Genomic DNA, 115,343 nt, shown 5'->3' on the forward strand with positions numbered 1-115,343 from the left:
CCCACTTCACTCTGATCTCACGGTGTGCGCGAACGGCACCACACACTATGCGCTCGGCGTGGGGGACCGCCGACGGAACGGCAACGGTTTCGCTACGGGCAACGGTTTCGCCACGGGCTGTCCGGTCTGGCAGTTCGTCCGAGTCCTGCCCCTCAGCGCGCCCGTGGGGCGTGCGCCACGGCACCGTCGTCACCGCAGAGGCGGCTCAGGGTCCCGTCCCGCAGGCCGACGCAGCGCGTGAAGCCCCCGCAGGCCCGCCGCTCCCAGCCCGGACCGGCGGGCAGGATGGCAGGCCGCCTGCGCGCCCCCGGCGCCCCCCATTCCAGAGCCGCGACGTACCGGGCCAGCGGCACCGACGCGGTGGAGCGGGCCTGCGACCACAGGACCACGGCGGTCGGACCGGTGCGCCGGACACAGGCCAGCAGGGCCTCCACCGGCACCGCGGCGCCCAGCATCCGGGTCGGCACCCCGCGCTCGCCCAGCGCCGCGTTCAGCGCCTCGAGGGGGAGGGAGTGCTGCTCACCGGGCGCGCAGGCCAGCACCACCGGCGGAGCGTCAACCCGCGCCGCGGCGCGCGGCAGCAGCAGCGGAATGCTGCGCAGTGCGCTCGACACCTGCCAGGACAGCAGGTGCTCCACCTCCACGTACCGGTCGCCGGACGACTCCCACTTGCGGCCCACCGCGTGCAGGGTCGGCACCATCACCTCCTCCCACGCCACCGTCAGCCCGTACCGCCTGACCGCCTCCAGCAGCCGGCTCTCCAGCTCCGGCGAGTCCAGGCGCACCGCGGCGCGGGCCAGGCCCCGGCACTCCTGCCGCACGTCGCCCAGCGGCAGCCCGCTGCCTGCGCCCCCGCGGCGGGTCGGCTCCCCTGCCTCGGGCGGGGGCGCAGGCTGGGCGGAGGTCTCGGCGGCGGACGGTTCGGCTCGTCCCGCCGGGCCGTGCCTGAGGCGGGTCACCCGGGCGGCCTCGGCGGGTGGCGCGCCCGCCGCCGTCAGCCGGCACATCTCCTCCACCATGGCGACGTCCTGGGGACTCCAGCGGCGATGCCGTCCCTGCGCCCGCACGGCGGGCCCCAGACCATAGCGGCGGTCCCAGGAGCGCAGGGTGGTCGGGGAGACGCCCAGGCGGCGGGCCAGGGCACCCGTGGTCAGGTTTGCCACGGCAGGTGTTTCGTCGCCCATTACCCGCACCCCGCTCCGCCGGCTTTCCCTGCGATCCCCATTGTCCGATGTGAGACCGACGTGAGTCACTCTCGCCACGTCCGGCCCAGGGCGCCGACCCGCAACGTTCCATGGTGGCGAGGATCTTGAGCGCACCCGTAACCGTGCGGACCGTCCGGGGTTGTAGCGGTGAGGGTCCTGATGTCTGCGTCCGGGACCCCGTGCCGCGGGCAGCGACCCGCCGCGGCAGCGAGAGGCCGGCGCCTTGCGTCAGTGGCAGGCGACGCCCTGGGACAGCGGGAGGACAAGAAGCCGTGACCGTGACGGAGTCTGCGCCCGGAGGCTGCGCGTGCACGGGGGCGCGCGCCTCGCTCAAGGCGATCCTGCGGCGGCAGGCGGTGCGCGAGTCGGCGGCGCGCACCTACGCGCGCGCCCTGCCGATCGTGCCCGTCCGGGCCCGCGGGCTCACCATCGAGGGCGCGGACGGCCGCCGCTATCTTGACTGCCTCTCGGGCGCGGGCACCCTCGCCCTCGGCCACAACCACCCCGTGGTCCTGGAGGCCATCCGCAAGGTCCTCGACTCGGGCGCGCCCCTGCACGCCCTCGATCTCGCCACACCCGTCAAGGACGCCTTCGTCACCGAGCTGTTCCGCACCCTGCCGCCCGGACTCGCCGACCGGGCGCGCGTGCAGTTCTGCGGCCCGGCCGGCACGGACGCGGTGGAGGCCGCCTTCAAGCTCGTTCGGGCCGCCACCGGCCGCACCGGAATCGTGGCCTTCTCCGGCGCCTACGACGGAATGACCGAGGGAGCGCTCGCCGCCTCGGGTCACGCCACCGACGTACGGGTCGCGCACCTGTCCTACCCGCAGGACTACCGCTGCCCCTTCGGCGTCGGCGTCGGCGGCGCACGCGGGGCCGAACTCGCCGCCCGCTGGACCGAGTCCGTCCTGGACGACCCGAAGTCGGGCGTACCGCTGCCCGCCGGGATGATCCTCGAACCCGTCCAGGGCGAGAGCGGGATGATCCCCGCCCCGGACGAATGGATGCGGCGCATGCGCCGGATCACCGAGGACCGGTCCGTGCCACTGATCGCCGATGAGATCCAGACGGGAGTGGGCCGCACGGGCACCTTCTGGGCGGTGGAGCACAGCGGTGTGACACCGGACGTGATGGTGCTGTCCAAGGCCATCGGCGGCAGCCTTCCGCTGGCCGTCGTGGTCTACCGCGACGACCTCGACGTCTGGGAACCCGGCGCCCACGCGGGAACGTTCCGCGGCAACCAGCTCGCCATGGCCGCGGGCACGGCCACCCTGGCCCATGTCCGGGAGAACCGCCTCGCCGAACGCGCGGCCTCCCTCGGTTTCCACATGCTGACCCAACTCCGCGACCTGGCCGGCCACTTCCCCTGCGTGGGTGATGTGCGGGGACGGGGGCTGATGATCGGCCTCGAGCTGGTGAACCCGGAGGGTGAACCGGAGAGGGACGGTGGGGGTCGGGCGGGGGCTGGCCTGAGAGGAACCGGCGCGGGGACGGCGGGGACTCCGGGGAGCTTCGGGGCAGTGGCGGCAGGTGGGACGACGGTGACGGTGCTGGGCGATGCCATGGCAGGGGCGCAACCCAGGGTCGGGAGCGCCGGGGCTTCGGGGGACGAGGGACTGGGCCGCGGCGGAGGCCGAGAGCTGCCCTTTTCGAGGGGCGGCGGTTGGGACGGCCCCGCCGGCGTCACGGGCGCCGGCGTCGGCGTGGCTGGCGGTGTCGATGACAGCCCGGCTGCCGGGCCGACGTTGCCCCGCGTCCGAGAGCCCCGTCCCGCCGCACCGGAACTCGCCGCCGCCGTCCAACGGGAATGCCTGCGGCGGGGCTTGATCGTCGAACTCGGCGGCCGCCACGCGAGCGTCGTACGGCTCCTTCCCCCGCTGACGATCACCGACGAGCAGGCCGCCGCGGTGCTCGGCCGCCTGGCCGAAGCGGTCGAGGCGGCGGCCCGGAGCCAGACCGGCCGAGACGGCCAGGAGCACCGGACCCCGCGGAGACAGCCGCGACCCACCGGCCGCTCGGAAGGCGCGGGGTAGCTCCCACGCCCGCGGCCATCGGCGGGCACCCCTGGGGGCGAGCCGTCCGAGCCGACGCCGGCCCCGCTCGGCCGACCGGACCGAGCCATCAGTGCCGGAGTCGGACGAATGAGCCGAGCGGCTCGTCCGGCACCCGTCGCCCGCCCCGCCGAACCCTGAACCCCGGGACTGGACGGACCGCCGAAGGCGACCGCCCCGCCCCGCCGCCCAGCAGCCCCACCGGCACCCTCCGAAACCTCCAGGTCCTCACTCCCTCCAAGCCCTCACCGCTTGGTCCGTATCGCCCCACCGTCGCCCGGCCGGCCCGTCAACTGCCGGACGCGTCGACCCGAACGTCACCCTGAGGAGCCGTCTTGAACCTCACCCCCACCCCCCACGGCCGCTCCCACACTCACAACCCGGCCGCGACGGTCCCCCGTCAGCCGAGAAGGACTTCGGCCGCCCTGCGGCCCGAAGGCACGGCCACCGACCCCCTGGAACACCCCGACCCGCACACCGCCGCCCAGGTCTCGGCCGTGGAGAACCTTCTGCGCTGCTGGGTGCGCGAGACCGGCACCGCCGCTCCCGGCTACGGCACCCTCCGCATCCCCCTCCGAGCCAGCGGGACGGCCCTGCTCGTCCCGATTCACCACTGGTCCCCGACGGGCTGGCACCGCTTCGGCCTTCCGTACCTGGCCGACGCCCCGGAGGACGCCGCGCCGGCCGACGCCGTCACGGTCGCGACCCTGCTCGTGCGAGAAGCCCGCACCAGGAACCGTGCCCCCAGGGCCTCGCAGGCGTCGACGGCCACCGACCCGTCTCCGAACCGGACTTCGGCCGAGCCTTCCGACACCGCCGCCCTCGACCTCGTCGCCCGTGTCGCCGACTCCGTTCGTGGCACCACCCTCTTTCTGCGCGACCGCCGGCACCGTCCCACCGACGGAACCGACCGCTTCCTCTCCGCCGAGCAGGCCCTCCTGCTCGGACACCCGCTGCACCCGACCCCCAAGAGCCGCGAGGGCCTGTCGGAAGCCGAAGTCCGCCACTACTCGCCCGAAATGCGAGGCTCCTTCCCGTTGCACTGGATGGCGGTCGCCCGCTCCGTACTCGCCACCGACTCGGCCTGGACCGAACGCGGCCGGACCGTACCCGCCGACCTGCTGAGCGCCCGGCTCGCCGGAGCGGGGCTGCCCCTGCCCGACGGATACATCGCCCTGCCGCTGCACCCGTGGCAGTTGCGCGAGGTGCGCCACCGCGCGGGCACGGTGGCCCTGCTCGACGCGGGACTGCTGCGCGACCTGGGTCCCTACGGGCCGCCCTGGCACCCCACCTCCTCCGTACGCACCGTCCACCGCACCGGCGCGGCCGCCATGCTCAAGCTGTCACTGGGCCTGCACATCACCAACTCCCGTCGCGAGAACCTCCGCAAGGAACTGCACCGGGGTGTAGAGGTCCACCGGCTGCTGCGCAGCGGCCTCTCCCAGCAGTGGCGCGCGGCGCACCCCGGCTTCGACATCGTTCGCGACCCGGCCTGGCTGGCCGTGGACGACCAGGACGGGGCACCCGTGCCGGGTCTGGACGTGATGATCCGGCACAACCCGTTCAACCCGTGGGACGACGTCTCCTGCATCGCGGCACTCGTGGCACCCCGGCCTTACCCCCGGGCCGGCGCCCCCCTCTCTCTGCGTTCCCGTCTGGCCGAGGTCGTCACCAGCCTCGCCGTCCGCACCGGGCGCCCGCCGAGAGCCGTCGCCACCGAGTGGTTCCTGCGCTACCTCGAGCAGGTGGTCCGCCCCGTGCTGTGGCTGGACGGCGAGGCCGGAGTCGCCCTGGAGGCGCATCAGCAGAACACGCTGCTCCTGCTGGACGACGAAGGCTGGCCCGCGGGCGGTCGCTACCGCGACAACCAGGGCTACTACTTCCGCGTCTCCCGGCATGCGGAGCTCGACGCCCGGCTGCCCGGCATCGGCGAGCACAGCGACACCTTCGTCTCCGACGACGTCACCGACGAACGCTTCGCCTACTACCTCGCCGTCAACAACGTGTTCGGTCTCATCGGCGCCTTCGGCTCCCAACGGCTCGCCGACGAGCGGTTGCTGCTGGCCGCCTTCCGCCGCTTCCTGGCCGACGCGGCCTCGGGCCCCGCCCGCATGCGCTCCACCCTGCCGGCCCGTCTGCTCGACTCCCCGGTCCTGCGCTGCAAGGCCAACCTGCTGACCCGGCTGCACGGCCTCGACGAACTCGTCGGCCCGGTCGACACCCAGTCCGTCTACGTCACCATCGCCAACCCCCTCTACCTCTGACCCACTCCGACTCCCGCAAACCCGTCTTCCGAGAGGAGCGCGCCATGCCTCCCACCGATGCCGGCGCCGCCACCGGGCAAGCGCCGAAAACCCCTCCGCACCCCCGTCCGACCGAGGCGGGTGCAGACGGAGAGGACACGCTCCACATGCGCCTGCCGGACGACTTCGTCGCGCGCTTCGGGACGACGACCGGGACGGACACCCCGGCCATGGCCGACCTGCTCGACGGCTTGGGTGACTGGGGCCCCACCCTCACACCTGTCGGCGCCTTCCAGCTGGTTCCCGTCCGGCTCGAGCGGGACCTGCCGCTGATCAGCCGCTGGATGAACGACCCCGCCGTCGCGGAGTTCTGGCAGCTGGCCGGGCCGCAGGAGGTGACCGAGACCCATCTGATCGCGCAACTCGACGGCGACGGTCGCAGCGTCCCCTGCCTCGGCCTGCTCGAGGGCACGCCGATGAGCTACTGGGAGATCTACCGGGCCGACCTCGATCCGCTGGCCCGGTACTACCCGGCCCGGCCGCACGACACCGGTATCCATCTCCTCATCGGCGGCGTCGCCGACCGTGGCCGGGGGCTCGGCAGCACCCTGCTCAGAGCCGTGGCCGACCTGGTACTCGACCGACGTCGCACATGTGCCCGCGTCCTTGCGGAACCCGACCTTCGCAACGCACCCTCCCTGGCCGCTTTTCTGAGCGCCGGTTTCCGGTTCGCCGCAGAGGTCGACCTGCCCGCAAAGCGGGCCGCCCTCGTGATCCGCGACCGGTCCCTGCGTGATCTGCTGTGACAGCGAGCCACAGTGTCATCACTTTTGGTACACCGTTCGGCCAGATCCGGTTCCCACCCAGCCGGATCCGAGTGAGAGACATCGAGCCACCGGTCCCCGCCTTGATCGCCCGATTGTCAGTCCCGAGCCGTAGGGTGGTCGCGCTATGACGAAGCCCTCCCTCCCCGAACTCCTGCATGCCGCCGTCGCCGCCGTCGGAGGTACGGAGCGCCCCGGCCAGGTGACCATGGCCCAAGCCGTCGCGGACGCGATCGACGACGGCTCGCATCTGCTGGTCCAGGCCGGCACCGGCACCGGAAAGTCCCTCGGCTACCTCGTGCCCGCCCTCGCCCACGGGGAGAGAGTGGTCGTGGCCACCGCCACCCTCGCCCTCCAGCGCCAGCTCGTCGAGCGGGACCTGCCGCGTACGGTCGACGCCCTGCACCCGCTGCTGCGCCGCCGCCCGGAGTTCGCCATGCTCAAGGGCCGGTCGAACTATCTGTGCCTGCACCGCCTGCACGAGGGCATGCCGCAGGACGAGGAGGAGGGCCTGTTCGACCAGTTCGAGGCGGCCGCGCCCACCAGCAAGCTGGGCCAGGATCTGCTGCGGCTGCGCGACTGGGCCGACGAGACCGAGTCCGGCGACCGCGACGACCTCGCACCCGGAGTGTCCGACCGGGCCTGGGCGCAGGTGTCGGTCTCGTCGCGCGAGTGCCTGGGCGCCTCCAAGTGTGCCTACGGCGCCGAATGCTTCGCCGAGATGGCCCGTGAGCACGCCAAGCTCGCCGAGGTCGTGGTCACCAACCACGCGCTGCTCGCGATCGACGCCATCGAGGGCGCGCCGGTCCTCCCGCAGCACGAGGTGCTCATCGTCGACGAGGCACACGAACTCGTCTCACGAGTCACGGGCGTCGCCACCGGTGAGCTCACCCCCGGACAGGTCAACCGCGCCGTACGCCGTGCTGCCAAGCTGGTGAACGAGAAGGCCGCCGATCAGCTGCAGACCGCCGCCGAGGGCTTCGAGCGCCTGATGGAGCTCGCCCTGCCCGGCCGCCTGGAGGAGATCCCCGAGGACCTCGGCTATGTGCTGCTGGCACTGCGGGACGCCTCGCGCAACGTCATCTCCGCGCTCGGCGCGACCCGTGACCGGTCGGTCCAGGACGAGGACGCCGTCCGCAAACAGGCACTGGCCTCGGTGGAGAACGTGCACGACGTGGCGGAGCGCATCACCAACGGTTCCGAGTGGGACGTCGTCTGGTACGAGCGCCACGACCGCTTCGGCGCCTCGCTGCGCGTCGCCCCCATGTCCGTGTCGGGCCTGCTGCGGGAGAAGCTCTTCGCGGACCGCTCCGTCGTCCTGACCTCCGCGACCCTCAAACTCGGCGGCGACTTCAACGGCGTCGGCGCCTCCCTCGGTCTCGCGCCGGAGGGCACCGAGGGCGACGACGTGCCGCCGTGGAAGGGCGTCGACGTCGGCTCGCCCTTCGACTATCGCAAGCAGGGCATCCTGTACATCGCCACGCACCTGACGCGTCCCGCGCGGGACGGTGACCGGGGCGACATGCTCGACGAGCTGTCGGAGCTGATCCAGGCGGCGGGCGGACGGACGCTCGGCCTGTTCTCCTCCATGCGGGCGGCCCAGATGGCCGCGGAGGAGCTGCGCAGCCGCACCCCCGAGTTCCCGATCCTGCTCCAGGGCGAAGAGACGCTGGGCGAACTGATCAAGAACTTCGCTGCGGACCCGAAGACCTGCCTCTTCGGCACGTTGTCGCTCTGGCAGGGCGTGGACGTCCCCGGGCCCAGCTGCCAGCTGGTCGTCATGGACAAGATCCCGTTCCCGCGCCCCGACGACCCGGTGATGAGTGCCCGCCAGAAGGCCGTGGAGGACGCCGGTGGCAACGGCTTCATGGCGGTGGCCGCCACCCACGCGGCGCTCCTCATGGCCCAGGGCGCCGGACGTCTTGTACGGGCCTCGGGTGACCGGGGCGTGGTCGCTGTCCTGGATCCGCGTCTGGCGACGGCCCGGTACGGCGGCTATCTGAAGGCGTCGCTGCCCGACTTCTGGTACACCACGAACCGCAACCAGGTGCGCAAGTCGCTGGCGGCCATCAACGCGGTGGCCGAGCAGGAGGGGAAGTGATCGCCGGGTAGCCTGACCGGCGCCGGTCAGGCTACCCCGCGATCCGAAGCGCGGTGGCCGGGGCCGCTTGGTACGGGGGCGATGCACAGCACAGAGCCCCGGAACCGGCGCAGAGGTCCCGGGGCCCGATCAAGGGGGCAGGTGGGCGAGCCCGCCCGACGCGGTTCTCACACGCGCCGCAGCACCGCCACCACCTTGCCGAGGATGGTCGCGTCGTCGCCCGGGATCGGCTCGTACGCCGCGTTGTGCGGGAGGAGCCAGACGTGGCCGTCCTCGCGCTTGAAGCGCTTGACGGTGGCCTCGCCGTCGATCATCGCGGCCACGATGTCGCCGTTCTCGGCGACCTGCTGACGGCGGACGGTGACCCAGTCGCCGTCGCAGATCGCGGCCTCGATCATCGAGTCACCGACGACCTTGAGGACGAACAGCTCTCCGTCACCGACCAGCTGCCGGGGGAGGGGGAAGACGTCCTCGACCGACTCCTCGGCGAGGATGGGACCACCGGCCGCGATCCGGCCGACCAGAGGGACGTACGACGCGGCCGGCTTGCCGACCGTGTCCGTCGGCTGCAACGTGGTGGCCTGGTCCGAGCCGCGGACCTCGTAAGCACGCGGACGGTGCGGATCACGCCGCAGGAAACCCTTGCGCTCGAGCGCCATCAGCTGGTGTGCGACCGAGGAGGTGCTGGAGAGGCCGACCGCCTGCCCGATCTCCCGCATGGACGGCGGGTAGCCGCGCCGTTGCACGGAGTCCCTGATGACCTCGATCACTCGGCGCTGACGGTCGGTGAGGCCCGAACTGTCCGCTCGGATGCCCGGAGGTCGGCCCGGCAAGGAGCGCTTGTGCCCCTCGGGATTCGTGGCTTCGTTCATCGCATGCACCGGCTCGAGTCGGCCCTGGGAGCGGTCCTGGGCAGTGATGGTGGCACTGTCTGCGGTGGTGGTCACGTCGGCCCCTCTCGATGGTCTCCCTCCGGCACAACGGTAGTTGCTTTCGAAAGGTTGCGCCAAACACACGTTCGAGTGAAAAAACGCCGACTGCCGGACTTGATCACGTTTCTGAATGTATGGGCAACGCGGCGCCCGGCAGGCAAAAGGGCTCATTGCTGTACTCTTCACCGCCGGGATGGCGACCTCGTGGGGTGCCGTCCCAGTCTGCCATCCGGTGTCCCGTCAACCGGGCGCCGCCTACTGTCTGCCCGGGAGTCCCACGCGTCCTCCGTGCGGCGCTCACGGTATCTCCGTAAGCTCCCCGGCGGGCGCGGGCGCCACCGGCGTGTTGCCCGTGGCGGCTCCGGCGCAGGGTGCGCGGCGGTATCCGTGCGACACGCGCGCTTCTTCTGCCCGTATGGAGTCAATCCCCACATGTAGTGGTTGGATGGCTATGGCAGCCCACAGATTGTGTTCCCCCCGGTCTTCGGGCCGATGTTCATCGCTTATGCTTGTGCCTGCTTCGCGGGGCCCATGGGCTTGGTGAGGCTATTGAGTCTGCTGTGAGGAGGGTTGGAGTCCATGCACTGCCCCTTCTGCAGGCACCCCGACAGCCGCGTGGTCGACAGTCGTACGACGGACGACGGCACGTCCATCCGCAGGCGCCGCCAGTGCCCTGACTGCTCCCGTCGGTTCACGACAGTGGAGACGTGCTCGCTCATGGTGGTCAAGCGGTCCGGAGTCACCGAGCCCTTCAGTCGGATCAAGGTCATCAACGGTGTGCGCAAGGCATGCCAGGGACGGCCCGTCACCGAGGACGCGCTCGCCCAGCTGGGCCAGCGGGTCGAGGAGGCGGTGCGCGCCAGCGGGAGCGCCGAGGTGGCCGCTCATGACGTGGGGCTCGCCATACTCGGCCCCCTGAAGGAGCTCGATCTCGTCGCCTATCTGCGGTTCGCGTCCGTCTACCGGGCGTTCGACTCGCTCGAGGACTTCGAGTCCGCCGTCGCGGAGCTCAGGGAGGGAACGGGGCACCCCGCCGCGCAGGACGGCGACGGCGCTGGTGCGGGGGGCCAGGAAGACGGCCGCGGGCGCGGTGGGACGGCTGAGGTCCCCCTGCCCGCAGGCGCCGCCGACTGAGCAGCGGGCCGGTCCGGACGCCGCGTCCGGATCCGGCTCAGCGGCGGTGAGGAAAACCGGTCGCGGGTGGCAGCGAGGGTGCCCGCGGCACCAGACAGAACACCGTGCTCCGGAACACAGGGGCACTTCAGGGCGTTTACGCCCGTACAGGGAGGCGGCATGACAGAGACGGCGAGCGGTCCGGCACGAGGTTCCCGAGCCAAGGGCGCCAAGGCCAGCAAGGGGCTGCGTATCGAGCGCATCCACACCACCCCCGGCGTGCACCCGTACGACGAGGTGGCCTGGGAGCGCCGTGACGTCGTCATGACCAACTGGCGCGACGGCTCGGTCAACTTCGAGCAGCGTGGCGTCGAGTTCCCCGACTTCTGGTCGGTGAACGCGGTCAACATCGTCACCAGCAAGTACTTCCGCGGTGCCGTCGGCACCCCGCAGCGCGAGACCAGCCTCAAGCAGCTGATCGACCGCATCGTGAAGACGTACCGGAAGGCCGGCGAGGACAACAAGTACTTCGCCTCGCCCGCCGACGCCGAGATCTTCGAGCACGAGCTGGCCTACGCCCTCCTGCACCAGATCTTCAGCTTCAACAGCCCCGTCTGGTTCAACGTCGGCACCAAGCAGCCACAGCAGGTCTCCGCCTGCTTCATCCTGTCCGTCGACGACTCCATGGAGTCGATCCTCGACTGGTACAAGGAAGAGGGCATGATCTTCAAGGGCGGCTCCGGCGCCGGCCTGAACCTCTCCCGCATCCGCTCCTCCAAGGAGCTGCTCTCCTCCGGCGGCAACGCCTCCGGGCCGGTCTCCTTCATGCGGGGTGCCGACGCCTCCGCCGGCACCATCAAGTCCGGCGGTGCCACCCGCCGCGCGGCCAAGATGGTCATCCTCGACGTCGACCACCCCGACATCGAGGACTTCATCGAGACCAAGGTCAAGGAGGAGGAGAAGATCCGCGCCCTGCGCGACGCGGGGTTCGACATGGACCTCGGCGGCGAGGACATCACCTCCGTCCAGTACCAGAACGCCAACAACTCGGTCCGCGTGAACGACGCGTTCATGAAGGCGGTCGAGCAGGGCGGAACGTTCGGCCTGCGCGCGCGGATGACCGGCGAGGTCATCGAGCAGGTCGACGCCAAGGACCTGTTCCGGAAGATGGCCGAGGCCGCCTGGGCCTGCGCCGACCCGGGCATCCAGTACGACGACACGATCAACCACTGGCACACCTGCCCGGAGTCCGGCCGCATCAACGGCTCGAACCCCTGCAGCGAGTACATGCACCTGGACAACACGTCCTGCAACCTCGCCTCGCTGAACCTGATGAAGTTCCTCAAGGACAACGGCAAGGGCAACCAGTCCTTCGACGTCGAGCGCTTCGCCCAGGTCGTCGAGCTGGTCATCACGGCGATGGACATCTCCATCTGCTTCGCGGACTTCCCGACCCAGAAGATCGGCGAGAACACGCGCGCGTACCGCCAGCTCGGCATCGGCTACGCCAACCTCGGCGCGCTGCTGATGGCGACGGGCCACGCCTACGACTCCGACGGCGGTCGTGCCCTCGCCGGTGCCATCACCTCCCTGATGACCGGTACCGCCTACAAGCGCTCCGCCGAGCTCGCCGCGGTCGTCGGCCCGTACGACGGCTACGCCCGCAACTCCCAGCCGCACCTTCGGGTGATGAAGCAGCACTCCGACGCCAACGCCACGGCCGTCCGCATGGACGACCTGGACACGCCGGTCTGGGCCGCCGCCACGGAGGCCTGGCAGGACGTGCTGCGGCTCGGCGAGAAGAACGGCTTCCGCAACTCCCAGGCGTCCGTCCTCGCGCCCACCGGCACCATCGGCCTGGCCATGTCCTGCGACACCACGGGTGTCGAGCCCGACCTCGCGCTGGTCAAGTTCAAGAAGCTGGTCGGCGGCGGCTCGATGCAGATCGTCAACGGCACCGTCCCGCAGGCCCTGCGCCGCCTGGGCTACCAGGAGGAGCAGATCGAGGCGATCGTCGCCCACATCGCCGAGCACGGCAACGTGATCGACGCCCCCAGCCTCAAGCACGAGCACTACGAGGTGTTCGACTGCGCCATGGGCGAGCGCGCCATCTCCCCGATGGGCCACGTCCGCATGATGGCCGCGATCCAGCCGTGGATCTCCGGCGCCATCTCCAAGACGGTCAACATGCCGGAGTCGGCGACCGTCGAGGAGGTCGAGGAGATCTACTTCGAGGCGTGGAAGCTGGGCGTCAAGGCGCTCGCCATCTACCGCGACAACTGCAAGGTCGGCCAGCCGCTCTCCGCCAAGAAGAAGGAGGAGGAGAAGGCCGAGATCGCCGAGAAGGCCGAGGGCACGATCCGCAGCGCGGTCGAGAAGGTCGTCGAGTACCGCCCGGTCCGCAAGCGCCTGCCCAAGGGCCGGCCCGGTATCACCACCTCCTTCACGGTCGGCGGCGCCGAGGGCTACATGACCGCCAATTCCTACCCGGACGACGGTCTCGGCGAGGTCTTCCTGAAGATGTCCAAGCAGGGATCGACCCTCGCGGGAATGATGGACGCCTTCTCGATCGCCGTGTCGGTGGGCCTTCAGTACGGCGTGCCGCTGGAGACGTACGTCTCGAAGTTCACCAACATGCGCTTCGAGCCGGCCGGTATGACCGACGACCCGGACGTGCGGATGGCGCAGTCGATCGTCGACTACATCTTCCGCCGCCTGGCGCTGGACTTCCTGCCCTTCGAGACGCGCTCCGCGCTTGGCATCCACTCCGCCGAGGAGCGTCAGCGCCACCTCGAGACCGGCTCCTACGAGCCGACCGACGACGAGGTCGACGTGGAGGGCCTGGCCCAGTCTGCGCCCCGGCAGACCGACCTGAAGGCGGTCGCCACGCCGAAGGCCGAGGTCGAGGCGGCCAAGCCCGCCCCCAGGCAGGCGCACACCAGTGCCGAACTGGTGGAGATGCAGCTGGGCATCCAGGCCGACGCCCCGCTGTGCTTCTCCTGTGGTACTAAGATGCAGCGGGCCGGCTCCTGCTACATCTGCGAGGGCTGCGGCTCGACCAGCGGTTGCAGCTGACCTGACGGGTACGCCGTGAAGTAAGGGGCGTCGGCCTTGGGCCGCGCCCCTTACGCGTATCGGCTACGACGGGCGGGCCCGGCCCATGCTGCGTGTGAACGTCTCCGGGTCGTCCTCGAAGCCGTGGACGCCGGGGTGGAACTCCCAGTTGCCCGCCTCGTTCCGCGCGAACTCCGCGACCGTGGCCGCCGTCGCGCCGAGCACGCCGCCGAAGTCGTCCTCGGCGAGGACGGTGTACCCCTCACGGACGCGCATTCCCGGAGCGAGCACCGCGGCGAAGGTGCGATGCGCCGGACGCTGCTGGATGACGACGCCGACCACCACGCGCGCGTAGCCTTCGCCGAGCCGGTCGAGTTCCAGCGTCATGACCTCGTCCCACCCGAAGCCCTGGCCGTCCCTGCTGTCCCGGTTGAGATAGATGGTGCCGTCGGGGGAGCGGCTGTCGAAGTGCACCACATGGGCCGGATCGCCATGCGGGTCGCCGGCCCTGTAGGTCGCGGCGACCAGATCCAGATCAGTGGGTGGCTGTCCCGCGGGACTGGGATCCCACTTGACCGCGACCTCGACCTTGCCGATCCCCTTGCTGAATCCGCTCATCTGACTCCCCTTGACCGACCCCGTGCGCCACTCTGCCTCAACTTCCCTTCCCCGGGCGCTTGTTGTCCATCGTGCCACGCGCGCGCGGGGGCGCTCGCGCGGGCGCTGTCCCCACGGGAGTGACCGAGGCCACGTCCCAGGGCCTTACCATGGCGCGGTGCTGGTCAAGTGGATTCGCTGCACCGTGGTGGACCGCCGGGGCTTCGAGCGGGGGCAGCGGAAGTGGGCGGGGCTTCTGGGGGAGCCGGGGTTTCGGGGACAGGGGGGCGGTTGGAGCCGGGTACGGCCGGGTGTCGCGCACATCTTCGCCTTCTGGGAGAGCCGTGCCTTCTACGACTCCTTCATGGCCCGCTCCCACGACCGGCTGGCGGCGGCACAGGCCGGCACCTTCAAGGACTCCCAGGTCCGGTTGTTCGACCACCGGTTCGACGTGAAGACGGGCTTCGAACCCCGCTTCGCGGACGCCGATCTGCTGCGGGTCGCCCTCTGCCAGGTCCACGAGGAGCGCACCGAGCACTTCACGCTGATGCAGGAGAAGGTCTGGAACCCGGCGATGGCCGGATCGCCCGGCATGGTGCGCGGGCTGTTCGGTGAGGCTCCCGGCAACGAGTTCCTCGTGCTGTCCATGTGGCAGTCCTCGGCCGAGCACGGCAAGTACCGCACGGAGCGCGTGGAGCGCCTGGCGCTGCGCGCCCAGACGGAGGCCGACATAGCGTCGCTCACGGGTGACATCGTGGAACTCGAGAGCACCTGGACGGTTTGACGGCGGACGGTCGTCCGCGGGTTTGTACGGCGCGTGACGTGCGATTTGTGTGATGTGCGCCGTGCGAGGCCCGCTCGGCTCCTCGATCGGCGCCGACCCGATCTACTGTTCTGGCATGGCACGACCACGGCGCATCATCCTTGTCCGGCACGGCGAGTCAACGGGCAACGTCGATGACTCCGTGTACGAGCGCGAGCCGGACCACGCGCTGGCGCTCACCGAGCGGGGCCGGCGACAGGCCGAGGAGACCGGCAAGGAACTGCGGGAACTGTTCGGACGCGAACGCGTGAGTGTCTACGTCTCCCCCTACCGGCGCACCCACGAGACCCTCCACGCCTTCCACCTGGACCCCGACCTCATACGTGTGCGCGAAGAGCCGCGGCTGCGCGAGCAGGACTGGGGGAACTGGCAGGACTGCGACGACGTACGCCTCCAGAAGACCTACCGGGACGCCTACGGGCACTTCTTCTACCGCTTCGCCCAGGGCGAGTCCGGAGCCGATGTCTACGACCGGGTCGGCGGCTTCCTGGAGAGCCTCTTCCGCAGCTTCGAGGACCCCGACCACCCACCCAACGTGCTCCTGGTGACCCACGGCCTGGCGATGCGGCTCTTCTGCATGCGCTGGTTCCACTGGACCGTCGCGGAGTTCGAGTGCCTGTCGAACCCGGGGAACGCCGAGATGCGGATGCTCGTTCTCGGGGACGACGGCAAGTACACGCTCGACCGCCCGTTCGAGCGGTGGCGCGAGCCGGAATCGTACGGGATCACTGGACGGAGCGGCTGAGCGATGACCCCTGACTCCTCTCCGGGCGTGCGCCTGGAGCGCGCCCTGGCCAGCGTGCGCGGGCTCGCGGTGGGGGACGCGCTCGGCTCGCAGTTCTTCGCTCCGGTGAACTATCCGCTGCTCAGGCGCCGCGAGCTGCCGTCCGGCCCGTGGCGATGGACGGACGACACCGAGATGGCCTGCTCCGTCATCACCGTCCTGGCCGCCCACCACCGAGTCGACCAGGACGCCCTGGCGCAGTCCTTCGCCCGGCGTCACGCACCGGAGCGCCGATACGGCGCGGGGACGGCCGGGCTGCTGCGGCGGATCAGTGAGGGCGGTGACTGGCGCACACTGGCGCCTGCGCTGTTCAAGGGTCACGGGTCGTGGGGGAGCGGCGCCGCGATGCGCACGGCGCCCCTGGGCGCCTGGTACGCGGACGACCCGGAGCAGGCCACCCACCAGGCCGAGATCTCCGCCTACCCCACCCATCAGCACCGTGAGGCCGTCGTGGGCGCCATGGCCGTGGCCGCGGCCGCCGCGCTGGCCGCCGCCCCCGGCGGACCGCCGAGCGCGGAGGCACTGCTCGGCGGCGTCATCGACCTCGTACCGGCCAGGAGCGCTGTCGGCGCCGGTCTGCGGCGCGCCCGCGACATGCTTGACTACGGCGACGTGGCCACCGTCGCCGCGGTCCTCGGCTGCGGACGGCGCACGACGGCGCACGACACGGTGCCCTTCGCGCTCTGGTCGGCCGCCCGGTCTCTGGCCGACTTCGAGGACGCCTTCTGGGCGACCGCCCGGGCCGGCGGCGACGTGGACACCACCTGCGCCATCGTGGGCGGAGTGCTCGCTTCGGGGAAGCCCGGGGCCCCGCCCGCCGAGTGGGTGCGGCGCACGGAGGCGCTGCCCGACTGGGTTCCGTTGTCCGTGTGACCTCTGCTTCGCGGGCCGTTGTCGGCGCAAGGGTCGAGCGCCCGGTGCGTCACGGCTTCACGCTTCGCACGTCGATTCACGAATGCGACCCGATGCGGGCGAAGTGCTTCCAAGCGTGATCTCCGAAAGGGCGGTCGAGCCGACCATCAAGCTTTTTCCGGACGTCTTCGCCCCTGGAATACGACCAGGAGAAGCGAGGTCCGACGCGGCGAACAGTCTTGCGCGCGAGGGCGTCCGGAACGCGATGACGTGTCGAGACGGAATGTGCGCGAGCGAAGGAGCGGGCCCTGATCGCGAAGAGGTGACCAGCCGGCCGATGGTTCCGCCACCGCCCCTGACCGACCCCTGACCGTCCGGGCGCGGGGCGGCGTGGTTCTCGAGGGAAACCGGGGTGTCGCAGCGGGATCCGGGCAGCGTACGCTAAGGGCGCCATGCCGTACGAACCACCCACTCACACCGTCGAGCGCTCTCTCAGGGCAACGACCGGAGCGAAGGTCATTGCCGGTGTCGACGAGGTGGGGCGCGGCGCTTGGGCCGGCCCCGTCACCGTCTGCGCCGCGGTCACCGGACTGCGCCGGCCGCCCGTGGGGCTCACCGACTCCAAACTGCTGACCGTCAAGCGACGCACCGAACTCGCCGCGGAACTGCAGACGTGGGTGACCGCGTACGCCCTCGGGAACGCCTCTCCGGAGGAGATCGACAACCTGGGGATGACGGCGGCGCTGCGGCTCGCAGCCGTGCGCGCCCTGGAAGGACTGCCCATCCCCCCGGACGCGGTCATCCTCGACGGGAAACACGATTACCTCGGCGCCCCCTGGAGGGTCCGTACGGTCATCAAGGGCGACCAGTCGTGCGTGGCCGTCGCGGCGGCTTCGGTGATCGCCAAGGTTCACCGCGACAAAATGATGGCCGTACTGGGTATCGAGCATGCAGACTTCGGCTTCGCGGCCAATGCCGGATATCCGTCGCCCGTGCACAAGGCCGCGCTGGAGGAGCGGGGACCCACCCCGTACCACCGGCTGTCGTGGGCGTATCTTGATGCGCTGCCCCGGTGGCGGCACCTCAAGAAGGTCCGCGTCTGGGCAGACGGAGGCGTTCCGGAGGTCGAGGGTCAGCTCGGCTTCGACTTCTGATCGTTCCGTTCGGCCCGATGTGCCACCCGCCCACGCGAGCCGCACCAACGTTTGATAAATATCAGCCCATGCCTCTCATTCCCGAGGAGCCTCAGATTCACGAGAGTGCCCAGGGTCCCCGCGCCACGCCGTCCGCCGGCCGCACCGCGCCGACCCCCCGCCCCGTTCCCGGCCCCCGTCCCGCGGCTCCGCCGCGCCCCGGTCGTCCAGGTCCCGCAAGGCCCGCGCCGCCGGCGCAGCGCGCGTCGCGGGAGTCGGTCCCGGCCAAGCCCGGGCCGTCGCGGCCGACCGCCCCTGCCGCCTCGGCGACCCCCCAGATCCAACTGGTCCCGGCTTCCGCCGACGGCGCGCTCGACGCCGCCGAGGAAGCGGTCGACCTGCTCCTGGAGTCCGGCCGTGCCCCCGGCGACGTACTGTTGATCACCACCGGTGAGCCGCATCCGTGGGCCGCGCACGAACTGTCCTTCGGTGAGGCGTCCTACTGGGCGCAGCACGACGCGCGCGACGACGTGTTCTACGCGGACGCCGCCGTGGCCTCGCGTGCCGCGTCCCGCCCCGTGGTCGTGGTCGCGGTCAACGGCGGCCCCCAGGCCGCTGGTGCCAAGGCCCTGGCCCTGGCACTCACCAAGGCCGGTGCGCTGCTGGTCGTCTGCGGCGACCCGCAGCAGATCAACTCGGTGCTGGGCGCGGCTGTCTGAGCCGCGTCCGGCCCGTCCGGCGGCTTGAGCCCGTCCGGCGGTCCTGAGCCTGTCCGGGGGCCGAGGGAAGGCAACGTCGTGCCCGCCGCGCCGTACTACTGGCGGCGGGGCCTTCGGTGTGCGCACTCCGGTTCGGTCGCCGGCATACGCGTACGACGGGGGCTTGCCGTCCGTCAGCGTGCCGCCGCGCGGCGCAGCACCTCGGAGGCCGCGCCGCCGGTGCGCGGCAGCGGGGACGGAGTCTCGGCGGTGCCGAAGGGCTCGGGTGCCGAGTGCGCGTGCGGCCGCCGGCCCCCGCGGCCCTCGCCGAGGACCTGCCAGCCGTCCCGGGTCAGCGTGATGTACGCCCCGCAGCGCAGCCCGTGCAGCGTGCAGGCGTCACGCAGCCCCCACATCCACGCACCGTCCTCCTCGGTCCAACGGGCGTCTCCGTCACGGCAGTAGAGCAGTACGGCGGTGCGCACCGGGGTGCGGCGCCGCAGGTCGTGCGGGATGACCTGGCGCAGTTGCGCCAGCAGCGCGTTGCGGAACATCCAGCCGTCGGCAGGTACCGGCCGGTGGGCGAAGGAGGCGCTCGCCCGCAGCCGCTCGTCGGGGTCGAGGACCGCGACCACGGCGGTGGCGGGCCTGGGGTGGTGCCGGGCGTGCAGTCCGCTGACGACCTCCCGCGGATTGCGCAGCAGAGGGATGCCCGCGGCCGCCCACTCCGCGGGTTCGAGCACACGGTGGACGGAGGTGGCGGACGTCGACAACGATGCCGCCGAGGACGGAGCGAATCCGAAGGTCACGTTCCTCCCTTCGGCTACGCGCCCATACAACGGGCGGGATCGGATTCGGGGGAGCGCACGCCGCAGGAGAGCCCTACCGGCCAACGGCTGAGCCGTGCGGGGAGCGGACTTCGATTCTTCCTGTCGAACTTGGATGCGGCAACGAGCAATTGAGGGCACCGGCCGTTATCGGGCGGCCCATGGCTTATATCCCTACCCGGTGCTCGCCCCGCGACTCCTGGGGCCGCCCGCGTCGTGCACGTGGGCCGCAGACGTGTCCCATCAGCCCTGCACCGCCAGGACCAGCGGCATCACCGCCTGTGTGCCGGTCTTTCTCAGCAGACGGGCGGCGACCGCGAGGGTCCAGCCGGTCTCGGTGAAGTCGTCCACGAGCAGCACCGGGCCGGGGTTGGCGGCAAGGGCGGAGACCAGGGCGGGTGGTACGGTCAGCGCCCCGTCCAGCGCCTTCAGACGCTGGGCGCTGTTGCTACGCGGCACCCGCGGCGCGTCCGGCGTGTACTCCACGCCGCCCAGTAGCGGCAGGCGGCCGACCTCCGCGATGTGCGCGCCCAGGGAGTGGATCAGCCGGGGCCGGGTGCGAGAGGGCATGGTGACGACGCCGACCGGGCGCGGCCGCGCGTCCACCGTGCCCGGGGCCCAGCCGCCGGGGCCTTTCGCCCAGTCGGCCAGCACACCCACCACGGCACGCGCCACGTCCTCCGGCAGGGGCACGTCGGGTGCGTGGTGCGCGAGCATCGGCCGCAGCCGGTTGCCCCAGCCGATGTCCGAGAGACGTCCCAAAGCCCGTCCCTCAGCGGCCTGTTCACTGGCCGGGATCCGCCCCCTGAGATCGACGCCGACCGCCGGCAGGCCCGTCGGCCACATACGGCGCGGCTGCACCTCCACACCGGCCCGGCCGAGGTCCACGCGCGCGGCGTCCACCGCCGCGGTGGAGGTGTCCGCGGTGAAGCGGGCGCCCGCGCAGTTGTCGCAGCGGCCGCAGGACCTGGCGCTGTCGTCGTCGAGCCGGCGTTGCAGGAACTCCATCCGGCAGCCCGTCGACGCCGCGTACTCGCGCATCGCCTGCTGCTCGGCCTCCCGCTGCCGCGCGACCCACTCGTACCGCTGCGCGTCGTACGTCCACGGCCGGCCGGTCGCGATCCAGCCGCCCTTGACCCGCTTGACCGCTCCGTCCACGTCGAGCACCTTGAGCATCGCCTCCAGCCGGGAACGGCGCAGCTCGACCAGGGGCTCCAGGGCGGGCAGCGACAGCGGCCCCTCCGCGCGGGCGAGCACGTCGAGGGTGCGGCGCACCAGATCCTCGGAGGGGAAGGCGAGCGACGCGAAGTACTCCCAGATCGCCTCGTCCTCCTTCCCGGGAAGCAGGAGCACCTCGGCGTGCTCCACGCCGCGGCCCGCGCGGCCCACCTGCTGGTAGTAGGCGATGGGGGAGGACGGCGACCCGAGGTGCACGACGAAGCCGAGGTCGGGCTTGTCGAAGCCCATGCCCAGCGCCGAGGTGGCGACCAGGGCCTTGACCTTGTTCGCGAGGAGATCCTCCTCGGCCTGCTGCCGGTCGGCGTTCTCCGTCTTGCCCGTGTAGGACGCGACCGTGTGGCCGCGCTGCCGCAGGAAGGCGGTGACCTCCTCGGCCGCGGCCACCGTGAGCGTGTAGACGATTCCGGAACCCGGCAGTTCGCCGAGGTGGTCGGCGAGCCAGGCCATCCGGTGCGCGGCGTCCGGCAGCCGCAGCACGCTCAGGCTGAGGCTCTCCCGGTCCAGCGGACCACGCAGCACCAGGGTGTCGAAGGCGTCGCCGGTCCCCAGCTGTTCCGCGACGTCCGCGGTCACGCGCGCGTTGGCGGTGGCGGTGGTGGCGAGGACGGGGACGCCGGGCGGGAGCTCGGTGAGCATGGTGCGCAGCCGCCGGTAGTCCGGGCGGAAGTCGTGGCCCCAGTCGGAGATGCAGTGCGCCTCGTCCACCACGAGGAGTCCCGTCGCCGCGGCGAGCTTGGGCAGGACCTGGTCGCGGAAGTCCGGGTTGTTGAGCCGCTCGGGGCTGACCAGGAGGACGTCGACCGCCCCTTCGGCGATCTCGCCCTGAACGGTGTCCCACTCCTCGGTGTTCGCCGAGTTGATCGTCCGGGCGTGGATGCCGGCGCGCGCCGCGGCCTCGACCTGGTTGCGCATGAGGGCGAGCAGCGGGGAGACGATCACGGTGGGGCCGCTTCCGCGGGCCCGGAGCAGGGAGGTGGCCACGAAATAGACCGCGGACTTGCCCCAGCCGGTGCGCTGCACGACCAGGGCTCGGCGCCGGTCGGCGACCAGGGCCTCGATCGCCTTCCACTGGTCCTCGCGCAGTCGGGCCGTGCCCGTGCCGTCGGCGACCAGGCGGGCGAGGACCGCGTCGGCCGCCTTCCGGAGGCCGGCGTTGCTCGTGTGCTCCATGCGTCCCATACAACAGGACGGCACTGACAACCGGGAAAGCCCGGGGCGGTCGGGAGCCGGCGTTCGGCGGGGCGGAGCCGGAGCGCGGGCCAGGGCTGACGTGTCCTCGTCCAGAGTTGTCCACAGGGTCAAGCGGACTTTTGCATTCCGCGAGATCGTCGGCACATGACGAATCACAGCGAAACCACTGGATCCTTCGAAAACGGTGACATCGCGTACGACGGATCCGCCCCCGAACACCAGGTCACCCTCCGCACCCCGGCCGAGCTTGCCGACGCCCTGCCGTATCTGCTCGGGTACCGCCCCGAGGACAGCATCGTCCTGGTCGCGCTGAACGACCGGGGCGGGCGCGGCCGGTTCGGTGGCCGTGCCCGGCTCGGCATTCCCGCCAGCAGGGACGACTGGCCCTTCGCCGCCCGTCAGCTGGCCCACGGCCTGATCACGGGCAGCGAGCGCAGGGGTGCCAAGCCTGGGCAGATGGTGGCCTTCCTCTGCCAGGAGCCGGCGGCGGGCGAGTCGGGCCGGGACGTCGTGCGGCGGCTGGAGCCGCTGGCCCAGAAACTGCGTACGGAATGCGGCCGCCTCGACGTCCCCGTGATCGAGGCGCTGTGCATCTCCGGCGGGCGCTTCTGGTCGTACTGCTGCCCGACCGACGGATGCTGCCCCGACGAAGGGCTGCCCATGGGACTGCCCGGCACCTCCGTGCTGGCCGCCGCGGCGGCGTACGCCGGCATCCAGGTCAGAGGCAGCCTGAAGGAGCTGCGGGCCAGGCTGCTGCCCTGGGAGACCGCCGCGGCCCTGGAACAGGAGATCGCCCTGGACGCCGCCGGCCTGTCCCTGGTGCCCAGGATCCTCGACGAGGCCGAGCGCGGGTCGGTGGCCGAGGAGACCCTGAAACTCGCCGAGCGCGTCATGACCCGGTTCGCCGAGGCGCCCTTCGTGCCCGGTGCCGCCCGTGCGGACCTCCGTGACGACCAACTGCTCGACCACGAGGAAGCGGCATCGCTGATCCTGGGCCTCCAGGACCGTACGACACGGGACCGTGCGGCGGAGTGGATGGAGGGTGACGAGGCCGAGCCGGCACTGCGGCTGTGGCGGGCGCTCGCCCGCCGTTGCGTCGGCCCGTACGGGGAGCACGCCGCGGCGCCCCTGACCCTCGCCGGCTGGGTGGCCTGGTCGGCCGGGGACCAGCTGGAGGCGCGGGAGGCCCTGGCCATGGCGCTGGGCGCGGACCCCGACTACCTCTTCGCCCGCCTCCTGCACCAGGCCTGCAACGAGGGGCTGGACCCCGAGTCGGTCCGGCGCTGCCTGCGCGCGGAGCGCCGTGGACGCGCACGGTCGACGGTCGCGGACGCCGGTGCCGTCGCGGAAGCGGTCGTGGCCGAGACCCCGCAGGACGAACCGGCCCCCAGGGGCGACACGGCCACTGTGGGCGACAGGGGCGCCGCGGTGCCGCACGAAGTGAGCGAAGCCGGTGGCGGCGCTGTGCCGGCCGGGCCGGACCCCGTGTCCCGCCGTTGCCGCCGGACGCGCGTGGGCGAATCCGTCCCGGCCGGGTCGCGCCCCGCGACCTCGCGGACCGACGGCGCATGCCCGGGTCCCTCCAGGGCGCCGGGTCGTCCGCGTACGCGCACTTCGGGACGAGGTGGTCCGCGTCGCCGCGGCGCCGACAGGCCGGGTGCCGACCGGGGGAGCGGCGCCACCGAGAGGCACCCGTGAACGAACGCCCGCGGGGCTCGCACGGGAGCGGAGGACCGATGCGGATCAGCCATCGATGCGACCGGCGAAGGGAGTGCTTATCGTCAGGCAGACGACTATGATCGCGGCATGCCCTACGACCCGTCAGCCTTTCCGCCTTTCGCCGTCACCGTGGACCTGGTCGTGCTGACCGTGCGCCGCCATTCCCTGTGCGCGCTGGCGGTTCGCAGGGGTGAGCCGCCGTTCCAGGGCCGGTGGGCACTTCCCGGAGGCTTCGTACGGGCCGACGAGGACCTGGCGCAGGCGGCGGCACGGGAGCTGGCCGAGGAGACCGGACTGTGCGTGCACGACCCGTTCGCCCCGGTCCAGGACAACGGCGCGCACCTGGAGCAGCTCGCGACCTACGGCGACCCCAAGCGTGACCCGCGGATGAGGGTAGTCAGCGTCGCTCACCTCGCCCTGGCTCCCGACCTGCCCGCGCCTCGGGCGGGCGGCGATGCCGAGCACGCCCGTTGGGCGCCCGTGGACGAGTTGCTGCAACAGGGCGGCTACGGCCGCGACGGAGAGCCGGTGGCGCCGCTGGCCTTCGATCACGCCCAGATCCTCGCGGACGGAGTGGAACGGGCCCGCTCGAAGATCGAGTACTCCTCGCTGGCGACCGCGTTCTGTCCGCCCGAGTTCACCGTCGGTGAACTGCGCCGTGTTTACGAGGGGGTGTGGGGCGTGGCCCTCGACCCGCGCAACTTCCACCGCAAGGTGACGGGCACCCCGGGCTTCCTCGTGCCGACCGGAGGGACGACCACCCGCCAGGGTGGCCGGCCGGCCCAGCTCTTCCGGGCCGGCGGAGCCACCCTGCTCAACCCGCCGATGCTGCGCCCGGAGGTCTGACCCCCTTCCGCCTGTCGCCGCTGTGAGCCGGCGTGTTCGCCAAGTCGGATGCCGGGCCCCCCAGAACCGATCCTGTTGCCCATTGAGAGGAAGGAGCCGAGTAACGCCGACGGTTGCCGATTGCGAGGCGTGATACCCGAAAAAACCGGACATGACGCGCTATCTTGCTGCGGGTGATCCAGGCCTTCGGACTGACCAGCGATTCCCGTAAGGACCTTCCGCCGTCCGTCGACGACGTCTCCTTCGAAGCGCGCGCGGGCCGTGTCACCGCGCTCCTCGGAACGGCGGGCTCGGGCAAGACGACGACGCTCAGACTCATGCTCGAACTCCAACGGGGCTGCGGCATCACCTACTTCAGGGGCCGCCCTCTGCACCGCATCGCCCAGCCCTCGCGCGAGGTCGGCGTTCTCCTGGGCGACGTCCCGGGACACCCCGTACGCACGGTCCGTGGCCATCTGCGCATGCTGTGCGCCGCGGCGGGTCTTCCGGCACGGCGCGCCGACGAAGTCCTCGAGGTCGTCGGGCTCGTCAGCTTCCGAGACGAGCGCCTGGGCACTCTGTCCCGGAGTATGGACCGCCGGCTGGGCCTGGCCTGCGTGCTGCTGGCCGATCCGCACTCGCTGGTGCTCGACGCCCCCGCCGACAGACTGTCAGCACGGGAAAGCCGTTGGCTGCACGGTGTGCTGCGGGCCCACGCGAACCAAGGCGGTACGGTCCTGTTCACCACGGCCGACCCCAAGGAGGCGGCCCGCACCGCCGACCGCGTCGTCACGCTTGAACGCGGCAGGCTCGTCGCCGATCAGGAGGCCGCGGACTTCGCCCGCCACCGGTTGCGTCCCCGAGTCACCGTGCGCAGCCCGCACGCCGCCCGCCTCGGCGCCCTCTTGGCCAAGGAGGCCCGTACCGCCCGCCGCTCCGTCGAAGTCGTACGCGAGACCGGCAACCGACTGTCCGTCTACGGCAGTACGTGTGCCGATGTCGGTGAGGCCGCGTTCCGCCACGGCATCCTCATCCACCAACTCGCCGACGAAGTCGGTGACATGGGCGCCGGTGCCGGTTCAACGCCACCGGCGGCCCCGGCCGAGGAGCTCCGGGCCGAGGCCATGGTGACGGCGACCCCCGACGGGCGGCGGCCGCCCGCCGTCGTACCGGCCGCCGGGAAGAGGCAGCCGTCCGCGGCCGCTCTCACGGCGAGCGCCGCAGCCGTCCCGCGCTCCGAGGGTGCGCGCCTCGCGGGGGGCGAAGAGAGCGCGTACGCCCCTTCGCCCGCAGGCGGCGGTTCCGTCAGCCCGCGCCCGAAGGAGCCACCCGTCACCACGCGTCCGGAGGAGCCGTCCGTCACCAGGCGCCTGGAGGGGGCGCCCGTTGCCACCTGCCCAGGGGAGCCGTCCGTCGCCGGGTTGCCCGAGGACACGACCGGCCGCGCGGGTTCCGCCGCGGCGTCCCTCGCCCATCCCGGCGCGATGCCCTCCGTCGCCACGCGCGGGACGCCGTCCGTCACTCCCCGTCCCGACAGCGCGTCCGGCACCGCGCACGGGCTTGGCGCACCCCTGGATCTGCGGGCGAAGGTGGCTTCCCCCGGGGTTCACGCGGGAAGCCGGCTCCCGGCGGCCGGCCCCGGCGAAGAGGCACCCCCCACTCGTCCCGACGGCCCGGATCTCACGACCGGTTCCGATGGCCCGGACATCACCGGCCACCCCGACGACCCGGTTGCCCTCACCGGCGCCGCTGCTTCGGGGCCCATCATCAGCCCCGGCGGTCCGGCCCGCACCAATGGTTCCCAGCCGCCGGGACCTGCCGCCGGCCCTGACCGGACCCCTGCCACCGCTTCCCTGGCTCCCGGCTCGGCCGCCGGTTCCGAAGCCCGCGACTCGGCCGCCGGTTCCGAAGCCCGCGACTCGGCCGCCGGTTCCGAAGCCCGCGACTCGACCACCGCCCCCGAAGCCCGCGACTCGACCACCGCCCCCGAAGCCCGCGACTCGGCCGCCGGTTCCGAGGCCAGAGCCGCCGCCCCCGCCGCCCTCGCCGCCGCCAGAGCCTCCTCGCCCTCCAAAGATCCGTCTGCGCGTGCTGAAGCTCCTGACGGAGCCGCCGCGACGACCATGCGACCCGGCCAACCCGGGGCCGCGCAGCCGATGGCCGCGCATGCCGCGGCCGGAAACCCTTCGACCGGGCACCCTGCGGCCGAGCACCCCACGAATGGGCACCCCGCGATCGGATGCCCCGCACCCGCGCAGCCCTCGATCCCCACCCCCCGCCCTGCGGAAACCGCCACCGCCGATGCCTCGTCTCCCCTCCCACCTCTCATCTCCGTCCGCTCCGGCCCCAGCCCCCTGCGCCCGCTGCGTTATGAACTGCGCCGGGCCGCCGGTATCCGCACCGGCTTCCTCGTCAGTGCCGCCGTCCTCGTCTGCTCCGCCCTCACGGTCCTGATCATGGGGAGGATGGGCCACGCCCCTCAGCCCCGGCTGCTCGCGGCATGGCCGCGGCAACTGCCCCTGCCGCCGGCGGCGCTCGGGGCCGGGCTGCTCGGCGCGCTCGCCTTCGGCGACGAGTTCCGCCACCCCGCGTTGGCGGCGGACCGGGGCACCGTCCCCCGTCGGCTCGGACTGCTCACGGCGAAGCTGGTCGTGGCCACCGCGACCGCGCTGATGCTCGCCCTCCTCTCGGTCGGCTGCAATGCCGAAGTGCTCTATGCCGTTTACGGGCAGGAACTCACCCAGGTTCCGGGCGACTGGCTCTCGCTGAGCGTGAGTTGGACCGGCCTCGTGGTGGGATGCGCCTGGGTCGGCGTGCTGGCCGCGGGGGTGTTCCGGTCCACCACGGCAGGGCTCGCGGCCGTGCTCGCCGTACCGGTGCTGGTCGTACCCCTGGTGCAGAAGGCGATGGGAGGGAAGGCGTGGAACGCCATTGGTCTTCCCGCCCGGCTGCGCCAGGTCTTCCTGCTCCAGTGGCCCTTCGGCGGTGACCGCTACCTGGCCGCCGCGGCGCGGATGATTGCCCAACCCGTGGGCGGCGCCCTGGCGTTGACACTCACCACGCTGCTGTGCGCGTACCTGCTGACCGTTCTGCGGAGCCGGACCCGATGACAGTGGTTCGCTCCCTTTCGGTCGGGCTCCGCACGCAACTTCCCAGGGAGAGCCCATTTCTTTCCGATAAGGCGTCAATTGCGACGAAGTGAGCGATCACCCTTTCGTGTGCTTTTCACCAAAGACCTCAAGGGAGTTGGAGACGACGCCGACAAAGGATCCGTGAGTACCCTTGCGCACACCATGATGACCGCCGCCCGCTCCGCAGACTCCGGCCTCGTCGGCCCGGGCGAACTCGACCGTTACCCCTACGCCGAGGCGCCCGCCCCCGACCGCGTCGCGAGCCCCCCCTGGGAGGGAGTCGACCCGGAACTGGGGCGCGTGGGCCGGCGTGCCGCGGGCAGCCGCGGCCGCGGACTGCACGGCCAACTCGTCCAGCAACTGGGTCAGATGATCGTCTCCGGGGACCTGGGCGCCGACCGCCCGCTGGTGCCCGAGGAGATCGGCCAGCGCTTCGAGGTCTCCCGCACCGTCGTCCGCGAGTCGCTCCGCGTCCTGGAGGCCAAGGGCCTGGTCAGCGCCCGCCCGAACGTCGGTACGCGGGTGCGCCCGGTCAGCGACTGGAATCTCCTCGACCCGGACATCATCGAGTGGCGGGCCTTCGGGCCGCAGCGCGACGACCAGCGCCGCGAGCTCAGCGAACTGCGCTGGACGATCGAGCCGCTCGCCGCTCGTCTCGCCGCCGGGCGCGGGCGCGAGGACGTCCAGCAGCGCCTGTCCGACATGGTCGAGATCATGGGGCACGCCCTGGGGCAGGGCGACGCGCTCACTTTCTCCCGCGCGGATGCCGAGTTCCACTCGCTGCTCATTCAGATCGCGGGCAATCGGATGCTGGAGCACCTCTCCGGGATCGTCTCGGCCGCCCTCCAGGTGTCCGGTGGCCCCGTCACGGGCTGCGACCGGCCGAGCGAGGCCTCCCTGGCGCTGCATGCCCGGATCGTCGACGCGGTCTCGGGCGGCGACGGCACCGCGGCGGAAAGCGCCATGCGCCAACTGCTCACGGTGCACCCCGAGGTCGAGCGGGTGGTCCCCGCACCGCGCGAGCACTGAACCGCTCGAGCATCGGTCCCTGCGTGGGCGGCACGGCCCAGGCCCTGCCGTCCTCCGGCGGGATCCTGCGAGAGGCGGTTCGCCGGCCGGCTGCGGGCGCGGATCCCTCCGCGAACCGGCGGGGACCGCACGCGACCGGGGCGGGCCGCGGGTGTGATCGGCAAGCCGCGGGTGGGTCGTGTCCGTGGCGGCCACCCCACTCCATCTGCTCACCTCTGACCGTTTTTACGCACTTACGGGGTGTGACTGGGGCCACGCAGATTGGGCGTAACACTCCTGGGTGCAACGCGATGACCTAAGAGGTGACAGCCGCGGAGGGAATACGGATGCCGTACACGGCGCTGTGCAACTTCCCGGCCCCCGCCCGCGCCGTCGGCCCAATCCCCAGGCCGGTGGTCGGCTCCTGTCCACGATGGACGGGGCCGGAAGCCGTTTTCCAACGTTCCGAGAGGTTGTTCGTGTCGGCCAGCACATCCCGTACGCTCCCGCCGGAGATCGCCGAGTCCGTCTCTGTCATGGCGCTCATTGAGCGGGGAAAGGCTGAGGGGCAGATCGCCGGCGACGATGTGCGTCGGGCCTTCGAAGCTGACCAGATTCCGGCCACTCAGTGGAAGAACGTACTGCGCAGCCTCAACCAGATCCTCGAGGAAGAGGGTGTGACGCTGATGGTCAGTGCCGCGGAGCCCAACAAGCGCACCCGAAAGAGCGTCGCAGCGAAGAGTCCGGCCAAGCGCACCGCCACCAAGACGGTCGCGGCGAAGACGGTGACCACCAGGAAGGCCACCGCCACCGCTGCTCCGGCGGCGCCCGCCGCCGACGCGCTCGTCGAGGAAGAGGCCCCCGCGAAGAAGGCCGCTGCCAAGAAGACGACCGCCGCCAAGAAGACGGCGGCCAAGAAGACGACGGCCGCCAAGAAGACGGCAGCCAAGAAGACCACCGCCGCCAAGAAGGACGACGTCGAGCTGCTCGAGGACGAGGTCCTCGAGGAGGCCAAGGGCGCGGAGGAGCCCGAGGGCGCCGAGAGCGCCGGCTTCGTGCTCTCCGACGAGGACGAGGACGACGCGCCCGCGCAGCAGGTCGCCGCGGCCGGCGCCACCGCCGACCCGGTGAAGGACTACCTCAAGCAGATCGGCAAGGTCCCCCTGCTCAACGCCGAGCAGGAGGTGGAGCTGGCCAAGCGCATCGAGGCGGGCCTCTTCGCCGAGGACAAGCTGGCGAACGCCGACAAGCTCGCTCCCAAGCTCAAGCGCGAGCTGGAGATCATCGCCGAGGACGGCCGCCGTGCCAAGAACCACCTCCTGGAGGCCAACCTCCGTCTGGTGGTCTCCCTGGCCAAGCGCTACACCGGCCGCGGCATGCTCTTCCTGGACCTCATCCAGGAGGGCAACCTCGGTCTGATCCGCGCGGTGGAGAAGTTCGACTACACCAAGGGCTACAAGTTCTCCACGTACGCCACCTGGTGGATCCGTCAGGCGATCACCCGCGCGATGGCCGACCAGGCCCGCACCATCCGTATCCCGGTGCACATGGTCGAGGTCATCAACAAGCTCGCGCGCGTGCAGCGCCAGATGCTCCAGGACCTGGGCCGCGAGCCCACCCCGGAGGAGCTGGCCAAGGAACTCGACATGACCCCGGAGAAGGTCATCGAGGTCCAGAAGTACGGCCGCGAGCCCATCTCCCTGCACACCCCGCTGGGTGAGGACGGCGACAGCGAGTTCGGTGACCTCATCGAGGACTCCGAGGCGGTCGTCCCGGCCGACGCGGTCAGCTTCACGCTGCTGCAGGAGCAGCTGCACTCGGTCCTCGACACCCTGTCCGAGCGCGAGGCCGGCGTCGTCTCCATGCGCTTCGGTCTCACCGACGGGCAGCCGAAGACCCTCGACGAGATCGGCAAGGTCTACGGCGTCACCCGTGAGCGGATCCGCCAGATCGAGTCCAAGACCATGTCCAAGCTGCGCCACCCGTCGCGGTCGCAGGTGCTGCGCGACTACCTCGACTAGTCGGGTACTTCGACTGGTCCGGTCGTATGACACCGAGGGCCCGGTTCCCCTGTGGGGACCGGGCCTTCGTGCTGCGCGTCGCGCCACTCTGCATGACTCTGGGTGTTCCGTGATCGTCCGAGAGTGAGGAGCATCCATGCGACGCCGTATTGCCCGTGCCCTGATCGGGCCGCTGGTCCTGGTGGCCGCGGGAGCCGCGATACCGCTGGCCGCAGCGGCACCCGTCGCCGCCGACAGCGTTGTCATCGGCGGTTTCCCTGTCGATGTCTCGCAGAGTCCGTGGACCGTGGCGCTCTCCAGTCGTGACCGGTTCGGAGGCACCCGGGCGGGGCAGTTCTGCGGGGGCGTGGCCATCGGCCGTACCGCGGTGCTCACCGCGGCCCACTGTCTGTCCAGAGAGGTAGTGGGCGCGCCACCGACGCCGGATCTGAAGGTGATCACGGGGCGTACGAATCTGCTCTCGAATCAGGGCAAGGAGGTCTCCGTGCGTGCCACCTGGGTCAATCCGCACTACGACCCCACCACCAATGCCGGTGACTTCGCCGTGCTCACTCTTGCCGAGCCCTTGCCGCAAAGTGCCGTCATCCCCATGGCGGGCGCGGGCGACCCGGTGTACACGCCGGGCACGAGCGCCACGGTCTACGGATGGGGGGACACCACGGGCACCGCCGCCTATACCCACAGCCTGCATGCCGCGTCCGTCCACGTCCTGCGCGACGCGGAGTGCCAACAGGCCTATCCGGGCGGCAGTGAGGGCACGTACCAGCCCCGGAGCATGTTGTGCGCGGGGGAGAACGCTGGGGGCCGGGACGCGTGCCAGGGGGACAGCGGGGGCCCGCTGGTCGCGCAGGGGCGGCTGATCGGGGTTGTGTCGTGGGGGAGCGGCTGCGGGCGCGCCGGGAGACCCGGCGTCTACACGCGCGTGTCCGAGGTGGTCCGGGCGCTGGGCCGGGCCGACACGAAGGCGCCGCACCTGTCGTCCGGCGAGTCCTGACCGGCGTCGCGGGTCACGAGGACGGGCGGTCGCTCCTGGGTGCCAGGAGCGACCGCCCGTTCGCCGGCCTGTGCCGGAACTCGCTCGTCGGGCGGGATGTCAGCGCTCTTCGTCGGAGGCGTTCGCCGGAATGGAGGTCAGGCGCTCGGTCTCGTCCTGTATCTCAGCGGCGATCTTCTTGAGTTCTGGCTCGAACTTGCGACCGTGGTGGGCGCAGAAGAGCAGTTCTCCGCCGCTCAGCAGGACGACCCGCAGGTACGCCTGGGCGCCGCAGCGGTCGCAGCGATCAGCGGCCGTCAGCGGGCTCGCGGGGGTCAGAACAGTAGTCACGTCGCCTCTTCTCTAGCTCGACGAGCTGTCGTACCAGGGTCAACATCCAACCAGCCCCAAACGTTCCCGATCGTGGCTTTTCCTCGAAAAATCTTTTCCGGGCCGGTGGCTGCTGCCGGTTTGGCGGCGAATGTGCCGTATTGCGTGTCTATGTGTCGTACGGGTTCGCGCTGTCGGTCATGGTCGGTCCTCCCCGGCCGGGTTGCCGGTTGTTCAGGAGGACGTGCCCGGAGCCTAAATGGTTCATGCCTCGAAGGGAACGTGATATGTGCTTCACTCGGATGAAGGATCGAACGTGTATGCGACTCTCTACTAGTCTGGGTTCCTGCCGAGGGTTGCGTTACAAGGGCTCTACCAGGCCTCGGTACCCTCTGAGCGGCTACCCAAGCCGTGCCCGTCCCATCAGGGCCCCACATTGAAATTCAGCGAGGAGCGAACCGCGTGACCGCCGAGACGTCCGTGCCGTCCACAGCGCTGCTGGCAGGAGCAGACCGCGACGGTTCCAACTACACCGCTCGGCACCTGCTGGTCCTCGAGGGGCTCGAAGCCGTGCGCAAGCGCCCGGGCATGTACATCGGCTCGACCGACAGCCGCGGTCTGATGCACTGCCTGTGGGAGATCATCGACAACTCCGTCGACGAGGCCCTCGGCGGCTACTGCGACCACATCGAGGTCGTCCTCCACGACGACGGCTCGGTGGAGGTGCGGGACAACGGCCGCGGCATCCCGGTCGACGTCGAGCCCAAGACGGGCCTGTCCGGCGTCGAGGTCGTGATGACCAAGCTGCACGCGGGCGGCAAGTTCGGCGGCGGCTCGTACGCCGCCTCCGGCGGTCTGCACGGCGTCGGCGCCTCCGTGGTCAACGCCTTGTCCGCCCGGCTGGACGTGGAGGTGGACCGCGGCGGCCACACCCACGCCATCAGCTTCCGGCGCGGCGTGCCCGGCGCGTTCACGGCGGGCGGACCCGACGCCAAGTTCGAGCCCGGGAGCGGCCTGCGCAAGGCCAAGAAGATCCCCAAGACCCGCAGCGGCACCCGCGTGCGCTACTGGGCCGACCGCCAGATCTTCCTCAAGGACGCCAAGCTCTCCCTCGAGACCCTGCACCAGCGCGCCCGCCAGACGGCGTTCCTGGTGCCCGGACTGACCATCATCGTCCGTGACGAGTACGGCCTCGGCGAGGGCGGCAGCAAGGGCGAGGAGTCCTTCCGCTACGACGGCGGCATCAGCGAGTTCTGCGAGTACCTGGCAAGCGACAGGGCGGTCTGCGACGTCCTCCGCTTCACCGGGCACGGGACCTTCAAGGAGACCGTCCCGGTCCTCGACGACCACGGGCAGATGACGCCGACCGAGGTCACCCGCGAGCTCGGCGTGGACGTCGCGTTGCGCTGGGGGACCGGCTACGACACCACCCTGCGGTCCTTCGTCAACATCATCGCCACCCCCAAGGGCGGCACGCACGTGGCCGGCTTCGAGCAGGCCGTCGCCAAGACCATGAACGAGGTGCTTCGCGCCAAGAAGATGCTGCGCGTCGCCGAGGACGACATCGTCAAGGACGACGCCCTGGAGGGCCTCACCGCGGTCGTCACGGTCCGCCTGGCCGAGCCCCAGTTCGAGGGTCAGACCAAGGAGGTCCTCGGCACCTCCGCGGCCCGCCGCATCGTGAACAACGTCGTCACCAAGGAGCTCAAGGCGTTCCTGACCTCCACCAAGCGTGATGCCGCACAGCAGGCGCGCGTGGTGCTGGAGAAGGCCGTCGCCGCGGCCCGCACGCGCATCGCCGCCCGCCAGCACAAGGACGCGCAGCGCCGGAAGACGGCCCTGGAGTCCTCCTCGCTGCCGGCCAAGCTCGCCGACTGCCGCAGTGACGACGTCGATCGCAGCGAACTGTTCATCGTCGAGGGCGACTCCGCGCTCGGTACGGCGAAGCTGGCGAGGAACTCCGAGTTCCAGGCGCTGCTGCCCATCCGCGGCAAGATCCTCAACGTACAGAAGTCGTCCGTCACGGACATGCTGAAGAACGCCGAGTGCGGCGCGATCATCCAGGTGATAGGAGCCGGCTCGGGCCGCACCTTCGACCTGGACACGGCCCGCTACGGCAAGATCATCATGATGACCGACGCCGACGTGGACGGCTCCCACATCCGGACCCTGCTCCTGACGCTGTTCCACCGCTACATGCGTCCCATGGTCGAGGCGGGCCGGGTGTTCGCCGCGGTGCCGCCGCTGCACCGCATCGAGCTGATCCAGCCGAAGAAGGGCCAGGACAAGTACGTCTACACCTACTCGGACCGCGAACTGCGCGACAAGCTGCTGGAGTTCCAGAGCAAGGGCGTGCGGTACAAGGACTCGATCCAGCGCTACAAGGGCCTCGGCGAGATGGACGCCGACCAGCTCGCCGAGACCACCATGGACCCGCGCCACCGCACCCTGCGCCGGATCAACCTCTCCGACCTGGAGGCCGCCGAGCAGGTCTTCGACCTCCTGATGGGCAACGACGTGGCACCCCGCAAGGAGTTCATCGCGAGCTCGGCCGCGACCCTGGACCGCTCGCGCATCGACGCCTAGGCGCCGATCCCTTCCGGCACCCTTTCGGCGCGGGCCTTCCCTTCGGGTGGGGCCCGCGCCGACGTGTCGGTGCCGGCGCGGCCACCGACGGGGTGAGTCACCTGATGGGGTGAAGAGCGGAGGGAAGAGAAGTCAGGGAACTTCCGGTTCTGTCCATCCTTGGGCATGCAGTCAAGCAACGACCGCTTCCGCGCTGGCGGGGGCGGTCCCGGGAACGTGCCCGGGACCGACGAAGGCCAGGACCCGGAGCCCGAGGACATCAGGTACCGCGACCCCTGGTACGACGCGCTGGCCTCCGGCTGGGGTGACGGCGACGGCACGGGAGTTCCCACCGCACCGGTACCGGCGGCTCGCCGGGAGGGGCAGACCGGGCCGGGGGCCGGTGCGGCGGCCCAGGCGTACCTCGAGGTGCAGCGCAGCGCGGCGTTCCAGGAGGTGCGCAGTCGGTACCGGAGGTTCGTGATGCCGGCGGTCGCCCTCTTCCTCGTCTGGTACGTGGGCTACGTCGTGACCGCGACGACCGCGCCGGGGTTCATGGCGCGGCCGGTGGCGGGCGCGGTGAACGTGGGGATGCTGGCGGGCCTCGGGCAGTTCCTCAGCACCTTCCTCCTCGCCTGGGCCTACGCCCGGCACGCACGGCTGCGCAGGGACCGGGCGGCGCTCGAACTGCGCTGGGACACACAGGAGCTGACGCGCGGGGTGCGCGGTGATGCCTCGTGACGGGCAACCACCAGACGCTGGCGCTGGTGCTGTTCAGCGTGTTCGTGGCGGTCACCCTGGGGATCACCACCTGGGTGAGCCGCAACCGGCGCGGATCGGCGGAGGAGTTCTACGCGGGCGGGCGGCTGTTCTCGCCCATGGAGAACGGTTTTGCCGTCGCGGGAGACTACGCGTCGGCCGCCTCCTTCCTGGGAGTCCCCGGACTGATCGCCCTGTTCGGCTACGACGGGGTGCTGTACGTGGTGGGCTTCTTGGTGGCCTGGCTGGTCGTGCTCTTCCTCGTCGCCGAACTGGTCCGCAACTGCGGGCGGTTCACGCTCGCCGACGTGGTCGCGGCGCGGACGAGCGAGCGGTCGGCGCGGATCGCGGCGGGAACCTCCTCGGTCACCGTGTCCGTTCTGTACCTGGTGGCGCAGATGGTGGGGGCGGGCAGTCTGGTGGCGCTGCTCCTGGGCCGGTGCGGCTCAGGGGCGCAGGCCTGGACCGTCGTCGGCGTCGGCGCGCTGATGGTGATCTACGTGTCGTTGGGAGGGATGCGGGCCACCACCTGGATCCAGATCGTCAAGGCGGTCCTGATGCTGGGCGGCACCGTCGTGCTGACCGTGCTCGTCCTGGTCAGGTTCCACGGCGACATCGACCGGCTGCTGCTCACCGCGGCCGAGCGCAGCGGCCACGGGGACGCCTTCCTGGTGCCCGGGCTGAGGTACGGCGGAGACCTGACCGCGCGCCTGGACTTCATCAGTCTCGGACTGGCGCTGGTGCTCGGCACGGCGGGGCTGCCGCACATCCTGTCCCGCTTCTACACCGTGCCGACCGCGCGGGCCGCCCGGCGCTCGGTGATCTGGTCCATCGGGCTGATCGGCGGCTTCTACCTGATGGCGATCGTCCTCGGCTTCGGCGCGGCCGCGATCGTCGGACCGGACGCCCTGCGAGGCTCCAACGCGGCCGGGAACACGGCGGTCCCGCTGCTGGCCCTCGACCTCGGCGGCGGCGCCGACTCCACGGCGGGGACGGTCCTGTTCGCGGTGGTGGCCGCGGTCGCCTTCGCCACGATCCTCGCGGTGGTCGCCGGAATCACGCTCGCCTCCTCGGCGTCGGTGGCCCATGACCTTTACGCGTCGCTGCGGCGCCGCGGTGCCCGGCAGCGCAGCGAGGTGGCCGTGGCGCGCGTCGCCGCGGTCGGCATCGGCGTGGTCGCGATCGCTCTCGGTCTGCTCGCCCGCAACCTCAACGTGGCCTTCCTGGTGGGGCTCGCGTTCGCCGTCGCCGCCTCGGCGAACCTGCCGGTGCTGCTGTACTCCCTGTTCTGGCGCGGTTTCACGCCCCGCGGCGCCGTGTGGGCCGTGTACGGCGGGCTGGTTCCCGCGCTCGGGCTCGTCGTGCTGTCCCCGGTGGTCTCCGGCAGCCCCGACGCGCTGTTCCCAGGCGTCGACTTCCAGTTCTTCCCGCTGGAGAACCCCGGCATCGTCTCCGTCCCGCTGGGATTCCTCGCCGGCTGGCTGGGCACCGTCACCTCCACCGAGGTGCCGGACGAGGCCAAGCACGCCGAGACGGAGGTGCGGTCGCTGACGGGTGCGGGGGCCGTGTAGCGACGTCCGGCGCCGCACCGTCGTTTCCCGTACCGCCGTACCGCCGTACCGCCGTACCGCCGTACCGCCGTACCGCCGTACCGCCGTACCGCCGTACCGCCGTACCGCCGTACCGCCGTACCCCCGCACCGTCGTGCGGCCCTGGGCCGGGCTAGGGCGCCACCCAGGCGTAGCGGTGCTCCGGCCGCCCCGTGTCGCCGTACTTCAGGGACAGGCGGAGGCGTCCGGCCTGCTCCAGGTGGCGCAGGTAGCGCTGGGCGGTGGAGCGGCTCAGGCCGGTGCGGGCGGCCACCTCGTGGGCGGACAGGGGCTGGTCGGCGCGGTGCAGGACACCGCAGATGAGGTCCGTCGTCGGTTCCGAGTGGCCGCTGGGCAGCCCCGGGGACGCGGGTGCGGGCGCGGTGCGCAGGGCGCCGAAGATCCGGTCCACCTGCTCCTGCCCGGTGACGCCGCGCCCGCCGACGCGGTCGACGGTGCGGCGCAGGGCGGCGTAGGACTCCAGGCGGGTACGCAGCGCGGCGAAGGTGAACGGTTTGACCAGATAGTGCAGGGCGCCCAGGCGCATCGCCTGCTGGACGGTCGCCACGTCGCCGGCCGCCGTGATCATGATGACGTCGGTGCCGATGCCCTGTTCCCGCATGCGGTGGACGAGCTCGAGACCCGTGCGATCGGGCAGGTAGTGGTCGAGCAGGACCAGGTCCATGCCACCGCGCTGCACCGTGGACAGGGCCTGTGCAGCACTGTGCGCGCGGGCGGCCACCCGGAAACCGGGAACCTTTCCCACGTACTTGGCGTTGATCTCGGCGACACGGAAGTCGTCGTCGACCACCAGGACGTCAATCATCGGGCCTCTTTCCCTCAAGGCCATGCGGGCGTTGAGCCGTTGTTCGGCTCCGTTGTTGTAGCGCGCGCAAAACGAGCACAACAGGTGCTTGCGAGCAAAAGAACGGCTTGCGCCCAGAAGACTGCTGCTGTGGCCGGGGCCACATCTACCGTCCCGGCCATGAGCGCAGACACCAGCCCCGCCATCGAACTGCGGGGCGCGAGCAAGACGTTCAGGACCCCGTCCGGGGGCCTGCACACGGCCGTCAGGGACCTCGACCTCACCGTGCGGCGCGGCGAGTTCGTGGCCGTGGTCGGCCCCACCGGCTGCGGCAAGTCGACCACCCTGACACTGGTCAGCGGGCTGGAGGAGCCCACCGAGGGTGACGTGCTGGTGGCCGGCGAGCCGGTGCAGGGCGTCGGCGGCAAGGTCGGCTTCGTCTTCCAGCAGGACGCCACCTTCCCCTGGCGCTCGGTGCTGTCCAACGTGATGGCCGGGCCGCGATTCCGCGGCGTGCCGAAGGCCGAGGCGAAGGAGAAGGCCCGCGCCTGGCTGGCCAGGGTCGGACTCGCCGACTTCGAGGACCGCTACCCGCACCAGCTCTCCGGCGGCCAGCGCAAGCGCGTCGCCCTCGCCGCCACCTTCGTCAACGACCCCGAGATCCTGCTGATGGACGAACCCTTCTCGGCGCTCGACGTGCAGACGCGGGCGCTGATGTCGGACGAGCTCCTGGAACTGTGGGAGGGCACGGGCGCCTCGGTCGTCTTCGTCACCCACGACCTGGAGGAGGCCATCGCCCTGGCCGACAAGGTCGTCGTCATGACCGCCGGCCCCGCGACCGTGAAGCAGGTCTTCGACATCGGCCTGCCGCGGCCGCGCAAGGTCGAGCAGGTGCGCCTGCAGACGGAGTTCATCGACATCTACCGCGAGATCTGGGAGTCGCTCGGCGAAGAGGTCCGCATCACCCGTGAAAGAGGTGCCGCTCATGTCGCCTGAGGTCCTCAGCACTCCGGTCGTCGACACGGCCAAGACGACCGACCGCACCCACTCCCGGGCCCGCGCCGCCCGCAGGCGCAGGGCGATCGTCCTCTCCGGCCGCGTCCTGCTGCTGGTGGCCGTGCTCGGCCTGTGGGAGGCGCTCTCCCGGGCCAAGGTCATCGACCCGTTCAACTTCTCCATGCCCTCGAAGATCTGGGACCAGATCTGGACCTGGATCACGCACGGCACCGCACTCGGCTCGCTGGGCGAGCAGATCTGGTACACGCTCTACGAGGCGCTGCTCGGCTGGGTGTTCGGTGTGGTGGCCGGTGTGATCCTCGGCATCGCGCTGGGCCGCATCACCTTCCTCGCCGATGTCCTCGGCCCCTACATCAAGGTGCTCAACTCGATCCCGCGGATCGTCCTCGCCCCGATCTTCGTGATCTGGTTCGGGCTCGGACCGGCCTCCAAGGTCGCCTCCGCCGTGGTCCTGGTCTTCTTCCCGGTGTTCTTCAACGCCTTCCAGGGGGCCCGCGAGGTCGACCGCAACCTGGTCGCCAACGCGCGGATCCTCGGCGCCAGCGACCGCAGGGTGACCCTCCAGGTGGTCATCCCCTCCGCCACCTCCTGGATCTTCACCAGCCTGCACGTCAGCTTCGGCTTCGCCCTCATCGGCGCGATCGTCGGCGAGTACATCGGCGCCACCAAGGGCATCGGACTGCTCGTCGCGCAGTCCCAGGGCACCTTCAACGCGGCCGGTGTGTACGCCGCGATGGTCATCCTCGCCGCCGTCGCGCTCGTCGCCGAGGGCCTGCTCACCTTCGCCGAGCGCCGCATCTTCCGCTGGAAGCCGGCGGACTCCGGGGACTGACGGCCCACTGCCGTACCGGCCCCGTAACGAAGCTCTTCCTCTCCCCGCACCGCCTCTCACAAGGACGTGAACCGTCATGCGCAAGACCGCCAGATTCGCCGCCTCGGCCGCCGCCGGCCTGCTCGCCCTGTCCTCCCTCACCGCCTGCGCCAACGACGCGGCGAGCTCCACCTCCGACACCGGCAGCGGCGGGGGCGGCGGCAAGGGCGAGAAGGTCAAGATCATGGTGGGCGGCCTGGACAAGGTCATCTACATGCCCGCGATGCTCACCCAGCGCCTCGGCTACTTCACCGAGGAGGGCCTGGACGTCCAACTGCTGAGCGAGCCCGCCGGTGTCCAGGCCGAGACCGCGCTCGTCTCCGGTCAGGTCCAGGGCGCCGTCGGCTTCTACGACCACACCCTGGACCTCCAGACCAAGGGCAAGTACGTCGAGTCCGTGGTGCAGTTCTCGCACGCGCCCGGCGAGGTGGAGGTCGTCTCCAACAAGGCGGCGGGCAAGATCACTTCACCGAAGGACTTCAAGGGCAAGAAGCTCGGCGTCACCGGCCTCGGCTCCTCGACCGACTTCCTCACCAAGTACCTGGCGGTCAAGAACGGTGTGAAGATCAGCGAGTTCAGCCCGGTCGCCGTCGGCGCGGGACCGACCTTCATCTCCGCGCTGGAGCAGGGCTCCATCGACGGCGGTATGACGACCGATCCGACCGTCGCGACGATCCTGGACAAGAAGGCGGGCAAGATCCTCGTCGACATGCGGACGCCCGAGGGCTCGCAGGAGGCGCTCGGCGGCCCGTACCCGTCGTCCAGCCTGTACATGCAGACGGACTGGGTCAACAGCCACAAGGAGACCGTCCAGAAGCTGGCCAACGCGTTCGTCAAGACGCTCAAGTGGATGTCCACCCACAGCGCCGACGAGATCGCCGCCAAGATGCCCGCCGACTACTCCCAGGGCAACAAGAAGCTCTACGCGGAGGCGATCAAGAGCACGCTGCCGATGTTCACCACGGACGGCGTCATGCCTCAGAACGGCCCGGAGACCGTGGAGAAGGTGCTCAAGGCGTTCAACCCCAACATCCAGAACGCCGACGTGGACCTGAGCAAGACGTACACCACCGAGTTCGTCGAGAAGGCCGCGGGCTGACATCCGTATGCAAGGGGGGCACGGCCTCTTCCCCTCCCCCGAGCCGTGGCCTCAGGCGCGGGCCGCCCACACGTAACGGTGTTCCGGGCGGCCCGCGCCGCCGTACTTCAGCGTCAGCCGGGCCCGTCCGGTGCGTTCCAGGAGCTTCAGACAGCGCTGGGCGGTCTGCCGGCTCACCCCGGTCCGTTCGGCGACCTCCTGGGCCGACAGGGGCCCATCGGCCCGCATCAGGGTCCGGCGGACGAGTTCGGCGGTGACGGGGGAGTGCCCTTTGGGCAGTCCGGGTTCCGGCGGTGCCGACAGCGCCCCGAAGAGCCGGTCGACCTCGGCCTGTTCGGCCTCCCCGCCGCCGTCCAGGGCGCGGCGCAGCGCCGCGTACGCCTCCAGTCTGGACCGCAGCCCGGCGAAGGTGAACGGCTTGACCAGGTACTGCAGCGCACCGTTCCGCATCGCCGCCTGCACGGTCGACACGTCCCGGGCCGCCGTCACCATGATCACGTCGGTCCGGTGGCCGCGACCGCGCATCTCCCGCACGACCGACAGGCCCGTGTCGTCGGGCAGGTAGTGGTCCATGAGGACCAGGTCGAGGCGCGGCAGCGTCTCGAGCCGGTGCAGCGCCTCGGCCGCGCTGTGCGCCTCACCGGCGACGCGGAAGCCCGGCACCTTCTCCACGTAGGCGGCGTTGACCCGCGCGACCCGGGCGTCGTCGTCCACGATCAGGACCTCGATCACCGTTCCTCCTCCTCGCCGGTCCCGGTGGCGGGGCCGAGGGCGGGTGCCGGCGCGGGCTCCGCCTCGGCGAGCGCCTCGGGCAGTACGACCGTGAACTCCGCGCCGCCGCCGTGCGCCTCGCCCACCGTGACGGTTCCGCCCTGCCGCTCGGCGAGCCTGCGCACCAGGGACAGGCCGATGCCGCGTCTGCCGTGCGCCGGCGGCTGCTTGGTGGACCACCCCTCCGTGAAGATCAGATCACGCCGGCCCGCCGGGACCCCGGGCCCGGTGTCGCGCACCCGGAGCACGGCGGTACGTCCCTCCGCGCGCAGTTCGACCTCCACGCGCGCGTGTGGGGTCGCCGCGACGGCGTCGAGCGCGTTGTCGACCAGGTTGCCGACGACTGTCACCAGCCCCCTGGGGTCGACGAGCCGGTCCGGCAGGTGCGTGCGGTCCGACAGCCACAGCGCGACCCCGCGCTCGGCCGCGACGGTCGCCTTGCCGACCAGCAGGGCGGCGAGCAGCGGGTCCTGGATCTTCTCGGTGATCTGCTCGGCGGTGGCCCGGTGGTCGCCGACCACCTCTCCGACGAACTCCACGGCGTCGTCGTACATCTCCAACTCCAGCAGCCCGAGCAGTGTGTGCATGCGGTTGGCGTGCTCGTGGTCCTGGGCGCGCAGGGCGTCGATCAGGCCGCGCGTCGAGTCCAGCTCCCGGCCCAGCTCCTCCAGTTCGGTGCGGTCGCGCAGGGTGGCGACGGCGCCCCCGTCGTCGGTCGGCATCCGGTTGGCGACCAGGACGCGCTGCCCGCGCACGGTGAGCAGGTCCGTGCCCGTCACCCGCCCCGCCAGGACGTCGGTCGTACGGCCCTCCCCGAGCGCCTCGTCGAGCGACCGGCCGACCGCCGCGTCGCCGACACCGAGCAGCCGCTGTGCCTCGTCGTTGAGCAGCCGGATCCGCCCGCCGCGGTTCAGGGCCACGACCCCCTCCCGGATGCCGTGCAGCATGGCCTCGCGCTCGGCGAGCAGGGCCGCGATGTCCGAGAAGGCCAGGTCCCTCGTCTGCCGCTGGACCCGCCGGGAGACCAGCCACGCGGCCAGCGCGCCCACGGCCAGCGCGCCGCCGGCGTAGGCGAACAGACCGGGGATGGCGTCGATCAGCTTGGCCCGCACGCTGTCGTAGGCGATGCCGACCGAGACCGCGCCCACGATGCGGTGGTCGTCGTCGTACAGGGGCACCTTGCCGCGTGCCGAGCGCCCCAGAGTGCCGGTGTCGATCTCCATGACCTTGCGGCCGGCCAGGGCCGTTCTGGGATCCGTCGACACGTGCCGGCCGACCTGCTCCGGATCCGTGTGCGACCAGCGTGTGCCCCGCATGTCCATCACCACGACGTACTCGGCGCCGGTCGCCTTCCGGATCCGCTCCGCCTCCTGCTGCACGGGACCGTCGACGCTCGGGGCGGTGTGCTGGAGATCCTGCGCGATCTGCCGGTTCTCGGCGGTGGCCTCGGCGATGGCGAGTGCCCGGCGCATCGCCTGCTCGTCCAGCTGGTGGCTCAGCGGCGCGAGGAACAGGCCCGTCGCGAGTACGGCGACTCCCGCGGCGATCGCCAGCTGCATCAACAACACCTGCGAGAAGACGCGTCGCGGCAGGCCCAGCCGCCGCCGGCGGCGTGCGGGAGGAGAGGCGCTCATGACCATGACAGTACGTCGGGACGTGGTGGCTGCTTGCGGAGTGTGGCGCGGATCTCCCGCCGCGCGCGTCGGTGGTCGGCCCCGGCCGGTGAGCCGTCAGCCGGTTGGCCGCGCGGTCGCCGGCTCGCGGACGGCGACCACCTCCATGCGCGCCGGCCCGCCCAGCAGCGAGGCGCCGCAGCTCTCCGGGCGCGGCGGCGGGGCGGCCCCCTGGGCCACGGTCACGTGCCACCGGCGTCCGTCGGCATGGGCGACGGTGACCTCCCAGCACGGCGCCCAGCCGTCGGTGCGCAACTCGTCGGTGCGCACGACGCTCAGCGCGTCCGCGCGGTACTCGCCCGCCGTCTCCCGCACCGCCAGTTCGGCGGCCTGTCCCGGCCGCTCCCAGGCCGTGCGGCCCCGGCAGCCCTCGAGGACCACCCGGCCCTCGTGCACACCGTGCAGGACCTCCTTGACGACGTGGGCCTCGGCCCGGCCGTACGCGTATCCGAACGGCAGCACGAGCAGCGTCGGCGCGAAGCGGTGGCCGCCCAGGTGCGTGACCTCCCAGACGTCCTGGACCCCGGAGGCGGTGAGTTCGGCCGCGAGGGGGCGGCCGAGCAGGGCGCAGCACTGGTCCCGCTTGCCGTTGGTGCACACCAGCGCGAGCGGATCACCTGTGTGGGGCCCGCCCTGGAGTGCGGCGTCGAAAGTGTGCTGGTCGCCCTTGCCCAGGGCGGCGAAGTCCAGGGACAGCAGGGCTTCCGGGTCGGCGGTCATGGCGCTGTGCAGCCATACGTTCCCGGGAACGGTGTGGGCCGCGTACACATGCCGTACGGACTGGGTGCGGCGGTCGGCGTGCCGCCCCGGACGGCGGATGAGCGCGATACGGACGCCGGTGCCCTGAGTCGCGCGCTCCAGCGCACGCCCGAGCGTCGGGTCCAGGTGGCTCGAAGTGAGTGCCTTGGCACCCCAGGGACCGGGCTGTTCCAGCAGCAGCCATGTCGTCGCCGTGGCCGCGGTGGCGGCCATCGGCTCGTCGAGCTGCCGGGAGGCGGTCGAGCACGTACTCACGCAGGTGAGCCTAACCTGACTCGGGCCGGAGCGGCTCGCAGCCGTCGGAGTGATCTCCTCCGGGTGCCGCCGCAACGGCGGTTCCGGCAGCCGTGACGCGCACGGCTCGTATCCTTGACCGGCATTCCATCCTCGTGCGCGCACCGGGCCGTGAGCCGGTGCGCGCATCGGCGTGAGAGAGGTCGCACGGTGAGTCAGCCGAGCCGGTACCCGAGCCCGAGTCGCAGCGCGGCGCAGATCCCGGTCGTGGTGCTCGCCGGATTTCTCGGCTCGGGCAAGACCACGCTCCTCAACCACCTGCTGCACCGCAGCGGCGGCAGCCGCATCGGCGCGATCGTCAACGACTTCGGGGCCGTCGAGATCGACGCCATGGCGGTGGCGGGAGCCCTCGGGGACTCCACCGTCTCCCTCGGCAACGGGTGCCTGTGCTGCGCGGTCGACGCCAGTGAGCTCGACGTGTACCTCGACCGGCTGACGAGCCCGGCCGCCGGCATCGACGTCGTCGTCATCGAGGCCAGCGGACTCGCCGAACCCCAGGAACTCGTCCGCATGGTGCTGGCCAGCGAGAACTCCCGGGTCGTCTACGGCGGGCTCGTCGAGGTCGTCGACGCCGCCGAGTTCGGCGACACCCGCGCGAGGCACCCCGAGATCGACCGGCATCTCGCGCTCGCCGACCTCGTCGTCGTCAACAAGACCGACCGGGCCGCCGACGGCGAGAAGGTGCTCGAACTCGTACGGTCCCTGGTCGACGGGGCCGCCGTCGTCCCGGCCTCGTACGGCCGGGTGGACCCCGAGTTCCTCTTCGACTGCCGGCCGAGCGAGGAGCGGGTCGGGCAGCTCTCCTTCGACGACGTGCACGTGCCCGACGCGGACGACGCGCACGACCACCACGCCGGGCATCTGCACGCCGGCTACGACAGCCTCTCCTTCGTCTCCGACGTGCCGCTCGATCCCCGCCGGCTGATGCGGTTCCTGGACAGCCGCCCCGACGGTCTCTACCGGATCAAGGGATACGTCGGCTTCGGCCCGCACGACCCGCGCAACCGCTACGCCGTGCACGCCGTCGGGCGCTTCCTGCGCTTCTACCCCGAGCCCTGGCCGGACGGCGAGCCCCGCCTCACCCAGCTCGTGCTCATCGGCTCCGGCATCGACGCGGGCGCCCTCGGCAAGGAACTGGAGGCGTGCAAGCAGGACGCTCCGCACGCCGACGAGCACGGCATGTGGGGCGTCCTGCGCTACGTCCGGGACCCCGAGGGACACGACCCCGAGGGACACGACCCCGAGGACCCGGACCCGACGGGCTCGGACCCGACGGACTAGGCCCTCCCGGGCTCGGACCCGACGGACTCGGGCCTCCCGGACTCGGGCCTCCCGGGCTCGGACCCGACGGACTCGGGCCTCCCGGGCTCGGACCCGACGGACTCGGGCCTCCCGGATCCGGGCCCGGACCCGGCAAAACCCTCGGCCTAGGCGGGCCCGGCGACCACCGCCACCGTCTTCGGCAGCGACACGCCCGAGCCGTCGCGGCGCGGGTCGACCTCCGGGAGCTCGGCCGGGCTGCCGTTCTTCTGGGCGGCCAGGGCCGGGGTGGGGCCCGCCCAGGCGAAGGCCAGGCAGTCCTCGCCCTTCAGGAACCGCTGGCAGCGGACGCCGCCGGTGGCACGGCCCTTGCGCGGGTACTGGTCGAACGGCGTGACCTTGCCCGTCGTCTGCACGGAGTCGTCCAGCGTGCCGCGCGAGCCGGCGACGGTGAAGACGATCGCGTCCGCGGCCGGGTCGACGGCCGTGAACGAGATGACCTTGGCGCCCTCGGTGAGCTTGATGCCGGCCATGCCTCCGGCCGGGCGGCCCTGCGGGCGGACCTGGGACGCCTGGTAGCGCAGGAGCTGGGCGTCGTCCGTGATGAAGACCAGGTCCTCCTTACCGGTGCGCAGCTCGGCCGCGCCGACGATCCGGTCACCCTCCTTGAGCGTGATGACCTCCAACTCCTCCTTGTTGGAGGGGTAGTCGGGGACGACCCGCTTGACGACACCCTGTTCGGTGCCGAGCGCCAGGCCCGGCGACGACTCGTCCAGCGTGGTCAGGCAGACCACGGTCTCGTCGTCCTCCAGGGAGACGAACTCCGCCAGCGGCGCGCCGCCGGAGAGGTTCGGCGCCGTCGTCGTCTCCGGCAACTGGGGCAGGTCGACGACGTTCACGCGGAGCAGGCGGCCCGCCGACGTCACCACGCCCACCTCGCCCCGGGCGGTCGCCGGCACCGCCGAGACGATCACGTCGTGCTTGTGCCGCTTGCCGTCCGCGCCCCGCGGGAACGGGTCGCCGTTCGCCGTGCGGGCCATCAGGCCGGTGGAGGACAGCAGGACGCGGCACGGGTCGTCCGCCACCTGCAACGGCACCACGGCGGCCGGGGCGTCGCTCGCCTCCAGCAGCATCGTGCGCCGCGCAGTGCCGAACTTCTTGGCGACCGCGGCCAGTTCGGCCGAGACCAGCTTGCGCAGCTCCGCGTCGGACTCCAGGATCCGGGTCAGCTCCTCGATCTCCGCGACGAGCTTGTCCTTCTCCGCCTCCAGCTCGATGCGGTCGTACTTCGTCAGTCGGCGCAGCGGGGTGTCGAGGATGTACTGGGTCTGGACCTCGCTCAGTGAGAAGCGCCGCATCAGGCGCTCCTTGGCCTGCGCGGAGTTCTCGCTGGAGCGGATCAGACGGATGACCTCGTCGATGTCCACCAGGGCGGTGAGCAGGCCCTCGACCAGGTGCAGCCGGTCGCGCCGCTTGCTCCGGCGGTACTCGCTGCGGCGCCGTACGACGTCGAAGCGGTGGTCGAGGTAGACCTCCAGCAGCTCCTTCAGACCGAGCGTGAGGGGCTGGCCGTCGACGAGGGCGACGTTGTTGATGCCGAAGGACTCCTCCATCGGCGTCAGCTTGTAGAGCTGCTCCAGGACGGCCTCCGGCACGAAGCCGTTCTTGATCTCGATGACCAGGCGCAGTCCGTGCTCGCGGTCGGTGAGGTCCTTGACGTCGGCGATCCCCTGGACCTTCTTGGAACCGACCAGGTCCTTGATCTTCGCGATCACCTTCTCCGGGCCGACGGAGAAGGGCAGCTCGGTGACGACCAGCCCCTTGCGGCGGGCTGTCACGGTCTCCACCGAGACCGTCGCGCGCATCTTGAAGGTGCCGCGGCCCGTCTCGTAGGCGTCCCTGATACCGGACAGGCCGACGATCCGGCCGCCGGTGGGCAGGTCCGGGCCCGGGACGTGCCGCATCAGGGCGTCCAGGTCCGCGTTCGGGTGGCGGATCAGGTGGCGGGCGGCCGCGATGACCTCGGTGAGGTTGTGCGGGGGCATGTTCGTGGCCATGCCGACGGCGATGCCTGAGGAGCCGTTCACCAGCAGGTTCGGGAACGCGGCCGGCAGGGCCACCGGCTCCTGCTCCTGGCCGTCGTAGTTGGGGGCGAAGTCGACGGTGTCCTCGTCGATGGACTCCGTCATCAGGCCCGTGGCCTCGGCCATCCGGCACTCGGTGTACCGCATGGCGGCCGGCGGGTCGTCGTTGCCCAGTGAGCCGAAGTTGCCGTGGCCGTCGACGAGGGGGACACGCATCGAGAAGGGCTGGGTCAGGCGCACCAGGGCGTCGTAGATCGACGCGTCGCCGTGCGGGTGCAGCTTGCCCATGACCTCGCCGACGACGCGGGCGCACTTCACGTAGCCGCGGTCGGGGCGCAGCCCCATCTCGTTCATCTGGTAGACGATGCGGCGGTGCACCGGCTTGAGTCCGTCCCGGGCGTCCGGCAGCGCGCGGGAGTAGATGACCGAGTACGCGTACTCGAGGAAGGAGCCCTGCATCTCGTCGACGACGTCGATGTCGAGGATCCGCTCCTCGTACGAGTCGTCGGGCGGCGGGGTCTTCGTGCTGCGGCGGGCCATCGCTGCCGGCTCCTTGCTGAAGCGTGACGGGATCTGACGCCGACCATTGTGGACCGCGCGACTGACAACCCGGACCACGCCCCGTCCTCACAGGGCACGTTCCGCGCTCTCGTCCCGCCTCCGGGGCACCCTCTCGCCGTCCGCTGCAGCGCCCTTGCCCGTCCGGACGCGGGCCGTGGCCCGTGATGGCAGTGGTGCTTCTGTGGCAGGTGCGAAGTCCGTTCGCGTCCCGGCCCCGGTGCCGCCGTGGTGCGTGGCTTTCCGTCTCGCTCTCGGCGTACGGGTCGTGGGAACTTCGCCAGGGGTCCGCACGCTTGCATACAGTGGCAGGACCGGCAGGAAACGGGCGGTTCGCAGACCGCCACCGCGATCGAAGGGACGTACATGCCCATGGGTCACACGGCAGCAGCCGAGGCAGGCTCCGGCGGCCTGACAGCGACCGAGCACCGCCTGGCCAACGGCCTGCGCGTGGTGCTCTCCGAGGACCACCTGACCCCGGTCGCGGCGGTGTGCCTCTGGTACGACGTCGGCTCGCGCCACGAGGTCAAGGGGCGCACCGGCCTGGCTCACCTTTTCGAGCACCTGATGTTCCAGGGCTCCGCCCAGGTCAAGGGCAACGGCCACTTCGAGCTGGTGCAGGGCGCGGGCGGCTCGCTCAACGGCACCACCAGCTTCGAGCGCACCAACTACTTCGAGACCATGCCCGCCCACCAGCTGGAGCTCGCCCTCTGGCTGGAGGCCGATCGCATGGGCTCCCTGCTCGCGGCGCTGGACGACGAGTCCATGGAGAACCAGCGGGACGTCGTCAAGAACGAGCGCCGCCAGCGCTACGACAACGTCCCCTACGGCACCGCCTTCGAGCGGCTGACCGCCCTCGCCTACCCGGAGGGCCACCCGTTCCACCACACGCCGATCGGGTCGATGGCGGACCTGGACGCGGCCACCCTGGAGGACGCGCGAGCGTTCTTCCGCACGTACTACGCGCCGAACAACGCCGTCCTGTCGGTCGTCGGCGACATCGACCCTGAGCAGACGCTCGCCTGGATCGAGAAGTACTTCGGCTCCATCCCGTCCCACGACGGCAAGTCCGAGCCGCGCGACGGCTCCCTGCCCGAGGTCATCGGCGAGCAGCTGCGCGAGGTCGTCGAGGAGGAGGTCCCGGCCCGCGCCCTGATGGCCGCCTACCGGCTCCCGCACGACGGCACGCGCGCGTGTGACGCGGCCGACCTGGCGCTCACCATCCTCGGCGGCGGCGAGTCCTCCCGGCTCTACAACCGGCTGGTGCGCCGCGACCGTACGGCCGTCGCGGCCGGCTTCGGCCTGCTGCGGCTGGCCGGCGCGCCCTCCCTGGGCTGGCTGGACGTGAAGACCTCCGGCGACGTCGAGGTCCCCGTCATCGAGTCGGCCATCGACGAGGAGCTCGTCCGGTTCGCCGAACAGGGCCCGACGGCCGAGGAGATGGAGCGCGCCCAGGCCCAGCTGGAGCGCGAGTGGCTGGACCGCCTCGGCACGGTCGCCGGCCGGGCGGACGAACTGTGCCGCTACGCCGTCCTGTTCGGCGACCCGCAGCTCGCCCTGACCGCCGTCAAGCGCGTCCTGGAGGTGACGCCCGAGGAGGTCCAGGAGGTCGCCAAGTCCCGCCTGCGCCCCGACAACCGCGCGGTGCTCGTCTACGAGCCGACCGCCGCCGACGTGCAGGACGACGCCCAGGACGCGGACGCCGCGGCCACCGACGACACCGAGGAGGCGGCGAAGTGACCGAGCTCGCCACGATGGAGTTCCACCCCCGGCCCAGGGCCGGCGAGGCCAAGCCGTGGGCGTTCCCCGCGCCCGAGCGCGGGACGCTGGACAACGGCCTGACGGTGCTGCGCTGTCACCGCCCCGGCCAGCAGGTCGTCGCCGTCGAGGTGCTGCTGGACGCGCCCCTGGACGCGGAGCCGGCCGGCCTGGACGGCGTCGCCACGATCATGGCGCGAGCCTTCTCCGAGGGCACCGACAAGCACTCCGCCGAGGAGTTCGCCGCCGAGTTGGAGCGCGCGGGGGCCACCCTCGACTCGCACGCCGACCACCCCGGCGTACGGCTGAGCCTGGAGGTCCCGGCCTCCCGCCTGGCCAAGGGGCTCGGCCTGCTGTCCGACGCCCTCAGGGCGCCCGCGTTCGCCGACTCCGAGGTGGAGCGCCTGGTGCGCAACCGGCTCGACGAGATCCCGCACGAGCTGGCCAACCCCGCCCGCCGCGCCGCCAAGGAGCTGTCCAAGGAGCTCTTCCCGGCCGACTCGCGCATGTCGCGTCCGCGCCAGGGCACCGAGGAGACGGTCGGCACCATCGACTCGGCGGCCGTCCGCGCCTTCTACGACCGGCATGTGCGCCCGGCCACGGCCACCGCCGTGGTCGTCGGCGACCTCACCGGCGTCGACCTCGACCAGCTGCTGGGCCGGACCCTGGGCGCCTGGACCGGCTCCCCCGCCAAGCCGCGGCCCGTGCCGCCGGTGACCGCCGACGACACCGGCCGCGTGGTCATCGTGGACCGGCCCGGAGCCGTCCAGACGCAGCTGCTCATCGGCCGGATCGGCCCCGACCGGCACGACCGCGTGTGGCCCGCCCAGGTGCTCGGCACCTACTGCCTCGGCGGCACCCTCACCTCCCGCCTGGACCGCGTCCTGCGCGAGGAGAAGGGCTACACCTACGGGGTGCGGGCGTTCGGCCAGGTATTGCGGTCGGCCCCCGACGGGTCGGGCGCCGCGATGCTCGCCATCAGCGGCTCGGTCGACACCCCGAACACCGGCCCGGCGCTGGACGACCTGTTCACGGTGCTGCGCAAGCTCGCCGCGGAGGGCCTCACCGACGCCGAGCGGGACGTCGCCGTGCAGAACCTCGTCGGCGTGGCGCCGCTGAAGTACGAGACGGCCGCCGCCGTGGCCGGCACGCTGGCCGACCAGGTCGAGCAGCACCTGCCCGACGACTACCAGGCGACGCTCTATCAGCAGCTCGCCGCGACCGGCACGGTCGAGGCCACCGCGGCCGTCGTCAACGCCTTCCCGGTGGACCGGCTGGTGACGGTCCTGGTCGGTGACGCGGCGCAGATCAAGGAGCCCGTCGAGGCCCTGGGCGTCGGCCGGGTCACCGTCGTCACGGCCGAGTAGAGGCACCTCGTCGCCGCCGCAGCGCGGCGACCGGCACACGCGCGTGGGGCCCTGGTGACCGAAGCGTCACCAGGGCCCCTTGATGTCCGGATTGAGGGGGAGGCTGCCTGTCTGCCCTGTGGTATGCGCTACAAAACTTCTGATCCGTTTGGGAATCGAAAGCGGCCCCGTCTAGCGTCGGTCCGGCTGTTCGTCAGGCAGTGCGCCGCGTCCGCGGCACCGGACAGTCATCGCCGAGTCCCCGTACGGCGCGAGCCAGGGGAGCCGGGGACCCACCGTCCCTGGGGTGAATCGGACACCCGCGCGCGACGCGAGGGGGCCGTAGGAGACCTTCCTGCTCCGAACCCGTCAGCTAACCCGGTAGGCGACAGGGAAGGAAAGGACCCACGTCTCCATGGCGTTCACCCGCGCCACCGGGAAGCACCGCCGGCCGAGCCGGACGCACCGCACCACCGCCCGCGCGGCGGGCGTCGCGGCCCTGGCCACCACCGGTGTCATCGGCACCCTCGCCGCCCCGGCCCTCGCCGCGGACGCTCCCGCCCCCGAGGACACCGGCCTCACCCCGGTCGTCACCATCGGCGACAGCGTCGCCGAGAAGATCGACGCCCAGGCCGTCGCCCAGCACAGGGCCGCCGCGCGCAAGCAGGCCGCGCAGGCCGCGCGCAAGCAGGCCGCGGAGCGCGCGGAGAAGGAGCGCGAGGCCAGGGCCCGCGCCGCCCGCGAGGCCGAGCGCAAGCGCCTCAACGCCTTCGTGACGCCGATCGTCGACTCCTACATATCGACCGGCTACCGGACCGGCGGCTCCCTGTGGTCCTCCGGCACCCATACCGGTATCGACTTCCACGCCGCGAGCGGCACCCCCGTCCACGCGGTCGGCATCGGCACCGTCGTCGACGCCGGCTGGGGCGGGGCGTACGGCAACCAGGTCGTGATCAGGATGGCCGACGGCATGTACACCCAGTACGGGCACCTGTCGTCCCTCGGGGTCTCGGTGGGTCAGCAGGTCGTCCCGGGCCAGCAGATCGGCCTGTCCGGCGCGACCGGCAACGTCACCGGACCGCACCTGCACTTCGAGGCCCGTACGTCCCCGGACTACGGCTCCGACGTCGATCCCGTGGCCTACCTCCGCAAGCACGGCATCGACGTCTGACCCCCTGCGCCGGGGCGCAGCCCGGCGCGTCACGCGACACCCCCGAGGCCCCGGCTCCCGAGCCGGGGCTCCGGTGTTCCTCGCCGGTGTTCCCTTCCGGTGTCGCCCTCCGGTGTTCCGGGGACCCGCCGGGCACGGCGAAGCCGTGCCACCCCGTCCGGGTGGCACGGCTTCGGCGCTGGACCGGTCCTGCCGGTCAGACCGTCTCGGGAAGCTCCTCGAGCCCCTCGGCGACCAGCTTGGCCAGCCGGTCCAGCGCGGCGTCCGCGCCGTCGGCGTCGGAGGCCAGCACGACCTCCTCGCCGCCCTCGGCGCCGAGGCCGAGCACGGCCAGCATGGAGGCCGCGTTGACGGGCGTGCCGTCGGCCTTGGCGATCGTCACGGGGATGCCTGCGGCCGTGGCGGCCCGGACGAAGATGGAGGCGGGGCGGGCATGGAGACCCTCGGCCCAGCCGACGTTGACGCGGCGCTCAGCCATGTGTTGCTGCCCTTCGGGTGATCGGGGTTGTCTAGACCAGTTTTCCACACGTGGAGCGACCCGGAGCGGGCGTGTGCTCCGCTCCGGGTGGCGTCGGACCGCGGCCTCGGTCCGATGTGTGTCCTCCACAGACTGCCTCGCGCCGCTGTCGGACGCGAGCCGTACGCTGGGGCCCATGCAGACGTCGCCGGACCGGCACGAGTACCCCGCCCATTGGGAGGCCGACGTGGTGCTGCGCGACGGCGGCACCGCACGGATCCGCCCCATCACCGCCGATGACGCCGGCCGTCTGGTCAGCTTCTACGAGCAGGTGTCGGACGAGTCCAAGTATTACCGCTTCTTCGCGCCCTACCCGCGTCTGTCCGCGAAGGACGTCCACCGCTTCACGCACCACGACTTCGTGGATCGGGTGGGACTCGCGGCCACGGTCGGCGGCGAGTTCATCGCCACCGTACGCTACGACCGCATCGGTGCGGACGGCATGCCCGCCTCGGCGCCCTCCGACGAGGCCGAGGTCGCCTTCCTGGTGCAGGACGCCCACCAGGGACGCGGGGTCGCCTCGGCGCTCCTGGAGCACATCGCGGCCGTCGCCCGCGAACGCGGCATCCGCCGCTTCACCGCCGAGGTGCTTCCGGCCAACAACAAGATGATCAAGGTGTTCACGGACGCCGGGTACACCCAGAAGCGCAGCTTCGAGGACGGCGTCGTACGCCTGGAGTTCGACATCGAGCCGACCGACCGCTCGCTGGCCGTGCAGCGTGCACGGGAGCAGCGGGCCGAGGCGCGATCAGTACGGCGGCTCCTGGTGCCCGGCTCGGTTGCCGTGATCGGAGTGGGCCGCACGCGCGGCGGCGTGGGCCGCAGCATCCTCGACAACATCCGCGACGCCGGGTTCACGGGCCGGCTCCACGCGGTGAACCGGGCCTTCGGCGAGGACTGCGAGGAGATCGACGGGGTGCCCGCCCACCGCTCTGTGCGGGACATCGACGGGCCCGTGGACCTCGCCGTCGTCGCCGTGCCGGCCGAGCACGTCCCGGACGCCGTCGCCGAGTGCGGCGAGCACGGGGTGCAGGGGCTCGTCGTGATCTCCGCGGGCTACGCGGAGAGCGGTCCCGAAGGTCGCGAGCGGCAGCGTGCCCTCGTGCGGCAGGCGCGCACGTACGGCATGCGGATCATCGGGCCCAACACCTTCGGGATCATCAACACCTCGCCGGCCGTCCGGCTGAACGCCTCCCTCGCCCCCGAGATGCCCCGGCCCGGCCGCATCGGGCTGTTCGCCCAGTCCGGGGCCATCGGCATCGCGCTGCTGTCCCGGCTGCACCGGCGCGGCGGCGGGGTCACCGGGGTCACGGGCGTGTCGACCTTCGTGTCGGCCGGCAACAGGGCGGACGTCTCCGGCAACGACGTCATGCAGTTCTGGTACGACGACCCCGACACCGACGTGGCCCTGATGTACCTGGAGTCCATCGGCAACCCGCGCAAGTTCACCCGCCTGGCCCGGCGCACGGCGGCGGTGAAGCCGCTGGTCGTGGTGCAGAGCGCGGGCTCCGCCCCGCAGGGGCACACGGTACGGGCGACGCGGTTGCCGCACGCCACGGTGTCCGCGCTGCTGCGGCAGGCCGGAGTGATCCGGGTCGACACCATCACCGAGCTGGTCGACACCGGCCTGCTGCTCGCCCGGCAGCCGCTGCCCCCCGGACCGCGAGTGGCGATCCTCGGCAACTCCGAGTCGCTGGGAGTGCTGACCTACGACCGCTGTCTCGCGGAGGGGCTGCGCCCCCAGCCGCCGCGGGACCTGACGACGGGGGCGTCGGCGGAGGACTTCCGGGTCGCGCTGTCCCGCGCGCTGGCCGACGAGACCACCGACGCGGTGGTCGTCACGCTGATACCGGCGCTGGGGGAGGGGGCCGCCGAGGACACGGCCCTGGCCGAGGCGCTGCGTTCGGCCGCGCAGGAGGTCTCCGGCAAGCCGGTCCTGGTCGTCCACGTCGAGTTCGGCGGACTGGCGGAGGCCCTGTCCGCCGCCACCAGCACCGCACCCCCACCCGGCCCGGGCCCCCAGCCAGGAGCGACCCCCCTGCTGCCACCCCCCACGACACCTCGGTCCGCATCGGCCTTTCCGGCGGGCCCGGGTCACCAGGCGGGTGCGGCCTCCCCGGTGGGTCCGGGTCACTTGTCGGGCGGGGCTTCCCAGGCGGTTCCGGGCCCTGAGTACGGCACGGGACCGCAGGTGGGCGCGGGCCCCCGGCCGGGGGCGAGCCACCAGGCCGGCCCGGGTTCCCCGGTCGAGCCGAATCCCGAGACCGGCACCGGCCCGAAGGCAGTCACAGGACCCGGACGAGGTCCGGGTCACGCCCCCGGTACGGGGCACCCTCCCGGTCCGGGTCACGCCGGCGTTCCTGGCCACGCCCCCGGTCCTGACCATGCCCCCGGCGCGGGCCAGGCATCGGGTCCGGGCCAGGCTCCCGCCGCGGGATCGCAGCCCGGCCCCCGGTGGTCGTCCTCCGGCGTGTCCGAAAGGGGCGCGGCCGCAGGCGCAGGCCCCGGGCTCGGGGCGTCGGCAGGTTCAGGTGCCGAGCCGACCCGCACCGGACCGCGTCTGATCACCGCCTATCCCGCCGCCGAACGTGCCGTCCGGGCCCTCGCCGAAGCGGTCCGGTACGGCCAGTGGCGGAGGGAGGCCGCGGACCCGGGCAAGGTGCCGGAGTACGAGGACATCGACGAGAAGGGCGCCGCCACGTTCATCGGCGGACTGCTGGAGCGCGGGCAGGGCCTCACGCTCGGCACGGAGGAGACCTGCGAGCTGCTGGGCCGGTACGGCATCCACGTGCGCCGGGCCCTGCCCGCCCCCACCCCCGACGCCGCCGCGGCAGCCGCCCGCGCCCTCGGCTACCCCGTCGCCCTGAAGGCCACCGCCCCGCACCTGCGGCACCGCGCCGATCTGGGCGGCGTACGGCTGGACCTCACCGACGAGGAGCAACTCCGCTGGTCCTACGCCGAGTTGACCGACCTCTTCGGCAAGCCCCAGGAGCTGCGGCCGGTGGTGCAGGCGATGGCGCCCAGAGGGGTCGACACCGTCGTGCGCGCGGTCATCGACCCGGCGGCCGGCGCGGTGCTCTCCTTCGGGCTCGCCGGGGTCGCCTCCCAACTGCTCGGGGACATGGCGCACCGGCTGGTCCCGGTCACCGACCGAGAGGCCACCTCCCTGATCCGCTCCATCCGCACGGCCCCCCTGCTCTTCGGCTGGCGCGGCTCGGCCCCGGTCGACACGCGCGCGTTGCAGGAGCTGCTGCTGCGCGTGTCACGGCTGGTCCACGACCACCCCGAGGTGGTCGCCGTCACCCTGGAGCCGGTCGTCGTCGCCGCGCGCGGGCTGAGCGTCCTCGACGCCTCCGTGCGCCTGGCACCCCCGCCCGCCCGCGACGACCTCGGCCCGCGCACGCTCCCGGTGTACTGAGCAACCTCGCCCGCGCGGTGGATCGGCCACCAGGGTCCGGCTTCAGGGGGAACCGCCGGTCAACCGTGTGCCTCTCCCGCAACCGTCCGCGGACCGGTGCACGCCCTACCAGGGCCGTATGGGCTGCGTTCCCGTGCGCCGTCCGTCCCCGTCGAGCAGGTGCCCCATCCGCTTGACCGTCCGCACTCCGACGATCCGGTCGACGACCGTGAGGGAGGGGAGCCGGGCGCACATCGCCGTCTCGCGGCGCTGGATCTCCCCGATGCCGCGCAGCCAGAACGTGGCGAGGACGTTCGTGGTCCCGGTGACGGCGGCGACGAGACGGCATTCGGGCAGCGTGGCCAGCGTTCGGTGCAGGGTGTTCAGATCGCGGGTGGGAACCTGGCCGCGAAAGGTGACCGACACGGGCAGTCCGGTCAGGTGCGGGGCCATGTCGCAGCGGAAGACGATCATCTCGGAGTCGGTGAGCCGGTGCACCCTGCGGCGGACGGTCGCGGCGCTGGTGCCGGTGCGCTCGGCGAGCGCGGCGAGTCCCAGACGGCCGTCGCGGACCAGGGCATCGAGGAGAGCACGGTCGAGGCGGTCCGGTTCGACGGAGGAACCCGCCGCGCGGGCACCGGCACCGGGAAGGCCGAGCGCGCTCAGTTGCGCGGTGTCGAGGGAGTGCAGCCGCCAACGGCTGCCCTCGGTGTAGAGCGAGGTGGCGAAGAGGCACTCCACCGCGCTCACCTCGGGGAGTCCGGCGAGGCGTTCCGTGAGGGAGTGTGTCAGCAAGGCCACGTCCGGGACGAGCACGTCCAGCAGGAGATCCGCGGTGCCGGGCGCGGTGAGCTCGACGGTGACGACCTCCTCGAAAGCGGACACCTGTTCGGCCAGTCGCAGCCGTGCGCCCGGGTGGCAGCGCAGCAGCACGAACGCGGCGCAACGGGTGCGCGAGAACGCGCGGCCCGGCGCCGCGTACACCCAGGCGAGCCCTTCCGCGGTCAGCCGCTCCCAACGCCGCGCGAGCGTGCTCGCGGTCACCCCCAGCAGGGGTGCCAGTTCCGACCAGGACGCCCGGGGTTGCAACTGCAGCGCGTGTACGAGAGCGAGGTCCAGCTCGCTCGGAATGCTCGTTTCCCGCATCGGGCACGGCCTCCCAGCACGATTTCCACGAAGTTCCGGGTCGATTCGACCGGCGCCCGCACAGTAGCCCCCACGTCGGGTTCCAGCCACCAAGAAGAGGTGAGAACAACAGTGACCAGAGGCATCGACTCCGGCCGCGGACTGCTCGCGACCATGACGGTGATCGTGGTGTGCAGTGGCGTCGTGCAGGGGTACCTGACCCCGCTCCTGCCGAAAGTCGGCCATCACGTCGGCATCGGCAGCGTAGGTCAGAACAACCTCTACCTTCTGTCCCAGGTCGCGTTCGCGGTGATGACGCCACTGCTGTCGCGACTGGGCGACATCCACGGGCACCGCAGGCTCCTGCGTGCCTGTGTGGGGATGGTGGCGGGCGGTTCCTTGCTGATAGCGGTGTGGCCGACGACCGCGACCCTCGCCTTCGGCATGGCCCTGCAGGGAGCCGTCGTCGGCTTCTTTCCGCTGCTCGCGGGAATTCTGCGGTCCCGCGCACCGGAGCACGGACGGGTCGGAATGTCGGTCCTGGTCGGCGCGCTGCTCATATCGATCGGCGTCGGAGGCCTCGTCGCGGGCGCGCTCAGCGAGGGACACGCCGTCGCCGGCCTGTGGACGGCCGTGCCGCTCGGCGCACTCGCGGTGACCGCCGCCCTGGTCCTGCCGGACAGCACCGCTCCGCGCGGCGGGGACTTCAACTTCCGGGCGGCGACGCTGCTCACCCTGGGCCTGGTGGCACTCGTCCTCGTTCTGGCCCAGGGCGAAACCTGGGGCTGGGTGTCGTCCGAATCCCTGGTCACCGGCGTCCTCGCGGTACTCCTGCTGGTGGTCTGGGTGATGGTCGAGCGGCGGTCCACGCATCCTCTGGTCAACGTGCGGCTCCTGCGCGATCCACGCCTGGCGGTGGTCAGCGCCCACACCTTCTGCGCCGCCTTCGGCACCATCGGGTTCCTGGGCGCGAACGCCGTGTTCCTCGGGACCGACCCGGACGGGACGGGTTACGGCATGGGCCTGGGATCGCAGGCCATCGCGTTCGTCTCCCTCGCCATGGTCGTCGCCGGATGCCTCGGGTCCACGGCGACCCCGCGACTGGCACGGCGTATCGGCGACCGCGCGGTGCTCGGCGCGGTGGGCGTCATCGGCGCGGCGGGCTTTCTCTCCTTGATCGTCTTTCACGGATCCCTGTCCCAGTACCTCGTCGGCGCCCTTGTCGTGGGTCTGGCCACCGGCATGTTCGAGTCGATCACGCGCACCCTGTCGGCGGAGGTCGTCGCCGAGGCCGAGACCGCGATCTCCGTCGGCCTCAACGAACTGGCACTCTCCCTCGGCGCGGCCATCGGAGCGGCCGTGATCGGCGCGCTGTTCGCCGGCCACCAACTGGCCGACGGCCACATCGCGCTCACGGGCTACCTGTGGTCCTGGGGGGTGTGCGCCGGTGTCGCCCTGCTGGGCGCGGCGCTGGGCCTGGCCTTCCGTGGTGTGCCCCCCGCCGGGATCGGTCGAGCGGGTCAGCCCCTCGAACAGAGTGGAGAGCGGGCATGAGGCGAGCGCGGCAGGGAACGCACCGGCAGGAGATACGGGAACGGGCGGTGGCCGAGGCGGCCGAAGCCGTCCGCGGCCGGCGGGAACGCCTCGTCGCCCTGAGTCACAGCCTGCACGACGAGCCGGAGACGGCTCTGCAGGAGCACAAGTCGGCCGCCAAGATCGCCGGCCTCCTCGACGATGCCGGCTTCACCGTCACCCAGGGCGTCGCGAACCTGCCCACCGCGGTGGTCGCCACCCACGGCACCGGCGACCTGGTCGTGGCCCTGTGCGCGGAGTACGACGCGCTGCCGGGCATCGGACACGCCTGCGGCCACAACGTGAACGGGGCCTTGGCGGTCGGCGCCGCGCTCGGCCTCGCGGCCGTCGCGGACCAGCTCGGCATCACGGTGAAGCTCGTCGGCACGCCGGCGGAGGAGGACATCGGCGGCAAGGTGCTGCTCCTCGAAGCCGGAGTCTTCGACGACGTGGCGGCGGCCATGATGGCGCACGCGGCGGCGCAGGACACCGTCGGCGCCTCGTCGCTGGCCGTCGGCGCCTGGGACGTCACCTACCGGGGGAGGCCCTCCCACGCCGCTCTGGCCCCCTGGGAGGGAGTCAACGCGCTCGACGCGATGACGCTCGCGCACACGGCGATCGGCCTGCTGCGCCAGCAACTCCCGCCCGGCACCCTGGTGCACGGCGTCGTCTCCGAGGCCGGGCAGGCCGTGAACGTGATACCGGCACTCGCCCGGGCCCGCTACGAGCTGCGGGCCCCCACGTCCGAGCAGCTCGCGTACGCCCGGCGCCGGGTCCGGTCCTGCTTCGAGGCGGGCGCCCTCGCGACGGGCGCGGAACTCGAACTCGTCCCGCACGGCCACGACTTCGCCGATCTGCGACAGGACGCCTTCATGACGGAGTCCTACGTGCGGGCGCTCGGGGAGCTGGGCCGCACCCCGTCGCCGCAGCACGGTGAACTGATGGCCTCGACCGACATGGGCAACATCTCCCACGTGGTGCCGACGATCCACCCGACCATCGGGTACGACACCGGGGGCGCGAAACAGCACACGGCCGAGTTCGCCCGGTACGGCAAGAGCCAAGGTGCCGACCGGGCGGTCATCGACGGGGCGACGGCCCTCGCACACGTAGGGGTGGAACTGGCCACCGACGTCGTGCAGCGACGCAGGCTCCTGGACGGTGTCGCCGACCGCCGCCTCCGTCCCGGTGGTTCGGCCGCCGCTCGACCACCTTGCTGAAAGCGTTCGTATCACTCTCCGTGCAGGCCTGCCGGCCGCGTGGCCGGCAGGCCCCCCGCATGTCTTCGCCCGGTGCGGCACGTGCGTGACGGCCCTGCTGTCCGGGCGGACCGGGTTGCCCTTGACTGGCCCGGACCGCCCTCACCCACGGATTAGGATGGACGGCATGGCCAAGACCAGTACGACGACCCAGGGGCTGCGTGCGGCGATCGAACGCAGTGGCTACTACCCGGCTCTCGTGGCCGAGGCGGTGGAGGCCGCCGTGGGCGGGGAGCCCATGCGGTCGTACCTGGTCCACCAGGAGACCACGTTCGACCAGAACGAGGTGCGGCGGCACGTGACGGTGCTCGTCCTCACCGGCAACCGCTTCATCGTCAGCCACACCGACGAGCAGGCCGCCGACAGCACCTCCTCGACGCCGTACGCCACCACGTCCACGGAGTCGGTGAAGCTCGACCGGATCTCGTCGGTCGTGGTCAGCCGCGTGGTCGCCAACCCGGAGCAGTACACGCCGGGCACGCTGCCGCGGGAGGTCGTGCTGACCATCGGCTGGGGTGCCGTGTCCCGTATCGACCTGGAGCCCGCCGCCTGCGGCGACCCCAACTGCGAGGCCGACCACGGCTACACGGGCAACTCCACGGCGGACGACCTCAGCCTGCGCGTCAGCGAGGCCGGCGACGGCCCCGAGACGGTGCGGCAGGCGCTCGCCTTCGCGCAAGCGATCTCCGAGGCCACCGCGGACCTGACCCGCTGATGACCCGACCCTTCTCCCCCGACGACGCCGCCACCGCCTGGGGCCACCCGGAGCCGCTGGCCGTCGAGTCCGCACCCGTCCCCGAGTACGGAACCGGCTCGCTCGCCGACCTGCTGCCCACGCTGGCCGCGGGCATGGGCGTAGCGGAGACGACGGCCGCGATCGGCGAGCTGGCCCCCGTCGACCGCGCCTGCGTCTTCCTGATCGACGGCCTCGGCTGGGAGCAGCTGAAGGCACACCCCGCGGACGCGCCCTACCTGACCTCCCTGCTCGGCAGCTCGCGCGGCGGCACCGGCCGCCCGATCACCGCCGGATACCCGGCGACCACGGCGACCTCGCTCGCCTCCGTCGGCACCGGCCTGCCCCCGGGCGCCCACGGCCTGCCCGGCTACACCGTGCGCAACCCGGCCACCGGTGAGCTGATGAACCAGCTGCGCTGGCAGCCGTACACCGACCCGCGCGCCTGGCAGCCCCACCCCACGGTCTTCCAGCTCGCCCAGCAGGCGGGGGTGCACGCCGCCCAGGTGTCCTCCCCGGCCTTCCAGAACACCCCGCTGACCAAGGTCGCGCTCAGCGGCGGCACGTTCGTGGGGCGGCTGACCGGCGAGGAGCGCATGGACCTCGCGGCCGAGCAGCTCGCCGCCGCCGACCGGGCCCTGGTCTACACGTACTACTCCGAACTCGACGGCGCCGGTCACCGCTACGGCGTCGACTCCGACACCTGGCGCGGACAGCTCATGCACGTCGACCGGCTCGTCCAGCGCCTGGCCGAACAGCTCCCGCCGCACAGCGCGCTCTACGTCACCGCCGACCACGGCATGGTCGACATCCCGTTCGACGAGCAGCACCGCATCGACTTCGACGAGGACTGGGAGCTGCGCGCGGGCGTCGCCCTGCTCGGCGGCGAGGGGCGCGCGCGGCACGTGTACGCGGTGCCGGGCGCCGAGGACGACGTGCTCACCTGCTGGCGCGAGGTGCTCGGCGAGCAGTTCTGGGTCGCCTCCCGGGACGAGGCCCTCGCGGCGGGCTGGTTCGGGCCGCGCGTGGACGAGCGGGTGTACGCGCGGATCGGCGACGTGGTCGCCGCCGCCCGCGACGACGTCCTGCTCATCGCCTCCGAGCAGGAGCCGAAGGAGTCGTTGATGGTCGGCAACCACGGTTCGATGACCCCTGCCGAGCAGCTGGTCCCCCTGCTGGAAGTACGCTCCTGACGCCACCGCCCGCGCTCCACCCGCCGCACCTCCCGCCCTTCACCCGCGGCACGCCACCGCCCTCCGCACTCGCCGAAAGGTGCCCAACTGCCCATGCCCGAGCTGGTGTTCTTCTCCGGAACCATGGACTGCGGGAAGTCGACACTGGCTCTCCAGATTGCGCACAACCGTTCGGCCCGCGGTCTGGCGGGTGTGATCTTCACCCGGCAGGACCGCGCCGGTGAGGGCAAGCTCTCCTCCCGCCTCGGCCTGGTCACGGACGCGGTCGAGGTCACGGACAGCATGGACGTCTACGCGTACCTGGTGCGCGAGCTGTCGGCCGGAGGCAAGGCGGACTATGTGATCGTCGACGAGGCCCAGTTCCTGACCCCCGACCAGATCGACCAACTGGCCCGGATCGTGGACGACCTGGAGATGGACGTCTTCGCCTTCGGCATCACGACGGACTTCCGCACGAAGCTCTTCCCGGGCTCACAGCGGCTGATCGAGGTGGCGGACCGGATCGAGCAGCTCCAGGTCGAGGCCCTGTGCTGGTGCGGCGCCCGCGCCACCCACAACGCCCGCACCGTCGCTGGTCAGATGGTGGTCGAGGGCGAACAGGTCGTGGTCGGCGACGTCAACCGTCCCGCCGAGGAGATCGGCTACGAGGTCCTCTGCCGCCGCCACCACCGCCGCCGCATGACCTCGGCCTCCGCCCACGTCGGCACCCTCTCCCCGGACGTCCTCCCGGTCAACCATGCCTGACTGGCTCTTGATGATGTCAAAAGGGGCTCGGTCACCGTCGCCCGCTCCAGGGCCTGCGCCGCTTCGTCCGCTCATGCATCGCGCACACGACATGCTTTCCGGGCAGGTCAGACACCCCATCTCGGTTGGGTGTCAAGCGGACTGGGCAGTCAGGCCGGGCCCCGCTTGGCGATGGCCTCGGTGGCCAGTGCGGCGACTTCGTTGGGGGTGGCCTCCCCGGATGCGATGACCGCGGCAAGGGCGGTCGCGTCGAGGGCGGCGTATACAACCACGTCGAACTCGGCATCGCTCGAGTGCCCATATCGCTCTACAACACGATCCCTGGGTCCAGATCGTCCTCGAGGGCTCGGAGCGCGATCTCGCCGCCCACGCGGAGCTGGTCGACGAGGTGCCGGTGCATCCGCGACGGAAGATCCCGCCGCTCCCGGTGGAGCTGGTCGATCCGTCTCCCGCTGTGTCGGGCCACAGCACGCTGCTGCGCATGCCTGGTATCGGTGGCACCGGAGTCGTCACCGTCTCACAGATTCTGCAGATGGCCGCTCACCTCGACGGCCGCTACGCCGCGGGACTGGAGCAGACGGGCCTGGCTCAAAAGGGCGGACCGGTGGTGAGCGATGTGCGGATCTCCAGCACGCCCGTCACCGGAGCACTGCGCGCTTCCCGCGCCACGGCGGACGTGCTCATCGGCTTCGATCTGCTGGGTGCGGCTGCCGAGGCGAACCTGCAGGTGGCGCGGCCCGACCACACCATCGCGGTGATCAACACCGCCATCGTGCCCACGGCAGCCATGGTGACCAACCGGGTCGTCGTCCCCGGTTCTCCCGACGATGCGCTGGAGCGCATCGCGGCCCGCACTCGTCCGCAGAAGAATCTCCACCTGGACGCGCAGGCGCTGTCCGAGGCCCTCTTCGGGGACCACGCGGTGGCGTACGCCAAAGGAGGAACTGGTGCGGCTCGTCGACGGCATCCGCGGTTACGAGGACATCAAGCTGGCCCACCTCGCCGAGTTCCGCGAGCAGGCACGCAGTGCTCTCGGCGCCTTGGAATCCGCCCCCGCCATCGCGTCCTGACCACCGGCCGTAGCCGTTCAGAAGGAGAACCGCCATGCCCGTCGAACGCCTGCTGCCCACACGGGAAGCCGAGGACCTGCTTGCTCTCGTCCGGGACATCGCCGACAAGGAACTTGCCCCGCGCGTGGAGGAGTACGAACGTTCCGAGATCTACCCCGAGGGCCTCACCTTCGGTAAGCCCGAGGAGAAGATGGGCCTGCACGCCGTCCGACCGCTACGGCCTTCTGGGACGATGCGCTGATCGATACCGGCCGGCTCATCGGCGCGGAAGGCCAGGCCTGCAGATCGCCTTCAGCGCGCTGGACTCCGGACGGCTCGGCATCGCCGCCTGCGCCACCAGTAGGCGGTGGCGGCGAGGGTGAGCCAGGCTGGGGGTACCCCCCTCTGGGGGAGTTCGCGGTGAACTTCCCCGAGGGCAGATGGGCGAGCGCGGAGTCTTCCAGGTCGGCGAAGACCTGCTCGACCTGGGCGTGTTCGCGGTGCATGGGTTCGGGCTGGGCCAGGTCGAACGGGCTGTCGGTGAAGATGACGTGGTGGCGCCAGACGCCGAACAGTTCGGCCTGCCCCTCGGGTGCCTGAACCTCAACTCACCCACAAGTCTTGATGCGATGAAGGGGCGGGGCCTCCGCCCCTCGTGAGAACCCGGGTAAATCCCAGGTACTCACTGCGTCACGGCAAAGGAGACCCAGCCGTAGGGCGCCCAACACGCGTAGCGGCATGTCGGTCACGCTGCCCAGATATGGCGAATACCCCAGCAAAAGGACACTGGCTCTCCGGATCGAGCACAACCGCTCCGCGCGCGGACTGGTGGGCATGATCTTCACCCGTGACGACCGGGCCGGGGAGGGCGAGCTGTCCTCGCGCCTCGGCCTGGTGACGGACGCGGTGGAGGTCGAGGACGGCGTGGACCTGTACGCCTACCTCGTCGACCACCTCTCGCAGGGCAGGCGCGCGGACTACGTGATCGCGGACGAGGCGCAGTTCCTCGCACCCGAGCAGATCGACCAGCTCGCGCGCGTGGTCGACGACCTGGAGATGGACGTCTACGCCTTCGGCATCACGACGGACTTCCGCTCGAAACTGTTCCCCGGCTCCCAGCGCCTGGTCGAACTGGCCGACCGCGTCGAGGTGCTCCAGGTCGAGGCCCTGTGCTGGTGCGGTGCCTGTGCCACCCACAACGCCCGTACCGTCGGCGGCGTCATGGTGGTCGAGGGTGCCCAAGTGGTCGTCGGCGACGTGACCCGGTCCGCGGACGAGATCGGCTACGAGGTGCTGTGCCGCAGGCACCACCGCCGCCGTATGACGGCCGCCTCGGCGCGGGCGGCGGCTCTGTCGCCGGACGTGCTGCCCGTGACCGCAGACTGAATGGTGTACTGATGCGCGACGAGTTGGCTGGGAGTCACGCACAACACCGCCCGGAACGTGGAACGTTCCCCGAACGGGGCGCAAGGCGGCGGCCCTGGTGAGGAGGACGGCGGCCGTACTGGCGTCCGTATATGGGGTTGCCCAGTGCCTGCCGCAGGGTGGGCTGGTGTGCCCTTGCGGGGGAGTGCCACAGGGCTTCGTCGGTGTCGGCGATGGTGTCGGCCCCGTGCCCCGCCGCCCCGCGGGCGGGACCGTACGAGGGCAGCCGTACACGGACTTGTCGGGCGTTTTGTCGTGATCACGATCGCCCTCTCTCGTTCCATGAGCGTTCAACTCGCTGTTCCTGCCTGCGTGGTGTGCCGTCCCTACGATCCTTGAGGACTGTGAAGGAAGGGACTCATGGACGCACTCCTCGCGATCCGGGCTCGCGGGATGACCAAGTGTTTCGGCGATGTCGTCGCACTCGACGGCATCGAGGCGCAGTTGCGGGTCACGGCGGCGTGCGACAAGGGCGGTGGCCAGGTCGCCCCCCAAGGGGCCGGGTAACGACTGGCGTTGCGTCGTCACCTGGCATCTCCCCGGCGTCGGGGCCCCGGGGACGGCCATCTACCCGCTCGACGTCACCGCGGACGGGCGGTTCGTGGCCGATGGCGACGGACCGAAGGAAGTGAACGGCTACTTCCTGGTGCGGACCCCGGCCGGGGACACACCGAACCCGCTTTGGCAGTTCGACGGCAACGTCGAACTGCTCGACACCACCCCGAAGGGATAATTCCATGCAGGTCACACGCCGCCGTGTGCATGTCGAGAAGAACGCTTCAGGCCTTCTCGGTAGACGGACCGGCAGCCGGAGAACCGTCATGACGGCAGCCGCCACCGCTGTCGTTCTCGCCGTCAGCACCGGCATCGGTTTCGCCGCGACGCACCAGTTCGGCACCGACCAGGTCGGCCGGACCACCGACTTGGGCCAGCTCGTCTCCAGCGACCAGTACATCAAGCCGATCGGCGAGCGCCTCGTCATCAACAACGGCAAGATCATGTCGTCCTCGGTCAGCCCGGACGGCACCCACGTCGCGGCCTCGGTCACCGACGGTGGAATGGCGCTCGCCATCGTGGACCTGAAGAACTGGAAGGTGCAGCAGCTCGTCGGCAACAACGCGTCGGCGGATCTGCGCATCAGCGGCAACGACGTGGGCCAGGAGGGTCCGACGTACTCGCCGGACGGTTCGCAGCTGTGGCTGGGCCAGGCCGACGGCTACACCAGGTTCACCGTGAACCCGGACGGCAGTGTCGCCAACCCGACGTCCGTCAAGATCCCGGCGGACGGGTCCAAGCGCGCGCTGGTGGGTGCGGCGGTGTTCTCGGCCGACGGCTCCACCGTGTACTCCGCGGTCAACGGCCAGAACCGGGTGGTCGCCATCGACGCGGCGACCGGGGTCATCGAGCAGAGCTGGGCCGTGGGCAACGCCCCCCGTGGCATGGTGAAGGTCGGGACAAAGCTCTACGTCAGCAACGAGGGCGGGCGTCCGGCGAAGCCCGGCGACACCACGCTCAACTCCTACGGCACCCAGGTGCCGGCCGACCCGAAGACCGGTGCCACCACCACCGGCACGGTCAGCGTCATCGACCTGGCGGACCCGACCGCCGCTCCCTCGAGCATCGACGTCGGCCTGCACCCGACCGCCCTGTACGCCAAGAACGGCGCGGTGTTCGTCACCAACACCGCCACCAACGACGTGTCGGTCATCGACACGCGCCACGACAAGGTCGTGCAGACCATCGCCACCCAGCCGTGGCCGGAGGCGGAGGTGGGCTACCACCCCAACGCGGTGACGCTCACCGACGACGGTCATCTGCTGGTGACGCTCGGCCGCGCCAACGCGGTCGCCGTCTACCGGTACACCTCCCCGCAGGAGCCGGTCAGTTACGTCGGCCTGCTTCCGACGGACTACTTCCCCGCGGAGATCACCACCGTCGGCAACGACGTGCTGGTCTCCAACACCCGCGGCATCGACGCCCGCCGCCCCACCGACAAGGCCGGGCACGGCACCCACGACACGACGTCGAGCCTGCAGAAGTTCACGCTGCCGGACGACGGCGTCATCAAGTCCTACACGTCCAAGGTCTTCCAGCAGAACGGCTGGACCCCCAACTCGGTCAAGCTGGCCCAGGGCAACGGTGCGAAGCCGGTGCCGGTCCCGGCGAAGCTCGGCGACCCCTCGACGATCAAGCACGTCTTCCTGATCGTCAAGGAGAACCGGACCTACGACCAGGTCTTCGGTGACATGCCCCAGGGCAACGGCGACCCGTCGCTGACGCAGTACGGCGAGAACGTGACGCCGAACCAGCACGCGCTGGCCAAGCAGTTCGGGCTGTACGACAACACCTACGCCACGGGCACGAACTCCGCCGAGGGTCACAACTGGCTGATGCAGGCCGACGACCCGGAGTACACCGAGTCCTCGGCCGGTGAGTACAAGCGCAGCTACGGCACCGCCGACGACGCCCTGGGTCACCAGAAGTCGGGCTTCCTGTGGACGGGTGCGCAGGCCGCGGGCAAGACCGTGCGGAACTTCGGTGAGTACCACTCGATCCTGCGCAAGCCGACGGGTGCTACTTGGCAGAACCTGTATTGCGACACGAAGAACATGCAGGCCACCGGTGCGGACACCGCGTACCCGATGGAGTCGGGGTCGCCGATCCCGTCGCTGAACGACGTGTCGGTGACCAACTACCCGCAGTACGACCTCAACATCCCGGACATCTACCGGGCCGAGATCTTCAAGCGGGACTTCGAGAAGAACGGTCCGGCGAACCTGAACCTGGTACGGCTGGGCAATAACCACACCGGTGGGGCGCCGAGCGGTCCGGCTCAGGTCGCGGACAACGACCTGGCCACCGGCCAGGTCATCGACATCATCTCGCACAGCAAGTACTGGAAGGACTCGGCGATCTTCGTTGTCGAGGACGACACCCAGGCCGGGGTCGACCACGTCGACGGCCACCGTGGCCCGATCCAGATCATCAGCCCCTGGGCCAAGCACGGCGTCGTCGACAGCCACTACTACTCGCAGATCACGATGATACGGACCATCGAGCAGATCCTCGGGATCCACCCGATGAACCAGAAGGACAGCGCGGCCAGCCCGATGGCCGGGGCGTTCACCGAGGAGCCCAACTACACGCCGTTCACCGCTCTGCCGAACCGGACCTCGCTGACCGCGGGTCTGTCGACCCTGCCGACCTGTGGCGAGGACACTCCGGCGCCGCAGAACCCGGCCGCCGCGGCCGTGCCGTCGGCGACGGTGCCAACGGCCCAGCGGGCGGTCGCGGCGAAGTGGCAGACCTGGAAGTCGCAGCAGCCGTTCAATGGGCCCACCGCCAAGGCCGACTCCGCCAACCCGGCTCAGATGAACCACTTCTCGTGGTACGAGGCACACGGGTGGACGAGGCCCTACCCGGGTGAGACCAAGATCTACGCGCCGGACCAGGTGCCGGGCGCCTACATCCCGGCGGCGGAGTCCGACGGCTGACCCGGGCTGATCGCGTCAACGGCCCCTGGTCGGCGTTACCGCCGGCCAGGGGCCGCTTCTGTCCCTGTGCGGCAGACACAGCAGGCTCGCCGCCGGGTCATCACCGATCCCGTGCCCCTGCGGTGATCCGCAGCAGTCTTTGGCCCTCGTCGTCATCGATCTCCCGTACCCGCACCCATACGGACGCGGGGCTTGACGAGGTGCCGTGGGTAGACGTGGGCGCGCGTCGGCGTCGGCGATGGTGTCGGCCCCGTGCCCCGCCGCCCCGCGGGGCGGAACCGTACGAGGGCGGCCGTACACGGACTTGTCGGGCGTTTTGCCGTGATCACGATCGCCCTCTCTCGTTCCACGTGCGTTCAACTTGCTGTTCCTGCACGCGTCGTGTGCCGTCCCTACGGTCCTTGAGGACTGTGAAGGAAGGGACTCATGGACGCACTACTCGCGATCCGGGCTCGTGGGATGACCAAGTGTTTCGGCGACGTCGTCGCGCTCGACGGCATCGACCTGGATGTGGCGCAGGGGCAGATCCACGGCTTGGTCGGACCGAACGGGGCCGGCAAGACGACACTGCTCGGCCTCCTGCTGGGCCTGGCCGTCGCCGACAGCGGGTCCCTCGAGATCCTGGGGACATCGGTCGGGCGGGCGCTCGCCGCTCCCGACGGCGTCGCCGGGTTCGTGGACGGGCCCGGTCTCTATCCCTCGCTCACCGCACGGCAGAACCTCGCCGCGCTGGCCGCTCTGCGCGGCCTCGACGCGCGGACAACGGGGATCGACGACGTACTCGACCAGGTCGGGCTCACCGATGTCGCCGACGAACCGGCCCGCGGCTTCTCCCTCGGGATGCGTCAGCGGCTCGGACTCGCCGCGGCCCTGATCACCAGGCCCCGGCTGCTCGTGCTCGACGAACCCGCCAACGGCCTCGATCCGGCCGGCAAGAAGCACGTGCACGGTGTCCTCACCCGGCTCGCGGCCGGCGGCACCTGCGTCGTGCTGTCGAGCCACCGCATGGACGACCTCGAGGCCTTGTGCTCCGAGGTCACCATCCTCGCCACCGGACGGGTCGTCTTCTCCGGCCCGCTGAGCAAGCTCGCCGCCGAGAACCGTGAACTCGACTACCGGCTGCTCACCTCCGACCCGCAGGCCGCCCGCCAACTGGCCGACGGCACGGCCGGGGTCCGCGTCGTCGACGACGCCGGGGCACGGCACGACGCCGAGATGCTCGTCGTACGCGCGCCCGTACCGGCCCTCGACGAACTCGTGGTGCGGCTCGTGGAAGCCGACATCGCGTTGCGCGAACTCGCCCCCGTGGTATCGCCGTTGGAGGCCGCGTTCCTCGCCCTGACCGAGCAGCAGGAGGCCGGCCGATGACCGCGACCATCGCCGACAACAACGTGGGCAGTGCCCGCCGCGTCCCGGTGACGCGCGGCTACCGCTTCGAACTGGTCAAGCTGGTCTCGCAATGGCGGATCCGCCTGCTGGTCCTCGCCTGCTGGATCGTGCCGGCGCTCTTCGTCGCCGCGGTGAGCCTGCAGAGCACGCTCCCCACCGACACCCTCTTCGGCCGCTGGATGCACGCCACGGGCTGGGCCGGACCGCTGGTGACGCTCGGTTTCGCGGGCACCTGGGCGCTCCCGCTGCTGGTCTCGGTGGTCGCCGGTGACGTGTTCGCCTCCGAGGACCGGCTCGGCACCTGGCGCCACCTGCTCGTGGCGGTCCGCTCGCCCCGGCGGATCTTCGCGGCGAAGGCGCTGGCCGGCCTCACCGTCATCCTGCTGCTCGTGGCCGGGCTGGCCTGTTCCAGCACGGTCGGCGGGGTCGTGGCGGTCGGCAACCAGCCGTTGGTCGGGCTCGACGGCCATCTGCTGACGCCGGCGGACGCCGCCGGCAAGGTCCTCCTCGCCTGGCTCTGCGCGCTCGCCCCGACCCTGGCGCTCGCCGCGATCGGACTGCTCGGGTCCATCGCGCTGGGGCGGTCCCCGATGGGGCTGCTGCTGCCCGCGATCGCCGCGCTCGCGATGCAGCTGGCCCAGATGCTGCCGCTGCCCGTCGCGGTGCGTCTCGCCCTGCCCGGCTCGGCCTTCATCTCCTGGAACGGTCTGTTCACCAGTCCGGTGCAGGTCGGCCCGCTCCTGATCGGCATCGTGGTCGCCCTGGTGTGGGCGGTGGCCGCGACGGCGCTGGCGTATCTGCTGTTCCTGCGGCGGGACTTCACCAACCCGGCCTACGACGGTTCCGGGCGCCGGGCGATCACCACGGGACTGGTGCCGCTGGCCGGGCTGACCGCCCTCACGGTCGGGGTGGTCGCTGTGGCGACTCCGTCGACGGGCTCCGGCATCGAACAGGACAAGGTGCAGCGGTCGGTCGCCACGGCGTTCGCGCACCTCTACCGCTTGCAGACCGAGCAGCTGCACCGCCCGGACGTCACCGAGGCGCAGTTGCGGGTCACGGCGGCGTGCAACAAGGGCGGCGGCCAGGTCGCTCCCAAGGGGCCGGGTAATGACTGGCGGTGCGTCGTCACCTGGCATCTTCCCGGCGTCAACGCCCCGGGGACGGCCATCTACCAGCTCGACGTCACCGCGGACGGCCGGTTCGTGGCCGACGGCGACGGGCCGAAGGAAGTGAACGGCTACTTCCTGGTGCGGACCCCGGCCGGGGACACACCGAACCCGCTCTGGCAGTTCGACGGCAACGTCGAACTGCTTGATACCACCCCGAAGGGATAGTTCCATGCAGGTCACACGGCAGCGTCGGATGAACGAGAAGGCACAGATCAGCCTTTTCGGCAGACGCGTCGGCCGCCGGGCCACTCTGGTAACGGCGGGTATCGCTGTCACCCTCGCCGTCACGGGCACCGCTGTTGCCCAGACGTACCAGTTCGGCACCCAGCAGGTCGGCCAGGTCACCGCTGACGGCCAGGTCATCTCCGACAACCAGTACATCGCCCCGTACGGTAACCGCACCGTCATCAACGACGGCAAGATCATGTCGTCCTCGGTCAGCCCGGACGGCACCCACCTCGCGGCCTCGGTCAACGACGGTGGGTTGGCGCTGGTCGTCATGGACCTGGGGACCGGGCAGGTGAAGCAGCGCGTCGGCAACAACGCGGCGGCGGACCTGCGCATCCCGAGCAACGCCGTCGGCCAGGAGGGCCCGACCTACTCGCCCGACGGTTCGCAGCTCTGGCTGGGCCAGGCCGACGGCTACACCAAGTTCACCGTGAACCCGGACGGCAGCGTCGCCAACCCGACGTCCGTCAAGATCCCGGCGGACGGGTCCAAGCGCGCGCTGGTGGGTGCGGCGGTGTTCTCGGCCGATGGCTCCACCGTGTACTCCGCGGTCAACGGCCAGAACCGGGTGGTCGCCATCGACGCGGCGACCGGGGCCATCGAGCAGAGCTGGACCGTGGGCAACGCCCCCCGTGGCATGGCCATGGTCGGCGACAAGCTCTACGTCAGCAACGAGGGCGGGCGTCCGGCGAAGCCCGGCGACACCACGTTGAACTCGTACGGCACCCAGGTGCCGGCCGACCTGGACACCGGTGCCACCACCACCGGCACGGTCAGCGTCATCGACCTGGCGGACCCGGCCGCCGCCGTCGGGAGCATCGACGTCGGTCTGCACCCGACCGCGGTGTACGCCAAGAAGGGGGCGGTGTTCGTCACCAACACCGCCGACAACAACGTGTCGGTCATCAACACCGCCAACGACAAGGTCGTGCAGACCATCGCCACCCAGCCGTGGCCGGAGGCGTCGGTCGGCTACGAGCCCAACGCGGTGACGCTCACCGACGACGGTCACCTGCTGGTGACCCTCGGCCGCGCCAACGCGGTCGCCGTCTACCGGTACACCTCCCCGCAGGAGCCGGCCAGCTACGTCGGCCTGCTCCCGACGGACTACTTCCCCTCCGAGATCACCACCGTGGGCAAGAACGTGGTCGTCTCCAACACCCGTGGTATCGACGCCCGCCGCCCCAGAAGCGGGGGCGCGCACGGCACCCACGACACGACGTCGAGCCTGACGCAGTTCACGCTGCCGGACGACAGCGTCATCAAGTCCGAAACGGCCAAGGTCTTCAAGCAGAACGGCTGGAACGGCGACTCGGTCAGCAAGGGCACGGGCGACGCGAAGCCGGTGCCGGTCCCGGTGAAGCTCGGCGACCCCTCGACGATCAAGCACGTCTTCCTGCTCGTCAAGGAGAACCGGACCTACGACCAGGTCTTCGGTGACATGCCGCAGGGCAACGGCGACCCGTCGCTGTTGTCGTACGGCGAGAACGTGACGCCGAACCAGCACGCGCTGGCCAAGCAGTTCGGGCTGTACGACAACGCGTACGCCATCGGCACGAACTCCGCCGAGGGTCACAACTGGCTGATGCAGGCCGACAACCCGGAGTACACCGAGTCCTCGGCCGGTGAGTACGTGCGCAGCTACGCCACCGAGGACGACGCTCTCGGCCACCAGAAGTCCGGTTTCATCTGGACCGGTGCGCAGGCGGCGGGCAAGACCGTGCGGAACTACGGCGAGTTCCATTCGGTCTTCAGGAAGCCGTCCGGCGCGTCCTGGCAGAACCTGTACTGCGACGCCAAGAACATGGACGCGACCGGGCAGAAGACCGCCTACCCCATAGAAACGGGCTCGCCGATCCCGTCGCTCAACAAGGTGTCGGTGCCCGGCTTCCCGGCGGTTGACCGCAGCGTTCCGGACGTCTACCGGTACGAGATCTGGAAGCAGGACTTCCAGAAGAACGGCCCGGCGAACCTGAACATGCTCACGTTCCCCAACAACCACACCGGTGGTCCGCCGAACGGACCCGCTCAGGTCGCGGACAACGACCTCGCGGTCGGCAAGGTGGTCGACGAGATCTCGCACAGCAAGTACTGGAAGGACTCGGCGATCTTCGTCGTCGAGGACGACTCCCAGTCCGGCCTCGACCACGTCGACGGCCATCGTTCCCCGATCCTGGTCATCAGCCCCTGGGCGCAGCACGGCAAGGTCGACAGCCGTTACTACTCGCAGATCACGATGATACGGACCATCGAGCAGATCCTCGGGATCCACCCGATGAACCAGAAGGACAGCGCGGCCAGCCCGATGCGTGGGGCGTTCACCCAGAACCCGGACTTCACACCGTTCACCGCTCTGCCCAACCGGGTCCCGCTGACCGATGGCCTGGCGACCCCGCCCGACTGCGGGGTGGACACCCCGGCGCCGCAGAACCCCAGTGCGGAGGCCGTGCCGTCGGCGAAGGTGCCGGCGGACCAGCAGGCGGTCGCGGCGAAGTGGGACGACTGGAAGTCGCACCAGCGGATGACCGGGCCCAACGCCCTGCTCGACTACGCGAACCCCGCGCAGATGGACCACTTCTCGTGGTACGAGGCGCACGGGTGGAAGAAGCCGTACCCCGGCGAGGACAAGATCGTCGCGCCGGAGGACGTGCCGGGCGCCTACATCCCGTCGGCGGAGTCCGACGGCTGACGTAAGGCTGATCGTGTCAAAGGGGCCTCTGGCCGGCGTCACCGCCGGCCAGGGGCCCCTTCTGTCCACGCGCGGATCGGCGACGTGGTCGCCGCCGCCCGCGACGACGTCCTGCTCATCGCTTCCGAGCAGGAGCCGAAGGAGTCGTCGATGGTCGGCAACCACGGTTCGATGACCCCTGCCGAGCAGTTGGTCCCCCTGCCGGAAGTACGCTCCTGACGCTACATCCCGCACCCCGACCGCTACTCCTCCCGCGCTCCACCCGCTTGGGAGAGTGCCATTGGGCTTCGTCGGTGTCGGCGATGGTGTCGGCCCCGTGCCCTGCCGCCCTGCGGGGCGGAACCGCACGAGGGCAGCCGTACACGGACTTGTCGGGCGTCTTGTCGTGATCACGATCGCCTTCCCTCGTTCCACGGGCGTTCAACTCGGTGCTCCCGTACGCGTCGTGTGCCGTCCCTACGGTCCTTGAGGACTGCGAAGGAAGGGACTCATGGCCGCACTCCTCGCGAGCCGGGCTCGCGGGATGACCAAGTGTTTCGGCGATGTCGTCGCACTCGAGGGCATCGAGGCGCAGTTGCGGGTCACGGCGGCGTGCAACACGGGCGGCGGCCAGATCGCCCCCAAGGGGCCGGGCAACGACTGGCGTTGCGTCGTCACCTGGCATCTCCCCGGCGTCTGGGCCCCGGGGTCGGCCATCTACCAGCTCGACGTCACCGCGGACGGGCGGTTCGTGGCCGATGGCGACGGACCGAAGGAAGTGAACGGCTACTTCCTGGTGCGGACCCCGAACGGGGACACACCGAACCCGCTTTGGCAGTTCGACGGCAACGTCGAACTGCTCGACACCACCCCGAAGGGATAACTTCATGCAGGTCACACGGCAGCGTCGGATGAACGAGAAGGACCAGATCAGCTTTTTCGGCAGACGCGTCGGCCGCCGGGCCACTCTGGTGACGGCGGGTATCGCTGTCACCCTCGCCGTCACGGGCACCGCTGTTGCCCAGACGCACCAGTTCGGCACCGACCAGGTCGGCCAGGTCACAGCTCAGGGCCAGGTCGTCTCCAGCGACCAGTACATCAAGCCGATCGGTGAGCGCCTCGTCATCAACAACGGCAAGATCATGTCGTCCGCGGTCAGCCCGGACGGCACCCATGTCGCGGCCTCGCTCGCCGACGGTGGGATGGCGCTCGCCATCGTGGACCTGAAGAACTGGAAGGTGCAGCAGCTCGTCGGCAACAACGCGTCGGCGGATCTGCGCATCAGCGGCAACGACGTGGGCCAGGAAGGCCCCACGTACTCGCCCGACGGTTCGCAGCTGTGGCTGGGCCAGGCCGACGGCTACACCAGGTTCACCGTGAACCCGGACGGCACCCTCGCCAACCCGAAGTGGCTCGCGATCCCGAGGGACGGGTCCAAGCGCGCGCTGGTGGGTGCGGCGGTGTTCTCGGCCGACGGCTCCACCGTGTACTCCGCGGTCAACGGCCAGAACCGGGTGGTCGCCATGAACGCGGCGACCGGGGCCATCGAGCAGAGCTGGGCCGTGGGCAACGCCCCGCGTGGCATGGTCCAGGTCGGCACCAAGCTCTACGTCAGTAACGAGGGCGGGCGTCCGGCGAAGCCCGGCGACACCACGGTCAACTCGTACGGCACCCAGGTGGTGGCCGACCCGGAGACCGCTGCCACCACCACCGGCACGGTCAGCGTCATCGACCTGGCGGACCCGACCGCCGCTCCCTCGAGCATCGACGTCGGTCTGCACCCGACCGCCCTGTACGCCAAGAAGGGGGCGGTGTTCGTCACCAACACCGCCACCAACGACGTGTCGGTCATCGACACCGCCAACGACAAGGTCGTGCAGACCATCGCCACCCAGCCGTGGCCGGAGGCGGAGGTGGGCTACCACCCCAACGCGGTGACGCTCACCGACGACGGTCATCTGCTGGTGACGCTCGGCGGCGCCAACGCGGTCGCCGTCTACCGGTACACGTCTCCGCAGGAGCCGGTCAGCTACGTCGGCCTGCTCCCGACGGACTACTTCCCCTCCGAGATCACCACCGTCGGCAACGACGTGGTGGTCTCCAACACCCGCGGTATCGACGCCCGCCGCCCCACCAACAGGGCCGGGCACGGCACCCACGACACGACGTCGAGCCTGCAGCGGTTCACGCTGCCGGACGACAGCGTCATCAAGTCCGAGACCGGCAAGGTCTTCAGCCAGAACGCCTGGAACGGCGGCTCGGTCACGCTGACCGAGGGCAAGGGCGATGCGAAGCCGGTGCCGGTCCCGCTGAAGCTCGGCGACCCCTCGACGATCAAGCACGTCTTCATGATCGTCAAGGAGAACCGGACCTACGACCAGGTCTTCGGTGACATGCCCCAGGGCAACGGCGACCCGTCGCTGACGCAGTACGGCGAGAACGTGACGCCGAACCAGCACGCGCTGGCCAAGCAGTTCGGGCTGTACGACAACACCTACGACATCGGCACGAACTCCGCCGAGGGCCACAACTGGCTGATGCAGGCCGACAACCCGGAATACACCGAGTCCATGGCCGGTGAGTACCAGCGCAGCTACGACACCTACAACGACGCTCTCGGCCACCAGAAGTCCGGCTTCATCTGGACCGGCGCGCAGGCAGCGGGCAAGACCGTCAAGGACTTCGGTGAGTACCAGCTGCAGTCCAACTCCAAGCCGTCGGGCGCGAGCTGGCAGAACCTGTACTGCGACACCAAGAACATGGCGGCGAACCCCGAACAGGACACCGCCTACCCCATGCACTCGGCCGTGGCGATCCCGTCGCTCGACAAGGTGTCGGTGCACAGCTTCCCGGGGGGCGACCTCAATATCCCGGAAATCTACCGGTACGAGATCTGGAAGCGTGACTTCGAGAAGAACGGGCCGGCGAACCTGAACATGGTCTGGTTCCCCAACGACCACACCGGTGGCGCGCCGAGCGGAGCCGCTCAGGTCGCGGACAACGACCTCGCGGTCGGCAAGATGGTCGACACGATCTCGCACAGCAAGTACTGGAAGGACTCGGCGATCTTCGTCGTCGAGGACGACTCCCAGGCCGGCCTCGACCACGTCGACGGCCACCGTGCCCCGATCCAGATCATCAGCCCCTGGGCGCAGCACGGCAAGGTCGACAGCCGCTACTACTCGCAGATCACGATGATCCGCACCATCGAGCAGATCCTCGGGATCCACCCGATGAACCAGAAGGACAGCGCGGCCAGCCCGATGCATGGGGCGTTCACCCAGAACCCGGACTTCACACCGTTCACCGCTCTGCCCAACCGGGTCCCGCTGACCGATGGTCTGAAGACCCCGCCTTCCTGCGGCCTGGACACCCCGGCGCCGCAGAACCCCAGTGCGGCGGCCGTGCCGTCGGCGAAGGTGCCGGCGGACCAGCAGGCGGTCGCGGCGAAGTGGGACGACTGGAAGTCGAAGCAGCCGTTCACCGGGCCCAACGCCAAGGTCGACTCCGCTCCCCCCGAGCAGATGAACCGCTTCTCGTGGTACGAGGCGAACGGGTTCACCAAGCCCTACCCGGGTGACACCAAGATCTACACGCCGGACCAGGTGCCGGGCGCCTACATCCCGTCGGCGGAGACCGACGGCTGATCTGGGCTGATCGCGTCAACGGCCCCTGGCCGGCGTTACCGCCGGCCAGGGGCCCCTTCTGTCCCTGTGCGGCAAACACAGCAGGCTCCGCCAGGTCTCCGACGTCCCCGGAGGGCGGGGCGGGGTGCACGGGCGAGCGGGGACCGATGGCCCATCAGCGGATCCTCCTGTTCACACCGGGCGGGAGGCGGAGCAAGGCGGGATGGGGAGGACGGTGGCGGGGGCGGCCCGGTTCCTGGCCGGGCCGCCCCCCGAGTCCGCCGCGTCCCCCCACGAGCGCGGCGGCGTATGCGGCGGCCGGTCAGCCGACCTTGGTCCACTCCTGGCAGCCCTTGGTCTCGAAGTACTCGCCCTTGTTGACCGTCACGCGACCCTGACCCTTGAGGTTTTCGTTGGCGATGATCGCGTCGAACTCCCCCGAGGCGTCCTTGGTCCGGGCCCAGTAGCAGTTCTCGATGAAGCCGTCCTTGTCGGCCCCGGCGGTCTTGTAGGTGCCGGCCTGCATGTCCTCGCCGACGAGGTACTGGCCCTCGCCCTCGACCGTGGTGGCCGGTCCGGGCTTCTTGGCCGGCTTCGGCGTGACCGTGACCTTCTCGGTGACTGTGACGGCCGGCTTCGGCTCGCCCCGCTCAGCGGCCGCGGTCTTGGTGACGGTGACGGCCGGGGCGGGAGCGGCGGAGCCGACCGTACCGCCGGAGCCCCCGTCGTTGCCGATGCCGACGCCGATCACGAGCGCGACGAACGCGGTCGCGCCATGGGTGAGCCATGCCTTGCGGCGCGACGGCTTCGGTCTCATCGGCTGCCGGCAGTTCGAAGGAGGTGGGCGACCGCTTCGCCGACCGGCCCGCCTGGAAGCGGCACATCCAGTTCTTCGCCGAGGTCCGCGCCTACATGGCCAAGCTGGACGCCATGGAGCGCGAGGCACGCGGCCTCCCGGTGGCCCGTGACGTCGAGCTGTACCTCTCCCAGCTGACCTCGTCGGTGGTGGAGACGGGCGGGGTGACGGACCTGTTCGCCGAAGCAGGGCTGGAGACCGCCGACCTGACCCACCTCAACGACGCGCTCGTCGCCCAACTCCAGAACAGCGACACCCCGCACCTGGCGGCCGAAGCACTGCGGCGACTCGTCGAGCGGAAGATGCGCGAGGTCACCCGGCACAACATCGTCCGGCAGACCACCTTCTCCCAGCGCCTCCAGGACCTGATGGTGCGCTACATGCGGCAGCAGTACACCAGCGCCGAACTCATCGCCAAACTGGTCGAGATGGCCAAGGAGGTCGCCGCCGACGCCAGCCGGGCGAGAAGTTCGACCCGCCTTTGAACTGGCGCGAGCTCGCCTTCTACGACGCCGTCGCCGACCACGGCACGGCCCGCTCGCCCATGGGCGACGAGGTCCTGGCGGGCATCGCCCGCGAACTCGTCACCGAGGTCCGCCGCCAGCTCAAGCCCGACTGGATCGCCCGCGAGTCCGTCCGTGCCCGCCTGCGCAGCACCATCAAGCGCCTCCTGGCCCGCAACAACTACCCGCCGGACCAGCAGAAGGAGGCCATCGACCTGGTCCTCCGCCAGATGGAACACTTCGCCAACGAGTGGTCCGTGAACGGGGTCCCGGACGCCTGACCGGGTACCTGCACCTACGTGAGAGCCCTGCCGCCTAACGGAACCGGCAGGGCTCTCACGACCGTACGAGTTTCAGACGCGCCGCTCCGACGAGGCCAGCCCGACGAATCCCGCCCACGCCTCACGGGAGACCGTGAGCATGGGCCCGGCAACGGCCTTGGAGTCACGGACGTGCACAACTGCCGTACTGGGCGCGATCTCTACGCAATCGCCGCCCTCGGTTCCGCTGTAGCTGCTCTTGAACCAGGCGAGGCCGGAGGCGACGGTCGAGGACTCAGCGTTGTTCATGGCGATCCCAGCAACCCTTCGATGAGCTCCAGTGACTCTCGCGGACTGAGAGCCTGTGATCGGATGATCCCATAACGCGCGGCTGCAAGAACCCCTTGCTCCGGGTCAGTCTGCAGGGAACCGATTCCCTGTGCCTCGGCGTACACGAACTTCTTGCCGTCCTTGCGCGTGACGACGGTGAACGGCCCGTTCACGCCGGCGTTGTCCTCGCGGTCGACCGGCATGATCTGGATCTCGACGTTGCGTTTCTGGCCGATCAACAGTAGGTGTTCCAACTGCCCGCGCAGTACAGCCTTACCTCCGTACGGACGCCGCAGGATCGACTCGTCGAGCACGAAGCTCAGGAACGGCGCGGGGCGCCGATCGAAGATGTCCTGCCGGGCCAACCGCGCGGTAACTCGCTGCTCGATGGTCTCCTCATCCAGAGGAGGGCGCCTCATACCGAGCAGCGCCCTCATGTACTCCTCCGTCTGGAGCAGACCCTTGACCACGAGTGTGTCGTAGGCGACCAGCTCAATGGCCTCCTTCTCCAGTACCGCCATCCCCTGAAAGAACACCGGATACTGAGCCCGCTCCACCTGCTCCTTCCACAGGCACAGCAACCCGCCCGCCCCCAGCACCTCATCCGCCCGCTCGATCGCCCGGGGCGACGGAATCCTCCGCCCCTGCTCGAATGCCGCGACCGTGGAAGCCGAGTACCCGAGCCGCCTCCCGAACTCCTCGCGCTCCAGCCCCTCCCGCACCCGCAGCGTCTTCATGGTCTGCCCGAACGCTACGACGACACCTCGCCCGGCCTCGTCCTCCGGTCGCCGTCCGGCGGCCCCGTCGTCGTTCTCCCAGCTGTCCCCGAGACTCACGACCGCCCCCGCGCTGCCGTTCGCACGCCCCCCGGGAACCGCCTCGGCCCCCGCCTCCGCACTCTTGCGCTCCGCCATGTGCATCACCGCCTCCTTGCCCCAACGCCCCCGCAAGGGACGCCGTTACGGTGTGCAGCTCCTACTCGCGCGGACAGCTCGCGTACAACCGCCCCCTGTCGCTGCGTCACCGCTAGTCACGCTACGCGACCAACGGGACCGTGGTCGGCGTGACGACGAAACCCATCAAACCCATCAGCACCACCCAACCCACCACTCCCTGCACGCCCTTGGACGCCGCCCCCGCCCCGCCGCCAGGCCACACCTTCGAGATGCGCTTCACCTCCACACCCCGCGGAGCCCGCCTCGCCCGCCGTCTGGCAGCCGTCCGTCTGGACGCGTGGGGAATCCCGTACGGCACCGACCCGCACGACGCGCTCGTGCTGATCGTCGCGGAGCTGACCGCGAACGCCGTGCGGCACGGCCATGTCCCCGGCCGGGACTTTCACCTGCGTCTCCGCGCCACGCCCGACGGCCGTACCGTCCGCGTCGAGGTCACCGACACCCGCACCGAACGTCTTCCCTGCCGCCCCGCCGTCCCAGAGGGCGCCGCCGGGGCCGAGGAGGAGGCCGGCCGTGGACTGCTCCTCGTATCGCACCTCGCGACCCGCTGGGACTGGCACCCGCGCCCGGACGGACCAGGCAAAACCGTATGGGCGGAGTACGCGTTCCCATCACGGCGCCAGTGGTGAGCCTGTCCGGCCCGCTCGATGCGGAGTGGGCGGGTACGTACCCGTACCCGTAATCTCGGCTGGACGTCTGGCGTGTGCTCGGTTCTCCCGACAAGCCGGGCCTGAGCCGGCTGCAGAACCTCGCCGTGAGCACCAACCACGCGCTCGAGTCCGGCACCTTCGAGCCGGACGTGTTCCGGGCCGAACTGGCGCGGAGCGGCTGGTCCGATGCCCTGGCCGAAGCGCGCAAGACCCTGACGCAGCGACTCACCGAGCCGGTGGAGGTTGAGTGTCGGATTGATGACACGCGGACTCGGGCGCAGCCGCAAACTCCCACCGGCACACCCGAATCCGACGAGCAGTACGAGCAGCCTCAACACAACGCCCAGAAGGAGTCCGGCACCATGGCCACCACCCCGTACACGGCCGAGCCGGCCGCGGACCTGCTCCACCACTTGGAAGCGGCCATCGCCGCCGACCGCACGTGCAAGACTCACGAAGCCGTGTGGTTCGAACTGGTGGCGGCTCTCCTGCGTGCGGATCGGCAGCCCGAGAACTCGGCAGTCGTGGACGTCAGTTGTGTCACCGACACGGGCCTCGCCCTCTACGAGGTTCTCGGGGCCGGCCGGACGTCCCACGCCGACCTCCGCGCAGGCGCGGCGCGGCTCCTGGAGGTCGACCACACCCTGCCGTCCAAGGCCGACCGCCTCTACCTCGTTCTTTTCTGAGGCGCCGGCCGAACCCTGGTCCGCCGACTCCATCCGTGACGTCTTCACGATCGAGGTCATCTGGCGCACCTCCGTCGGCTGGGAGGGCAGCGAAGCCAAGGCGGCCCTGGGTATGGGCTGAGGGATGATTGGCCGGCCGGGGCGGCGGTTGGAGAGCCCGGCAGGTTTCACCCTCCCGAGTGACCACCACGGTCAACCCGGGCTGCCGTGCTCAACGCGCGCTCCGGATCAGGGCGAACCGTGCCCCCTCGGGATCCGCCACGGCGGCCACGCGGCCGTGGGCGGTGTCCCGCGCCGGGGTGAGGACCCGGCCGCCCAGAGCGAGAAGGCGTTCGGCCGCCTCGTCGGGGTCGGCGACCTCGAAGTACGTCATCCAGTGCGGGCCACGGTCGCGGGGCAGGGCCCGGCCCACCCCGTGCACTCCGGCGACCGGACGGCCGTCGAGGTGCAGGGTGACCCGGTCCACATCGGCGGAGCCGTCCGGCTTCCGCTCGTAGCCGAACAGCCTGGTGTAGAACGTGACGACGCCCGCGGTCTCGTAGGTCAGCAGCTCGTGCCACGCCGGCGTACCGGGCAGCCGGGCGACCCCCGCGCCCGGACGCGTCTCGGCCTGCCACAGGCCGAAGACCGCGCCCGACGGATCCGAACCGATCGCCAGCCGCCCTGCGCCGCCCGCGTCCAGCGGGCCCACCCCGATCGTGCCGCCGCACAGCCGTACGGTTTCAGCCGTCAGGTCCACGTCGTCGGAGGCGAGATACGGCGTCCACGCCACGGGCAGGTGCCGGCCGGGCGGCAGTTGTCCGATGCCGGCCACCTCGTGACCGTCCAGCAGGGCCCGCACACAGGGGCCGAGCCGGCGGGGGCCGGACTGGAACTCCCAGCCGAAGAGCTCCGCGTAGAAGGCCTGCGCGACGGCCGGCCCGTGCACCATCAGACTCACCCGGCACGGTGTGCCGGGCCTGGTCCCCGCGTGTGCCCAGCCGTTCAGGACGCCTGGCTCCGGTGCCTCGGTCATCGTCACCTTCCCCTCGGCCCCCGTGACGGCCGCCTCGATTCCGTTCTCCGGACCCCGAGCCGACACGCCGCCCACCCGTGCCGGGCGCGCTCGGGCGCACCCCCGCAGCGCCTACGAGGCCGGGTTCCCTCCGGAGGGTGCCCGGTGTGCGGTGTCCCGCCCGTTTCGACGCGCATACCGAAGGATGTCGATCGGCTGTACAGCATGTGGCCGATCCCGTACGCCTCGTGATCGGACCTGTCCGGCCGAGCAGAGTAGCCGGACCTGGACGATGCGGCCACCCCGTGCGCAAGGATGGGGCCATGAACGCCATCATTTCCGCTTCCGAACTCGCGAGCGCCCTCGCGGGGCCGCGGCCGCCGGTGCTCCTCGACGTCCGCTGGCAGCTCAGCCTGGCCGCGGCGGCCGGCGCGGCGCCCTTCGACGGGCGCGCCGCCCACGCGGCCGGGCACATCCCCGGCGCCGTCTTCGTCGACCTGGACCGCGAACTGGCCTCGGCGCCGGGCGGAAACGGCCGCCATCCGCTGCCCGACATCGAGGTGTTCGGCGCCGCGATGCGCCGCGCCGGGGTGTCCGCGGACCGGCCGGTCGTCGTCTACGACGGCGGACAGGGCTGGGCGGCCGCCCGCGCGTGGTGGCTGCTGCGCTGGACCGGGCACCCCGACGTGCGGGTCCTGGACGGCGGCCTGGCGGCCTGGGAGGGCCCCCTGGAGACCGCCGTGCCCGGGCCGGCCGAGGGCGACTTCTCGCCGAAGCCCGGCGCGCTGCCGCTGCTCGACGCCGACGGGGCCGCGGCGCTGGCGCGGTCCGGAGTGCTGTTCGACGCGCGCGCGGGGGAGCGGTACCGGGGCGAGGTGGAGCCGATCGACCCGGTGGGCGGCCACATCCCGGGCGCGGTGTCCGCGCCGACCACCGAGAACGCCGGCCCGGACGGGAGGTTCCTGCCCGCCGCGGAACTCAGGGCACGGTTCACGGCGTTGGGCGCGGCCGACGGACGCCACGTCGGCGTCTACTGCGGCTCCGGCGTCTCCGCGGCGCACGAGGTGCTGGCGCTGGCCGTCGCCGGAATCCCGGCGGCCCTGTACATCGGCTCGTGGTCGGAGTGGTCCTCGGACCCGTCCCGGCCCGTCGCGGTGGGGCCGGACCCGCAGTGACCGGACGTCAGTCAGGCAGTCGTCCGTAGAGGGTGACGGCCGGTCAGCCGGTACGACCACCAGGAACGCCCTGGCGGCGACGCCGCGCACAGAGGAGGGCCGCGCCCGGCAGGGCGCGGCCCTTCGGCCTCGTACGGCCTTGCTACTCCTGCTTCTTGCGGCGCGTGCCGAACACGATCTCGTCCCAACTCGGCACGGCGGCCCGGCGGCCGGGTCGGACGCCGTCCGCCTCCGCCTGGCGGTCGGTGGCGCCGATGAGGCGGTCGCGGTGGCTGCTGACGGAGCGCGGCATGAGGACGTCCGCGTAGGCGGACCCGGCCGAGGCCGCGGGGGCCGGGGGCTCCTCGGCCACCGGTTCCTCTTCGGGCTCCTCCACGGGCTCCGGCGCGCGCTCGGGCACCACCAGGTCGCCGCGGAAGCTCGGCACCGCCTCCAGCAGGCTGGTCAGCGTGTCGCGCTCGCCCACGCTCTCCTCGGCGGGCTCGGGCGCCTGTCCCGGCAGCGCCGGACGGTCGCGGTCCCGGTCGAAGGAACGCTCGCGCGGCAGACGCGCGATGCGCGGCACGAACGGAAAGCTGGGCTCCGGGGCGCCGAGGTCGTCGGACTCCCCGATCAGGGCGCGTGCCTCGTCGTCCACGGCCTGCACCAGGCGTCGCGGCGGGTCGTACGTCCAGCTCGCCGAGTGCGGTTCGCCCGCGACCCGGTAGACCAGCAGGACCTCCCAGGTCCCGTCGTCGCGGCGCCAGGAGTCCCACTGGACGGTGTCCTTCTCGGCGCCGCGCAGCAGCAGCCGCTCCTGGACGGTCTCGCCGAGCGGCGGACCGGAGTTCTCACCGGGGCGGCGGACGGGGGTCTTGCGGGCGCGCTCGGCCATGAAGGCGCGCTCGGCGAGCACGGGGCCCTCGAAGCGCCGTACCCGGTCGACGGGGATGCCCGCGAGCTGGGCGACCTCTTCCGCGGTCGCGCCCGCTCGTATCCGGGCCTGGATGTCGCGGGGGCGGAGATGGCTCTCCACCTCGATCTCGATCTGGCCGAGGCGGGGACGGTCGCCGCGCACGGCGGCGCGGAGCCGTTCGTCGATCGGAAGCGTGTACTCCGTGCTGTCCGCAGCCTTCAGCACCAGCCGTGTGCCGTCATTGGAGACGGCCACGACACGCAGTTCGGGCATGGGGACCTCCCGGGTGGTGCCTGCCGACGTCACGTGCGTCGCTGCTTCCGCTAGTCGAGTGTGGCCTGCCCGGGTGCAGCCTGCCACAACCTTGCCGAGTTGCCCGGCGTGTCGGGCGCGGGCCCTGGAACGCCGTTATGGCACGGTTACCTGTTTACAACGCTAAGTGACCAAATCCGTCACCCTGTGCAACCAGCCCCCTCCCGGCGGTCCAGCAAGGTCCCGGACACCCCGAAGGGAGGCCGGGCCCAGGGCTCACAACGGTACTCCATTCGGGCCACGTGCGTGGATTGGCACGCCGCCCAACTTCCCGCCAGGGGCGGTACTCGGCCGCCCTCGACCGGTTTTTCGATCATGCCCGTGGCGAACTTCACTTAATCGCCGCAAACGGAACTAACGGTTTCGTCCGTACGTCCCTTTCTCGTCCAGTCGGCCGATCACATCAGAAAGATACGGCCGTGTCCGAAAGAGGCAGGCAAGGTCCGGTCATGCGCGAAGGGTCCGACGCTGGTGGTGTGCCGAGTGCCGGGGAGGAGGTGAGAAGGAGGCGGTTCGACCTGAGCGTCGCCCAAGTCGCGGGCAGCGCCCTGGCGGCGGTGGTGGCCGCGAAGCTCGCCTCGTACTTCGGTGTCTACGGCACGATTCTCGGGGCCGGTGTCGTCAGCGTCCTGGCCACCTGCGGCGGCTCCGTCCTCCAGCACTTCTTCCGGCGTACCGGCGAGCAGCTGCGCGGGGTGGCCGCCTCACCGACCACCTCCCCAACCGCATCCCCGGGACCGGTCCCCGGGTCGTTCCCGGCGACCGACCCCGCCGGGCGGACCCCGCCGCCGGTGGGTGAGTTCACCGAGGGGACCGTCTACCGGGCCAGGATCAAGAGCTGGAAGCGGCCCGTGCTCGCCGCCGCCCTCGTCTTCGGGGTCACGATGGCCGGGATCACCGCCTACGAACTGGTGTCGGGCGACAGCTTCAGCGGCGGCAGGGGCACGACGGTCGGCTACGCCGTGACCGGCCACCGCGCGCCGTCCGTGACGCCCGACGGGCCGGCTCCCACCTCCTCGCCCACCCACACGCCCGGGACCGGGGACGGGACCCCGCCGGGCGATGCCGCTCCCGGTCGCCCCGACCGGGGCACCGGGGCGAGCCCGACGCCCACACCCGAGGCCACGGGGAACAGCGGAGACAGCGCGAGCACCGGGGACACCGGGAGCGCGGGCACCGACGGCACGGGGGCGGGCAAGCCGTCCGACGCCGGCACCACGGCCCCGGCACCCGGCACGGGCGCTACGGTCCCAGCACCCTCCGCAAGTAGTCGTTCTGGAACAGCCGCTGGGGATCCAGCCGGTCCCGCAGTGCCGTGAACTCCCCGAAGCGCGGATAGACCGCGGCCAGGTGGCCGGCGTCCCTGGTGTGGATCTTGCCCCAGTGCGGCCGGCCCTCGTGCGCGGTGAAGATGCTCTCCGCGGCCGTGAAGTACCGCTGGTAGGGAGTGCCCCGGAACATGTGGACCGCGATGTACGCGCTGTCCCGGCCGGAGGCGGTGGACAGGGTGATGTCGTCGGCGGGAGCGGTGCGCACCTCCACCGGGAAGCTCACCCGCAGTCCGGAGCGGTCGACCATGGCCTTCAGCTCGCGCAGGGCGTCTGCCAGGGCCTCGCGCGGCACGGCGTACTCCATCTCCACGAAGCGCACCCGGCGCGGCGAGGTGAAGACCTTGTAGGGGATGTCGGTGTACGTCCGCGCGGACAGCGCGCGGCTGGAGATCCCGGCGATCGACGGGATGGTGGCGGGCACCGCGCGGCCGACCCAGTTGGCCACCTGGAAGACGCCGTTGGAGAGGAACTCGTCCTCGAACCAGCCGGCCAGCCGCCCCACCGGCTGTTCCGGTCCGGCGCTGCGGTTGTTGCGCTTGGTGTTGGTGTTGCCGGTGTGCGGGAACCAGTAGAACTCGAAGTGCTCGTTCTCCGCCCAGAGCCGGTCGAACTCCGCGAGCACCCGGTCCAGGCTCATCGGTTCCTCGCGGGCGGTGAGCAGGAAGAGCGGCTCCACCGCGAAGGTGAGGGCCGTGACGATCCCCAGCGCGCCCAGGCCGATGCGGGCGGCCGCGAAGACCTCCGGATTCTCCTTCGCGGAGCAGGTGAGCACCGAGCCGTCCGCGGTGACCAGCTCCAGCCCCTTGATCTGGGCGGCGATCGAGGCCGACTCGCGGCCCGTGCCGTGGGTGCCGGTGCTGGTCGCCCCGGACACCGTCTGCTCCATGATGTCGCCCATGTTGGCGAGCGAGAGGCCCTCACGCGCGAGGGCGACATTGAGCCTCTTGAGCGGAGTGCCGGCCTCGACCGTGACCGTCATGGCCTCACGGTCGATCTCGCGTATGCCCGTCAGCAGCTGCGGGCGGATCATGACACCGTCCGTCGCGGCGATGCTCGTGAAGGAGTGACCGGTGCCGACGGCCTTCACCCTCAGTCCGTCCTCGGCGGCCCCCCGTACGGCGGCGGCGACGTCGTCCACCGTCGCCGGCGTGACCTCCCGCCCGGGGCGTGCGCCGACGTTGCCGCCCCAGTTACGCCACGTGCCGTTCTTCGCGCTCGTCGTGCTGCTCAACGAAGCCTCCCCGACGCGGAGCCGGCCTGCTGAGCCGGCGGTACCCGAGGAAACCGACCGCGACCGCGACGGCCCCGGACACCGCCGGAACCCCGTACCCGGCCCGCGCCCCGGCCGCGTCGATCACCCAGCCGGCCACCGAGGAGCCCAGCGCCACCCCGACCGCGAGCCCGGTGCTCACCCAGGTCATGCCCTCGGTCAGGTGCGAGCGTGGTACGTGCTCTTCGACGAGGGCCATCGTCGTGATCATCGTGGGAGCGACCGACAGGCCCGCAACGAACAGCGCCACGGCCAGAAACGGCAAGTTTCCGACCAGTAGGAGGGGGATCATACTCACGGCCATCGTGCAGATGCCCAGCAGCCAGCGCCGGGCGGGCGGTCCCGCGAAGCGCAGCAGGCCGAACACGACGCCCGCCGTGCAGGAGCCCGCCGCGTACACGGCGAGCACGACGCTCGCGGCGCCCTTGTGTCCCTGCTGGTCGGCGAAGGCGACGGTGACCACGTCGACCGCCCCGAAGATCGTCCCGGTCGCCACGAAGGTCGACACCAGCACCTGGAGCCCGCGCGCACGCAGGGCCGAACCGCCGACGTGGTGCTCGCGGGGATGCGGCGCGGGCTCGGTGGCGCGCTGCGCGGTCAGCCAGAACACGCCCACCGCCAGGAAGCAGGCGGCCAGCAGCGGCCCCGCCTCCGGGAACCATGCCGTGGACAGCCCGATGGAGACGATCGGCCCGAAGATGAAGCAGGCCTCGTCCACCACGGACTCGAACGAGTAGGCGGTGTGCAGCTGCGGCGTTCCCCGGTACAGGGCCGCCCAGCGCGCGCGGACCATCGCGCCCAGGCTGGGCACGGAGCCGATCCCGGCCGCGCAGACGAACAGCACCCAGTCCGGCCACCGGAAGTGCGCCGCGAACAGCAGGACCGCCGAGGCGGTCAGCGCGACGAGCGTCGCGGGGCGCAGCACCCGGCGCTGCCCGTGCCGGTCGACCAGCCGGGAGATCTGCGGGCCCAGGACCGCGGCGGCCAGCGCGATGGTGGCCGACAGTGCGCCCGCGAGCCCGTAGCGCCCGGTCAGCTGGGAGATCATCGTGACCACGCCGATGCCCATCATCGACAGCGGCATCCGGCCGAGGAACCCCGCGGCGGAGAAACCCTTGGAGCCTGGAGCGGCGAACAGGGCACGGTACGGGCTGGGCACAGGGTCTCCGCGAATCCGGTAAGGCGTGAAGGTAGCTGATACAGCTTACGGATCGGACGACTCCGGCGCACCTCCCCCTACCGGTTTCCGCGCGCACCTCCCCCCGCGGGCCGGGATCCCGCCCGCCGGTGGGGGGTGGCAGGATCGAGGCATGCCTGACGTGCTCGACGCCACTCCGTACGACGCCCTGCTCCTGCTCTCGTTCGGCGGCCCCGAGGGGCCGGACGACGTGATCCCGTTCCTGGAGAACGTGACGCGCGGGCGCGGCATCCCCACCGAGCGCCTGAAGGAAGTGGGCGAACACTACTTCCAGTTCGGCGGGGTCAGCCCGATCAACGCCCAGAACCGCGCCCTGCTCGACGCCCTGCGCAAGGACTTCGCCGACCACGGCCTCGACCTGCCGGTCTACTGGGGCAACCGCAACTGGGCCCCCTACCTGACGGACACCCTGCGGGACATGGTCCGCGACGGCCGCCGCCGCATCCTGGTCCTGGCCACCAGCGCCTACGCGTCCTACTCCGGTTGCCGCCAGTACCGCGAGAACCTCGCGGACTCGCTCGCCGCCCTCGAGGCCGAGGGCCTGGACCTGCCGAAGGTCGACAAGCTGCGGCACTACTTCAACCACCCCGGCTTCCTCCGGCCCATGATCGACGGTGTGCTGGAGTCGCTCGCCGACCTCCCCGAGGACGTCCGCGACGGCGCGCACATCGCTTTCTGCACCCATTCGATCCCGGTCTCCGCCGCGGACACCTCCGGCCCGGTCCCCGGCCACGGGGACGGCGGGGCGTACGTCCGCCAGCACCTGGACGTGGCGCGGCTGATCGCCGACGCGGTCCGCGAGCGCACCGGCGTCGACCATCCCTGGCAGCTCGTCTACCAGTCGCGTTCCGGGGCCCCGCACATCCCGTGGCTGGAGCCCGACATCTGCGACCACCTCGAGGAGCGGCACGCCGCGGGGGTCCCGGCCGTCGTCATGGCGCCCATCGGCTTCGTCTCCGACCACATGGAGGTCCTGTACGACCTCGACACCGAGGCCACGGCCAAGGCCGGGGAACTGGGCCTTCCGGTACGCCGCTCGGCCACCGTCGGCGCCGACCCGCGGTTCGCCGCCGCCGTCCGCGACCTGATCGCGGAGCGTGCCGCCACCGAGCGCGGGCAGCGGGTCACGCCGTGCGCCCTGGGCTCGCTCGGCGCGGACCACAACCTCTGCCCGGTGGGCTGCTGCCCGGCCCGTACGCCCCGTCCGGCCGCCGCGGGCGCCGACAGCCCCTACGCGTGAGGAGCCCCGTGACCGACACCCTGCCCGCGGAACTGCTGCAACTCGCCCGCCAGGCGGCCGCACGCGCCGGAGAGCTGCTGAAGGACGGACGCCCGGCCGACCTGACGGTGGCCGCCACCAAGTCCAGTCCGATCGACGTCGTGACCGAGATGGACATCGCCGCCGAGAAACTGATCACCGGCCTGATCGCCGACCGGCGCCCCGAGGACGGCTTCCTCGGCGAGGAGGGCGCCTGCGTCGAGGGCACGAGCGGCGTCCGGTGGGTGATCGACCCGCTCGACGGCACCGTGAACTACCTGTACGGACTGCCGACCTGGGCCGTCTCCATCGCGGCCGAGCTGGACGGCGAGGCGGTCGTCGGGGTCGTGGTCGTCCCGATGCGCGGCGAGGCGTTCCACGCCGTGCGCGGCCGCGGGGCCTGGGCCACCGGAGCCTGGGCCGGCGAGCGCAAGCTGGCCTGCCGCGCCGCGCCGCCCCTGGACCAGGCCCTCGTCGCCACCGGCTTCAACTACGTCGCCGAGGTCCGCGCCCACCAGGCCGACGTCGCCCACCGGCTGATCCCGCTGCTGCGCGACATCCGCCGCAGCGGCTCGGCCGCGGTGGACCTGTGCGACGTGGCGGTGGGCCGCCTGGACGGCTACTACGAGCGCGGTCTGAACGCGTGGGACTTCGCCGCGGGCGACCTGATCGCCAGGGAGTCGGGCGCGGTGACGGGTGGCCGCCCGGGAGAGCGTCCGTCCCGCGAGCTGACGGTCGCGGCCACCTCGGGCGTCTTCGAGCCCCTCCAGAGCCTCCTGGAGGAGTTCGGCGCCTGGCACGACTGAGGGCACGGGGCACAGCGGACAGCGGGACCCCGGCGCTGGATTCGCCGGGGTCCCGCTGTGCGCGTGCAGGCTGGTCAGACGCCGGACACGCCGACCTCCACACCGTGTTCGGCGGCGAGGCGGCGCAGGTCGTCGAGTTCGGCCAGCTCGACCTCGACGAGGAAGTCGTCGCCCTCGTCACGAGCCCGCGTCAGATCGGACTCGGTCGCCTTTATGCGCTGCAGAAGTCCTGCGGTGAATGCGTCCATGCTGCGCCCCCTCGTCCTGGGTCGGTGGGTCGGTGGCACGGGGGTGTGCCGTTCGGAAGGGGCGATCACGTCTCAACAGGTGCCCGGCGCTGCCCGACCGGGCGGCGACGGCGCTGGACACCCACACCCACTCCGCGGAAGCGGATCGCGGAGTACCGCATGGTGCTGCGGCACATGCAGAGCGTGATCGCGGGGTGTAAACCGTCCTCCCCCGACTCCTCGCGGCGGAAACCTCGGACGGGTAGAAAATTCGGGATTCGCGGACCCTTCGCCCGCCGCTCGCCTCCCGTCCACCGGCCGCTTCCACGGCTTACCGCCGACTTATGGCCGAAAAGGGCAGGATGGAAGCACACACTCACGAAGACCCCTGCCGGCGTGCGCCCCGAGCGGCGCTACGCGGGTGGACACAGGAAGGACAAGACGTGCGCGTACTCGTCGTCGAGGACGAGCAGCTGCTCGCCGATGCGGTGGCCACCGGACTGCGCCGGGAGGCCATGGCCGTCGACGTCGTGTACGACGGTGCGGCCGCCCTGGAGCGCATCGGCGTCAACGACTACGACGTGGTCGTCCTCGACCGCGACCTCCCGCTGGTGCACGGCGACGACGTCTGCCGCAAGATCGTCGAGCTGGGCATGCCGACGCGCGTGCTGATGCTCACCGCCTCCGGCGACGTCAGCGACCGTGTCGAGGGCCTGGAGATCGGCGCCGACGACTACCTCCCCAAGCCCTTCGCGTTCAGCGAGCTGACGGCACGCGTGCGGGCCCTGGGCCGGCGTACCAGCGTGCCCCTGCCGCCCGTCCTGGAGCGCGCGGGGATCAAGCTCGACCCCAACCGCCGCGAGGTCTTCCGCGACGGCAGGGAGGTCCAGCTCGCGCCGAAGGAGTTCGCGGTCCTGGAGGTCCTCATGCGCAGCGAGGGCGCCGTGGTCTCCGCGGAGCAGCTGCTGGAGAAGGCCTGGGACGAGAACACCGACCCGTTCACCAACGTCGTGCGCGTCACGGTGATGACGCTGCGGCGCAAGCTCGGCGAGCCCCCGGTGATCGTCACCGTGCCCGGCTCCGGCTATCGGATCTGATCCGCCGTGGCCGCGACCCCGGCGCCGCCCCAGGCGCCCCCGAAACCCACCTGGGACCCGAGAAGGCCGGAGCCGGCCTTCCCGTGGCTGCGCCCGACCATCCGGATACGGCTCACGCTGCTGTACGGCGGCATGTTCCTGATCGCCGGCATCCTGCTGCTGTCGATCATCTACCTGCTCGCCGCGCAGGCCCTGCGCAATGGCAACCAGCCGCTGTTCAAGATCGTCGACTTCAACGCCCTGAGGGTCACCAGCACCGACTGTCCGGGCGTCGACAACGGCAACCTGTCGCTGTCGGAGTTCAACGCCGCGATCAGCGCCTGCATCGACCACCAGCGCCAGGCCGCCCTGGACAGCCTGCTCAGCCGCTCGCTCCTCGCCCTGCTCGGCCTCGCCGTGATCGCCTTCGCGTTCGGCTACGCGATGGCCGGCCGCGTGCTGTCCCCGCTCGGCCGGATCACCCGCACCGCCCGCGCCGTGGCCGGCTCCGACCTGTCCCGGCGGATCGAGCTGGACGGCCCGGACGACGAGCTGAAGGAGCTCGCGGACACCTTCGACGACATGCTGGAGCGGCTGCAGCGGGCCTTCACCGCCCAGCAGCGCTTCGTCGGCAACGCCTCGCACGAGTTGCGCACGCCGCTCGCGATCAACCGCACGCTCCTGGAGGTGCAGCTCTCCGACCCGCACGCGCCGGTGGAGCTCCAGCAGCTCGGCAAGACCCTGCTGGCCACCAACGAGCGCAGCGAACAGCTCGTCGAGGGCCTGCTGCTGCTCGCCCGCAGCGACAACCAGATCGTCGAGCGCAAGCCGGTGGACCTCGCCGAGGTCGCCTCGCAGGCCGTCGACCAGGTGCACGCGGAGGCGGAGGCCAAGGGGGTCGTGATCCGCGGCGAATGCAAGCCGGCGGTCGTCCAGGGCAACGGCGTGCTGCTGGAGCGGATCGCCCTGAACCTGGTGCAGAACGCGGTGCGGTACAACGTGGCCGAAGAGGGGTGGGTGGAGGTCACCACGGACGTCCAGCACGGTCAGGCGATACTCGTCGTCACGAACACCGGGCCGGTCGTCCCGGCGTACGAGATCGACAACCTCTTCGAACCCTTCAGGCGGCTGCGTACCGAGCGCACCGGCAGCGACAAGGGCGTCGGCCTGGGTCTGTCCATCGCCCGCTCCGTGGCGCGGGCGCACGGCGGGCACATCTCGGCCCAGCCGCGTGAGGGAGGTGGCCTCGTGATGCGGGTGACGCTGCCGATCTGAGATCATTGCGCCGACACACGGGGATGTTCGCTTTGGGCGGAAATTCCCGGGGCCGTTCCCCACCTCTCCGTGTGTGATCGATCACATGGACGGTTTTTCAGCCATCTACTCTCCGTGGTCGTGTGAGCCCCTGAAATGCCGGAAAAATCCCGGTTTTCGGGGGGCATGATCACGGGAAGTACACGGTGAGACCGCTTTGAAGCGTGACATCCGGACCGTGTACGGTCCCGATCGCCATCCAAGCCGATCACTCTTGAGGAGTGCGGTTGGGTGTCGATTGAGTAACAGACCTTGATGTGAGGCAAAATCTCCGCCTCAGGTCGGGCACAAGTCCGGCCTCTCACGCGTTACGTGCGCTGGAGACACCGCATACACCCAGAGGGGGAGAGCGACATGGCAACCGATTACGACACCCCACGCAAGACCGACGACGACGTCGACTCGGACAGCCTGGAAGAGCTGAAGGCCAGGCGGAACGACAAGTCGACCTCCTCCGTGGACGTCGACGAGTTCGAGGCCGCCGAAGGCCTGGAGCTGCCCGGCGCGGACCTCTCGAACGAGGAACTGGCCGTCCGGGTGCTGCCCAAGCAGCAGGACGAGTTCACCTGCATGAGCTGCTTCCTGGTGCACCACCGCAGCCAGCTGGCCCGGGAGAAGAACGGTCAGCCGATCTGCCGCGACTGCGACTGAGGCCGGGTCGGCCGTGACCGGCTCGACCCCTCCTTGGAAGCGCCGCACCCCCAGTGGGGGAGCGGACTCGGGGCCGCCCGACGGCCCCCACGGCGCGCGTGACGACGAGCGAGGGCCGTCCCGTACATCCGACCCGAACGGATCGGCGGGATCGCCCGCGCTCGCATCGGTCTCCGGGCGCGGTGACCCCGCCGTCCCGGCGGGTGGATCCGCGCCCGTGGCCCGGCGGCAGGCCGCGGCGATCCGGCACAGGGCCCGGAAGGCCGGGGAAGTGGCCAGAAACGGCGCCCGCGTGGGCGGCGGCCACGCCAGGGCAGCCCTCTCGTACCTCACCGACCGCGTCATCGACATGGCCCCGCGGATCCCCGTACGGGACCTCACCACGCTGCGCCGGCAGTTCCCGGGCCTCGGGCCCGAACAGCTCGCGGACAGGCTGGTGGCGGGTGCGGCGGGCGCCTCCTCCACGGTCGGAGCGGGCGTCGGGGCGGCGGCGATGCTGCCGGTACCGCCCGCGATGCCGGCCCAGCTGGCCGCGGAGGTCACCGGAGTCGCGGCGATCGAACTCAAGCTGATCGCGGAGCTCCACGAGGTGTACGGGGCGCGGCCCCCCGGAAATCTGAAGGCCCGCAGTGCCGCGTATCTGTCGGTCTGGTCGCACGAGCGCCGGATCGACGTGTGGAACCCCTCGACGATCGACCTCGCCCTCGGGGGCCGGATGAGGCGCCAATTGCGCCGGCAGATCATGAAACGGACGGCGCGGGGCCTGCCCAAGCTGACGCCCTTCATGGTGGGCGCCGCGGCCGGCGCCGTCATGAACCGGCGCGAGACCAGAAGGCTCGCCGCCCGCATCCGCGCCGACCTGCGCAAGATCCAGGTCCCGTGGGACGAACTGCCCGCGCTGCCGCCCCTGGAGACGGCCGGGCATGCGCTGCCGCTCCAGGACACCACCGATGGCTCCGACGGTCCCGACACCACCGGGGGCTCCGGGGAACCCGGGAGCTGACGAGCCCGCCCAGGATCGCCCGTGCGAGGCCGTGCGGGCGTTACGCGGCCTCGGGCGCCGCGTCCGCACGCGCCGCACGCAGCGCCTCGGCCAGCCGCTCCGGCTCCCGCGTCGACAGGTACAGGTACGGCGTGGGGTCCTCCGGGTCGGTGACCTCCACCCGCAGCGCCCCGGGAATGTAGGCGCGCAGCAGCAGGAAGGCGCGGGTGTCGGCCTTGTGGGTGCGCCAGGCGCGCGCCTCCTCCGCGTCCAGCACCTCCGCCTCGCCGAGCGCCGTGACCGGGATCTTCGCCTCGCCCGCGATCAGCAGACCGCCCACGACCCGGATGCGCGGCGAGCCGTAGGAGCTCACCACGACCGCCGTCGCCGCGGTGCCGCCGACCAGGCCGCCCAGCATCGGCAGGGTGCCGAAGGGAAGCAGGATCAGGGCACAGGAGATGCCCATCAGAAGGCTGATCAGCCACCAGGAACGGGGCGCGGCGAGGCGTTCTTCGTACGGCTGGGCGGAGAGCTGCATGAACCAAGCTTGGCACGGTGTCGGGCGCATGCCGGCGCGCGGGTAAGGTCTGCGCCTGTGAGTGGTAGTTCCGCACCTCTTCAGCCCCCGCCCGACGCCGTGGATCCGGTCCGGCACCCCGACGCCCCCGCGCCCGGTGAACTCCTCGGCTCGCACTACGCCGAGTGCTTCGGCTGCGGCGGGGAGCAGCCGCACGGGCTGCACCTCCAGGCACGGGCCGGGGAGGGCGTCGGCATCACCGCCGAGTTCACCGTGCAGCCCGCCCACCAGGGCGCGCCCGGCCTCGCCCACGGCGGGGTCCTCGCGACCGCCCTCGACGAGGCCCTCGGCTCGCTGAACTGGCTGCTGCGGACGATCGCCGTGACCGGGCGGCTGGAGACGGACTACGTGCGTCCGGTGCCGGTCGGCACCACCCTGCATCTGGAGGCCGAGGTCACCGCGGTGGCCGGACGGAAGATCTACTCCAGGGCCACCGGACGTGTCGGCGGCCCGGACGGGCCGGTCGCCGTCCGTGCCGAGGCCCTTTTCATCGAGGTCAAGGTCGACCACTTCGTCGATCACGGCCGCGAGCAGGAGATCCAGGCCGCCATGAACGATCCGGACCAGGTCCGGCGCGTCCGCGCCTTCGAGGTGAACCCGTGAGCCGCGAGCCCCTGAGCGTGCTGATCCGGCGCGTGGACGCCGACGTACCGCTTCCGGCTTACGCGCACCCCGGTGACGCGGGCGCCGATCTGCGCACCACCGTGGTCTGCGAACTGGCGCCGGGGGAGCGGGCCGTACTGCCCACGGGCGTGTCTGTCGCGCTCCCCGAGGGGTACGCGGCCTTCGTGCACCCGCGTTCCGGACTCGCAGCCCGCTGCGGTGTCGCCCTCGTGAATGCCCCGGGGACGGTTGATGCCGGGTACCGTGGGGAGATCAAGGTGATCGTGGTGAATCTCGACCCGCGCGAGTCCGTGCGGTTCGAGCGCTTCGACCGGATTGCCCAACTGGTCGTCCAGCAGGTCGAGAGGGTCCGCTTCCAGGAGGTGGCGGAGCTTCCCGGCTCGGCGCGGGCCGAGGGGGGCTTCGGGTCCACCGGCGGCCACGCCGCCGTGGACGGCGCGAGCGGCACAAACGGCCGGGCCGCCGTGGGCGGCGCGGCGGGTGGGAATCGATACGCTTCGGTCGTATCCGACCGGGAAGGACAGTGACGTGTTCGGACGTCGCAAGAAGAAGGGTGCCGCCGAGGACGCGGCCGGCGAGGCCGAGCAGGTCGTCGACAACGTCGACACCGAGGCGGACGTAGACGTAGAGGGCGAGCGGGAGCGTGTGCGGCTCGAGCCCGGACCGCGGCCCGACGGACCCTGGGACAGCTCCGAGGTGCGCGAGCCGGCCGAGGGCCGGGTGGACCTCGGCGGCATGTTCGTGCCTGGTGTCGAGGGCATGGAGCTGCGGGTCGAGGTCGCGGGTGACGCGATCGTCGCGGCGACCGTCGTCCTGCAGGACAGCGCCATCCAGTTGCAGGCCTTCGCCGCGCCCAAGCGCGAGGGCATCTGGGGCGAGGTGCGCGAGGAGATCGGCAGCGGCATCACCCAGCAGGGCGGCATCGTGGACGAGGTCGAGGGGCCGCTGGGCTGGGAGCTGCGCGCGCAGGTCCCGGTGCAGCTGCCGGACGGCACGGGCGGCTACCAGGTCGTGCGGTTCGTCGGCGTGGACGGCCCCCGCTGGTTCCTGCGCGGGGTGATCTCCGGGCAGGGCGCGGTGCAGCCGCAGGCGGCCGGACTGCTCGAGCAGATCTTCCGGGACACGGTCGTGGTCCGCGGCGAGGGCCCGATGGCGCCCCGCGACCCGATCGTCCTGAAGCTGCCGAACGACGCGCAGATGGTGCCCGAGGGCGTCCAGCAGGACGAGGGCCAGTCCCGCTTCTCCGGCGGGCTGGGCCAGCTCCAGCGCGGCCCGGAGATCACCGAGGTCCGCTGAGAACGGTCATCGAACCCAGGGCCGTACCTCCCGGGGTGCGGCCCTCTGCCGTGCGCGGACCTCTCCGCGGTCCCGGCCGGAAACCTTCGCGATCGCCCGTCCGTTGGATGTTGAAGGGACGGGCACGGCTGGTGATGCCGGCGCCCGGTCCACGGGGGACGGAAACGGGGAGGGCACATGAGCCAGGTGATCACCGAGACCATGGTGCGGGTGGAGGACGTCCACAAATCCTACGGGCACTCGGCGGCCGCCGTGCACGCCCTGCGCGGAGTCTCCTTCGAGGTCCCGCGGGGCGAACTGGTCGCCCTCAAGGGCCGCTCGGGCTCCGGCAAGACCACGTTGCTCAATATCGTCGGCGGGCTCGACGAGCCGGACCGGGGACGGGTTCACGTCGACGGCCGCGATCTGTCCGAACTCGGCGAGGACGGCATCCTCGCCCTGCGCCGGGACCGCATCGGGTTCGTCTTCCAGTCCTTCGGGCTCATCCCGATCCTCACCGCCGCGGAGAACGTCGGCGTGCCGATGCGGCTGCGCCGCGCCGAGCCGCGCGCCCGGGAGGAGCGCGTCGAGCTGCTGCTGTCCCTGGTCGGCCTCGCCGACCACGCCCGGCAGCGACCCGGTGAGCTCTCCGGCGGCCAGCAGCAGCGCGTGGCCATCGCCCGCGCCCTCGCCAACGAGCCGGCGTTGCTGATAGCCGACGAGCCGACCGGCCAGCTCGACGCGGAGACCGGCCACGCCGTGATGGAGCTGCTGCGCGCGGTCGTCCGCAGCGAGCAGGTCACCGCACTGGTCGCGACCCACGACGCGACCCTGCTGGACCTCGCCGACCGGGTTCTGGAGTTGCGCGACGGGAGAATCGTCGAATCGTGACGCCGCGACGCCCTGACGCTTGATGCCCTGACGTCGTAACGTCGTCACGCCGTGACGCTGTGCACGTCAGGGTTGCGTCAAAGACGGCCATCCGCCCCCGCGCGACCCCTTATGTCGCGATTATCGGCCGTAAGGTCGACGCGGCATGCACAGGCGTGACGGGAAGACAATGGGGCCATGGGACGCGGCAAGCTTCGGATCTACCTCGGTGCGGCACCAGGCGTCGGCAAGACGTACGCGATGCTGTCCGAGGCACACCGCCGGGTGGAGCGGGGCACCGACTGTGTCGTGGCGTTCGTCGAGCACCACGACCGGCCGCGCACCGAGGTGATGCTGCACGGCCTGGAGCAGGTCCCCCGCAAGGCACTGGAGTACCGGGGGAGCACCTTCACCGAGATGGACGTCGACGCCGCGCTGCGCCGCGCCCCGGCCGTCGCCCTGGTGGACGAACTCGCCCACACCAACATCCCCGGCTCCCGCAACGCCAAGCGCTGGCAGGACGTGGAGGAACTGCTCGCGGCCGGCGTCGACGTCATCTCCACGGTCAACATCCAGCACCTGGAGTCCCTCGGCGACGTGGTCGAGTCGATCACCGGCATACGGCAGCGCGAGACCGTCCCCGACGAGGTGGTGCGGCGTGCCGACCAGATCGAACTGGTCGACATGTCGCCGGAGGCCCTGCGCCGCCGGATGGCGCACGGCAACATCTACAAGTCGGACAAGGTCGACGCCGCCCTGTCCAACTACTTCCGGCCCGGCAACCTCACCGCGCTGCGCGAGCTGGCCCTGCTGTGGGTGGCCGACCGGGTCGACGAGTACCTCCAGCGCTACCGCAGCGAGCACCAGGTCTCCAGGATCTGGGGCTCGCGCGAGCGGATCGTGGTCGGGCTGACCGGCGGTCCCGAGGGGCGCACGCTGATCCGCCGGGCGGCCCGGCTGGCCGAGAAGGGCGCCGGAGGGGAGGTCATGGCCGTCTACATCGCCCGCAGCGACGGACTGACCTCCGCCTCTCCGAAGGAGCTGACCGTCCAGCGCACCCTCGTGGAGGACCTGGGCGGCACCTTCCACCACGTCGTCGGCGACGACATACCGGCCGCGCTGCTCGACTTCGCCCGCGGGGTCAACGCCACGCAGATCGTGCTGGGCTCCTCGCGCCGCAAGACGTGGCAGTACGTCTTCGGACCGGGCGTGGGTGCCACGGTGGCCCGCGAGTCGGGGCCCGACCTCGACGTGCACATCGTCACCCACGGGCAGGTCGCCAAGGGGCGCGGACTGCCGGTGGCCCGCGGTGCCCGGCTCGGGCGCGCCCGGATCGTCTGGGGCTGGACGGTGGCGGTCGCCGGACCGGTGGCCCTCGCGCTGCTGCTGAACGCCGGGGACCTCGGCCTGGCCAACGACATGCTGCTGTTCCTGGCCCTGACGGTGGCCGCGGCCCTGCTGGGCGGGTTGCTGCCGGCGCTCGCCTCGGCCGCCGTCGGATCGTTTCTGCTGAACTACTACTACACCCCGCCCCTGCACCGGCTCACCATCGCAGACCCCAAGAACATCGTCGCCATCGCGATCTTCGTCGGGGTCGCCGTGTCCGTCGCCTCGGTGGTGGACCTCGCGGCCCGCCGCACCCACCAGGCCGCCCGGCTGCGCGCCGAGGCGGAGATACTGTCCTTCCTCGCGGGCAGCGTGCTGCGCGGCGAGACGAGCCTGGAAGCGCTCCTTGAGCGGGTCCGCGAGACCTTCGGCATGGAGTCGGTGGCGCTCCTCGAGCGGCAGAGCGACGTGGACCCCTGGACCTGCGCCGGCCGGGTGGGCACGGGCGGACCGCTCCAGCGCCCGGAGGACGCCGACGTGGACATGCCCGTCGGCGACCACATGGCGCTGGCGCTGACCGGACGGGTGCTGCCCGCCTCCGACCGCCGCGTACTGGCCGCCTTCGCCGCCCAGGCCGCTGTCGTCCTGGAGCGCCGGCGCCTCCAGGAGGAGGCCGACCGGGCCCGCGCCCTCGCGGAGGGCAACCGCATCCGCACCGCGCTGCTCGCCGCCGTCAGCCACGACCTGCGCACGCCGCTCGCCGGGATCAAGGCGGCCGTCTCCTCGCTCCGGTCCGAGGACGTGGAGTGGTCCGAGGAGGACCGCGCGGAACTGCTCCAGGGCATCGAGGAGGGCGCCGACCGGCTCGACCACCTGGTGGGCAACCTGCTGGACATGTCCCGCCTGCAGACCGGCACCGTCACCCCGCTGATCCGCGAGATCGACCTCGACGAGGTGGTCCCGATGGCGCTGGGCGGGGTGCCCGAGGACAGTGTGGAGCTGGACATTCCCGAGTCCCTGCCGATGGTGGCCGTCGACCCCGGGCTGCTGGAGCGCGCGGTGGCCAACCTGGTGGAGAACGCCGTGAAGTACAGTCCGCCGGACGAGCCGGTGCTGGTGTCCGCCAGTGCCATGGCCGACCGGGTCGAGGTCCGGGTCGTCGACCGCGGACCCGGCGTCCCGGACGAGGCCAAGGACCGTATCTTTGAGCCGTTCCAGCGGCACGGCGACGCCCCGCGCGGAGCCGGCGTCGGCCTCGGTCTCGCCGTGGCACGCGGCTTCGCCGAGGCCATGAGCGGCACGCTCAACGCCGAGGACACGCCCGGCGGCGGTCTGACGATGGTCCTCACCCTGCGGGCCGCGGAGAGCCTTCGCGCTGCCGCCCGGCCCACCGAACCAGAAAGGCTCACCACATGACGCGGGTGCTGGTGGTCGACGACGAGCCGCAGATCGTGCGCGCCCTCGTGATCAACCTCAAGGCACGCAAGTACGAGGTCGACGCCGCCGCCGACGGCAGGACCGCCCTCGACCTCGCCGCCTCCCGCCACCCCGACGTGGTCGTTCTCGACCTGGGCCTGCCAGACATGGACGGCGTCGAGGTGATCAGAGGCCTGCGCGGCTGGACCCGCGTGCCGATCCTGGTGCTGTCCGCCCGGCACTCCTCCGACGAGAAGGTCCAGGCGCTGGACGCGGGCGCCGACGACTATGTCACCAAGCCCTTCGGCATGGACGAGCTGCTGGCCCGGCTGCGGGCCGCCGTCCGCCGCGCCGAGCCCGTCGGCAGTGGTGAGGACGGCGTGCTGGTGGAGACCGAGGACTTCACCGTCGACCTGGCCGCGAAGAAGGTCAACCGGGCCGGCAAGGACGTACGGCTCACCCCGACCGAATGGCATCTGCTGGAGGTGCTGGTGCGCAACACCGGCCGGCTGGTCAGCCAGAAGCAGCTGCTCCAGGAGGTGTGGGGGCCGTCGTACGGCACGGAGACGAACTATCTGCGCGTGTACATGGCGCAGCTGCGCAGGAAACTGGAGGCCGATCCCTCGCACCCCAAGCACTTCGTCACCGAGCCGGGGATGGGCTACCGGTTCGAGAAGTGAGCGGTTACGTCGCCCTCGGGACTCCCCGGTACGCTTCAGACATGAGTGCTGTTCCTCGTTCAGAAAAGCCGGTGGGCCGGTTCCGGCGCATGCTCGACCGGCTTTCCTCGTCGCAGGAGGACCTGGAGTCCGAGGAACTGCGGGAGGACGCCGAGACCGCGGGCTGTACGCGCATCGGCGACTGCCACGACCGGCAGATCGTCACGGTTACTGGTACCTTGCGCACGGTCACCCTGCGTCCACGTGCCGGAGTCCCGGCCCTGGAGGCCGAGTTGTTCGACGGCACGGCCGCGTTGGACGTGGTGTGGCTCGGCAGGCGCTCCATCGTCGGGATCGAACCGGGGCGCAGGCTGATCGCATCGGGCCGGATCTCGATGAGCCGGGGCCGCCGGGTGCTGTTCAACCCCAAGTACGAACTGCGACCCCTCGGACGGGAGTAGCCCGTGACGCCACTCGACAAGCCGACCGAAAACACGACTGCCGACGACGATGCCCGGGCGGTGACGGAGGCCGCGCTGTTCGAGGCGTTCGGCGGGGTGCGGGGCATGGTCGAGACGGTGCTGCCCGGCCTCCTCTTCGTCACCATCTTCACGATCAACAAGGACCTGCACTGGTCGGCGATCGCCGCGCTGGCCGTGTCGCTGCTGCTGGTCGTGGTCCGGCTGGCGATGCGGGACACCGTCAAGCACGCCTTCAGCGGTGTCTTCGGCGTCGCCTTCGGTGTCGTCTTCGCGATGATGACCGGCAACGCCAAGGACTTCTACCTGCCCGGCATGCTCTACACGCTGGGCCTGGCCCTGGCGTACATCGTGACCACGCTGGCCGGGGTCCCGCTGATCGGCCTGATGCTCGGCCCGGTCTTCAAGGAGAACCTCTCCTGGCGCACCCGCAACCCGGGCCGCAAGAAGGCCTACGCCAAGGCGAGCTGGGCCTGGGGCCTGATCCTGCTCGCCAAGTGCGCGATCCTCTTCCCGCTGTACTGGTGGGCCGACACCACCCAGCTCGGCTGGGTCCTGGTCACGCTGAAGATCCCGCCGTTCCTGCTGGCGGTCTGGCTGACCTGGGTCTTCCTCGCGAAGGCGCCCGCGCCCATCGACGTGTTCGCGGAGATGGAGGCGGAGGAGAAGGCCGAGGAGGAGCGCAAGGCGGCCCTGGCACAGGAGGAGCACGGCGAGGCACCGGCCGCCGGCCGTCACCGCCGCCAGACCTGAGCATCGCCCGTACGACGGCGAGGGGCGCCCGGATCTCCGGGCGCCCCTCGCCGTTCGTAGCGGGCGCGGGTGCTCGTACCGGGCGCCCCTCGCCGTATGCGGACGTCGGTGCTCAGCGTTCCCGGCGCACCGACAGCAGATCCTCCAGCTGCTCCTCACGGGCCTGCGCGGCCACGAACAGCAGCTCGTCACCCGGCTCCAGGGAGTCCTCCCGGGACGGCGTGAGCACCCGGGTGCCGCGGATGATGGTGACCAGCGAGGTGTCCTCCGGCCACTCGACGTCCCCGACCTGGGTGCCGGCCAGGGCCGACTCCTCCGGCAGGGTCAGCTCCACCAGGTTGGCGTCGCCGTGGCTGAAGCGCAGCAGCCGGACCAGGTCGCCGACGCTCACCGCCTCCTCGACCAGCGCGGACATCAGACGCGGGGTGGACACGGCCACGTCCACGCCCCAGGCCTCGTTGAACAGCCACTCGTTCTTCGGGTTGTTCACGCGGGCCACCACCCGCGGCACGCCGTACTCCGTCCTCGCCAGCAGGGAGACGACGAGGTTCACCTTGTCGTCGCCCGTCGCGGCGATCACGACGTTGCACCGCTGAAGCGCCGCCTCGTCCAGCGAGGTGATCTCGCAGGCGTCGGCCAGCAGCCACTCCGCCTGCGGCACGCGCTCGACCGAGATGGCGGTCGGCGCCTTGTCGATGAGAAGGACCTCGTGGCCGTTCTCCAGCAGCTCGCCCGCGATCGAGCGACCGACCGCGCCGGCACCTGCAATGGCGACCCTCATCAGTGACCGCTCTCCTCTTCCGGGCCCTCGGCGAACGCCGCCTCGACCTTCTCCACGTCGTCCGTCCGCATCATCACGTGCACGAGGTCGCCCTCCTGGAGCACCGTCTGCGAGCTCGGCAGGATCGCCTCGCCGAGGCGGGTCAGGAACGCCACCCGGACGCCCGTCTCCTCCTGAAGTCTGCTGATCTTGTGGCCCACCCACTTCGGGGAGGCGTGCACCTCGGCGAGCTGGACGCCGCCGGTGGGGTCGCGCCACAGCGGCTCCGCGCCCGAGGGCAGCAGCCGGCGGAGCATCTGGTCGGCCGTCCAGCGGACCGTGGCCACGGTCGGGATGCCCAGGCGCTGGTACACCTCGGCGCGGCGGGGGTCGTAGATACGGGCCGCGACGTTCTGCACGCCGAACATCTCGCGGGCCACCCGCGCGGAGATGATGTTGGAGTTGTCGCCGCTGGAGACGGCCGCGAAGGCACCGGCCTCCTCGATGCCCGCCTCGCGCAGGGTGTCCTGGTCGAAGCCGATTCCGGTGACCCGGCGGCCACCGAACCCGGGGCCCAGCCTGCGGAAGGCGGTGGGGTCCTGGTCGATCACGGCGACCGTGTGCCCCTGTTGCTCCAGGGTCTGGGCGAGAGCGGAGCCCACTCTCCCGCAGCCCATGATGACGATGTGCACGACCGTCCTTCCGATGTCAATAGCGACTGCTCAGTCCCATCAGGGTCTCAGACAGAGGGACAAGCTACACATGCCCGGTTCGGGGCGGGCACCCCCCTGCCGCATCCTTAACGCCTCCGCGGTGGGCGGCGCCTCACTCGGCCTCGGGCCGGCGCCGAGTGATGCTGCGCACGCTGCGCAGGGTCAGGAATCCGAGGCCGAGCAACGCGGCGGCGGCGCCGATCAGCTCCGCGGTCGTGGGCATGGGACCTCCGGGGGGTCGGCGGGGAGCGGGATCCAGACATCTAGGCACGGCGCACACCCCACCTGCGGAATCCGCAGGGTCTTCGGTACCGGAATTCACTCGTGAGGCAGATCCGGGACGGCAGGTGCACGACCCGGCGGGCAAAGGCCTACGATCCTCTGTTGTGTCCAAACTGACCGACGTGCCCAAACGTATTCTGATCGGGCGCGCACTGCGCAGTGACCGGCTGAGCGAAACGCTCCTGCCGAAGCGCATCGCCCTACCCGTCTTCGCCTCCGACTCGCTGTCCTCCGTGGCGTACGCGCCCGGTGAGGTCCTGCTGGTCCTTTCCGTCGCTGGCGTGTCGGCGTACCACTTCAGCCCCTGGATAGCGGTCGCGGTGGCCGTGCTGATGCTGACCGTGGTCGCCTCCTACCGGCAGAACGTGCACGCCTACCCGAGCGGCGGCGGCGACTACGAGGTGGCTACCACCAACCTCGGCTCCAAGGCGGGCCTGACCGTCGCCAGCGCGCTGCTGGTCGACTACGTCCTGACCGTCGCCGTCTCCATCTCCTCCGGCATCGAGAACCTCGGCTCCGCCGTCCCCTTCGTCGTCCAGCACAAGGTGCTGTGCGCGGTGGCGGTGATCGTGCTCCTGACACTGATGAACCTGCGCGGGGTGAAGGAGTCGGGCACGCTCTTCGCCATCCCCACGTACGTGTTCGTCTCCGGCGTCTTCATCATGATCGTGTGGGGCGCCGTCCGCGGGCTCGTCCTCGGCGACACCATGCGGGCGCCGACCGCCGACCTCCACATCAAGGCCGAACACGAGGGACTCGCCGGCTTCGCCCTAGTCTTCCTGCTGCTGCGCGCCTTCTCCTCCGGCTGCGCCGCGCTCACCGGCGTCGAGGCGATCTCCAACGGCGTCCCCGCCTTCCGCAAGCCGAAGTCCAGGAACGCGGCGAGCACGCTGGCGATGATCGGCCTGCTGGCCGTGACGATGTTCTGCGGCATCGTCACGCTGGCCATGACGACCGGCGTCCGCATGTCCGACAACCCGGCCGCCAACCTCCTGCGCGACGGTGTCCCGGTCGGCCCGGACTATGTGCAGAACCCGGTGATCTCCCAGGTCGCCGAGGCCGTCTTCGGCAAGGGCAGCTTCCTGTTCCTCGTCCTGGCCGCCGCGACGGCGCTGGTCCTCTTCCTGGCCGCCAACACCGCGTACAACGGCTTCCCGGTGCTCGGCTCGATCCTCGCCCAGGACCGCTTCCTGCCCCGTCAGCTGCACACCCGCGGCGACCGGCTCGCCTTCTCCAACGGCATCGTGCTGCTCGCGGGCGCCGCCGCCCTGCTGACCGTCGTGTACGGCGCCGACTCGACCCGGCTGATCCAGCTGTACATCGTCGGGGTGTTCGTGTCCTTCACCCTCAGCCAGGTCGGCATGGTCAAGCACTGGAACCGCCACCTGGCCACCGAGCGGGACCCGGCCAGGCGCAGCCACATGATCCGCTCCCGCGCCATCAACACCTTCGGCGCCTTCCTCACCAGCACGGTGCTGGTCGTCGTCCTCGTCACCAAGTTCACGCACGGCGCATGGGTGGCCCTGCTCGGCATGTGCATCTTCTTCGCGACGATGACCGCGATCCGCAAGCACTACGACCGGGTCTCCGAGGAGCTCGCGGCCCCCGACGGCCCGGGCGACGACACCGTCCGGCCCTCCCGCGTCCACTCCGTGGTCCTCATCTCCAAGATCCACCGTCCCACCCTGCGCGCCCTGGCGTACGCCAAGCTGATGCGCTCGGACACCCTGGAGGGGCTCACCGTCAACGTGGACCCGGCCGAGACCCGGGCGCTGCGCGAGGAGTGGGAACGGCGCGGCATCGACGTGCCCCTGAAGGTGCTCGACTCGCCCTACCGCGAGGTCACCCGCCCGGTCATCGAGTACGTGAAGAGCCTGCGCAAGGAGTCCCCGCGCGACGCCGTCTCGGTGATCATCCCCGAGTACGTCGTCGGTCACTGGTACGAGCACTTGCTGCACAACCAGAGCGCGCTGCGCCTGAAGGGCCGGCTGCTGTTCACGCCGGGCGTGATGGTCACCTCGGTGCCCTACCAGCTCGCCTCCTCCGAGGCGGCCAAGCTGCGCGCTCGCAGGCGCCAGGACTGGAACGCGCCCGGCGCGGTGCGGCGTGGCCCGGCCCAGGAGCGCGTGAAGGAGCCGAAGGAGTCGCCGGCCACGAAGGGCTGACCGGCCCCGCGGCCTCTTGGTGAACGGCCGGACGGTACCCACGTAGACTGGTGGGCTGTTGTCCGGCCGTCCGCATCTTTCGATCTGGAGTCACCCCACCATGCAGGCAGAACCGAAGAACTCGCAGGTGGGACCGGAGCCGGGCGGCTCACTGGTGGGGCAGGAGTACGAGGTCGAGATCGGCCCCGTCGCCCACGGCGGCCACTGCATCGCCCGTACCGCCGAGGGTCAGGTGCTGTTCGTACGGCACGCGCTGCCCGGCGAGCGGGTCGTGGCCCGGGTGACCGAGGGCGAGGAGGGCGCCCGATTCCTGCGCGCGGACGCGGTACGGATCATCGACGCCTCCAAGGACCGCATCGAGGCCCCCTGCCCCTACGCCGGACCCGGCCGCTGCGGCGGCTGCGACTGGCAGCACGCCAAGCCGGGAGCCCAGCGACGGCTCAAGGGCGAGGTGATCGCCGAGCAGCTGAAGCGGCTCGCGGTCCTGACGCCCGAGGAGGCCGGCTGGGACGGCACGGTGATGCCCGCCGAGGGCGACAAGCTGCCCGCGGGCGAGGTCCCGCAGTGGCGCACCCGAGTGCAGTACGCGGTCGACCCCGCCACGGGGAAGGCGGGTCTGCGCCGCCACCGCTCGCACGAGGTCGAGCCGATCGACCACTGCATGATCGCGGCTGCCGGAGTGAGCGAACTGGGCATCGAGCGGCGCGACTGGGACGGCATGGAGTCCGTCGAGGCGATCGCTGCCACGGGCTCGCAGGACCGCCAGGTGATCCTGACCCCGCGCCCGGGCGCCCGCCTGCCGCTGGTGGAACTGGACAAGCCGGTCTCCGTTCTCCGGGTCGACGAGAAGACTGGCGGCGTCCACCGCGTGCACGGCCGCCCGTTCGTCCGCGAACGCGCCGACGGCCGCACCCACCGCGTCGGGAACGGCGGCTTCTGGCAGGTCCACCCGAAGGCGGCGGACACCCTGGTCACGGCGGTCATGCAGGGCCTCCTGCCCCGCAAGGGCGACATGGCCCTCGACCTGTACTGCGGCGTCGGCCTCTTCGCCGGCGCCCTGGCCGACCGCGTCGGCGACAAGGGCGCGGTGCTCGGCATCGAGTCCGGCAAGCGCGCGGTGGAGGACGCCCGGCACAACCTCGCGGGCTTCCCCCGCGTCCGCGTCGAACAGGGCAAGGTCGAGTCCGTCCTCCCGCGCACCGGCATCACCGAGGTCGACCTGATCGTCCTCGACCCGCCCCGAGCGGGCGCCGGCCGCACCACGGTCGCCCACCTCACCTCCCTCGCCGCCCGCCGCATCGCCTATGTGGCCTGCGACCCGGCCGCCCTGGCCCGAGACCTGGCGTACTTCCGCGAGGGCGGCTACCGGGTACGGACACTGCGGGCGTTCGACCTGTTCCCGATGACGTCGCACGTGGAGTGCGTCGCGGTCCTTGAGCCTGCGGGCAAAGGTGCCTGACCTGCGGTTTTGTTGTTCGGGTGGGTTGCTCGACCTGTTTCCCTCCGTGAAGCGGTTCGAGCGGACGGATCGATCTTTGAGAGCTCCCTGACCTGCGGATTCGTGCGCGAGACGCTTGCATCGGCGACGCTTCAGAGGCTCTTTCGGAGATTCTTGACGCTCGGATGACGCTCGAAGCGGAAGTCTCTGCTGCACCTCCGCAGTGGCGGTGCGAGCGACCATCCCGGCCCCACGCTCCTTGGAGCCGAGAGCGCGGCCCTACCGCGCCACCTTGATACCGGCCTGGTATCATCTCTGTATGGCGATGACACTCCGACTCCCCGACGATCTTGACGCGAAGCTCACCGAGCGGGCTCGTCGGGAGGGCCGCAGCAAGCAGGAACTGGCCATTGAGGCCATCCGTGACGCCCAGAACCGGGCCGAGCTGAAGGTCGATGACGTCCTCGCCGAGCTCATGGACAGCGATGCGGAGATCCTGGACTACCTGAAGTGACCCAAGTGCGCTACATCCAGATCGACGAGATCCTGGCCATCGCCCGCACGGTCAACGGTACCGAGCACAGCGTGCGTGACATGGGCCTTCTGGTGTCAGCGATCGAGCGACCCCGGACGAACGTGTTCGGAGCCGAGCTGTATCCCACGCTGCACGAGAAGGCGGCGGCACTGCTGCACTCCGTCGCCCGCAATCACGCGCTGATCGACGGCAACAAGCGCACCGCCTGGCTCGCCATGCGTGTCTTCCTGCGGTTCAACGGCGTCAGCGCCAGTACCGTCCCGCCACCCGTCTCCGTTGCCGGCCCGTTCGTAGAGGAAGTCGCACAGGACAACATCGATGTACCGGTCATCGCCAAGCGCCTCTCGACCTGGTTCCCCATTTCCTGACGTTCGACGTCGTGCGGTGGGGACGGAGAGAGGTTCCGTAAGCGGTGCTGGCTCCAGGCAGTCCGCCGGGCAGACTGATCCCGTTCTCTTGGGATCTGTTCGTTCAGCGGGTTGATTCGTACGCCTTCGCGAGACGGAGCAGCGAGTCCGCTCGGGTGGCGTCCCGAGAGTGAGGTGACCGACACCCACCCCGCCCTGCCGACTCGGCTGGCTCCCGGCCTCGACGAGGACGGAGGCCGTGGCCTGCTCCTCGTCGACGTCCTCGTCACCGACTGGGGCGTACGCGACCGCCTCTGCCCTGGCAAGACGGTCTGAGCGGAGAGCGCCCTGATTCCTCGTACGCGGCCTGGGATTTGATGTCGAGCCGGACCCGGTGGGCGGGCGTCCAGTCGAGCAGACTGGACGCCCGCCCCGGCCATGGCTGGGTTCGGGCGAACGCCAGCAGCGGAACCCGCGGGTCGTGCCCCGGGGCTCGACGTCCGTGTAAGGCTTAGACCACTCGTCCCACAGGTCGTCTTCGGCCACGTCTGCTTACACCAGGGACTCCGCACACGCTTCCGGCACCGGTACCCCTGCGGCCGACGGCCTCCCGCGGATCGCCCACCCTCATCGGAACGGCCAGTGACGATATCCCGAGCCCCAACGGCTCGCTAGCGGCGACCCTTGCGTACCCTCCAGCGGCCGTCGGCGCGACGGGCGCGTTCAACCTCTTCGACCTCTTCGACCAGGGCAAGCGCATCCTCGGATGCAACTACGGCTCCAGCGTCGGCGCGATCGACATCCCCAAACTGGCCCGCCTCTACCTGGCCGGACGGCTGCCGCTGGACGAGCTGATCAGCGCCGTCCGCCCCCTCCGGGAGGCAGCCGCCGCCGTCCAGGACCTCAAATCGAACGTCAAGGTCCGCACCATTCTGGAGCCGTAGGGCTCCTCAATACCGGCCCCTGCGGCACACACGTACGCCGGACCGGCCTCCGGCCGCCGCACCCCAACACTTCCTGGAGACTTGATGTACGCCGTCACCGACCCGTCCACCGGCACGACCGCACAGACCTATCCGACCGCCACCGACACCGAGGTCACGGCAGCCGTCGACGCTGCCCACGCGGCCACCACCTGGGGACGAAACAGCTCAGTGGCCGAACGTGCCACGCTCCTGCGCCGACTCGGCGATCTGCACAGCCGACACCGTGCCGATCTGGCCCACAGCATCGTGCGGGAGATGGGCAAGCCACTTAAGGAAGCCGAGGGCGAGATCGACTTCTGCGCCGACATCTACCACTACTACGCCGACCACGCCGAGCAGTTCCTCGCCGATGAGGAACTCGACGTCACCTCCGGCCCCGGCCGCGCTGTCATCCGGCGCAGCCCGGTCGGCGTCCTGCTCGGCATCATGCCGTGGAACTTCCCCGCCTACCAGGTCGCGCGGTTCGCCGCCCCGAACCTCGCCCTGGGCAACACCATCGTCCTCAAGCACGCCCCGCAGTGCCCGGCCACCGCGGCGCTGCTGGAGAAGCTCTGCACCGAGGCTGGCTTACCCGCCGGGGCGTACGTCAACGTCTACGCCACCAACGAACAGATCGCCCAGGTGATCGCCGACCCACGCGTCCAAGGCGTGTCCCTCACCGGCTCGGAACGGGCCGGCGCTGCCGTGGCCGAGATCGCCGGACGGCACCTGAAGAAGGTTGTCCTCGAACTCGGTGGCTCCGACCCGTTCATCGTGCTCTCCACCGACGACCTCGATTCCGTGGTGGAGGCCGCGGTTTCCGCTCGCCTCGAAAACACCGGCCAAGCCTGCAACGCCGCCAAGCGGTTCGTCGTCGTGTCCGAGGAAGGGCGCGCGCACGGCCAGGCATGGCTGTGCCCCCGAGCCTTCCCGAGCCTGCCCTCCCCGAACTCCCGTACGTGCGTACTCACGTACTCCCGGACGCGCAGGCCGTCACCCGGTTTCACCGCACCGCCGCAGCCCTTCGATGGCAAGGACGTCGAGGTGCTGTACCTGCGGCTGATGACGGCCCATCACAAGGACGGCGTCGACATGGCGCGCGACGCGGTGCGGCCGACGACGCCAAGGTCAAGCGGCTCGCGCAGACCGCGGTCGACGGGCAGCGGGCGGAGCTGGACCTGATGGCCGACATGCTCGCCCGGCAGGACGCCGGGTCCGAGCGGTGAACCGCATCAGGTAAGTCGCATCAGGTGAGCCGCCGCCCGGCGGGGGAGTGGTTCCGGCCGGGCGGCGGTCACTCCTTGCGGGCCCTGACAAGAACTTTACGTACTCGAACGACTACTGTTTGTGTTCATGCTGGCCGGGTTCCCCTTCCGACGCCGCCGCTCCGCGTCACGGACCGGAGCGGTGTTCGGGCTGTTGCTGGCCGCGCTCATGCACGTACTGGCCTGCGCCCACGGCCCGACCTTCATCGGCGCGGCACGGGCCGACACCCCGCTCGTCGCCTCCGCTGCCTGCGGACAGACACCGCACGAGCAGCACCGGGCGGACGTTCGCACATCGGCCCCCGCGCACGACAGCGGCGTGCACTGCTGGGACGGGGACGAACCGACGGCGCAGCTCTCACGCGACGTCTCCCTGGCCCTCCCCACGGTCCACGACGCCCTGCCCGCCGACCACACCGTCGCCCCGCCGCTCCCGGCGCGACCGCGCACAGCGTCTCCCGAGCCCGGCGGCACCTCGCCCGGGCACGCGCGAGCCCTTTTCGGCGTGTGGCGGACCTGATCGGCCCCGCTGCCGAGCCCTGCCTCTGATGCGGGCGGCGGCAGCCGATCGACCCCGCCCTCTTCCCGCACCCACAAGACCGGTGGCCGTTCACGGCCCCGGCCGCAGGAGAAGCACGCCATGAACCACCCCACCCGCACATCCGTCCCCGCCTGCCCGGCCCAGCTCCTGGCCGATACCAAACGCCCCATGCGCACGCCCGCCGGACTGGTCGGCGACACCCCCGTGTTGTGGATCGGCGAGCCCTTCACCGCCGCCGGACGCGGCTTCTGGGCCAAGCTCGAAGGCCATAACCCCGGCGGCATCAAGGACCGCACCGCCCTGCACATGGTCCGAGCCGCCCGCGAACGCGGCCGGCTGCTGCCCGGCGCCCGGATCGTGGAGTCGACCTCCGGCACCCTCGGCCTCGGCCTGGCCCTCGCGGGCGCCACCTTCGGCCACCCCGTCACCGTCGTCACGGACCCGGCCATCGAGCCGCTGATGACCGGCCTGCTCACCGCGTACGGCGCCGAAGTCGACGTCGTCACCACCCCGCACCCGGTCGGTGGCTGGCAGGAGGCGCGCCGCCACCGGGTCGGGGAACTCCTCGCCGCCCACCCGGACGCATGGTGCCCCGACCAGTACGACAACCCCGACAACGTCGCCGCCTACGCCCCGCTCGCCCACGAGCTCGTCGCCCAACTCGGCCGCATCGACACCCTCGTCGTCTCCGTCGGCACCGGCGGTCACTCCGTCGGCATCGGATCCGAACTGCGCGGCTTCTTCCCGAGGCTGCGCGTGGCCGGGGTGGACACCACCGGCTCGACGATCTTCGGGCAGCCCGCCGCGCCCCGCCTGATGCGCGGACTCGGCTCCAGCATCCATCCCCGCAACGTCGCCTACGAGTTGTTCGACGAGGTCCACTGGGTCGCCGCCGCCGAGGCGGTGTGGGCGGCGCGACTCCTGGCGCGCGACCACTACGCCACCGGCGGCTGGAGCGTCGGCGCCGTCGCCCTCGTCGCCCGCTGGCTGGCCCGCATCCTGCCCGCCGAGGAACGGATCGTCGCGGTCTTCCCCGACGGCCCGCAACGCTATGTCGGCACCGTCTTCGACGACACGTACTGCCGGGAGCACGGCCTCCTCGGCCACCTGCCCGCCGAGGACCCGGACGAGATCGCTGATCCGGGCGAACGGACCGTGTCCCGTTGGACTCGCTGCACCCGCGTCGTCGACCCGCTCGCCGTCGGCGGCGATGCGCCGGAACTCGCGAGGGCCGGGCGATGAAGAACCTGTGGCAGCAGACCCGCTCCTTCCCGCCCGCCGTCCGGCTGCTGATGGCCAACCAGTTCGCCATCAACCTCGCCTTCTACATGCTCATGCCCTACCTCGCCGCCCACCTGTCCGCCGGACTCGGCCTCGCCGCCTGGGCCGTCGGACTCGTGCTGGGCGTGCGCAACTTCTCCCAGCAGGGCATGTTCCTCATCGGCGGCACGCTCGCCGACCGCCTCGGCTACAAAGCACCCATCATGACCGGCTGCCTGCTGCGCACCGCCGGCTTCGGCCTGCTCGGCTGGGTCGACGACCTCCCCGCCCTGATCGCCGCCTCCGCCGCCACCGGCTTCGCCGGCGCCCTGTTCAACCCCGCCGTCCGCGCCTACCTCGCCGTGGAGGCAGGCGAACGGCGCGTGGACGCCTTCGCCGCCTTCAACGTCCACTACCAGGCCGGCATGCTGCTCGGCCCACTCGTCGGGCTCGCCCTGCTCGCCGCCGACTTCCGCCTCGTGTGCACGACCGCCGCCGCCATCTTCGCCGTACTCACCGTGCTGCAGTGGCGGGCCCTGCCCGCCCGCCGCGGCCACACGGCGGACACGGCCCGGCAGGGGAGTGTGCTCGCGCAGTGGCGGACGGTCCTGGCCAACCGCCCCTTCCTCCTCTTCGCCACCGCGATGATCGGCTCCTACGTGCTCACCTTCCAGGTGTACCTGGCCCTCCCGCTGGCGGCGGCCGACGCCCTGGGGGCGAACGGCACGGCGGTCACCAGCGGGCTCTTCATCGTCTCCGCCGCGGTGGCCGTCGTCGGCCAACTGCGCCTGACCGGCTGGGCCAAGCAGCGGTGGCAACCCAGCCAGGCGCTGGTGCGGGGACTGGCCGTGATGGGGCTGGCCTTCCTGCCGCTCGCACTCACCCCGCGCGGCTCCTCGGGGGCTGCGCTGGTCTCGCTGGTCGCCGCGGTGGTCCTGCTCGCGGTGGGCTCCGCCGTGGTCTACCCGTTCGAGATGGACACCGTCGTCGCCCTGTCGGGCAACCGCCTGGTCGCCACCTACTACGGCCTCTACAACACCGTCTCCGGCCTGGGCATCACTCTGGGCAACCTCGTCACCGGCGCGCTGTGGGACTTCGCCCGACGGCACCATGCCCTCTGGACGACCTGGACGGTTCTGACCGCCACCGGACTCGTGTGCGCGGCCTCGGTCGCGGCGCTCGCCCGTGCCGGGCGGCTCACCTGTGAGGCAGAGCCCGAGCCCGCTCCCGCCTGAGGGAGAAGAGGTCGCCGACCTGCGGGTTCAAGAGGTCGCCCGGGGGTTCAACCGCCCAGGGACGACAGTGCGGCGGCGACTCGTTCGGATGCCTCCGACGGGGTCGAGGCATGGGGGGAGAGCCTGAGCGAGTCGGTGCGCGCGGTCGCGGTGACGCCCTCGGTGTGCAGCGCCTTGGCGACGAGGGACGGATCGTGGTCCGGCATGGTGAAGGAGAGGATGCCCGCGCGCCGCGCAGGATCCGCGGGGGAGAGGACGCGGCCGCCGCACGCCTCGACGACCTCGGTGAGTTCGGCGATCCGTGTGGCGATCGCGGCTTCGATCGCGACGACGGTGTGCCGCTCGACGAGGTCCAGCGCGGCCGCGAACGCGGCGGCCGTCACCGGGCTCAGATTGGTGATCGACCACCGCCGTGCGTCCGGGGCGGGCGGGTGCTCGGCTCCGTCGAAGAGGCCGACGTCCTGGACGCCCGTCCAGCCGGTGAGGACCG

At 71.2% G+C, this 115,343-nt stretch carries 95 protein-coding genes, 5 pseudogenes and 1 riboswitch (1 of these 101 only partly in view); of the genes and pseudogenes, 74 read left to right on the plus strand and 26 right to left on the minus strand.

All coding sequences use genetic code 11. The features are described 5' to 3' along the window. Positions 1 to 152: 152 nt before the first annotated feature. On the minus strand, positions 153 to 1,184 hold the full coding sequence (locus tag ACFY4A_RS03010) for a MerR family transcriptional regulator (RefSeq protein WP_390827678.1): 1,032 nt from the start codon (positions 1,182 to 1,184) through the stop codon (positions 153 to 155). Positions 1,185 to 1,477: 293 nt separating this feature from the next. Here ACFY4A_RS03010 and ACFY4A_RS03015 point away from each other — a divergent pair, with 293 nt between their 5' ends. The 4 genes from ACFY4A_RS03015 to ACFY4A_RS03030 all read left to right on the plus strand — a co-directional run bounded on the left by ACFY4A_RS03015 (position 1,478) and on the right by ACFY4A_RS03030 (position 8,421). Beyond that, entirely contained in the window at positions 1,478 to 3,235 is a 1,758-nt protein-coding gene (locus tag ACFY4A_RS03015; protein WP_390827679.1) for a diaminobutyrate--2-oxoglutarate transaminase family protein, read from the plus strand. A 353-nt stretch (positions 3,236 to 3,588) separates the two neighbouring features. Further along, on the plus strand, positions 3,589 to 5,517 hold the full coding sequence (locus ACFY4A_RS03020; RefSeq protein WP_390827680.1) for an IucA/IucC family protein: 1,929 nt from the start codon (positions 3,589 to 3,591) through the stop codon (positions 5,515 to 5,517). A 44-nt stretch (positions 5,518 to 5,561) separates the two neighbouring features. Then, the gene (locus ACFY4A_RS03025; RefSeq protein WP_390827681.1) at positions 5,562 to 6,302 is read left to right on the plus strand and encodes a GNAT family N-acetyltransferase; all 741 of its coding nucleotides are present in this window, start codon (positions 5,562 to 5,564) and stop codon (positions 6,300 to 6,302) included. 145 nt (positions 6,303 to 6,447) lie between these two features. After that, entirely contained in the window at positions 6,448 to 8,421 is a 1,974-nt protein-coding gene (locus ACFY4A_RS03030) for an ATP-dependent DNA helicase (protein ID WP_390827682.1), read from the plus strand. A 167-nt stretch (positions 8,422 to 8,588) separates the two neighbouring features. Here the strand turns inward: ACFY4A_RS03030 and lexA are convergent, their stop codons facing one another. Beyond that, complete coding sequence (lexA, locus tag ACFY4A_RS03035) at positions 8,589 to 9,368, minus strand: transcriptional repressor LexA (protein WP_390827683.1); 780 nt, start codon at positions 9,366 to 9,368, stop codon at positions 8,589 to 8,591. Positions 9,369 to 9,932: 564 nt separating this feature from the next. On the opposite strand from lexA, the gene nrdR reads away from it, so the two are divergent. Together nrdR and ACFY4A_RS03045 are read left to right on the plus strand one after the other, a co-directional pair. Then, the gene (nrdR, locus tag ACFY4A_RS03040; protein WP_390827684.1) at positions 9,933 to 10,487 is read left to right on the plus strand and encodes a transcriptional regulator NrdR; all 555 of its coding nucleotides are present in this window, start codon (positions 9,933 to 9,935) and stop codon (positions 10,485 to 10,487) included. 159 nt (positions 10,488 to 10,646) lie between these two features. Beyond that, entirely contained in the window at positions 10,647 to 13,541 is a 2,895-nt protein-coding gene (locus tag ACFY4A_RS03045; protein ID WP_390827685.1) for a vitamin B12-dependent ribonucleotide reductase, read from the plus strand. A 63-nt stretch (positions 13,542 to 13,604) separates the two neighbouring features. Here ACFY4A_RS03045 and ACFY4A_RS03050 read toward each other — a convergent pair whose 3' ends face one another. Next, the gene (locus ACFY4A_RS03050; protein WP_390827687.1) at positions 13,605 to 14,138 is read right to left on the minus strand and encodes a TerD family protein; all 534 of its coding nucleotides are present in this window, start codon (positions 14,136 to 14,138) and stop codon (positions 13,605 to 13,607) included. A 157-nt stretch (positions 14,139 to 14,295) separates the two neighbouring features. On the opposite strand from ACFY4A_RS03050, the gene ACFY4A_RS03055 reads away from it, so the two are divergent. The 5 genes from ACFY4A_RS03055 (at position 14,296) to ACFY4A_RS03075 (ending at position 18,428) form a co-directional block, all read left to right on the plus strand. Further along, positions 14,296 to 14,901, plus strand: a complete 606-nt coding sequence (locus tag ACFY4A_RS03055) for a YdbC family protein (RefSeq protein ID WP_390827688.1) — start codon at positions 14,296 to 14,298, stop codon at positions 14,899 to 14,901. A gap of 115 nt (positions 14,902 to 15,016) precedes the next feature. Beyond that, positions 15,017 to 15,685, plus strand: a complete 669-nt coding sequence (locus tag ACFY4A_RS03060) for a histidine phosphatase family protein (RefSeq protein ID WP_390827689.1) — start codon at positions 15,017 to 15,019, stop codon at positions 15,683 to 15,685. 3 nt (positions 15,686 to 15,688) lie between these two features. After that, entirely contained in the window at positions 15,689 to 16,597 is a 909-nt protein-coding gene (locus ACFY4A_RS03065; protein ID WP_390827690.1) for an ADP-ribosylglycohydrolase family protein, read from the plus strand. Between the two features lie 431 nt (positions 16,598 to 17,028). After that, the gene (locus ACFY4A_RS03070) at positions 17,029 to 17,730 is read left to right on the plus strand and encodes a ribonuclease HII (RefSeq protein WP_390827691.1); all 702 of its coding nucleotides are present in this window, start codon (positions 17,029 to 17,031) and stop codon (positions 17,728 to 17,730) included. Between the two features lie 68 nt (positions 17,731 to 17,798). Next, positions 17,799 to 18,428, plus strand: a complete 630-nt coding sequence (locus ACFY4A_RS03075) for a hypothetical protein (protein ID WP_390827692.1) — start codon at positions 17,799 to 17,801, stop codon at positions 18,426 to 18,428. Between the two features lie 173 nt (positions 18,429 to 18,601). Here ACFY4A_RS03075 and ACFY4A_RS03080 read toward each other — a convergent pair whose 3' ends face one another. Both ACFY4A_RS03080 and ACFY4A_RS03085 read right to left on the minus strand, forming a co-directional pair. Continuing rightward, positions 18,602 to 19,216 (minus strand): hypothetical protein, encoded by a 615-nt coding sequence (locus ACFY4A_RS03080; protein ID WP_390827693.1) that lies wholly within the window; start codon positions 19,214 to 19,216, stop codon positions 18,602 to 18,604. Between the two features lie 261 nt (positions 19,217 to 19,477). Then, positions 19,478 to 21,643, minus strand: coding sequence for a RecQ family ATP-dependent DNA helicase (locus tag ACFY4A_RS03085; protein ID WP_390827694.1), 2,166 nt, complete (start codon positions 21,641 to 21,643; stop codon positions 19,478 to 19,480). 165 nt (positions 21,644 to 21,808) lie between these two features. On the opposite strand from ACFY4A_RS03085, the gene ACFY4A_RS03090 reads away from it, so the two are divergent. The 6 genes from ACFY4A_RS03090 (at position 21,809) to ACFY4A_RS03115 (ending at position 31,362) form a co-directional block, all read left to right on the plus strand. After that, a complete protein-coding gene (locus ACFY4A_RS03090) occupies positions 21,809 to 23,362 on the plus strand; it encodes a DUF4192 domain-containing protein (protein WP_390827696.1) in 1,554 nt (517 codons plus the stop codon). A gap of 108 nt (positions 23,363 to 23,470) precedes the next feature. Beyond that, the gene (locus tag ACFY4A_RS03095; RefSeq protein ID WP_390827697.1) at positions 23,471 to 24,229 is read left to right on the plus strand and encodes an NUDIX domain-containing protein; all 759 of its coding nucleotides are present in this window, start codon (positions 23,471 to 23,473) and stop codon (positions 24,227 to 24,229) included. 173 nt (positions 24,230 to 24,402) lie between these two features. Continuing rightward, on the plus strand, positions 24,403 to 27,318 hold the full coding sequence (locus ACFY4A_RS03100) for an ATP-binding cassette domain-containing protein (protein WP_390827698.1): 2,916 nt from the start codon (positions 24,403 to 24,405) through the stop codon (positions 27,316 to 27,318). Positions 27,319 to 27,480: 162 nt separating this feature from the next. Beyond that, positions 27,481 to 28,368 (plus strand): FadR/GntR family transcriptional regulator, encoded by an 888-nt coding sequence (locus ACFY4A_RS03105; RefSeq protein WP_390827699.1) that lies wholly within the window; start codon positions 27,481 to 27,483, stop codon positions 28,366 to 28,368. A 458-nt stretch (positions 28,369 to 28,826) separates the two neighbouring features. Then, on the plus strand, positions 28,827 to 30,368 hold the full coding sequence (locus ACFY4A_RS03110; RefSeq protein WP_390827700.1) for an RNA polymerase sigma factor: 1,542 nt from the start codon (positions 28,827 to 28,829) through the stop codon (positions 30,366 to 30,368). 136 nt (positions 30,369 to 30,504) lie between these two features. After that, positions 30,505 to 31,362 carry a serine protease gene (locus ACFY4A_RS03115; RefSeq protein WP_390827701.1) on the plus strand — a complete coding sequence of 286 codons (858 nt, stop codon included), beginning with the start codon at positions 30,505 to 30,507 and terminating at the stop codon, positions 31,360 to 31,362. A 99-nt stretch (positions 31,363 to 31,461) separates the two neighbouring features. On the opposite strand, the gene ACFY4A_RS03120 is transcribed toward ACFY4A_RS03115, so the two are convergent. Further along, positions 31,462 to 31,692 (minus strand): hypothetical protein, encoded by a 231-nt coding sequence (locus ACFY4A_RS03120; protein WP_390827702.1) that lies wholly within the window; start codon positions 31,690 to 31,692, stop codon positions 31,462 to 31,464. Between the two features lie 441 nt (positions 31,693 to 32,133). Here ACFY4A_RS03120 and ACFY4A_RS03125 point away from each other — a divergent pair, with 441 nt between their 5' ends. The 3 genes from ACFY4A_RS03125 (at position 32,134) to ACFY4A_RS03135 (ending at position 36,566) form a co-directional block, all read left to right on the plus strand. Then, entirely contained in the window at positions 32,134 to 34,257 is a 2,124-nt protein-coding gene (locus ACFY4A_RS03125) for a type IIA DNA topoisomerase subunit B (RefSeq protein ID WP_390827703.1), read from the plus strand. A gap of 165 nt (positions 34,258 to 34,422) precedes the next feature. Next, complete coding sequence (locus ACFY4A_RS03130; RefSeq protein WP_390827704.1) at positions 34,423 to 34,977, plus strand: DUF485 domain-containing protein; 555 nt, start codon at positions 34,423 to 34,425, stop codon at positions 34,975 to 34,977. Next, positions 34,974 to 36,566 (plus strand): cation acetate symporter, encoded by a 1,593-nt coding sequence (locus ACFY4A_RS03135; RefSeq protein ID WP_390827705.1) that lies wholly within the window; start codon positions 34,974 to 34,976, stop codon positions 36,564 to 36,566. The genes ACFY4A_RS03130 and ACFY4A_RS03135 overlap by 4 nt, the downstream gene beginning before the upstream one ends. A gap of 151 nt (positions 36,567 to 36,717) precedes the next feature. Here ACFY4A_RS03135 and ACFY4A_RS03140 read toward each other — a convergent pair whose 3' ends face one another. Next, complete coding sequence (locus tag ACFY4A_RS03140) at positions 36,718 to 37,410, minus strand: response regulator (RefSeq protein WP_390827706.1); 693 nt, start codon at positions 37,408 to 37,410, stop codon at positions 36,718 to 36,720. 159 nt (positions 37,411 to 37,569) lie between these two features. Here ACFY4A_RS03140 and ACFY4A_RS03145 point away from each other — a divergent pair, with 159 nt between their 5' ends. From ACFY4A_RS03145 to ACFY4A_RS03155, 3 genes are all read left to right on the plus strand, one after another. Further along, positions 37,570 to 38,385: an ABC transporter ATP-binding protein gene (locus ACFY4A_RS03145; protein WP_390827707.1), complete on the plus strand. Its 816-nt coding sequence runs from the start codon at positions 37,570 to 37,572 to the stop codon at positions 38,383 to 38,385. Beyond that, positions 38,375 to 39,238, plus strand: a complete 864-nt coding sequence (locus tag ACFY4A_RS03150; protein ID WP_390827708.1) for an ABC transporter permease — start codon at positions 38,375 to 38,377, stop codon at positions 39,236 to 39,238. The genes ACFY4A_RS03145 and ACFY4A_RS03150 overlap by 11 nt, the downstream gene beginning before the upstream one ends. A gap of 76 nt (positions 39,239 to 39,314) precedes the next feature. Beyond that, positions 39,315 to 40,376 (plus strand): ABC transporter substrate-binding protein, encoded by a 1,062-nt coding sequence (locus ACFY4A_RS03155; protein WP_390827709.1) that lies wholly within the window; start codon positions 39,315 to 39,317, stop codon positions 40,374 to 40,376. 51 nt (positions 40,377 to 40,427) lie between these two features. Here the strand turns inward: ACFY4A_RS03155 and ACFY4A_RS03160 are convergent, their stop codons facing one another. The 3 genes from ACFY4A_RS03160 to ACFY4A_RS03170 all read right to left on the minus strand — a co-directional run bounded on the left by ACFY4A_RS03160 (position 40,428) and on the right by ACFY4A_RS03170 (position 43,834). Continuing rightward, the gene (locus tag ACFY4A_RS03160) at positions 40,428 to 41,108 is read right to left on the minus strand and encodes a response regulator (protein ID WP_390827710.1); all 681 of its coding nucleotides are present in this window, start codon (positions 41,106 to 41,108) and stop codon (positions 40,428 to 40,430) included. After that, a complete protein-coding gene (locus ACFY4A_RS03165) occupies positions 41,105 to 42,781 on the minus strand; it encodes an ATP-binding protein (protein ID WP_390827711.1) in 1,677 nt (558 codons plus the stop codon). Before ACFY4A_RS03165 ends, ACFY4A_RS03160 begins: the two co-directional genes overlap by 4 nt. A 96-nt stretch (positions 42,782 to 42,877) precedes the next feature. After that, positions 42,878 to 43,834: a sucrase ferredoxin gene (locus ACFY4A_RS03170; RefSeq protein WP_390827712.1), complete on the minus strand. Its 957-nt coding sequence runs from the start codon at positions 43,832 to 43,834 to the stop codon at positions 42,878 to 42,880. A gap of 189 nt (positions 43,835 to 44,023) precedes the next feature. On the opposite strand from ACFY4A_RS03170, the gene ACFY4A_RS03175 reads away from it, so the two are divergent. Further along, positions 44,024 to 45,154, plus strand: a complete 1,131-nt coding sequence (locus ACFY4A_RS03175; protein WP_390827713.1) for a CobW family GTP-binding protein — start codon at positions 44,024 to 44,026, stop codon at positions 45,152 to 45,154. A gap of 146 nt (positions 45,155 to 45,300) precedes the next feature. On the opposite strand, the gene ACFY4A_RS03180 is transcribed toward ACFY4A_RS03175, so the two are convergent. Further along, the gene (locus ACFY4A_RS03180; RefSeq protein WP_390827714.1) at positions 45,301 to 47,757 is read right to left on the minus strand and encodes a DNA topoisomerase (ATP-hydrolyzing) subunit A; all 2,457 of its coding nucleotides are present in this window, start codon (positions 47,755 to 47,757) and stop codon (positions 45,301 to 45,303) included. 384 nt (positions 47,758 to 48,141) lie between these two features. On the opposite strand from ACFY4A_RS03180, the gene ACFY4A_RS03185 reads away from it, so the two are divergent. From ACFY4A_RS03185 to ACFY4A_RS03195, 3 genes are all read left to right on the plus strand, one after another. Beyond that, entirely contained in the window at positions 48,142 to 49,515 is a 1,374-nt protein-coding gene (locus ACFY4A_RS03185; RefSeq protein WP_390827715.1) for a M16 family metallopeptidase, read from the plus strand. Further along, positions 49,512 to 50,900, plus strand: coding sequence for a M16 family metallopeptidase (locus tag ACFY4A_RS03190; protein WP_390827716.1), 1,389 nt, complete (start codon positions 49,512 to 49,514; stop codon positions 50,898 to 50,900). Before ACFY4A_RS03185 ends, ACFY4A_RS03190 begins: the two co-directional genes overlap by 4 nt. 221 nt (positions 50,901 to 51,121) lie before the next feature. Then, positions 51,122 to 51,282: riboswitch (cyclic di-AMP (ydaO/yuaA leader) on the plus strand. Between the two features lie 12 nt (positions 51,283 to 51,294). Continuing rightward, positions 51,295 to 52,050: a M23 family metallopeptidase gene (locus tag ACFY4A_RS03195; protein ID WP_390827717.1), complete on the plus strand. Its 756-nt coding sequence runs from the start codon at positions 51,295 to 51,297 to the stop codon at positions 52,048 to 52,050. Positions 52,051 to 52,246: 196 nt separating this feature from the next. Here ACFY4A_RS03195 and ACFY4A_RS03200 read toward each other — a convergent pair whose 3' ends face one another. Next, entirely contained in the window at positions 52,247 to 52,528 is a 282-nt protein-coding gene (locus ACFY4A_RS03200; protein WP_100570667.1) for an HPr family phosphocarrier protein, read from the minus strand. 175 nt (positions 52,529 to 52,703) lie between these two features. Between ACFY4A_RS03200 and ACFY4A_RS03205 the strand changes: the two genes are divergently transcribed. Beyond that, complete coding sequence (locus ACFY4A_RS03205; protein WP_390827718.1) at positions 52,704 to 55,985, plus strand: GNAT family N-acetyltransferase; 3,282 nt, start codon at positions 52,704 to 52,706, stop codon at positions 55,983 to 55,985. A 105-nt stretch (positions 55,986 to 56,090) separates the two neighbouring features. Here the strand turns inward: ACFY4A_RS03205 and ACFY4A_RS03210 are convergent, their stop codons facing one another. Further along, complete coding sequence (locus ACFY4A_RS03210; RefSeq protein WP_390827719.1) at positions 56,091 to 57,110, minus strand: Lrp/AsnC family transcriptional regulator; 1,020 nt, start codon at positions 57,108 to 57,110, stop codon at positions 56,091 to 56,093. A gap of 111 nt (positions 57,111 to 57,221) precedes the next feature. Here ACFY4A_RS03210 and ACFY4A_RS03215 point away from each other — a divergent pair, with 111 nt between their 5' ends. From ACFY4A_RS03215 to ACFY4A_RS03235, 5 genes are all read left to right on the plus strand, one after another. Beyond that, positions 57,222 to 58,643, plus strand: a complete 1,422-nt coding sequence (locus tag ACFY4A_RS03215; RefSeq protein WP_390827720.1) for an MFS transporter — start codon at positions 57,222 to 57,224, stop codon at positions 58,641 to 58,643. Next, on the plus strand, positions 58,640 to 59,881 hold the full coding sequence (locus ACFY4A_RS03220; RefSeq protein WP_390827721.1) for an amidohydrolase: 1,242 nt from the start codon (positions 58,640 to 58,642) through the stop codon (positions 59,879 to 59,881). The genes ACFY4A_RS03215 and ACFY4A_RS03220 overlap by 4 nt, the downstream gene beginning before the upstream one ends. A 157-nt stretch (positions 59,882 to 60,038) precedes the next feature. Continuing rightward, entirely contained in the window at positions 60,039 to 60,635 is a 597-nt protein-coding gene (locus ACFY4A_RS03225; protein WP_390827722.1) for a DUF5998 family protein, read from the plus strand. After that, positions 60,635 to 61,846: an alkaline phosphatase family protein gene (locus ACFY4A_RS03230; protein ID WP_390827723.1), complete on the plus strand. Its 1,212-nt coding sequence runs from the start codon at positions 60,635 to 60,637 to the stop codon at positions 61,844 to 61,846. The genes ACFY4A_RS03225 and ACFY4A_RS03230 overlap by 1 nt, the downstream gene beginning before the upstream one ends. A 93-nt stretch (positions 61,847 to 61,939) precedes the next feature. Continuing rightward, complete coding sequence (locus ACFY4A_RS03235) at positions 61,940 to 62,590, plus strand: thymidine kinase (RefSeq protein WP_390827724.1); 651 nt, start codon at positions 61,940 to 61,942, stop codon at positions 62,588 to 62,590. 149 nt (positions 62,591 to 62,739) lie between these two features. Here the strand turns inward: ACFY4A_RS03235 and ACFY4A_RS03240 are convergent, their stop codons facing one another. Then, positions 62,740 to 62,862 (minus strand): hypothetical protein, encoded by a 123-nt coding sequence (locus tag ACFY4A_RS03240; RefSeq protein WP_390827725.1) that lies wholly within the window; start codon positions 62,860 to 62,862, stop codon positions 62,740 to 62,742. A 260-nt stretch (positions 62,863 to 63,122) separates the two neighbouring features. Here ACFY4A_RS03240 and ACFY4A_RS03245 point away from each other — a divergent pair. The 13 genes and pseudogenes from ACFY4A_RS03245 to ACFY4A_RS03305 form a co-directional block, all read left to right on the plus strand. Continuing rightward, positions 63,123 to 63,320, plus strand: a pseudogene (locus tag ACFY4A_RS03245) (2-oxoacid:acceptor oxidoreductase family protein); the annotation flags it as partial. Positions 63,321 to 63,537: 217 nt separating this feature from the next. Beyond that, positions 63,538 to 63,660: a hypothetical protein gene (locus ACFY4A_RS03250; protein ID WP_390827956.1), complete on the plus strand. Its 123-nt coding sequence runs from the start codon at positions 63,538 to 63,540 to the stop codon at positions 63,658 to 63,660. Between the two features lie 34 nt (positions 63,661 to 63,694). Next, positions 63,695 to 63,901, plus strand: coding sequence for a hypothetical protein (locus ACFY4A_RS03255; RefSeq protein WP_390827957.1), 207 nt, complete (start codon positions 63,695 to 63,697; stop codon positions 63,899 to 63,901). Between the two features lie 178 nt (positions 63,902 to 64,079). Continuing rightward, positions 64,080 to 64,298: a hypothetical protein gene (locus tag ACFY4A_RS03260; RefSeq protein WP_390827958.1), complete on the plus strand. Its 219-nt coding sequence runs from the start codon at positions 64,080 to 64,082 to the stop codon at positions 64,296 to 64,298. 79 nt (positions 64,299 to 64,377) lie between these two features. Then, on the plus strand, positions 64,378 to 65,025 hold the full coding sequence (locus ACFY4A_RS03265; protein WP_390827726.1) for a thymidine kinase: 648 nt from the start codon (positions 64,378 to 64,380) through the stop codon (positions 65,023 to 65,025). A 474-nt stretch (positions 65,026 to 65,499) separates the two neighbouring features. Further along, positions 65,500 to 65,797 (plus strand): annotated as a pseudogene (locus tag ACFY4A_RS03270) (ABC transporter permease); the annotation flags it as partial. 4 nt (positions 65,798 to 65,801) lie between these two features. Continuing rightward, complete coding sequence (locus tag ACFY4A_RS03275; protein ID WP_390827727.1) at positions 65,802 to 68,558, plus strand: alkaline phosphatase family protein; 2,757 nt, start codon at positions 65,802 to 65,804, stop codon at positions 68,556 to 68,558. Positions 68,559 to 68,984: 426 nt separating this feature from the next. After that, complete coding sequence (locus ACFY4A_RS03280) at positions 68,985 to 69,926, plus strand: ABC transporter ATP-binding protein (RefSeq protein ID WP_390827728.1); 942 nt, start codon at positions 68,985 to 68,987, stop codon at positions 69,924 to 69,926. Next, positions 69,923 to 71,281: an ABC transporter permease gene (locus ACFY4A_RS03285; RefSeq protein WP_390827729.1), complete on the plus strand. Its 1,359-nt coding sequence runs from the start codon at positions 69,923 to 69,925 to the stop codon at positions 71,279 to 71,281. Before ACFY4A_RS03280 ends, ACFY4A_RS03285 begins: the two co-directional genes overlap by 4 nt. A 4-nt stretch (positions 71,282 to 71,285) precedes the next feature. Continuing rightward, a complete protein-coding gene (locus ACFY4A_RS03290; RefSeq protein ID WP_390827730.1) occupies positions 71,286 to 74,033 on the plus strand; it encodes an alkaline phosphatase family protein in 2,748 nt (915 codons plus the stop codon). A 63-nt stretch (positions 74,034 to 74,096) separates the two neighbouring features. Then, positions 74,097 to 74,252 (plus strand): annotated as a pseudogene (locus ACFY4A_RS03295) (alkaline phosphatase family protein); the annotation flags it as partial. 346 nt (positions 74,253 to 74,598) lie between these two features. Next, positions 74,599 to 74,895 (plus strand): annotated as a pseudogene (locus tag ACFY4A_RS03300) (ABC transporter permease); the annotation flags it as partial. Between the two features lie 4 nt (positions 74,896 to 74,899). After that, entirely contained in the window at positions 74,900 to 77,659 is a 2,760-nt protein-coding gene (locus ACFY4A_RS03305) for an alkaline phosphatase family protein (protein ID WP_390827731.1), read from the plus strand. Between the two features lie 301 nt (positions 77,660 to 77,960). Here the strand turns inward: ACFY4A_RS03305 and ACFY4A_RS03310 are convergent, their stop codons facing one another. Beyond that, positions 77,961 to 78,455 carry a hypothetical protein gene (locus tag ACFY4A_RS03310; protein WP_390827732.1) on the minus strand — a complete coding sequence of 165 codons (495 nt, stop codon included), beginning with the start codon at positions 78,453 to 78,455 and terminating at the stop codon, positions 77,961 to 77,963. 95 nt (positions 78,456 to 78,550) lie between these two features. Here ACFY4A_RS03310 and ACFY4A_RS03315 point away from each other — a divergent pair. Beyond that, a pseudogene (locus tag ACFY4A_RS03315) lies at positions 78,551 to 79,278 on the plus strand (DUF3387 domain-containing protein). A 72-nt stretch (positions 79,279 to 79,350) separates the two neighbouring features. Here ACFY4A_RS03315 and ACFY4A_RS03320 read toward each other — a convergent pair. Together ACFY4A_RS03320 and ACFY4A_RS03325 are read right to left on the minus strand one after the other, a co-directional pair. Next, positions 79,351 to 79,566: a DUF397 domain-containing protein gene (locus ACFY4A_RS03320; RefSeq protein WP_390827733.1), complete on the minus strand. Its 216-nt coding sequence runs from the start codon at positions 79,564 to 79,566 to the stop codon at positions 79,351 to 79,353. Further along, positions 79,563 to 80,501, minus strand: a complete 939-nt coding sequence (locus tag ACFY4A_RS03325; RefSeq protein WP_390827734.1) for a helix-turn-helix domain-containing protein — start codon at positions 80,499 to 80,501, stop codon at positions 79,563 to 79,565. The genes ACFY4A_RS03320 and ACFY4A_RS03325 overlap by 4 nt, the downstream gene beginning before the upstream one ends. A gap of 149 nt (positions 80,502 to 80,650) precedes the next feature. Between ACFY4A_RS03325 and ACFY4A_RS03330 the strand changes: the two genes are divergently transcribed. Together ACFY4A_RS03330 and ACFY4A_RS03335 are read left to right on the plus strand one after the other, a co-directional pair. Then, on the plus strand, positions 80,651 to 81,172 hold the full coding sequence (locus ACFY4A_RS03330) for an ATP-binding protein (protein ID WP_390827735.1): 522 nt from the start codon (positions 80,651 to 80,653) through the stop codon (positions 81,170 to 81,172). A gap of 74 nt (positions 81,173 to 81,246) precedes the next feature. After that, on the plus strand, positions 81,247 to 81,879 hold the full coding sequence (locus ACFY4A_RS03335) for a hypothetical protein (protein WP_390827736.1): 633 nt from the start codon (positions 81,247 to 81,249) through the stop codon (positions 81,877 to 81,879). A gap of 211 nt (positions 81,880 to 82,090) precedes the next feature. On the opposite strand, the gene ACFY4A_RS03340 is transcribed toward ACFY4A_RS03335, so the two are convergent. Beyond that, on the minus strand, positions 82,091 to 82,894 hold the full coding sequence (locus tag ACFY4A_RS03340) for a VOC family protein (RefSeq protein WP_390827737.1): 804 nt from the start codon (positions 82,892 to 82,894) through the stop codon (positions 82,091 to 82,093). A gap of 302 nt (positions 82,895 to 83,196) precedes the next feature. On the opposite strand from ACFY4A_RS03340, the gene ACFY4A_RS03345 reads away from it, so the two are divergent. Then, positions 83,197 to 84,048: a sulfurtransferase gene (locus tag ACFY4A_RS03345; protein ID WP_390827738.1), complete on the plus strand. Its 852-nt coding sequence runs from the start codon at positions 83,197 to 83,199 to the stop codon at positions 84,046 to 84,048. A 142-nt stretch (positions 84,049 to 84,190) separates the two neighbouring features. Here ACFY4A_RS03345 and sepH read toward each other — a convergent pair whose 3' ends face one another. After that, a complete protein-coding gene (sepH, locus tag ACFY4A_RS03350; RefSeq protein ID WP_390827739.1) occupies positions 84,191 to 85,216 on the minus strand; it encodes a septation protein SepH in 1,026 nt (341 codons plus the stop codon). 488 nt (positions 85,217 to 85,704) lie between these two features. Here sepH and ACFY4A_RS03355 point away from each other — a divergent pair, with 488 nt between their 5' ends. Continuing rightward, the gene (locus tag ACFY4A_RS03355; protein WP_390827740.1) at positions 85,705 to 86,574 is read left to right on the plus strand and encodes a hypothetical protein; all 870 of its coding nucleotides are present in this window, start codon (positions 85,705 to 85,707) and stop codon (positions 86,572 to 86,574) included. Here the strand turns inward: ACFY4A_RS03355 and ACFY4A_RS03360 are convergent. Both ACFY4A_RS03360 and ACFY4A_RS03365 read right to left on the minus strand, forming a co-directional pair. Then, the gene (locus ACFY4A_RS03360; RefSeq protein ID WP_390827741.1) at positions 86,498 to 87,817 is read right to left on the minus strand and encodes a D-arabinono-1,4-lactone oxidase; all 1,320 of its coding nucleotides are present in this window, start codon (positions 87,815 to 87,817) and stop codon (positions 86,498 to 86,500) included. The two genes, ACFY4A_RS03355 and ACFY4A_RS03360, sit on opposite strands and share 77 nt — an antisense overlap. Further along, positions 87,777 to 89,015, minus strand: coding sequence for an MFS transporter (locus ACFY4A_RS03365; RefSeq protein ID WP_390827742.1), 1,239 nt, complete (start codon positions 89,013 to 89,015; stop codon positions 87,777 to 87,779). The genes ACFY4A_RS03360 and ACFY4A_RS03365 overlap by 41 nt, the downstream gene beginning before the upstream one ends. Before the next feature lie 151 nt (positions 89,016 to 89,166). On the opposite strand from ACFY4A_RS03365, the gene ACFY4A_RS03370 reads away from it, so the two are divergent. After that, positions 89,167 to 90,294, plus strand: coding sequence for a ferrochelatase (locus tag ACFY4A_RS03370; protein WP_390827743.1), 1,128 nt, complete (start codon positions 89,167 to 89,169; stop codon positions 90,292 to 90,294). Positions 90,295 to 90,302: 8 nt separating this feature from the next. Further along, on the plus strand, positions 90,303 to 91,118 hold the full coding sequence (locus ACFY4A_RS03375) for an inositol monophosphatase family protein (protein ID WP_390827744.1): 816 nt from the start codon (positions 90,303 to 90,305) through the stop codon (positions 91,116 to 91,118). A gap of 74 nt (positions 91,119 to 91,192) precedes the next feature. On the opposite strand, the gene ACFY4A_RS03380 is transcribed toward ACFY4A_RS03375, so the two are convergent. Beyond that, complete coding sequence (locus ACFY4A_RS03380; protein WP_019981855.1) at positions 91,193 to 91,366, minus strand: hypothetical protein; 174 nt, start codon at positions 91,364 to 91,366, stop codon at positions 91,193 to 91,195. A gap of 422 nt (positions 91,367 to 91,788) precedes the next feature. On the opposite strand from ACFY4A_RS03380, the gene ACFY4A_RS03385 reads away from it, so the two are divergent. The 4 genes from ACFY4A_RS03385 (at position 91,789) to ACFY4A_RS03400 (ending at position 95,389) form a co-directional block, all read left to right on the plus strand. Beyond that, positions 91,789 to 92,442 (plus strand): response regulator transcription factor, encoded by a 654-nt coding sequence (locus tag ACFY4A_RS03385; protein ID WP_028424348.1) that lies wholly within the window; start codon positions 91,789 to 91,791, stop codon positions 92,440 to 92,442. 6 nt (positions 92,443 to 92,448) lie between these two features. Next, positions 92,449 to 93,696 carry a sensor histidine kinase gene (locus tag ACFY4A_RS03390; RefSeq protein ID WP_390827745.1) on the plus strand — a complete coding sequence of 416 codons (1,248 nt, stop codon included), beginning with the start codon at positions 92,449 to 92,451 and terminating at the stop codon, positions 93,694 to 93,696. A 393-nt stretch (positions 93,697 to 94,089) separates the two neighbouring features. Further along, entirely contained in the window at positions 94,090 to 94,386 is a 297-nt protein-coding gene (locus ACFY4A_RS03395) for a DUF4193 domain-containing protein (RefSeq protein WP_003997302.1), read from the plus strand. A gap of 13 nt (positions 94,387 to 94,399) precedes the next feature. Continuing rightward, a complete protein-coding gene (locus tag ACFY4A_RS03400) occupies positions 94,400 to 95,389 on the plus strand; it encodes a hypothetical protein (protein ID WP_390827746.1) in 990 nt (329 codons plus the stop codon). Between the two features lie 40 nt (positions 95,390 to 95,429). On the opposite strand, the gene ACFY4A_RS03405 is transcribed toward ACFY4A_RS03400, so the two are convergent. Next, positions 95,430 to 95,906, minus strand: coding sequence for a DUF3093 domain-containing protein (locus ACFY4A_RS03405; protein WP_390827747.1), 477 nt, complete (start codon positions 95,904 to 95,906; stop codon positions 95,430 to 95,432). Between the two features lie 57 nt (positions 95,907 to 95,963). Here ACFY4A_RS03405 and ACFY4A_RS03410 point away from each other — a divergent pair, with 57 nt between their 5' ends. From ACFY4A_RS03410 to ACFY4A_RS03445, 8 genes are all read left to right on the plus strand, one after another. Continuing rightward, entirely contained in the window at positions 95,964 to 96,548 is a 585-nt protein-coding gene (locus ACFY4A_RS03410; protein WP_390827749.1) for a PaaI family thioesterase, read from the plus strand. Continuing rightward, positions 96,545 to 97,096, plus strand: coding sequence for a dUTP diphosphatase (gene dut / locus ACFY4A_RS03415; protein ID WP_390827750.1), 552 nt, complete (start codon positions 96,545 to 96,547; stop codon positions 97,094 to 97,096). Before ACFY4A_RS03410 ends, dut begins: the two co-directional genes overlap by 4 nt. 1 nt (position 97,097) lies before the next feature. After that, a complete protein-coding gene (locus ACFY4A_RS03420) occupies positions 97,098 to 97,865 on the plus strand; it encodes a DUF3710 domain-containing protein (protein WP_390827751.1) in 768 nt (255 codons plus the stop codon). Positions 97,866 to 98,042: 177 nt separating this feature from the next. Next, entirely contained in the window at positions 98,043 to 98,735 is a 693-nt protein-coding gene (locus ACFY4A_RS03425) for an ABC transporter ATP-binding protein (RefSeq protein ID WP_390827752.1), read from the plus strand. Between the two features lie 177 nt (positions 98,736 to 98,912). Beyond that, a complete protein-coding gene (locus ACFY4A_RS03430; RefSeq protein ID WP_390827753.1) occupies positions 98,913 to 101,456 on the plus strand; it encodes an ATP-binding protein in 2,544 nt (847 codons plus the stop codon). Next, entirely contained in the window at positions 101,453 to 102,136 is a 684-nt protein-coding gene (locus ACFY4A_RS03435) for a response regulator (RefSeq protein ID WP_390827754.1), read from the plus strand. The genes ACFY4A_RS03430 and ACFY4A_RS03435 overlap by 4 nt, the downstream gene beginning before the upstream one ends. A 41-nt stretch (positions 102,137 to 102,177) precedes the next feature. Next, positions 102,178 to 102,576, plus strand: a complete 399-nt coding sequence (locus ACFY4A_RS03440; protein WP_390827755.1) for an OB-fold nucleic acid binding domain-containing protein — start codon at positions 102,178 to 102,180, stop codon at positions 102,574 to 102,576. A gap of 3 nt (positions 102,577 to 102,579) precedes the next feature. After that, positions 102,580 to 103,347, plus strand: a complete 768-nt coding sequence (locus tag ACFY4A_RS03445) for a DUF3159 domain-containing protein (RefSeq protein WP_390827756.1) — start codon at positions 102,580 to 102,582, stop codon at positions 103,345 to 103,347. Between the two features lie 112 nt (positions 103,348 to 103,459). Here the strand turns inward: ACFY4A_RS03445 and ACFY4A_RS03450 are convergent, their stop codons facing one another. Together ACFY4A_RS03450 and ACFY4A_RS03455 are read right to left on the minus strand one after the other, a co-directional pair. Beyond that, positions 103,460 to 104,128, minus strand: a complete 669-nt coding sequence (locus ACFY4A_RS03450; RefSeq protein ID WP_384433828.1) for a potassium channel family protein — start codon at positions 104,126 to 104,128, stop codon at positions 103,460 to 103,462. Continuing rightward, positions 104,128 to 104,799 (minus strand): TrkA family potassium uptake protein, encoded by a 672-nt coding sequence (locus tag ACFY4A_RS03455; protein WP_141357528.1) that lies wholly within the window; start codon positions 104,797 to 104,799, stop codon positions 104,128 to 104,130. The genes ACFY4A_RS03450 and ACFY4A_RS03455 overlap by 1 nt, the downstream gene beginning before the upstream one ends. Positions 104,800 to 105,206: 407 nt before the next feature. Here ACFY4A_RS03455 and ACFY4A_RS03460 point away from each other — a divergent pair, with 407 nt between their 5' ends. The 9 genes from ACFY4A_RS03460 (at position 105,207) to ACFY4A_RS03500 (ending at position 114,853) form a co-directional block, all read left to right on the plus strand. After that, positions 105,207 to 107,267, plus strand: coding sequence for an APC family permease (locus ACFY4A_RS03460; protein WP_390827757.1), 2,061 nt, complete (start codon positions 105,207 to 105,209; stop codon positions 107,265 to 107,267). Between the two features lie 100 nt (positions 107,268 to 107,367). Continuing rightward, complete coding sequence (locus tag ACFY4A_RS03465; RefSeq protein ID WP_390827758.1) at positions 107,368 to 108,726, plus strand: class I SAM-dependent RNA methyltransferase; 1,359 nt, start codon at positions 107,368 to 107,370, stop codon at positions 108,724 to 108,726. A 298-nt stretch (positions 108,727 to 109,024) separates the two neighbouring features. Then, positions 109,025 to 109,219, plus strand: coding sequence for a ribbon-helix-helix protein, CopG family (locus ACFY4A_RS03470; protein ID WP_037672007.1), 195 nt, complete (start codon positions 109,025 to 109,027; stop codon positions 109,217 to 109,219). Beyond that, positions 109,216 to 109,608, plus strand: a complete 393-nt coding sequence (locus ACFY4A_RS03475) for a type II toxin-antitoxin system death-on-curing family toxin (RefSeq protein ID WP_390827759.1) — start codon at positions 109,216 to 109,218, stop codon at positions 109,606 to 109,608. Before ACFY4A_RS03470 ends, ACFY4A_RS03475 begins: the two co-directional genes overlap by 4 nt. A 174-nt stretch (positions 109,609 to 109,782) precedes the next feature. After that, complete coding sequence (locus tag ACFY4A_RS03480; RefSeq protein WP_390827760.1) at positions 109,783 to 109,923, plus strand: hypothetical protein; 141 nt, start codon at positions 109,783 to 109,785, stop codon at positions 109,921 to 109,923. Between the two features lie 692 nt (positions 109,924 to 110,615). Next, a complete protein-coding gene (locus tag ACFY4A_RS03485; protein WP_390827761.1) occupies positions 110,616 to 111,734 on the plus strand; it encodes an aldehyde dehydrogenase family protein in 1,119 nt (372 codons plus the stop codon). 171 nt (positions 111,735 to 111,905) lie between these two features. Further along, positions 111,906 to 112,337 (plus strand): hypothetical protein, encoded by a 432-nt coding sequence (locus ACFY4A_RS03490; protein WP_390827762.1) that lies wholly within the window; start codon positions 111,906 to 111,908, stop codon positions 112,335 to 112,337. Positions 112,338 to 112,457: 120 nt separating this feature from the next. Next, positions 112,458 to 113,600 carry a PLP-dependent cysteine synthase family protein gene (locus ACFY4A_RS03495; protein ID WP_390827764.1) on the plus strand — a complete coding sequence of 381 codons (1,143 nt, stop codon included), beginning with the start codon at positions 112,458 to 112,460 and terminating at the stop codon, positions 113,598 to 113,600. Next, a complete protein-coding gene (locus ACFY4A_RS03500; RefSeq protein WP_390827765.1) occupies positions 113,597 to 114,853 on the plus strand; it encodes an MFS transporter in 1,257 nt (418 codons plus the stop codon). The genes ACFY4A_RS03495 and ACFY4A_RS03500 overlap by 4 nt, the downstream gene beginning before the upstream one ends. A 47-nt stretch (positions 114,854 to 114,900) precedes the next feature. On the opposite strand, the gene ACFY4A_RS03505 is transcribed toward ACFY4A_RS03500, so the two are convergent. Continuing rightward, positions 114,901 to 115,343: the 3' portion of an aminotransferase class V-fold PLP-dependent enzyme gene (locus ACFY4A_RS03505; protein ID WP_390827766.1), read on the minus strand. It continues 670 nt past the right edge of the window; the window shows 443 of its 1,113 coding nt (coding positions 671-1,113); its start codon lies beyond the right edge, outside the window — the gene reads right to left on this strand; its stop codon occupies positions 114,901 to 114,903.

The organism is Streptomyces sp. NPDC001292, assembly GCF_042896465.1.
GTDB lineage: Bacteria > Actinomycetota > Actinomycetes > Streptomycetales > Streptomycetaceae > Streptomyces.

Excerpts from the sequence above, each read along its gene's own strand:
- ACFY4A_RS03010 (WP_390827678.1), bottom strand. The coding sequence starts at position 1,184 with ATGGGCGACGAAACACCTGCCGTGGCAAACCTGACCACGGGTGCCCTG.
- ACFY4A_RS03025 (WP_390827681.1), top strand. The coding sequence starts at position 5,562 with ATGCCTCCCACCGATGCCGGCGCCGCCACCGGGCAAGCGCCGAAAACC.
- ACFY4A_RS03030 (WP_390827682.1), top strand. The coding sequence starts at position 6,448 with ATGACGAAGCCCTCCCTCCCCGAACTCCTGCATGCCGCCGTCGCCGCC.
- nrdR (WP_390827684.1), top strand. The coding sequence starts at position 9,933 with ATGCACTGCCCCTTCTGCAGGCACCCCGACAGCCGCGTGGTCGACAGT.
- ACFY4A_RS03045 (WP_390827685.1), top strand. The coding sequence starts at position 10,647 with ATGACAGAGACGGCGAGCGGTCCGGCACGAGGTTCCCGAGCCAAGGGC.
- ACFY4A_RS03050 (WP_390827687.1), bottom strand. The coding sequence starts at position 14,138 with ATGAGCGGATTCAGCAAGGGGATCGGCAAGGTCGAGGTCGCGGTCAAG.
- ACFY4A_RS03060 (WP_390827689.1), top strand. The coding sequence starts at position 15,017 with ATGGCACGACCACGGCGCATCATCCTTGTCCGGCACGGCGAGTCAACG.
- ACFY4A_RS03065 (WP_390827690.1), top strand. The coding sequence starts at position 15,689 with ATGACCCCTGACTCCTCTCCGGGCGTGCGCCTGGAGCGCGCCCTGGCC.
- ACFY4A_RS03070 (WP_390827691.1), top strand. The coding sequence starts at position 17,029 with ATGCCGTACGAACCACCCACTCACACCGTCGAGCGCTCTCTCAGGGCA.
- ACFY4A_RS03075 (WP_390827692.1), top strand. The coding sequence starts at position 17,799 with ATGCCTCTCATTCCCGAGGAGCCTCAGATTCACGAGAGTGCCCAGGGT.
- ACFY4A_RS03085 (WP_390827694.1), bottom strand. The coding sequence starts at position 21,643 with ATGGAGCACACGAGCAACGCCGGCCTCCGGAAGGCGGCCGACGCGGTC.
- ACFY4A_RS03090 (WP_390827696.1), top strand. The coding sequence starts at position 21,809 with ATGACGAATCACAGCGAAACCACTGGATCCTTCGAAAACGGTGACATC.
- ACFY4A_RS03095 (WP_390827697.1), top strand. The coding sequence starts at position 23,471 with ATGCCCTACGACCCGTCAGCCTTTCCGCCTTTCGCCGTCACCGTGGAC.
- ACFY4A_RS03115 (WP_390827701.1), top strand. The coding sequence starts at position 30,505 with ATGCGACGCCGTATTGCCCGTGCCCTGATCGGGCCGCTGGTCCTGGTG.
- ACFY4A_RS03130 (WP_390827704.1), top strand. The coding sequence starts at position 34,423 with ATGCAGTCAAGCAACGACCGCTTCCGCGCTGGCGGGGGCGGTCCCGGG.
- ACFY4A_RS03140 (WP_390827706.1), bottom strand. The coding sequence starts at position 37,410 with ATGATTGACGTCCTGGTGGTCGACGACGACTTCCGTGTCGCCGAGATC.
- ACFY4A_RS03145 (WP_390827707.1), top strand. The coding sequence starts at position 37,570 with ATGAGCGCAGACACCAGCCCCGCCATCGAACTGCGGGGCGCGAGCAAG.
- ACFY4A_RS03150 (WP_390827708.1), top strand. The coding sequence starts at position 38,375 with ATGTCGCCTGAGGTCCTCAGCACTCCGGTCGTCGACACGGCCAAGACG.
- ACFY4A_RS03155 (WP_390827709.1), top strand. The coding sequence starts at position 39,315 with ATGCGCAAGACCGCCAGATTCGCCGCCTCGGCCGCCGCCGGCCTGCTC.
- ACFY4A_RS03165 (WP_390827711.1), bottom strand. The coding sequence starts at position 42,781 with ATGAGCGCCTCTCCTCCCGCACGCCGCCGGCGGCGGCTGGGCCTGCCG.
- ACFY4A_RS03180 (WP_390827714.1), bottom strand. The coding sequence starts at position 47,757 with ATGGCCCGCCGCAGCACGAAGACCCCGCCGCCCGACGACTCGTACGAG.
- ACFY4A_RS03185 (WP_390827715.1), top strand. The coding sequence starts at position 48,142 with ATGCCCATGGGTCACACGGCAGCAGCCGAGGCAGGCTCCGGCGGCCTG.
- ACFY4A_RS03195 (WP_390827717.1), top strand. The coding sequence starts at position 51,295 with ATGGCGTTCACCCGCGCCACCGGGAAGCACCGCCGGCCGAGCCGGACG.
- ACFY4A_RS03200 (WP_100570667.1), bottom strand. The coding sequence starts at position 52,528 with ATGGCTGAGCGCCGCGTCAACGTCGGCTGGGCCGAGGGTCTCCATGCC.
- ACFY4A_RS03205 (WP_390827718.1), top strand. The coding sequence starts at position 52,704 with ATGCAGACGTCGCCGGACCGGCACGAGTACCCCGCCCATTGGGAGGCC.
- ACFY4A_RS03210 (WP_390827719.1), bottom strand. The coding sequence starts at position 57,110 with ATGCGGGAAACGAGCATTCCGAGCGAGCTGGACCTCGCTCTCGTACAC.
- ACFY4A_RS03220 (WP_390827721.1), top strand. The coding sequence starts at position 58,640 with ATGAGGCGAGCGCGGCAGGGAACGCACCGGCAGGAGATACGGGAACGG.
- ACFY4A_RS03225 (WP_390827722.1), top strand. The coding sequence starts at position 60,039 with ATGGACGGCATGGCCAAGACCAGTACGACGACCCAGGGGCTGCGTGCG.
- ACFY4A_RS03230 (WP_390827723.1), top strand. The coding sequence starts at position 60,635 with ATGACCCGACCCTTCTCCCCCGACGACGCCGCCACCGCCTGGGGCCAC.
- ACFY4A_RS03235 (WP_390827724.1), top strand. The coding sequence starts at position 61,940 with ATGCCCGAGCTGGTGTTCTTCTCCGGAACCATGGACTGCGGGAAGTCG.
- ACFY4A_RS03255 (WP_390827957.1), top strand. The coding sequence starts at position 63,695 with ATGCCCGTCGAACGCCTGCTGCCCACACGGGAAGCCGAGGACCTGCTT.
- ACFY4A_RS03260 (WP_390827958.1), top strand. The coding sequence starts at position 64,080 with ATGGGCGAGCGCGGAGTCTTCCAGGTCGGCGAAGACCTGCTCGACCTG.
- ACFY4A_RS03265 (WP_390827726.1), top strand. The coding sequence starts at position 64,378 with ATGTCGGTCACGCTGCCCAGATATGGCGAATACCCCAGCAAAAGGACA.
- ACFY4A_RS03275 (WP_390827727.1), top strand. The coding sequence starts at position 65,802 with ATGCAGGTCACACGCCGCCGTGTGCATGTCGAGAAGAACGCTTCAGGC.
- ACFY4A_RS03280 (WP_390827728.1), top strand. The coding sequence starts at position 68,985 with ATGGACGCACTACTCGCGATCCGGGCTCGTGGGATGACCAAGTGTTTC.
- ACFY4A_RS03285 (WP_390827729.1), top strand. The coding sequence starts at position 69,923 with ATGACCGCGACCATCGCCGACAACAACGTGGGCAGTGCCCGCCGCGTC.
- ACFY4A_RS03290 (WP_390827730.1), top strand. The coding sequence starts at position 71,286 with ATGCAGGTCACACGGCAGCGTCGGATGAACGAGAAGGCACAGATCAGC.
- ACFY4A_RS03305 (WP_390827731.1), top strand. The coding sequence starts at position 74,900 with ATGCAGGTCACACGGCAGCGTCGGATGAACGAGAAGGACCAGATCAGC.
- ACFY4A_RS03310 (WP_390827732.1), bottom strand. The coding sequence starts at position 78,455 with ATGAGACCGAAGCCGTCGCGCCGCAAGGCATGGCTCACCCATGGCGCG.
- ACFY4A_RS03320 (WP_390827733.1), bottom strand. The coding sequence starts at position 79,566 with ATGAACAACGCTGAGTCCTCGACCGTCGCCTCCGGCCTCGCCTGGTTC.
- ACFY4A_RS03325 (WP_390827734.1), bottom strand. The coding sequence starts at position 80,501 with ATGGCGGAGCGCAAGAGTGCGGAGGCGGGGGCCGAGGCGGTTCCCGGG.
- ACFY4A_RS03340 (WP_390827737.1), bottom strand. The coding sequence starts at position 82,894 with ATGACCGAGGCACCGGAGCCAGGCGTCCTGAACGGCTGGGCACACGCG.
- ACFY4A_RS03345 (WP_390827738.1), top strand. The coding sequence starts at position 83,197 with ATGAACGCCATCATTTCCGCTTCCGAACTCGCGAGCGCCCTCGCGGGG.
- sepH (WP_390827739.1), bottom strand. The coding sequence starts at position 85,216 with ATGCCCGAACTGCGTGTCGTGGCCGTCTCCAATGACGGCACACGGCTG.
- ACFY4A_RS03355 (WP_390827740.1), top strand. The coding sequence starts at position 85,705 with ATGCGCGAAGGGTCCGACGCTGGTGGTGTGCCGAGTGCCGGGGAGGAG.
- ACFY4A_RS03370 (WP_390827743.1), top strand. The coding sequence starts at position 89,167 with ATGCCTGACGTGCTCGACGCCACTCCGTACGACGCCCTGCTCCTGCTC.
- ACFY4A_RS03380 (WP_019981855.1), bottom strand. The coding sequence starts at position 91,366 with ATGGACGCATTCACCGCAGGACTTCTGCAGCGCATAAAGGCGACCGAG.
- ACFY4A_RS03395 (WP_003997302.1), top strand. The coding sequence starts at position 94,090 with ATGGCAACCGATTACGACACCCCACGCAAGACCGACGACGACGTCGAC.
- ACFY4A_RS03405 (WP_390827747.1), bottom strand. The coding sequence starts at position 95,906 with ATGCAGCTCTCCGCCCAGCCGTACGAAGAACGCCTCGCCGCGCCCCGT.
- ACFY4A_RS03425 (WP_390827752.1), top strand. The coding sequence starts at position 98,043 with ATGAGCCAGGTGATCACCGAGACCATGGTGCGGGTGGAGGACGTCCAC.
- ACFY4A_RS03430 (WP_390827753.1), top strand. The coding sequence starts at position 98,913 with ATGGGACGCGGCAAGCTTCGGATCTACCTCGGTGCGGCACCAGGCGTC.
- ACFY4A_RS03435 (WP_390827754.1), top strand. The coding sequence starts at position 101,453 with ATGACGCGGGTGCTGGTGGTCGACGACGAGCCGCAGATCGTGCGCGCC.
- ACFY4A_RS03440 (WP_390827755.1), top strand. The coding sequence starts at position 102,178 with ATGAGTGCTGTTCCTCGTTCAGAAAAGCCGGTGGGCCGGTTCCGGCGC.
- ACFY4A_RS03450 (WP_384433828.1), bottom strand. The coding sequence starts at position 104,128 with ATGAGGGTCGCCATTGCAGGTGCCGGCGCGGTCGGTCGCTCGATCGCG.
- ACFY4A_RS03465 (WP_390827758.1), top strand. The coding sequence starts at position 107,368 with ATGCAGGCAGAACCGAAGAACTCGCAGGTGGGACCGGAGCCGGGCGGC.
- ACFY4A_RS03470 (WP_037672007.1), top strand. The coding sequence starts at position 109,025 with ATGGCGATGACACTCCGACTCCCCGACGATCTTGACGCGAAGCTCACC.
- ACFY4A_RS03485 (WP_390827761.1), top strand. The coding sequence starts at position 110,616 with ATGTACGCCGTCACCGACCCGTCCACCGGCACGACCGCACAGACCTAT.
- ACFY4A_RS03490 (WP_390827762.1), top strand. The coding sequence starts at position 111,906 with ATGCTGGCCGGGTTCCCCTTCCGACGCCGCCGCTCCGCGTCACGGACC.
- ACFY4A_RS03495 (WP_390827764.1), top strand. The coding sequence starts at position 112,458 with ATGAACCACCCCACCCGCACATCCGTCCCCGCCTGCCCGGCCCAGCTC.
- ACFY4A_RS03500 (WP_390827765.1), top strand. The coding sequence starts at position 113,597 with ATGAAGAACCTGTGGCAGCAGACCCGCTCCTTCCCGCCCGCCGTCCGG.